The 115,343-nt window shown below is 43.5% G+C and carries 106 protein-coding genes and 1 tRNA gene (2 of these 107 cut by a window edge); 43 read left to right on the forward strand and 64 right to left on the reverse strand.

The genetic code is table 11. The features are described 5' to 3' along the window. The 11 genes from EO132_RS00865 to hemA all read right to left on the reverse strand — a co-directional run. Positions 1-549: the beginning of a CNNM domain-containing protein gene (locus EO132_RS00865; RefSeq protein WP_127136156.1), read on the reverse strand. Its footprint begins 573 nt before the window's first position; only the first 549 of its 1,122 coding nucleotides appear in the window; it begins with the start codon at positions 547-549; its stop codon lies off the left edge, out of view. A gap of 88 nt (positions 550-637) precedes the next feature. Further along, positions 638-2,005, reverse strand: a complete 1,368-nt coding sequence (locus EO132_RS00870; RefSeq protein WP_164732251.1) for a carboxypeptidase-like regulatory domain-containing protein — start codon at positions 2,003-2,005, stop codon at positions 638-640. Positions 2,006-2,108: 103 nt separating this feature from the next. Continuing rightward, entirely contained in the window at positions 2,109-3,413 is a 1,305-nt protein-coding gene (locus EO132_RS00875; protein ID WP_127136158.1) for a serine hydrolase domain-containing protein, read from the reverse strand. Positions 3,414-3,425: 12 nt separating this feature from the next. Continuing rightward, complete coding sequence (hemB, locus tag EO132_RS00880) at positions 3,426-4,415, reverse strand: porphobilinogen synthase (RefSeq protein WP_127136159.1); 990 nt, start codon at positions 4,413-4,415, stop codon at positions 3,426-3,428. Positions 4,416-4,435: 20 nt separating this feature from the next. Next, positions 4,436-5,224, reverse strand: coding sequence for a PhzF family phenazine biosynthesis protein (locus EO132_RS00885; protein ID WP_127136160.1), 789 nt, complete (start codon positions 5,222-5,224; stop codon positions 4,436-4,438). Between the two features lie 28 nt (positions 5,225-5,252). Then, positions 5,253-6,155: an oxygen-dependent coproporphyrinogen oxidase gene (gene hemF / locus EO132_RS00890; RefSeq protein ID WP_127136161.1), complete on the reverse strand. Its 903-nt coding sequence runs from the start codon at positions 6,153-6,155 to the stop codon at positions 5,253-5,255. Between the two features lie 2 nt (positions 6,156-6,157). Further along, complete coding sequence (locus tag EO132_RS00895; protein ID WP_127136162.1) at positions 6,158-6,643, reverse strand: DUF6973 domain-containing protein; 486 nt, start codon at positions 6,641-6,643, stop codon at positions 6,158-6,160. Further along, positions 6,640-7,665: a uroporphyrinogen decarboxylase gene (hemE, locus tag EO132_RS00900; RefSeq protein WP_127136163.1), complete on the reverse strand. Its 1,026-nt coding sequence runs from the start codon at positions 7,663-7,665 to the stop codon at positions 6,640-6,642. The genes EO132_RS00895 and hemE overlap by 4 nt, the downstream gene beginning before the upstream one ends. Then, positions 7,662-8,324 (reverse strand): uroporphyrinogen-III synthase, encoded by a 663-nt coding sequence (locus EO132_RS00905; RefSeq protein ID WP_127136164.1) that lies wholly within the window; start codon positions 8,322-8,324, stop codon positions 7,662-7,664. The genes hemE and EO132_RS00905 overlap by 4 nt, the downstream gene beginning before the upstream one ends. Beyond that, positions 8,302-9,228, reverse strand: a complete 927-nt coding sequence (gene hemC / locus EO132_RS00910) for a hydroxymethylbilane synthase (RefSeq protein WP_127136165.1) — start codon at positions 9,226-9,228, stop codon at positions 8,302-8,304. The genes EO132_RS00905 and hemC overlap by 23 nt, the downstream gene beginning before the upstream one ends. Next, positions 9,225-10,481: a glutamyl-tRNA reductase gene (gene hemA, locus EO132_RS00915; protein ID WP_127136294.1), complete on the reverse strand. Its 1,257-nt coding sequence runs from the start codon at positions 10,479-10,481 to the stop codon at positions 9,225-9,227. Before hemA ends, hemC begins: the two co-directional genes overlap by 4 nt. Positions 10,482-10,691: 210 nt before the next feature. Here hemA and EO132_RS00920 point away from each other — a divergent pair, with 210 nt between their 5' ends. Then, on the forward strand, positions 10,692-11,570 hold the full coding sequence (locus EO132_RS00920) for a helix-turn-helix domain-containing protein (protein WP_127136166.1): 879 nt from the start codon (positions 10,692-10,694) through the stop codon (positions 11,568-11,570). Between the two features lie 10 nt (positions 11,571-11,580). Beyond that, positions 11,581-12,336 (forward strand): ThuA domain-containing protein, encoded by a 756-nt coding sequence (locus EO132_RS00925; protein ID WP_127136167.1) that lies wholly within the window; start codon positions 11,581-11,583, stop codon positions 12,334-12,336. On the opposite strand, the gene EO132_RS00930 is transcribed toward EO132_RS00925, so the two are convergent. From EO132_RS00930 to EO132_RS00940, 3 genes are all read right to left on the reverse strand, one after another. Further along, on the reverse strand, positions 12,322-13,197 hold the full coding sequence (locus tag EO132_RS00930) for an N-acetylmuramoyl-L-alanine amidase-like domain-containing protein (RefSeq protein WP_235856350.1): 876 nt from the start codon (positions 13,195-13,197) through the stop codon (positions 12,322-12,324). The two genes, EO132_RS00925 and EO132_RS00930, sit on opposite strands and share 15 nt — an antisense overlap. Next, a complete protein-coding gene (locus EO132_RS00935) occupies positions 13,172-14,515 on the reverse strand; it encodes a hypothetical protein (RefSeq protein ID WP_127136168.1) in 1,344 nt (447 codons plus the stop codon). The genes EO132_RS00930 and EO132_RS00935 overlap by 26 nt, the downstream gene beginning before the upstream one ends. Positions 14,516-14,603: 88 nt before the next feature. Next, positions 14,604-15,677, reverse strand: coding sequence for a mechanosensitive ion channel family protein (locus EO132_RS00940; protein ID WP_164732252.1), 1,074 nt, complete (start codon positions 15,675-15,677; stop codon positions 14,604-14,606). Positions 15,678-15,823: 146 nt separating this feature from the next. Between EO132_RS00940 and hemH the strand changes: the two genes are divergently transcribed. Genes hemH through EO132_RS00960 form a run of 4 tightly spaced genes read left to right on the forward strand, consistent with a single transcriptional unit; the run spans position 15,824 to position 20,280 of the window. Then, positions 15,824-16,870 carry a ferrochelatase gene (gene hemH / locus EO132_RS00945; protein WP_127136169.1) on the forward strand — a complete coding sequence of 349 codons (1,047 nt, stop codon included), beginning with the start codon at positions 15,824-15,826 and terminating at the stop codon, positions 16,868-16,870. Next, complete coding sequence (locus EO132_RS00950) at positions 16,828-17,694, forward strand: DUF3050 domain-containing protein (protein WP_313781215.1); 867 nt, start codon at positions 16,828-16,830, stop codon at positions 17,692-17,694. Before hemH ends, EO132_RS00950 begins: the two co-directional genes overlap by 43 nt. A gap of 55 nt (positions 17,695-17,749) precedes the next feature. Further along, positions 17,750-19,126 carry an MATE family efflux transporter gene (locus EO132_RS00955; protein ID WP_127136170.1) on the forward strand — a complete coding sequence of 459 codons (1,377 nt, stop codon included), beginning with the start codon at positions 17,750-17,752 and terminating at the stop codon, positions 19,124-19,126. 53 nt (positions 19,127-19,179) lie between these two features. Then, positions 19,180-20,280, forward strand: a complete 1,101-nt coding sequence (locus tag EO132_RS00960; RefSeq protein WP_127136171.1) for a lactonase family protein — start codon at positions 19,180-19,182, stop codon at positions 20,278-20,280. Between the two features lie 2 nt (positions 20,281-20,282). Here EO132_RS00960 and EO132_RS00965 read toward each other — a convergent pair whose 3' ends face one another. The 7 genes from EO132_RS00965 to EO132_RS00995 form a co-directional block, all read right to left on the reverse strand. Continuing rightward, positions 20,283-21,212: an alpha/beta hydrolase family protein gene (locus EO132_RS00965; RefSeq protein WP_127136172.1), complete on the reverse strand. Its 930-nt coding sequence runs from the start codon at positions 21,210-21,212 to the stop codon at positions 20,283-20,285. A gap of 1 nt (position 21,213) precedes the next feature. Then, positions 21,214-22,308, reverse strand: coding sequence for a TFIIB-type zinc ribbon-containing protein (locus EO132_RS00970; protein WP_127136298.1), 1,095 nt, complete (start codon positions 22,306-22,308; stop codon positions 21,214-21,216). Between the two features lie 119 nt (positions 22,309-22,427). Then, positions 22,428-23,567 carry an SPFH domain-containing protein gene (locus EO132_RS00975; protein ID WP_127136173.1) on the reverse strand — a complete coding sequence of 380 codons (1,140 nt, stop codon included), beginning with the start codon at positions 23,565-23,567 and terminating at the stop codon, positions 22,428-22,430. Between the two features lie 102 nt (positions 23,568-23,669). After that, a complete protein-coding gene (locus EO132_RS00980) occupies positions 23,670-24,797 on the reverse strand; it encodes a DmpA family aminopeptidase (RefSeq protein ID WP_164732253.1) in 1,128 nt (375 codons plus the stop codon). A 30-nt stretch (positions 24,798-24,827) separates the two neighbouring features. Then, positions 24,828-25,340: a DinB family protein gene (locus EO132_RS00985; protein WP_127136174.1), complete on the reverse strand. Its 513-nt coding sequence runs from the start codon at positions 25,338-25,340 to the stop codon at positions 24,828-24,830. 9 nt (positions 25,341-25,349) lie between these two features. Further along, positions 25,350-26,771, reverse strand: a complete 1,422-nt coding sequence (locus EO132_RS00990; RefSeq protein ID WP_127136175.1) for a Gfo/Idh/MocA family protein — start codon at positions 26,769-26,771, stop codon at positions 25,350-25,352. A 10-nt stretch (positions 26,772-26,781) separates the two neighbouring features. Beyond that, a complete protein-coding gene (locus EO132_RS00995; RefSeq protein WP_127136176.1) occupies positions 26,782-27,570 on the reverse strand; it encodes a 3-keto-disaccharide hydrolase in 789 nt (262 codons plus the stop codon). Positions 27,571-27,679: 109 nt separating this feature from the next. On the opposite strand from EO132_RS00995, the gene EO132_RS01000 reads away from it, so the two are divergent. The 6 genes from EO132_RS01000 (at position 27,680) to EO132_RS01025 (ending at position 36,767) form a co-directional block, all read left to right on the forward strand. Beyond that, the gene (locus EO132_RS01000; RefSeq protein WP_127136177.1) at positions 27,680-30,814 is read left to right on the forward strand and encodes a WD40/YVTN/BNR-like repeat-containing protein; all 3,135 of its coding nucleotides are present in this window, start codon (positions 27,680-27,682) and stop codon (positions 30,812-30,814) included. Positions 30,815-30,920: 106 nt separating this feature from the next. Further along, positions 30,921-31,466, forward strand: coding sequence for a CopD family protein (locus EO132_RS01005; protein ID WP_127136178.1), 546 nt, complete (start codon positions 30,921-30,923; stop codon positions 31,464-31,466). Between the two features lie 167 nt (positions 31,467-31,633). After that, on the forward strand, positions 31,634-33,049 hold the full coding sequence (locus tag EO132_RS01010; RefSeq protein WP_127136300.1) for a sensor histidine kinase: 1,416 nt from the start codon (positions 31,634-31,636) through the stop codon (positions 33,047-33,049). A 39-nt stretch (positions 33,050-33,088) separates the two neighbouring features. Then, entirely contained in the window at positions 33,089-33,871 is a 783-nt protein-coding gene (locus tag EO132_RS01015; protein WP_127136179.1) for an enoyl-CoA hydratase/isomerase family protein, read from the forward strand. A gap of 24 nt (positions 33,872-33,895) precedes the next feature. Beyond that, positions 33,896-35,449, forward strand: a complete 1,554-nt coding sequence (locus tag EO132_RS01020) for a hypothetical protein (RefSeq protein ID WP_127136180.1) — start codon at positions 33,896-33,898, stop codon at positions 35,447-35,449. 247 nt (positions 35,450-35,696) lie between these two features. Beyond that, a complete protein-coding gene (locus EO132_RS01025; protein WP_127136181.1) occupies positions 35,697-36,767 on the forward strand; it encodes a PA0069 family radical SAM protein in 1,071 nt (356 codons plus the stop codon). Between the two features lie 108 nt (positions 36,768-36,875). Here the strand turns inward: EO132_RS01025 and EO132_RS01030 are convergent, their stop codons facing one another. The 4 genes from EO132_RS01030 to EO132_RS01045 all read right to left on the reverse strand — a co-directional run bounded on the left by EO132_RS01030 (position 36,876) and on the right by EO132_RS01045 (position 40,432). After that, entirely contained in the window at positions 36,876-38,300 is a 1,425-nt protein-coding gene (locus EO132_RS01030; RefSeq protein WP_127136182.1) for a Gfo/Idh/MocA family protein, read from the reverse strand. A gap of 65 nt (positions 38,301-38,365) precedes the next feature. Then, a complete protein-coding gene (locus EO132_RS01035) occupies positions 38,366-39,025 on the reverse strand; it encodes an HD domain-containing protein (RefSeq protein WP_127136301.1) in 660 nt (219 codons plus the stop codon). Positions 39,026-39,203: 178 nt separating this feature from the next. Beyond that, positions 39,204-39,938, reverse strand: a complete 735-nt coding sequence (locus EO132_RS01040; protein WP_127136183.1) for a lysophospholipid acyltransferase family protein — start codon at positions 39,936-39,938, stop codon at positions 39,204-39,206. 83 nt (positions 39,939-40,021) lie between these two features. Continuing rightward, positions 40,022-40,432 (reverse strand): BrxA/BrxB family bacilliredoxin, encoded by a 411-nt coding sequence (locus EO132_RS01045; protein ID WP_127136184.1) that lies wholly within the window; start codon positions 40,430-40,432, stop codon positions 40,022-40,024. A gap of 122 nt (positions 40,433-40,554) precedes the next feature. Between EO132_RS01045 and EO132_RS01050 the strand changes: the two genes are divergently transcribed. Then, entirely contained in the window at positions 40,555-41,292 is a 738-nt protein-coding gene (locus EO132_RS01050; protein WP_127136185.1) for a TerB family tellurite resistance protein, read from the forward strand. Here EO132_RS01050 and EO132_RS01055 read toward each other — a convergent pair. Then, positions 41,289-42,443 carry a PepSY-associated TM helix domain-containing protein gene (locus tag EO132_RS01055; protein ID WP_127136186.1) on the reverse strand — a complete coding sequence of 385 codons (1,155 nt, stop codon included), beginning with the start codon at positions 42,441-42,443 and terminating at the stop codon, positions 41,289-41,291. The genes EO132_RS01050 and EO132_RS01055 overlap by 4 nt on opposite strands. A 254-nt stretch (positions 42,444-42,697) precedes the next feature. On the opposite strand from EO132_RS01055, the gene EO132_RS01060 reads away from it, so the two are divergent. The 3 genes from EO132_RS01060 to EO132_RS01070 all read left to right on the forward strand — a co-directional run bounded on the left by EO132_RS01060 (position 42,698) and on the right by EO132_RS01070 (position 45,449). Beyond that, positions 42,698-43,282, forward strand: coding sequence for a HupE/UreJ family protein (locus EO132_RS01060; protein WP_127136187.1), 585 nt, complete (start codon positions 42,698-42,700; stop codon positions 43,280-43,282). An 85-nt stretch (positions 43,283-43,367) separates the two neighbouring features. Beyond that, positions 43,368-43,805 (forward strand): deoxycytidylate deaminase, encoded by a 438-nt coding sequence (locus EO132_RS01065; RefSeq protein WP_127136188.1) that lies wholly within the window; start codon positions 43,368-43,370, stop codon positions 43,803-43,805. Between the two features lie 15 nt (positions 43,806-43,820). After that, entirely contained in the window at positions 43,821-45,449 is a 1,629-nt protein-coding gene (locus tag EO132_RS01070; protein WP_127136189.1) for a S41 family peptidase, read from the forward strand. Between the two features lies 1 nt (position 45,450). On the opposite strand, the gene EO132_RS01075 is transcribed toward EO132_RS01070, so the two are convergent. Continuing rightward, positions 45,451-45,651 carry a hypothetical protein gene (locus EO132_RS01075; RefSeq protein ID WP_127136190.1) on the reverse strand — a complete coding sequence of 67 codons (201 nt, stop codon included), beginning with the start codon at positions 45,649-45,651 and terminating at the stop codon, positions 45,451-45,453. A gap of 9 nt (positions 45,652-45,660) precedes the next feature. Then, on the reverse strand, positions 45,661-46,245 hold the full coding sequence (locus EO132_RS01080; RefSeq protein WP_127136191.1) for a MarC family protein: 585 nt from the start codon (positions 46,243-46,245) through the stop codon (positions 45,661-45,663). A gap of 122 nt (positions 46,246-46,367) precedes the next feature. Between EO132_RS01080 and EO132_RS01085 the strand changes: the two genes are divergently transcribed. Beyond that, positions 46,368-46,940, forward strand: a complete 573-nt coding sequence (locus tag EO132_RS01085; RefSeq protein ID WP_127136192.1) for a DUF3109 family protein — start codon at positions 46,368-46,370, stop codon at positions 46,938-46,940. Here the strand turns inward: EO132_RS01085 and EO132_RS01090 are convergent. From EO132_RS01090 to EO132_RS01105, 4 genes are all read right to left on the reverse strand, one after another. Further along, entirely contained in the window at positions 46,930-48,897 is a 1,968-nt protein-coding gene (locus tag EO132_RS01090) for a tetratricopeptide repeat-containing sensor histidine kinase (protein ID WP_127136193.1), read from the reverse strand. The two genes, EO132_RS01085 and EO132_RS01090, sit on opposite strands and share 11 nt — an antisense overlap. Before the next feature lie 15 nt (positions 48,898-48,912). Beyond that, on the reverse strand, positions 48,913-49,647 hold the full coding sequence (locus tag EO132_RS01095) for a LytR/AlgR family response regulator transcription factor (RefSeq protein WP_127136194.1): 735 nt from the start codon (positions 49,645-49,647) through the stop codon (positions 48,913-48,915). Positions 49,648-50,748: 1,101 nt separating this feature from the next. After that, complete coding sequence (locus EO132_RS01100) at positions 50,749-51,402, reverse strand: gluconate 2-dehydrogenase subunit 3 family protein (protein WP_127136195.1); 654 nt, start codon at positions 51,400-51,402, stop codon at positions 50,749-50,751. Then, positions 51,402-53,120 carry a GMC oxidoreductase gene (locus EO132_RS01105; RefSeq protein WP_127136196.1) on the reverse strand — a complete coding sequence of 573 codons (1,719 nt, stop codon included), beginning with the start codon at positions 53,118-53,120 and terminating at the stop codon, positions 51,402-51,404. The genes EO132_RS01100 and EO132_RS01105 overlap by 1 nt, the downstream gene beginning before the upstream one ends. A 136-nt stretch (positions 53,121-53,256) precedes the next feature. Between EO132_RS01105 and EO132_RS01110 the strand changes: the two genes are divergently transcribed. The 5 genes from EO132_RS01110 to EO132_RS01130 all read left to right on the forward strand — a co-directional run bounded on the left by EO132_RS01110 (position 53,257) and on the right by EO132_RS01130 (position 58,483). Beyond that, the gene (locus EO132_RS01110) at positions 53,257-54,252 is read left to right on the forward strand and encodes a sugar phosphate isomerase/epimerase family protein (protein ID WP_127136197.1); all 996 of its coding nucleotides are present in this window, start codon (positions 53,257-53,259) and stop codon (positions 54,250-54,252) included. A gap of 21 nt (positions 54,253-54,273) precedes the next feature. Continuing rightward, positions 54,274-54,717: a DinB family protein gene (locus EO132_RS01115; RefSeq protein ID WP_127136198.1), complete on the forward strand. Its 444-nt coding sequence runs from the start codon at positions 54,274-54,276 to the stop codon at positions 54,715-54,717. A 22-nt stretch (positions 54,718-54,739) separates the two neighbouring features. Continuing rightward, positions 54,740-55,969, forward strand: a complete 1,230-nt coding sequence (locus tag EO132_RS01120; protein ID WP_127136199.1) for a nucleoside permease — start codon at positions 54,740-54,742, stop codon at positions 55,967-55,969. Between the two features lie 114 nt (positions 55,970-56,083). Continuing rightward, a complete protein-coding gene (locus EO132_RS01125; protein ID WP_127136200.1) occupies positions 56,084-57,322 on the forward strand; it encodes an MFS transporter in 1,239 nt (412 codons plus the stop codon). A 24-nt stretch (positions 57,323-57,346) separates the two neighbouring features. After that, positions 57,347-58,483 (forward strand): Gfo/Idh/MocA family protein, encoded by a 1,137-nt coding sequence (locus EO132_RS01130; RefSeq protein ID WP_127136201.1) that lies wholly within the window; start codon positions 57,347-57,349, stop codon positions 58,481-58,483. Positions 58,484-58,529: 46 nt separating this feature from the next. Here EO132_RS01130 and EO132_RS01135 read toward each other — a convergent pair whose 3' ends face one another. Next, entirely contained in the window at positions 58,530-58,994 is a 465-nt protein-coding gene (locus EO132_RS01135) for an ASCH domain-containing protein (RefSeq protein WP_127136202.1), read from the reverse strand. A 162-nt stretch (positions 58,995-59,156) separates the two neighbouring features. Here EO132_RS01135 and EO132_RS01140 point away from each other — a divergent pair, with 162 nt between their 5' ends. The 6 genes from EO132_RS01140 (at position 59,157) to nadD (ending at position 63,833) form a co-directional block, all read left to right on the forward strand. Continuing rightward, a complete protein-coding gene (locus EO132_RS01140; protein WP_127136203.1) occupies positions 59,157-60,209 on the forward strand; it encodes a sugar phosphate isomerase/epimerase family protein in 1,053 nt (350 codons plus the stop codon). Further along, a complete protein-coding gene (locus tag EO132_RS01145; protein WP_127136204.1) occupies positions 60,206-60,952 on the forward strand; it encodes a 3-keto-disaccharide hydrolase in 747 nt (248 codons plus the stop codon). The genes EO132_RS01140 and EO132_RS01145 overlap by 4 nt, the downstream gene beginning before the upstream one ends. Positions 60,953-61,007: 55 nt before the next feature. After that, positions 61,008-61,709: a 3-keto-disaccharide hydrolase gene (locus EO132_RS01150; protein ID WP_417935833.1), complete on the forward strand. Its 702-nt coding sequence runs from the start codon at positions 61,008-61,010 to the stop codon at positions 61,707-61,709. 85 nt (positions 61,710-61,794) lie between these two features. Then, a complete protein-coding gene (locus EO132_RS01155) occupies positions 61,795-62,652 on the forward strand; it encodes a YicC/YloC family endoribonuclease (RefSeq protein ID WP_127136206.1) in 858 nt (285 codons plus the stop codon). After that, entirely contained in the window at positions 62,649-63,245 is a 597-nt protein-coding gene (gmk, locus tag EO132_RS01160) for a guanylate kinase (RefSeq protein WP_127136207.1), read from the forward strand. Before EO132_RS01155 ends, gmk begins: the two co-directional genes overlap by 4 nt. A 3-nt stretch (positions 63,246-63,248) precedes the next feature. Next, positions 63,249-63,833, forward strand: coding sequence for a nicotinate (nicotinamide) nucleotide adenylyltransferase (nadD, locus tag EO132_RS01165; RefSeq protein WP_127136208.1), 585 nt, complete (start codon positions 63,249-63,251; stop codon positions 63,831-63,833). A gap of 40 nt (positions 63,834-63,873) precedes the next feature. Here nadD and EO132_RS01170 read toward each other — a convergent pair whose 3' ends face one another. Continuing rightward, the gene (locus EO132_RS01170; RefSeq protein ID WP_127136209.1) at positions 63,874-66,168 is read right to left on the reverse strand and encodes an inorganic phosphate transporter; all 2,295 of its coding nucleotides are present in this window, start codon (positions 66,166-66,168) and stop codon (positions 63,874-63,876) included. A gap of 72 nt (positions 66,169-66,240) precedes the next feature. Continuing rightward, positions 66,241-67,455 (reverse strand): porin, encoded by a 1,215-nt coding sequence (locus EO132_RS01175; RefSeq protein WP_127136210.1) that lies wholly within the window; start codon positions 67,453-67,455, stop codon positions 66,241-66,243. Between the two features lie 302 nt (positions 67,456-67,757). Here EO132_RS01175 and dgt point away from each other — a divergent pair, with 302 nt between their 5' ends. Continuing rightward, complete coding sequence (dgt, locus tag EO132_RS01180) at positions 67,758-69,116, forward strand: dGTP triphosphohydrolase (RefSeq protein WP_127136211.1); 1,359 nt, start codon at positions 67,758-67,760, stop codon at positions 69,114-69,116. Here dgt and EO132_RS01185 read toward each other — a convergent pair. Both EO132_RS01185 and dxs read right to left on the reverse strand, forming a co-directional pair. Next, positions 69,113-70,171, reverse strand: coding sequence for a DUF3078 domain-containing protein (locus EO132_RS01185; RefSeq protein WP_127136212.1), 1,059 nt, complete (start codon positions 70,169-70,171; stop codon positions 69,113-69,115). The two genes, dgt and EO132_RS01185, sit on opposite strands and share 4 nt — an antisense overlap. Further along, positions 70,162-71,940 (reverse strand): 1-deoxy-D-xylulose-5-phosphate synthase, encoded by a 1,779-nt coding sequence (gene dxs / locus EO132_RS01190; RefSeq protein ID WP_127136213.1) that lies wholly within the window; start codon positions 71,938-71,940, stop codon positions 70,162-70,164. Before dxs ends, EO132_RS01185 begins: the two co-directional genes overlap by 10 nt. A gap of 84 nt (positions 71,941-72,024) precedes the next feature. Here dxs and EO132_RS01195 point away from each other — a divergent pair, with 84 nt between their 5' ends. After that, positions 72,025-72,474: a nucleoside deaminase gene (locus EO132_RS01195; RefSeq protein WP_127136302.1), complete on the forward strand. Its 450-nt coding sequence runs from the start codon at positions 72,025-72,027 to the stop codon at positions 72,472-72,474. Positions 72,475-72,528: 54 nt separating this feature from the next. Here the strand turns inward: EO132_RS01195 and EO132_RS01200 are convergent, their stop codons facing one another. From EO132_RS01200 to aspS, 4 genes are all read right to left on the reverse strand, one after another. Then, positions 72,529-72,723 (reverse strand): cold-shock protein, encoded by a 195-nt coding sequence (locus tag EO132_RS01200; protein ID WP_127136214.1) that lies wholly within the window; start codon positions 72,721-72,723, stop codon positions 72,529-72,531. Between the two features lie 83 nt (positions 72,724-72,806). Then, entirely contained in the window at positions 72,807-73,070 is a 264-nt protein-coding gene (locus tag EO132_RS01205) for a hypothetical protein (protein WP_127136215.1), read from the reverse strand. Next, positions 73,067-74,857 (reverse strand): chloride channel protein, encoded by a 1,791-nt coding sequence (locus EO132_RS01210; protein WP_127136216.1) that lies wholly within the window; start codon positions 74,855-74,857, stop codon positions 73,067-73,069. Before EO132_RS01210 ends, EO132_RS01205 begins: the two co-directional genes overlap by 4 nt. A 46-nt stretch (positions 74,858-74,903) precedes the next feature. Continuing rightward, positions 74,904-76,652 (reverse strand): aspartate--tRNA ligase, encoded by a 1,749-nt coding sequence (gene aspS / locus EO132_RS01215; protein WP_127136217.1) that lies wholly within the window; start codon positions 76,650-76,652, stop codon positions 74,904-74,906. Positions 76,653-77,017: 365 nt separating this feature from the next. Here aspS and EO132_RS01220 point away from each other — a divergent pair, with 365 nt between their 5' ends. Beyond that, positions 77,018-77,368, forward strand: a complete 351-nt coding sequence (locus EO132_RS01220; protein WP_127136218.1) for a toxin-antitoxin system YwqK family antitoxin — start codon at positions 77,018-77,020, stop codon at positions 77,366-77,368. Between the two features lie 73 nt (positions 77,369-77,441). On the opposite strand, the gene EO132_RS01225 is transcribed toward EO132_RS01220, so the two are convergent. The 6 genes from EO132_RS01225 to EO132_RS01250 all read right to left on the reverse strand — a co-directional run bounded on the left by EO132_RS01225 (position 77,442) and on the right by EO132_RS01250 (position 85,280). Beyond that, entirely contained in the window at positions 77,442-80,939 is a 3,498-nt protein-coding gene (locus tag EO132_RS01225; RefSeq protein WP_127136219.1) for an efflux RND transporter permease subunit, read from the reverse strand. Positions 80,940-80,945: 6 nt separating this feature from the next. Next, positions 80,946-82,133 (reverse strand): efflux RND transporter periplasmic adaptor subunit, encoded by a 1,188-nt coding sequence (locus EO132_RS01230; RefSeq protein ID WP_127136220.1) that lies wholly within the window; start codon positions 82,131-82,133, stop codon positions 80,946-80,948. Between the two features lie 18 nt (positions 82,134-82,151). Then, positions 82,152-83,483, reverse strand: a complete 1,332-nt coding sequence (locus EO132_RS01235) for a TolC family protein (protein WP_127136221.1) — start codon at positions 83,481-83,483, stop codon at positions 82,152-82,154. Then, positions 83,484-84,089 carry a TetR/AcrR family transcriptional regulator gene (locus EO132_RS01240; protein WP_127136222.1) on the reverse strand — a complete coding sequence of 202 codons (606 nt, stop codon included), beginning with the start codon at positions 84,087-84,089 and terminating at the stop codon, positions 83,484-83,486. Between the two features lie 218 nt (positions 84,090-84,307). Further along, complete coding sequence (locus EO132_RS01245; protein ID WP_127136223.1) at positions 84,308-84,742, reverse strand: hypothetical protein; 435 nt, start codon at positions 84,740-84,742, stop codon at positions 84,308-84,310. Further along, positions 84,732-85,280, reverse strand: a complete 549-nt coding sequence (locus tag EO132_RS01250; RefSeq protein WP_127136224.1) for an RNA polymerase sigma factor — start codon at positions 85,278-85,280, stop codon at positions 84,732-84,734. The genes EO132_RS01245 and EO132_RS01250 overlap by 11 nt, the downstream gene beginning before the upstream one ends. Before the next feature lie 173 nt (positions 85,281-85,453). On the opposite strand from EO132_RS01250, the gene EO132_RS01255 reads away from it, so the two are divergent. Further along, entirely contained in the window at positions 85,454-86,437 is a 984-nt protein-coding gene (locus tag EO132_RS01255; RefSeq protein ID WP_127136225.1) for a polyprenyl synthetase family protein, read from the forward strand. Here the strand turns inward: EO132_RS01255 and EO132_RS01260 are convergent. The 3 genes from EO132_RS01260 to EO132_RS01270 are packed head-to-tail and all read right to left on the reverse strand — an operon-like array spanning position 86,434 to position 90,836. Then, complete coding sequence (locus EO132_RS01260) at positions 86,434-87,576, reverse strand: lycopene cyclase family protein (protein WP_127136226.1); 1,143 nt, start codon at positions 87,574-87,576, stop codon at positions 86,434-86,436. The two genes, EO132_RS01255 and EO132_RS01260, sit on opposite strands and share 4 nt — an antisense overlap. A gap of 41 nt (positions 87,577-87,617) precedes the next feature. After that, on the reverse strand, positions 87,618-88,508 hold the full coding sequence (locus EO132_RS01265; RefSeq protein ID WP_164732254.1) for a hypothetical protein: 891 nt from the start codon (positions 88,506-88,508) through the stop codon (positions 87,618-87,620). Positions 88,509-88,565: 57 nt separating this feature from the next. Beyond that, the gene (locus tag EO132_RS01270; protein ID WP_127136228.1) at positions 88,566-90,836 is read right to left on the reverse strand and encodes a TonB-dependent receptor; all 2,271 of its coding nucleotides are present in this window, start codon (positions 90,834-90,836) and stop codon (positions 88,566-88,568) included. A 79-nt stretch (positions 90,837-90,915) separates the two neighbouring features. On the opposite strand from EO132_RS01270, the gene EO132_RS01275 reads away from it, so the two are divergent. Together EO132_RS01275 and EO132_RS01280 are read left to right on the forward strand one after the other, a co-directional pair. Then, a complete protein-coding gene (locus EO132_RS01275; RefSeq protein ID WP_205780291.1) occupies positions 90,916-91,572 on the forward strand; it encodes a metal-dependent transcriptional regulator in 657 nt (218 codons plus the stop codon). Continuing rightward, positions 91,572-92,393 carry a ZIP family metal transporter gene (locus EO132_RS01280; protein WP_127136229.1) on the forward strand — a complete coding sequence of 274 codons (822 nt, stop codon included), beginning with the start codon at positions 91,572-91,574 and terminating at the stop codon, positions 92,391-92,393. Before EO132_RS01275 ends, EO132_RS01280 begins: the two co-directional genes overlap by 1 nt. A gap of 6 nt (positions 92,394-92,399) precedes the next feature. Here EO132_RS01280 and EO132_RS01285 read toward each other — a convergent pair whose 3' ends face one another. The 5 genes from EO132_RS01285 to EO132_RS01305 all read right to left on the reverse strand — a co-directional run bounded on the left by EO132_RS01285 (position 92,400) and on the right by EO132_RS01305 (position 99,719). Beyond that, entirely contained in the window at positions 92,400-93,527 is a 1,128-nt protein-coding gene (locus EO132_RS01285) for an efflux RND transporter periplasmic adaptor subunit (RefSeq protein WP_127136230.1), read from the reverse strand. A gap of 2 nt (positions 93,528-93,529) precedes the next feature. Beyond that, positions 93,530-97,879 (reverse strand): CusA/CzcA family heavy metal efflux RND transporter, encoded by a 4,350-nt coding sequence (locus tag EO132_RS01290; protein WP_127136231.1) that lies wholly within the window; start codon positions 97,877-97,879, stop codon positions 93,530-93,532. A gap of 77 nt (positions 97,880-97,956) precedes the next feature. Then, positions 97,957-98,355, reverse strand: a complete 399-nt coding sequence (locus tag EO132_RS01295) for a hypothetical protein (RefSeq protein ID WP_127136232.1) — start codon at positions 98,353-98,355, stop codon at positions 97,957-97,959. Between the two features lie 125 nt (positions 98,356-98,480). Then, positions 98,481-98,957 carry a hypothetical protein gene (locus EO132_RS01300; protein WP_127136233.1) on the reverse strand — a complete coding sequence of 159 codons (477 nt, stop codon included), beginning with the start codon at positions 98,955-98,957 and terminating at the stop codon, positions 98,481-98,483. A gap of 3 nt (positions 98,958-98,960) precedes the next feature. Then, positions 98,961-99,719, reverse strand: coding sequence for an SDR family NAD(P)-dependent oxidoreductase (locus tag EO132_RS01305; protein WP_127136234.1), 759 nt, complete (start codon positions 99,717-99,719; stop codon positions 98,961-98,963). A gap of 106 nt (positions 99,720-99,825) precedes the next feature. Between EO132_RS01305 and EO132_RS01310 the strand changes: the two genes are divergently transcribed. Genes EO132_RS01310 through EO132_RS01320 form a run of 3 tightly spaced genes read left to right on the forward strand, consistent with a single transcriptional unit; the run spans position 99,826 to position 101,073 of the window. Then, complete coding sequence (locus EO132_RS01310) at positions 99,826-100,269, forward strand: hypothetical protein (RefSeq protein ID WP_127136235.1); 444 nt, start codon at positions 99,826-99,828, stop codon at positions 100,267-100,269. Positions 100,270-100,271: 2 nt separating this feature from the next. Beyond that, positions 100,272-100,676 carry a DUF2141 domain-containing protein gene (locus tag EO132_RS01315; RefSeq protein ID WP_127136236.1) on the forward strand — a complete coding sequence of 135 codons (405 nt, stop codon included), beginning with the start codon at positions 100,272-100,274 and terminating at the stop codon, positions 100,674-100,676. A gap of 4 nt (positions 100,677-100,680) precedes the next feature. Next, entirely contained in the window at positions 100,681-101,073 is a 393-nt protein-coding gene (locus tag EO132_RS01320) for a DUF423 domain-containing protein (protein ID WP_127136237.1), read from the forward strand. Here the strand turns inward: EO132_RS01320 and EO132_RS01325 are convergent. The 7 genes from EO132_RS01325 to EO132_RS01355 all read right to left on the reverse strand — a co-directional run bounded on the left by EO132_RS01325 (position 101,070) and on the right by EO132_RS01355 (position 107,553). Next, positions 101,070-101,780 carry a DUF4097 family beta strand repeat-containing protein gene (locus tag EO132_RS01325; RefSeq protein ID WP_127136238.1) on the reverse strand — a complete coding sequence of 237 codons (711 nt, stop codon included), beginning with the start codon at positions 101,778-101,780 and terminating at the stop codon, positions 101,070-101,072. The genes EO132_RS01320 and EO132_RS01325 overlap by 4 nt on opposite strands. 106 nt (positions 101,781-101,886) lie before the next feature. Then, positions 101,887-102,639: a DUF4097 family beta strand repeat-containing protein gene (locus tag EO132_RS01330; RefSeq protein WP_127136239.1), complete on the reverse strand. Its 753-nt coding sequence runs from the start codon at positions 102,637-102,639 to the stop codon at positions 101,887-101,889. 19 nt (positions 102,640-102,658) lie between these two features. After that, entirely contained in the window at positions 102,659-103,444 is a 786-nt protein-coding gene (locus EO132_RS01335) for a HEAT repeat domain-containing protein (RefSeq protein ID WP_127136240.1), read from the reverse strand. A 2-nt stretch (positions 103,445-103,446) separates the two neighbouring features. Next, positions 103,447-103,971 (reverse strand): RNA polymerase sigma factor, encoded by a 525-nt coding sequence (locus EO132_RS01340; protein ID WP_127136241.1) that lies wholly within the window; start codon positions 103,969-103,971, stop codon positions 103,447-103,449. 362 nt (positions 103,972-104,333) lie between these two features. Further along, positions 104,334-106,550: a ferrous iron transport protein B gene (feoB, locus tag EO132_RS01345; protein WP_127136242.1), complete on the reverse strand. Its 2,217-nt coding sequence runs from the start codon at positions 106,548-106,550 to the stop codon at positions 104,334-104,336. Further along, positions 106,547-106,789 carry a FeoA family protein gene (locus EO132_RS01350; protein WP_127136243.1) on the reverse strand — a complete coding sequence of 81 codons (243 nt, stop codon included), beginning with the start codon at positions 106,787-106,789 and terminating at the stop codon, positions 106,547-106,549. Before EO132_RS01350 ends, feoB begins: the two co-directional genes overlap by 4 nt. An 89-nt stretch (positions 106,790-106,878) precedes the next feature. Then, the gene (locus tag EO132_RS01355) at positions 106,879-107,553 is read right to left on the reverse strand and encodes an SCO family protein (protein ID WP_127136304.1); all 675 of its coding nucleotides are present in this window, start codon (positions 107,551-107,553) and stop codon (positions 106,879-106,881) included. A gap of 151 nt (positions 107,554-107,704) precedes the next feature. Between EO132_RS01355 and rseP the strand changes: the two genes are divergently transcribed. The 4 genes from rseP to EO132_RS19405 all read left to right on the forward strand — a co-directional run bounded on the left by rseP (position 107,705) and on the right by EO132_RS19405 (position 111,348). Further along, positions 107,705-109,054: an RIP metalloprotease RseP gene (rseP, locus tag EO132_RS01360; RefSeq protein WP_127136244.1), complete on the forward strand. Its 1,350-nt coding sequence runs from the start codon at positions 107,705-107,707 to the stop codon at positions 109,052-109,054. A 69-nt stretch (positions 109,055-109,123) separates the two neighbouring features. Continuing rightward, positions 109,124-109,200: transfer RNA gene (locus EO132_RS01365), tRNA-Asn, on the forward strand. 322 nt (positions 109,201-109,522) lie between these two features. Further along, positions 109,523-110,437, forward strand: coding sequence for a DUF4421 family protein (locus EO132_RS01370; protein ID WP_164732255.1), 915 nt, complete (start codon positions 109,523-109,525; stop codon positions 110,435-110,437). A gap of 155 nt (positions 110,438-110,592) precedes the next feature. Further along, positions 110,593-111,348 (forward strand): collagen-like protein, encoded by a 756-nt coding sequence (locus EO132_RS19405; protein ID WP_205780292.1) that lies wholly within the window; start codon positions 110,593-110,595, stop codon positions 111,346-111,348. A gap of 74 nt (positions 111,349-111,422) precedes the next feature. On the opposite strand, the gene EO132_RS01380 is transcribed toward EO132_RS19405, so the two are convergent. Beyond that, on the reverse strand, positions 111,423-111,983 hold the full coding sequence (locus tag EO132_RS01380; protein ID WP_127136246.1) for a YceI family protein: 561 nt from the start codon (positions 111,981-111,983) through the stop codon (positions 111,423-111,425). Between the two features lie 253 nt (positions 111,984-112,236). Between EO132_RS01380 and EO132_RS01385 the strand changes: the two genes are divergently transcribed. Together EO132_RS01385 and EO132_RS01390 are read left to right on the forward strand one after the other, a co-directional pair. Continuing rightward, positions 112,237-113,235 (forward strand): sensor histidine kinase, encoded by a 999-nt coding sequence (locus EO132_RS01385; protein WP_127136247.1) that lies wholly within the window; start codon positions 112,237-112,239, stop codon positions 113,233-113,235. Positions 113,236-113,238: 3 nt separating this feature from the next. Further along, on the forward strand, positions 113,239-113,928 hold the full coding sequence (locus EO132_RS01390) for a LytR/AlgR family response regulator transcription factor (RefSeq protein WP_127136248.1): 690 nt from the start codon (positions 113,239-113,241) through the stop codon (positions 113,926-113,928). Between the two features lie 47 nt (positions 113,929-113,975). On the opposite strand, the gene EO132_RS01395 is transcribed toward EO132_RS01390, so the two are convergent. Beyond that, positions 113,976-115,343: the 3' portion of a solute:sodium symporter family transporter gene (locus EO132_RS01395; RefSeq protein ID WP_127136249.1), read on the reverse strand. 282 nt of this gene lie beyond the right edge of the window; the window shows 1,368 of its 1,650 coding nt (coding positions 283-1,650); its start codon lies beyond the right edge, outside the window; the stop codon is at positions 113,976-113,978.

Here is a 115,343-nt window from a genome sequence, read left to right on the forward strand (position 1 = left end):
GCTGAAATCTTCGCGGCTCAATATGCTTCCGTGCTCCCCTTTGGCACCAACAAGTTTGGTAAAGAGTTGTAATAGCCATAACAGTCCCGTCCATTTTAGGATGAAGACCATAATGTTCAGTGCTTTGCTGGTAAAGTTGGCCAACTGTTTCCAAAATGTCGCTCCTATGGTCTTTGGGATGATTTCTGAGGCGACCAATATCAAAATGGTCATCAGGGTGGAAACAATACCCACCATAAGATCTTCGGTCAGTGAAAAACCAAAAATGGTTCGCTCCGTAGTACCATATAGTTCTGCATAGGCGACTTTGGCCTGAACTCCCACCAAAATGGCACCAACTGTGTGCGCGATGGTGTTCAAGGTCAAAATGGCGATCAACGGCTTATCAACGTCCTTTTTAAGGGTTTCCAATGTGGTCGCATAATCTTTCCCCTCTTGCTTTTTTACATTGATGAAAGTCGGTGTGATACTCAACAGCACAGCCTCCAAAATGGAGCATAGAAAGGAAAAGAAGATGGAAATAAGGGCGTAAAATATAAGTAGTCCCATAGAATTTTTCTGAAATAGCAAGTTAACGATTATGAAAATACAATACTATGTGGAAAAAGAAACATTTTAAAGTTTCTATTAATTAATATCAAAGGATAGTGATTGATACGGGTCTTGTATATTTTAATTCCTTGAGGTCAATACGAAAAACTTCATTAGAGGCCTTGTCTGAGAAATTCCTTGATTGATTTCCGCCCAATATGTAAATATGGTTCTTGTAATAGTGGATGTCGGGGTTTTCGGCATCCACGTCTAAAAAATATTTTTTTAACTCCCCATATTTGGGGTCGTAAGTGAAGAGCATTTCCTTTTGATAGATATAAAGGATTCCATTCCCTTGAGTGAATTTTACGTCTTCGAAGGAAAGTTCCAATTCATCCAGTTTTTTCCATTTACCATTAATAAGGTCAAATTGATGGAGAATTTTTTTATCATTTTTGTCATTGACCGCTATATATAGTTTGTTGTCCAAAAGGGCTCCATCGGTTTCAAGACCTATGGGCATATTGCCGAGTTCGTACCAGTTTCCCGAAGTGACGTTGTAAAAGTGCATTTTGTTGATAAAGGTCTTTTTGCCGTTTTTGGTCATTTTGGTCGAACCTCCAATGACCAAAATATCATTTCCATGAGAAATACTTAACGGATTTGAAGCTTCGTGGGGATTCATGTAGTCAACAAAGACGGTATCCTTTTCAATGTCGTACACCTCTATGGTATTGGCCAAATATTCAAACAGACCGTTATCGGAGATGGTCTTACCTCCAATCACGTATATTTTTCCATTAAGAGGAACGATACTGTGGTATGCCCTTTTTGAAAACTCAGTGTCTGATTTAATCCAACTATCCTTTGAAATATTATAAATCTGAAGCTTATCTGAATAGGATTCCCAAGAAGTGCTTTGGGATAGGGCCATTTTTGTAAACACCATTGGGTCATTAAATTGCGAGGGGTCAATCTCGCTCATTTGCTCAAATGCCATCCTAAAATTATCTGGGTTTATAGATTGGTCCCCACCTATCACATAAATCTTTCCGTCAACGATCGTACTTCCAAAACCTGTAAGGGCATAACGCATTGGGGCAAGTTTTTCCACCTTGATTTTGTCAACCAACTTTCTGCGGCCAGCAACTTCCACCTCATCCAACTGCTCTTCTTTTGGGATAAGGAAAATGGTATCCCTTTGTTTGTCGAGAAATTCTTTTAGATTATAACTGAAGGTATGATATCCCAAGTGTGTGAATAGAATTGAACCTTTCGTTGTGCTGTTTTCCAGAGACCATTTGCCATCAGTATCGCTTTCGGTTCCAACAGCACTGTTTTTGAGATAAATATTGACATTTTCCAGTGGTTCTTTTGTTTCTGAATCTACAATCACGCCACTGATATTTTGGGCCGTAAGTGAAAAACTGCCTATGAGAAAAAATGAGGAGATAATTACCTTGGTCAAATCCACTTCCAAAAGGTTTTAAGATTAAAATTACAAGGGGATTGCCTAAATGTAGAGAATAATATAAAGTAAAGGAATGTTATGAAGGAAATTTCTGTGTTTGTTAACCTTAGTCGATCTTCAACCCCTCCGCTTTGTAAAAAACATCTTGTAGGGCCGTCCGGATGTTCAGACCATATAGTTGACGATGGTCCCTGGAAGGATACACCCGGTTGGATAGAAAGATAAAAGTGAGTTTTTTTTCTGGGTCCGCCCACACAAAGGTTCCTGTGAAGCCGGAATGTCCAAAACTTTTGGGACTGGCCAAAGGGGAGGGATAAGCTTCCCCCAAAGAAAGTTCAGCATTATCGAGCAGGGGTTTGTCAAAACCCAGCCCACGGCGGTTGTCGTTTTCAGGATATTGCACTTCGGTAAATTCCTTTACGGTCCCGGTAGAAATAAGCTGCTGTCCATCGATGTTCCCATAATTTTGATAAAAGAGCATCAATTTGGCCAAGTCATCGGCCGTTCCGAACAGACCCGCATTGCCCGAAACCCCTCCTTTAAGTGATGCATTTTCGTCGTGCACCCAACCTTTGACCAAGGTTTTTCTAAAGAGCGAATCAACTTCGGTGGGAACGATGGCATTCACGTAATGGTTTTCCTTAGGTAGGTATCCCAAGGTATGGCAACCCAAAGGTTGATAGAAATTTTCATCCAGATAGGTTTGATAATCGGTACCTGTGAGCTGTTCGATCAAACTGGGGAAAACCAGAAAGGTGAGCCCTGAGTATTTGTACTTCTTTTCATCAGAGACTTTGGACCGATTGACGATCCGGTTCATTTTTCGTTCAAAACGATTGTTGATGTAGAGTCCATCGTATACCTGTCCTTGAAATTTTTTATCCGATGAATTGTGGACAAACCTCCTTTTGATCTTGCCATTTTTCCGAAGCACTTTCTGTAAAAAGACGATGTATGGCACCAAACCTGCTTGATGTGCCAAGATTTCCCGAAGGGTAAGCTCTTTTTTGTCCTTTCGACGTTTCCATGGTTCCCAATAAGTGCTAAAGGGTTTGTCCAGATCAAGTTTACCTTCGTCCACCAACTTCATTAGCGCAGGCAACGGTCCCGAAATTTTTGTGACGGAGGCCAAATCATACATATCGTTCAACGCGACGGGCTGAATGCTATCGTAGGTGTGGAAACCGTATGCTTTGTGGAAAATAACCGTGTCGTTCTTGGCGACCAAGAGTTGCGCCCCGGGGAAGGCCAAACTATCAATGCCCATTTCCATAATGGAATCCACTTTTTGGTTGATGAAATTTTCATCGAAACCCAATTTGGAGGGATAAGCGTGAACAAGCTCCCGTTGGGCAAAGCAAAAAGGAATCACTAAAGTGATGAAGAAAAACGAAACGGCAAGTCTTTTCATTCTGGTTGAGATTTATCCCAAAGTACGGATAAAATCCTTCGCAAAATAACTGGCGATGATATCGGCACCTGCTCTTTTTAAGGCTGTCAATTGTTCCAACATCACCGCATCATGGTCCAACCAACCTTTTTCTGCCGCAGCTTTTACCATGGCATATTCCCCAGAAACCTGATAAACAGCAACGGGCACTTCTACTTCATTTTTTATTTCCCGAACAATATCCAAATAGCACAATCCAGGTTTAACCATCACCATATCGGCCCCTTCGTCAATGTCCATTTGGGTTTCCTTGATGGCTTCATACCGATTGGCATAATCCATTTGATAGGTTTTTTTATCCTTGGGTACATTGGCGATATCCACTGGTGCGGAATCCAGGGCATCACGGAAGGGACCATAAAATGCACTGGCGTATTTGGCAGAGTAGGCCATAATTCCCGTGTTGATGAACCCTTCCTCCTCCAAAGCTTCGCGAATGTTCAATATTCTACCGTCCATCATATCACTGGGAGCCACAAAATCGGCTCCGGCCTTGGCGTGCGACACACTCATTTCAGCTAGTACTTCAGCGGTTTCATCATTCAGGATTTGCCCTTCGGCCACAATACCGTCGTGTCCGTAGGATGAAAAGGGGTCCATGGCAACGTCTGTCATTACCAACATTTGTGGACAGGCATTTTTCACGGTTTTAATGGCACGCTGCATCAAACCATCGGGATTCAAGGCTTCGGTTCCCTTATTGTCTTTCAATTTGTCATCGACCTTAACAAAAAGAAGGACGGAGCACAATCCCATTTTCCAGAGTTCCTTTGCTTCTTTTTCGAGATTGTCCAAACTCAGCCTAAAATAGTTGGGCATCGAGGGTATTTCTTCCTTGATTCCTTTGCCTTCGGTCACAAATAAAGGCACCAAAAAGTCATCCGGGGACAATGTGGTTTCCCTGACCAATCTCCTGATGGATTCTGATGCACGTAGTCTTCTGTTTCGTATTAATGGGTACATATATTTAGTTTTAAGCTGAATTAAACATCAATTTCTCCTGTGAGATAAAGCACGGCTTTTCCTGAAATTTTAACACGTTCGCCCAAATACTCACAGACTAGATCGCCACCTCGTTTGGAAAGCTGTTCGGCTGTCATTTTGGTTTTATCCAACACTTCGGTCCAGTAGGGGGATAATGAGGTGTGGGCGGAACCGGTCACAGGGTCTTCTGGAATACCACAGGCAGGGGCAAAAAAGCGGGAAACAAAATCCACTTCATCCCCAGGTGCGGTCACGATAACCCCACGAACATCCAATTGCGCCAACAGATGATGGTTAGGTTCAAGAGCTTCGATTTCCTTCTGGGAGCTATAAACCATCATATAATCGGTTTTACCCTTCAGGGTTTTTACCGGAGTCTGCCCTATGGCGTTGTCCAATTCATCGATGTTTCGGATGGCTATCAGATTGTCCGTTGGGAAATCCATGGTCAACCAACCATTATCGGCCTTAGTTACGGTTAGATTCCCACTTCGGCCGGAATAAAACTGAATGGTATCTTTTTCAAGTTCATAAAAATGGAACAGGACGAAGGCCGTGGCCAAGGTTGCATGTCCGCACAGGTCCACTTCCACTTCGGGGGTAAACCATCGTATTTCGTAAAGCTCATCCTTTTTAACCGCAAAAGCTGTTTCCGCCAAGTTGTTCTCCTGCGCAATTTTTTGCATCAGTTCGGGACTTAACCACGAATCCAAAATACAGACCGCAGCAGGATTTCCGCCAAAGGTTTGACTGGTAAATGCGTCTATTTGATAAATTTTCTGTCTCATTGATTTGGTTTGAGCACAAAATTAAGTATTAGGCCCAATCTTTTGGGTTTTGTAGCACTTCTATCAATTTCTCTTCGTCGCTACCTTCTTCAGGGTGATGGTCATAACGCCATTGCACATGTGGTGGTAAACTCATCAAAATACTTTCGATACGGCCCTTGGTTTTTAGACCAAAAAGGGTCCCCTTGTCATGCACTAAATTGAACTCTACATAACGGCCGCGACGAATTTCTTGCCAGTCCCTTTGTTCTTTGGAATAGGGGAGGTCTTTTCTTTTATCGACAATAGGTGTGTAGGCATCCAGAAAGCTATCCCCGACCTCGGTCACGAAATGGTACCAATCTTCCATACTGGTTTGTTCCGTTGCTTTGCAATAATCAAAGAACAATCCGCCGACACCACGAGCTTCGTTCCGGTGGGAATTCCAGAAATATTCGTCACATTTCTTTTTGTAAGCGGAATAAAATCCTGGATTATGGGCATCACAGGCCTTTTTGCAAATCGTGTGAAAATGGGTGGTATCCTCATCGAACAAATAATATGGGGTAAGGTCTTGTCCACCTCCGAACCATTGATCTACGATGTTGCCATTCTTGTCGTACATCTCAAAATAGCGCCAATTGGCATGCACTGTGGGTACCATTGGACTTTTGGGGTGGATGACCAAGCTAAGGCCGCAGGCAAAGAAATCCACATCTTCCACACCAAAGTAATCCTGCATGCTTTTGGGCAATGGGCCGTGCACTTTGGAAATATTGACCCCTCCTTTTTCAAAAACGGCACCATTTTCAATGACACGGGTTCTGCCGCCTCCACCTTCTTCGCGTTCCCAAAAATCTTGTTGGAACTTGGCGGTACCATCCAATTCTTCCAATTTGGAGGTAATGTTATCCTGTAATTGTTGAATGTATTGGTAAAACTTATCCTTCATTGTTATAAAATATGTACCATTCGATTTTTATATTCAGAAAGGTTGCTGCTTTCATCAATTTTGATGGATTCGAGAGCCATTTTCTTTAATAGCTCAATGATTTCCTGTTCGGATTTTTCCGTGTTTTGGGCAAATATGAAACGACCCACTTCGTTATTGTGCAAATCCATAGCTTTAGGCAACTGTTTGTTCGGAAATGAATCCTCATGCCAATCGGTTACCTTTTTTGCCCAATTCAAGACGGTTTCTTCATTGTTTTGCCATTTGAAACATCTTTTTGCAATCAAATAGTTCCAAAAAGCATGTCTGAAGGCATTCGCCGGGCCATTTTTGTGATGCAGCTTGCCATAGTTTTTCGTCGAAAAGGCTATGCAATCCTTGGTCGCCTTGATGGTGGGCCAAATAAAGTGGGGCCGACTCAAACCAATGAGAAAACCTTTCAGTATATTTTTAAAATCGACCCGCTTTACTATTCCAACAAGGTTCACTCCTTATATGTTTTTACCGCATCAATAAATGCTTTTGCATTTTCCACAGGAATGTTGGGTAATATTCCGTGGCCCAGGTTCACAATGTATTTGTCCTTACCAAAATCACGAATCATCTGCGTGACCATTTCCTTGATTTTCTCAGGAGGCGAAAGCAAGCGAGCTGGATCAAAATTACCTTGAAGAGTCACATTGCCCCCAGTTAAGTATCGTGCATTTTGAGCGGAACAAGTCCAATCAACACCTACGGCAGATGCCCCGGAATTGGCCATTTCCTTGAGAGCGAACCAACATCCTTTTCCAAAAACGATTACGGGAGCCTCGTCTTTTAACGCATCCACGATCTGTTGAATGTATTTCCAGGAAAATTCCTGGTAATCTTGCGGAGATAACATCCCGCCCCACGAATCAAAAACCTGAACGGCATTTACACCTGCTTTTACCTTGGCCTTTAAATATGCAATGGTCGTATCCGTGATTTTTTGAAGCAATTCATGCGCAGCTTTTGGCTGGGTAAAACAGAATCCCCTGGCTTTATCAAAGCTTTTGCTGCCTTGACCTTCCACACAATAGCAAAGCAGCGTCCAAGGCGAACCTGCAAACCCGATCAAGGGAACTTCATCATTCAATTTTTCTTTGGTCATAGTAATGGCATCCATCACATAGCCCAACGTTTCCTGAATGTCCGGTACGATCACTTTGTCCAAATCCGATCGCGAACGGATGGGGTTGGGCAAATAAGGACCAAAATTCGGTTTCATCTGTACCTCGATGTCCATGGCCTGGGGAATTACCAAAATGTCACTGAACAAAATGGCGGCATCCATTCCGTATCGGCGTATCGGCTGTACGGTAATTTCCGAAGCCAATTCGGGTGTTTGGCAACGAGTGAAGAAATCGTATTTTTTACGGAGTTCCATAAATTCTGGCAAATAGCGCCCTGCTTGTCGCATCATCCATACTGGCGGACGTTCCACGGTTTCGCCTTTCAATGCCTTTAGGAACAAATCGTTTTTTATCATAAGTGCTTATAGTTGTTTATCGCCTGCACCAGCACGTTTTCCACGGTTGGTCTGTTGGCTACAATAATATTTTTTGAATGTTTTTGAGCTTCTGAAGCGGTAGTATTTCCAATACAGAACAAGGTGCTTTCCCCTAAAGTGTTTTTCAAAAGATAGCTTCGGATGCCACTGGGACTAAAGAACAGGATGCCATCAAAATCACGTTGAAACCCCTTTGGATTTAGATTTGTACGGTACACCTCCAATTCTTTATACTGAACGTTATTTTTTATCAAAGTATCAGGGAGTTCAGTTCTTCTCCTGTTGCCACAAAGAAATAAAAAGGACTCGTTTTGATGCTTTTTGACCAAAGTTTCTGCCAATTCTGACGCATTTTCGGCCATTTCCATAACTTTTAGACCTTTTTCTTCCAAAAGTGATTTTGTCTTTTCTCCAACGCAAAAAGCATTGTATTTTGATAAATCTAACTTTTTGGTTTGCTGTAAAAATGCTTTCACGGCATTCTTACTTGTGAAAATATAGTTGCTGTAAGTGAACGGGATTTTTACATCCAACAGTTCGATTTTTAGGGCATCGTACTCCACCAATCCCAAACCGGAATTTAGAAAAAGCTCTTTTTGCGACGGACTCAACATTTTAGTGGACAGTACTGTTTTCATTTCTGATTTCTTGCATCAATTTGTCGCCTCCTTTTTGCAATACTTCATCGGCGCATGTTTTTCCAAGGCCTTTGGCATCGGACAGCTTTACTTCTTTTTTGATGTCGATTTTCTGTTTTCCATCCAAAGAGAAAACAACCCCTTCAAAATATACCGTTTTGTCTTTTATTTGAGCCAAAGCGCCTATTGGTGCGGTACAACCACCTTCCAGCGTTCGCAAAAACTCACGCTCAATGGTTGTGGCCAATTCGGTTTCCGAATGGTTTAGTTCGCCCACAGCCTCTTTGGTAAAATCATCCTCCTCTTTGGTAACTACGAGCATGGCGCCTTGTGCAGGAGCGGGGATCATCCAATCCAATTGTATGGCATCCTTGGGTAATAGTTTGATGCGTTCCAATCCTGCCTGAGCAAAGATGGCTCCTTGCCAATCATTTTCAATAAGCTTGAGGAGACGGGTGTTCACATTTCCCCTAAGGTCCACCACTTTGTGGTTGGGGTACTTGTTCAGCCATTGGGCCTTTCGCCGTAAACTTCCAGTTGCAATGGTTGCAGGTCCTTCAGCATTTAAAAAGGCATCGCCTTTGTGGACCAGTATGTCATGAGTGATGGCACGTTCCAAAACGGCTACTTGTACTATTCCCTTAGGCAATTGTGTGGGCACATCTTTCATGGAATGTACCGCAATATCAATATTCCCTTTGAGCAATGCAACGTCCAAGGTCTTGGTAAATATTCCAGTAACACCAAGCTCGTACAGCGGTTTGTCCAACACTTGGTCCCCCATGGACTTTGTCGGCACCAAAATGGTGTCGTACCCGAGTGCTTCCAGCTTTTGTTGCACGGTGGTTGCTTGCCACAGCGCCAATTCGCTGTCGCGGGTTCCAATGCGGATTATTTTGCTCATTTGGAGTGTAGTTCTAGCTGAAATACTTTCTGGATCAGTTCCAGACTATCATCGGTATCCACCTCGTTGCTCTTTAAGTGGTTGGCAAACTGCTTGGTGATTTTTTGAATGATCCTATCGGAGATGATTTCTGCCTGAATTTGGTCGAAACCTTCAATTTTTTTGGTCTGAAAATCGATTTCTTCTGTCTTCATGGTGTTCAGTTTGTCCTTAAGTGCATTGATCACAGGGGCAAACTTGCGGGTTTCCAACCATTTTAAGAAATCCTTTTTCACTTTTTCTATGATAGTTTCCGCTTTGGGAACGTATTCTTTTCTTTTGGCCAAGGTCTCATCCGTAATCTGTGAGAGTTGATCCAGATGAACAAGAGTGACATTGTCCAGCTCTTTTACATCGTCGGATACGTTTTTGGGAACGGATAAATCCAACACCAACAATGGTTTTTTAGGATAGATCAACGCTTTGGAAACGGTTGGCAATTGGGCTCCGGTGGCAACTACAAGAATATCGGACTTTCGGATTTCCGTTTGCAGGTCGCCATAATCCTTTACCGTCAATTGAAATTTTCCGGCAATGTCCTCTGCTTTTTCCCGAGTTCTGTTGATTAAGGTAATATGGGAGTTGTTGGAGTGCTTTACCAGGTTTTCACATGTGTTTCTTCCAATTTTACCCGTTCCAAACAATAGGATGTTCTTGTTGGAAATATCATCGACATTGTCCAAAATATATTTTACCGAAGCAAATGCTACCGATGTGGCACCGGATGAAAGTTCCGTTTCGTTTTTGATACGTTTACTGGCCTGAATTACGGAGTTGCATAACCGTTCTAAGAACGGGTTGGCCATTTCGTGCTTTTTAGATCGGTAAAATCCTTGCTTTATCTGGCTGATGATTTCAAAATCGCCCAAAATTTGGCTATCGAGTCCAGTGCCTACCTTGAACATGTGCGAAATGGCATCGTGGTTTTTATACACGTATGCTACTTCCTGAAATTCTTCAACAGTTCCGTGGGTTTCGTCGCAAAGGAGTTTGATAAGCTGGTAGGGATGCTGTGCAAAACCATAAAGTTCGGTTCTGTTGCAAGTGGAAATGGCAAGCAAGCCATCAATTCCGATTTCCTTGGCCTTGCCCAGAATATGGTCAATGGCAGGAACATCCAGACTGAACTTTCCTCTAACCTCTGCATCCGCCTTCTTGTAACTCAACCCAACGGCATAGAAGGAATTATGTTTTGAAATATGGTAGTCCCTCATAAAGGATATAAATCGCAGCACAAAAATAACAGGCTTATAGGTCAAAAAATAACGCTAGCGGTACTATAAATAACCACCGCTGTTATTTTATGTTTTATTTTTGATAAAATTGACGGAAAGCATTGTTATTATTGATAAATTTGATAATGAACAACACAATTTAGAGCGATTCTAAATTAATCCAAAAGTAAAATTAGATTGAAAACCAATATGAAAAATATCGCTAGAGGTTCTTATGACGAAATTTTGGTCGAAGACGGAATTTACATCCTTAAAATCCAGAATGATACCCAGGAACCCAAGTTGATAGAACGGGATATCGACAGTTCCTACATTCAATTTCACTTTTGTTTGAAGGGCAAGTCGAAGTTCAATTTTAATGAGGGGAACTACTATTTGGAGGTTAACGAGGAAAACTCCTTGCTGCTCTATAATACCCAGAAGGACTTACCCCTTGATCTAGTGGTTTCGCCTGGATCCTGGTTGCTCTCGGTCGTCATGACCATCAGGAAGTTCCATTCGCTGTTTTCCGATGAAGCGGACTACATTCCGTTCTTAAGCGAGGAAAACAAGGAGAAGAAATACTATTCCCAGGAAATGGTATCGCCGGCAACTGCGGTGGTCCTGAGCCAATTGATGAACTACAACTTGCATCCATCCATCAAAAAACTGTATCTAAAAGGCAAGGTCTACGAGCTGATTTCCCTCTATTTCAATAAGACAGAAGATGCCGATTTGGAACAATGCCCTTATTTGGCCGATGAGGATAATGTCCGCCGTATACGAATGGCGAAGGAAATCATGATTTCCCGTATGGCCGAGCCGCCTACTCTGGCCGAATTATCGCAAGAAGTTGGGCTGAGCCTGAAAAAATTGAAGGAAGGCTTCAAACAGATCTATGGGGACTCCGTATTCGGATTTTTGTTCGATTATAAAATGGAATATGCTCGCAAAATGTTGGAAACGGGCAAGCACAATGTGAATGAAGTCGGTTTAAAAGTAGGCTACAGTACCGCCAGTCATTTTATAGCCTCATTCAAAAAGAAATTCGGCACCACACCTAAAAAATATTTAACTTCAAACGTCTAAAATTGTTCTTATGAGATTCACTATCCTGTTACTTGCCTTTTGCCTGATATTCAGTGTTAACGCCCAAGAGGAACCTGTCGCAGAAAAGGAAAATGTAAAAATGCCCGAATTGGTAATGGTATTTACCAAAACAGAAGGGTATAGGCATAAATCCATTGAGAAAGGCGTTCAAACCTTACGGGAATTGGGTAGAAAAAATGGCTTTGTTGCTTTGCAAACCGAATCCGGCGAAGACTTTACCCGACAAAACTTGAATAACTACAAACTTGTAGTTTTTTTGAACACGACGATGGATGTTTTGAACGACGCACAGCAAAGCGCATTTGAATCCTACATTAAAGGAGGAGGTGCCTTTTTGGGAGTCCATGCCGCAGCTGATACGGAATATGACTGGGCTTGGTATGGAAGATTGGTAGGCGGTTATTTTGATTCCCATCCCCATGACCCCAATGTGAGACAAGCCACTGTCGAAGTGATGAACAAAGCGCATCCATCCACGGCGCATTTACCAGATTCGTGGTCAAGGACCGATGAATGGTACAACTACAAAAACCTAAGTTCCGACACTATGGTTTTGCTTAATTTGGATGAAAGCAGTTACGAAGGTGGAACCAACGGGTCAAATCACCCGATAGCCTGGTACCACGAATTCGATGGTGGAAGGGCTTTTTACACAGGCAGCGGTCATACCGAGGATTCTTATGATGAACCCATGTTCCGTCAGCACCTTTTAGGTGCCATTGAATGGTGCTTAAAACGAAAGTAAGGTCGGCCTCGCCACAATAATCCCGATATTGCTTTTGATGTTTTTAAGGTAATCCGCCAAGGGCAATTCGGAAATTTCCACTTCGCCGTTTTTGCTGGAGGCATGCAATAAATGCAATCTGCCGTCCGGTTGATGGATGGCGATTCCCGTATGGGTCACATCCAAGCCTTTTATGGAAGTGGCCAAGGCAAGAATGTCTCCAGATTTGATGAGGTGTTCCTTGCTTTCAATTTCATCTTGTGGCAAATAACAAAACTTTTCCTTCGCGATTTCTTTTTCTACCGAGACCATCGCTTCAAAGTTTTCATCGCTGGCCAAAAAAGGATACAAGTTGCGGTGAGTCCCCATAAAATTGATGGGTTTTTCCAACTCCACACCGCCAAGTTCGGCAGTGATGTCCTCTATCAGCCCTTTTTTCTCATTGTTGCGAATCCATTCCGTAAAGTAATGTAGGCGAGAGGGGTACCCTTCTAAATTTCCATTTCTATACCGAACGGTTTCCAAGTTTTCAGTGAAATTCTCAAAATCTTTTTGTTGATTTTGGAGCATCATGCTAAAGGCCAGCACGTTTTCCACAAAGGTGGTGCAATCCAGGCCGCCAAAATTCACGACCAAGGTTTCCGTGTCGCCAACCTCAAGCGTTTTTTCCACGTAAGGAGTTCCCAGAAAGGATTGTCCGACCGAGATAATAGTATCTCCGAGACTCATGGCTTTGGTTTGCTCTAAGTCATTAATTTTCGTCTCAAAAAGGGATTTGTCCTCAGGGGAACATGTGATCTGTTGGGCAGAGGTAATGGATAGCATCCCTAAGGTAAGGAGTATGGAAAAATATACCTTAATGTTTAAATCTAAAATATTCATGGGACTTGTAGTATGTTTTTAATTCTGGATCAATGAACTCGACCTGCAATAGATCGGGATATGTGATGAAATCCAAATGTAAGGTCGTTGAGGTTAAAATTAGATCATCAATCCTTAAATTGGGGTAGGATGATTGTATTTCTTCTGGAATTTCTCCTATTGTTCCCGAAAAACCAGGAGCAGAAAACACATTCCATGAAGTCTGAATCAAATCTACATAACGTTCACCTTCCTTTATTTCCCACAAAACATCCTTCATTTGAAAATCCACGTTGGATTCGAATTCATAGTTGTAAACAGACTCGTTCACAACGTTTATTGCCTTATTTTCCGGGATAACGATCTCATCTGGTTTATCACCAAATTTTGAATAGGCATATAGAAAATCATCACTGTTAAAGCTTATAATACTTAAATATTTGGAAAAGGAATCCAAGTAGCCAAGCTTAAGTGGTTTGGGTGGTTCGGTTTCCGCAAAGAAATATGATGTGAATTTTCCTCCGCTCAAATCGATGGGTTGCCCTTCATCAAAAAATGCTGAAATTGATGATAGTTGATAGGTTGAAGGGCTGTCGGGCAGTGCAATTTCTAAATAACTATCAAAAGATTTAAAGTCTGAATAATCCACAGTTATATCATCTCCATCATTCATGTTTTCCATTGAGTAGTATTTTAGGTCGTTACTTGAATCATATATGGTAAAAAAGAAATCAGGGCTATCATAAATCGGAATGTTCTCATGGGTATAATTGTCGATAAACCCTGGAAGATCTGGACCGCTAGTTGCAACTAAAATACCTTGCCTATCAGAAATCCATCGGTATTTTGGAGATACGACATTCTCAACGGTTATATTAAAACTGCCGGTGGAAGAGTCTCTCGGCAAATCATTGGTTGCGCTGGGATCTGAGGTATATTGCCAATGGGACTCGGCAGCTATGTTGGGATATGATTCAATGTTATGCATCATTTCGCCATCAACCGAGTTTTTATATTTGAACAATGTGACGGTAAAATTATTGGGTTGTATCCCATCTTCCAAGACCTGGAATTCAAGCGTGTCTCCAAACTCAAAAGGTTTAAAATCCAATAGGCTGCCTTTGTCATCGTGAATAATAATCCAATCATCGGTTTGTCCTGTGTCCACCAAGGCTTCAAAAGCAAAATAGGTGATCATTTCAGGTTCCTGTTCCTGTGGTTCCTCATTAGTGGGCTCTTCTCCTTCGGTGGGATTTGGGTTAGGCTGTTGGGATTCATCTTTGGAGCATCCATAACAAATTAAAAGGATGCCCATTAAGAAAGGAAATAGGTTTTTCATGTGCAAGCATAGTTTAAGTGTTCTAAAGATAACTATCTCAAGTAACTACTGAAGAAAATCCTTTCAAAGGGCAAAAACGAAGTTGAAATTAGGAGTCAGTCTGGTCGTGATCTTTACGTTCAACCGTCAATCGGGTGGTTCTAGCAATGCTTTCGGGATAATTTTCCTGTAAAAACTCGATCAGTTTTTCACGGACATGCACTCGCAAATCCCAGCCCGTGGGAGAATCTTTGGAACTTACCAACGTCCGTATCTCCACGTAATTGGGTTTGGTGTCCGTTACCTGAACCACATTTACCTTACCGTCCCAGAGGTCCGTATTGTTTAAAATTTCTGTTTGCGCCTCCCTGATCTTATCAAAAGGAACGTTGTAATCCACATATAAAAATATGGTGCCCAGCAGGTCGGACGAAGTCTTGGTCCAGTTCTGGAAAGGTTGGTTTATAAAGTAGGGAGTGGGCACGATCAAGCGTCTTTTGTCCCAAATGCTCACCACCACATAGGTTAATGTAATCTCTTCGATTCGGCCCCATTCTCCCTCTACGATCACCACATCATCGAGTTTGATAGGCTGCGCAATCGCAATTTGGATGCCTGCCAAAATAGTTCCGATGAACTGTTGTGCAGAAAACCCGATGATAATTCCCGCAACACCCGCAGAGGCAAAAATACTGATGCCCACTTCCCGGATTTCTTCGAAGCTCATCAGGATAAAACCTACGCCAAGCAAAATAATGATGAAAATAAAAATACGTTCCAGAATGGTAAACTGGGTATAGACCTTTCGAGCTTTGAGGTTGTCAGCCTCTCCAATATCATAATTTTGAATGACCGCCTTTTTTATGATTTTAAGCAAAGCGATCATAACCCAAGCCATGGCAAAAATAAATAGGATGGTACTGGCTTTTTTAAACCAAAATTCGGCATCCTCAAGGTTTAATAGGTCCCGCAGGGCTTTCATCCGGAGCAACACTGAAATGAAAATCAAAACAAGGGGGAATGCCAATCGTTTAAAAGAACTTTTGGGCAGAAGGTATTTTGGATTTTTACCCAAACGCTTCAATACTACCGAGGTGCTCCAATAAAGGATGATGAGCACCAGCAGGGCAACACCCAAATAGATGAGCGACTCTTTGGAAACATTGTCATAGAAAGACCCCATATCCCAAAAATAAGGCAGAAATGCACAAGGAAGGAATATTGGTTGAACAAAATCGAGAAAGATTATTTCGCCATAAGAAAGTATTTTGATGCGCAAAAGGTGAAGTCCACTTCGTGTTGTATTTTAGCGGCCTAAACTAAAGAGCCGTGAAAAAAGGAGTTTTATTGGTCAATTTGGGTTCGCCGGACAGCCCTACCGCAAAGGATGTGAAGCCGTATTTGGATGAATTTTTGATGGATGAACGCGTTATCGATGTCAATCCCGTATTAAGAAACATCATCGTTCGCGGAATTATTTTGAATACCCGTCCCAAAAAATCGGCTGAGGCCTATTCCAAAATTTGGTGGGAAGAAGGTTCTCCGTTGATCATCCTTTCCGAAAGATTCACGGAAAAAGTACAAAAGCACACCGATCTTCCCGTAGCTCTTGGTATGCGATACGGATCTATGTCCATTAAAGAAGGATTACAGGAATTGAAGGACAAAGGTGTCGATGAGGTTTTCTTGGTGCCCTTGTACCCGCATTACGCCATGTCTTCCTACGAAACGGTGGTTGTAAAAGCACTGGAAATACAGCAACAGGACTTCCCTGAAATGCATTTGACCACATTGCCCGCATTTTACAGTAATCCTGATTACATCAAAATATTATCAAAAAGTATTGCAGAAGGCTTACAGGGGTTTGATTACGACCATATCCTATTTTCCTATCACGGAATTCCCGAGAGGCATATCAGAAAATCGGACCCGACCAAGTTCCATTGCCAGTTGAACGGGCAGTGTTGCAAGACCAATTCCGTGGCGCACCATACCTGTTACCGCCACCAATGTTACGATACTACAGAGTTGGTCAAAAAAGAGCTGAACTTGCCAGAGGAAAAGGTAAGCACCTCTTTTCAATCCAGATTGGGCAGTGATCCATGGTTGCAACCCTTTACCGATAAAGAGTTTGAACGATTAGGACACGAAGGCATCAAAAAATTGGCCGTGATCACCCCTGCCTTTGTAAGTGATTGTTTGGAGACACTGGAAGAAATCGCCATGGAAGGGAAGGAGCAGTTCCAAGAAGCTGGAGGAGGGGACTACATCCATATTCCTTGTTTGAACGACCGTGACGATTGGGCCGAACTTATGGCCAAATGGATCAAGGAATGGCAGGAAAAAGATGCCCTGCCCCAAACCAACATCCGATAAATTCCGTAGAAGAAGAGAACAAGAGAATTGCTATGAAAATTGAAAACCTGGAGCAAGAGCTTCAACCCTTACGCAAACAACTCAAGAACCATCCGCTTTATGCCCAATTGGAGTCGGTTGCTGACATTAAAACCTTCATGGAGAGCCATGTCTATGCTGTTTGGGATTTTATGTCGCTTCTAAAAGCCTTACAGCAGCACCTAACTTGTGTGGGCTTGCCTTGGCAACCCGCCAACAATACCTCAGTGGCACGGTTCATCAATGAGATTGTGATGGAAGAAGAAAGTGACTTCAATGAAAAGGGAGAGGCCAAAAGTCATTTTGAAATGTACTTGGATGCCATGCAAGAGGTAAATGCGGATACCCATAAAGTTGAGGCCATCATTTCATCTTTTACCAATCTAAAGGCTATTTCAAGCCAAATTGAAACGGCTGAACTCAATCAGGCCGAAAAGAACTTTCTACAGTTTACTTTTGAAGTCATCAACAGTCAACAACCACATCTTATTGCAGCAGCCTTTACCTTTGGTCGCGAAGACCTGATTCCGGATATGTTCTTGGGCATCATCGAGCAATCAGGGGAAAATGGTCCGAGTAACTATAAAAAACTGGAATATTACCTCAAAAGGCATATTGAATTGGATGGTGATGAACACGGTCCCTTGGCCATGCGCATGATTCAGGCTCTTTGTGGTTCCGATGAGCAAAAGTGGAACGATGTGTTGGAATACAGCAAGCAGGCACTGCAATATAGGATTGAGCTTTGGGACAGTATTGCCGAAAATCTAAAAGAGAACAAAGGGAATTTGGTAAATGCATTGTAGTTTTGAACCAGATTTGCCCTTCACTTTAATCTAAATTCGAAGAATACCCGCTGGCATGGCCAAAATTACCTCAGATGAACTTGGGCAGGAGCCCATTGGAAAATTACTGATCAAACAGGCCGTACCCGCTTCGATAGGTATTTTGGTAATGTCCCTGAACGTACTGGTGGACTCCATTTTTGTGGGAAACTGGATAGGTTCCATCGCCATAGCCGCCATTAATGTGGTGCTGCCCGTATCCTTTTTCATTGCCGCCTTGGGAATGGCCATCGGTATCGGTGGTTCCAGTATCATATCAAGGGCGCTAGGGGCGAATAACCGCGAAAAGGCCCTGAAAACCTTCGGAAACCAGATTACATTGACCTTATTGGTTACCATTACAATGGTGGCCCTTGGACTCTATTATGTGGACAGTCTGATTCCAGCTTTTGGTGGCAAAGGTTCCATTTTTGAACCCGCCAAGGTTTACTATACCATCATTTTATACGGAGTTCCTTTTTTGGCCCTCTGTATGATGGGAAATTCCGTTATCCGTGCCGAAGGCAAACCTCGATTTGCCATGATCGCGATGATCATTCCGTCCATTGGCAACCTACTCATGGACTATATTTTCATCTATTTGTTCGATTGGGGCATGCACGGAGCGGCTTGGGCTACTACGGTAGGCTATTTACTCTGTTTCTTTTATGTGTTTTACTTTTTCCTGTCCAAAAATTCGGAACTAAAAATAGATGTTTCCCATTTTGGATTGGACCGACCCATTCTCCGGGAAATCGGTTCCTTGGGATTTGTGACCTTGGCCAGACAGGCGGTGACCAGCATCACCTATTTGTTGATGAACAATATATTGTTCAATTTGGGCGGGGAGGCCATGGTGGCGGTGTATGCCATTATCGGTAGAATGCTCATGTTTGCACTGTTTCCGGTCTTTGGTGTAACCCAAGGGTTTTTGCCTATAGCTGGCTACAACTACGGAGCAGTAAAGTACGATAGGGTAAAGGAATCCATTTATACGGCCATCAAATATGCGGCCCTGGTCGCCACGCTTGTTTTTGTGGTGCTGATGGTTATTCCTTCGGAAATTGCTTCCTTGTTTTTAAGCAATCGCCCCGAGCTGTCCTCTGAAGAGTTGGCAGCGAATAATTTTGTGTTGGAACACATACCCTTGGCCATGCGATTGGTATTTGCCGCGACTCCGATTATTGCCATACAATTGATAGGTGCAGCTTATTTTCAGGCCATTGGCAAGGCCATTCCCGCCTTGTTGTTGACCTTGACACGTCAAGGTTTCTTTTTTATCCCGTTGATTTTGATTCTGCCCAATTTTATGGGCGAGATAGGTGTTTGGCTTTCGTTTTGCATTGCAGATGTGCTATCGACCATTGTGACAGGCTTTTTCCTTCAAAAGGAAATCAAGTCCGAACTATCGTAAATAGCGCTTCTTTGATTTAGAATGTTTAATTTGGGTGGCCTAACTAAACATCCATGAAAAAAATCATCCTAGCTGGCATAGCTGCTGTACTGGTAATAGCCTGTGCAGAAAAACCAGAAGAAAAACCTATGTATACCCTATTTGTCGGAACCTATACCGATGGCGATAGTGAAGGTATCTATACCTATACGTTTGATTCAAACACAGGAGAGCTTTCCAACCAAAAACTGGCGGCCAAGTTGACCAACCCCTCCTATTTGGCTATTTCGGAAGACAAAAAGAACCTATACGCCGTTCAGGAAACTGCCGATTTTGATAGTTTGGGTGGAGGTGTTACCGCCTTTGCGTTGGACAGGGATGTTCTGGAACTTCAAAACAGTATGGGGACCCAAGGGGCACATCCTTGCCATGTATCACTTTCGGGAGACGGACATTTGGCCGTTGCCAACTATACAGGCGGCAATGTCTCTATATTTTCCCTAAAGGAGAATGGTTCCTTGGCCGATAATCCGCAGCTGATCGACCATAAACCATTGGATTCCGTGAAAACCTCCCATGCACACATGGCCCAGTTCAATACCGATGGCCTCATGGTTACCGATTTGGGATTGGATGCGGTAAAACGATACCATCAAAAGGATGGAGCGTTCGTCCCTGCTGAACAAAGTTCAATACCGTTTGAAGATGGAGCGGGCCCACGCCACTTTACCTTTGGTAAGAATGGTCAGTTACTTTATGTCATCAATGAACTGAACAGCACTATTTCCGTTTTTGAAAAGGATGCTGAAGGAAATTATCGGGAAGTTCAGGTGGTTCCGACTTTGGCTGCTGATTTTGATGGTGAAAGCTTTTGCGCCGACTTGCATTTATCTCCCGATGGCAAGTTTTTATACGGTTCCAATCGAGGGGAAAATACCATTGTGATTTTTGCTGTGGATGGAGACTCTGGTCAATTGGAGTTGGTCGGAAGGGAATCGGTTCACGGGGATTGGCCCAGAAACTTTTCCATGGACCCAACGGGCGAATTCTTGTTGGTCGCCAATAAGAAGACAAGCAATATTTCAATTTTTAAAAGGGATATGGAAAATGGAACCCTGACTTTTTCGCATGATACCGAACATCCTAACCCCGTTTGTTTGGTGTTTTTGGATTAGAATTATCCATCATGGGGCTTCATCTCAGGCAGGGGGCTTTCGTCCCTGACATAGCGGTCAAAGTGACTTTTCATGGCATCGAACATATCCTTGCGGAATTCGCTTATCCCATGGTCAGCGCCTTCAAACAAAATAAACCGTGTCGGATGCTTATACTCGTACAATTTATTCACTAGAGTAAGGGATTCTTCTGGGGAAACCCTCCAATCTGCGCTGCCGTGCATGATCAAAAGAGGGGTGGTCTTGCATATTTCATCGGCCCATTGCACTGCGGAACGTTGGTTTAGTTGATTTTCTTTATCAGAAGCGTAATTGGGTGCCAACTCAGCAAAAACAGTTTCCATTTCTGCCCTGTTTTTAATGTTGAGATGTGCATCGGCCATTCCAGCTACAACCACGGCAGCTTTGAACCTACTGGAATTTTTCAAGGACAAATAGGTCATCATGCCACCTCGGCTACCACCTTCAATACCAATACGGGAAGTATCTGCCTTTGGCAGTTGTTCCAAAACAGGCAACAAGTTCAATACATCGTCCACTTCAGCACCGCCAAATTGTTCCATGCCCTCACCACCATCATTACCTCTATATTGACTTGCCACCACTACATAGTCCCAACTGGCCATTTTACCCATAAAATAAGCGATACTGAGTGGAGTCCATTGCCCAAATTCCCTATTTCCACCTCTATTTGCAATGATACAGGGATAGTTGCCTTCTTTTTTGGGTTCGGCCACATATCCGGTTACCTGAAGGCCATCCGACAAATAGGTGATTTTTGAAAACTGGATGGCATCCAAATGGGGGACGCTTTTTTCCAATCGGGTCGTTATGGAATCAGAGAGGATAAGAGGTTCTTTGGAAATGATCTTTCCATCCTGTGCACAGGATGAGATGGATATCAGAAATATAAGAATCAGAAGTTTTTTCATTTTACTTTTTTGATAGAAAAACAATTACTGCAACTACCGCAAGCACGGCCAGTACGGTAAAGAAGATTTTCCAAAAACTATACGGACGACTTCCAGAGATTTGCCCATTCTCCCCGTTGATAAAAAAGTTGTACTCCTTGCCATTGTATCGGTAAGCACTTACATAAACAGGCAATAGGATATGCTTGAAGGTCTCCTCGGTGAGTTCCATGTCCATGCTGGTCACGCGTTGCGTGTCCCCACCAATATCCCTTCTGCACCATGAATCTGCAATTCCCTTGGCCACTTCTTTGGAATGTATATGTCCATCCTTTAGTGGAATGGTATATTTTTCAGTGACAAACCCTGATAGAAAACCGCTGTCAAAAGGTTGTAGTTTTTTTAAATCCCAAAAAGCGATTTTACCTGGAATTCTCCCCGTTTTTTGGTGCGAAGCTTTGATCAAAGTGTCATCCACAAATCCTGAAACCTGTCCCGATGCAGGATACCATCTTGTCTTTCTGACCCTTTGGGTCACCATTTTACCATTGGAATTCCTGACCCTCTTGGTTTCGTAATAATATTCGCCCCGTTGACCGATGTAGGAGGCATAAAGTTGCGCATCAAAAGTCCAATAGGGCAGATAGAGGCCTTTGGTAAATTGAGGGTCAAGAGATGCTTTTTTTAGGTTGTTCGGGGCAAACCATAGTCCTTTTACCCAGTTTTTAAAGATGGTAAAAGACTGTTTCTTGTCAATTTGAAAAGGTAGGACCGCTCCGGGTAAAATCCAATTCTCTTTGTAGGCGTCCTCAATGACCAAGGGTTGACCACAATACACACAATGGAGTGATTTGTAGTTTTCCTCCACATGCTGGTCTGCACCGCAATTTTTACAGTGCAGCATGGAAATTTCCTCGCTGTGCTTTTGTGCTCCCATTTCCTTTAGGAAAGGATACAGCTCCAATTCCTCGAACCCATTTTCGTCTACGGCAATGGTCTCTTGGTGGCCACAGTATTCACAACTGATGCTAGTGGTCCCTGGCTTGTACTTCAGCTCCGCCCCACAATTGGCGCAGGCTTTTTTAAGTTCGGTCTTTTGGATTTTTTGTTCTTCCAATGTCTTTGTCATTCTGAGTAAAACGAAGGATCTTACTCAGGTGCAATTAAAAAATGGGAAATGCTTCACTTGTTTCTCGACTCCGCTCGAAATGACAGTTCAGCATAATCGGTATAAAATTACTCCGTTGGTAGTGGCGGTGGTGTGTTACCTCCCAAGAACGATTTCAATTCTTCCACTTCTTTCAATGCCGTCCATGCCGACATGCCTTGTTTCCACACTAAACTATCACGATTGATGGTTCGCGAAGCGAACAAGGATTGCATCTGCTCAAAAGTCACTGGGCCATGTTGCGTCCCGTTGGAGGCATAATAATACATGGTTGGTGTTGGCATTGGTGGTGGAACAGCTCCTCCTGATGGCTGGGCAGCTTGTTGCGGAGTTGCTTGTGTGTTTCCGCCCATCATGCCGCCCATTTGTTGGGCCAAAACAAATCCCATGCCCATGCCCATGCCGGCACCAGCGGTTCCGCCCTCGTTTTGGGCAGCGGCCTCTATTGCCTTCGCTGTTTTGAACTTGGTCAATTTGTCCAAATCAAGTTTATCGATACGGCTGTATTCGAAGATTTCCTTTTTGAGGTCTTCGGGCATGGATACGTTCTCAATGTAGAATTTTTCCAAAGAGATACCCACACTTTCGAACTCAGGCGACATTACTTCGCGACAGGTGTCCGAAAGCTCGGTGGTATTGGCCGCATAAAGCTCTATGGGAAGATTGGCCTGCCCCACAGTATTGGTAAAACGGGTGGCGATCAAGCTTTTTAAGTGCTCGTTGATTTCAAAACTGGTAAAGTTATTGTCGGTACCAACAATGTCCTTGATGAACTTTCCTGCATCGGAAATTTTAAAGGCGTATGTTCCGAAGGCTCTTATTTCCACAAGTCCAAAGCGGTCATCACTTAAAGTGATGGGACTCTTTGTTCCCCATTTCTCATCGGTAAACAGGTGGGTGTTCACAAAATACACCTCGGCTTTAAAAGGCGAGTTGAAACCATATTTCCAACCCTTCAAAGTGGCCAAAATAGGCAGGTTTTGTGTAGTAAGCTCGTAAGTGCCGGGCTCAAAAACGTCGGCCAATTGCCCTTCATTGATAAAAACGGCGGTCTGTCCTTCGCGTACGATGAGCTTGGCCCCGTTTTTTATTTCATTTTGATATCGCTCGAAACGGTAGGCGATGGTGTCATCGGTGTAGTCGAGCCATTCAACAATGTCGATAAACTCATTACTGAGTTTTTCCTTTATTTTTCCAAAAATATCCATGGTAGTGTTTTTAGTTTATCTGATGCTCAATTTATAAAAAAAGAGAATTGCTTCCGTTAGATTAGTGTGAAATGACGCTGTATTGTTACAGTTGGTATGTGATTAGTCCATTTTCCCTGCCTCTTTCAACATAGCCAGTACTTTTTTCTTTGGAAGTGCCTCGATTTTGTGTCCATCTCGACCAATCATGGTTTCTCCCGCAAAAAGGGAATTCAGAATTGCTTCTTCCGTGGCTTCGATGGTAGCGAGGAACAAAGGCGTCATGGCCCCGTTTCTCAAGGTCGGATGGGATTGAATCAGGTCATCGCTCTGGTAGGGAATTCTACATGCCTCTGCCGTGGAAACTGCGATTACGTAGTCCCCGCTCCCGTTACTTGCAATCCCGCCAGTGCGAGAAAGTCCCAACATGGCCCGCTTGGCCAAACGTTCCAGATTTCTGGCATCCAAGGGGGCATCCGTGAGCACGACCATCATACAGGAACCATCGGGGGAATATTTAAAACTGTTCGAATAGTGCCCCAATTTTTTGCCCACATCCACTCCAGCTATTTGCAAAACCCCTCCAAAGTTGGTCTGTACCAATACCCCTACGGTATAACCGCCGGATTTTTTGGGCAAGACCCTGGAGGATGTGCCGATACCTCCTTTGAAGCCAAAACATATGGTTCCCGTTCCAGCCCCTACATTACCTTCGGTAACAGGGCCCGATGTTGCATTTTCAATAGCTTGAAGTACATCATCTTCCGTAACATGACGGCCTCGAATATCGTTGAGGTACCCATCGTTGGTTTCGCCGACCACTGCATTTACGGAACGGACATTTTGGTTTTCAGGTTGATTGAGGGTGTAACCGATAAGGGCGTTCATTGCTGTGGGAACACTCAAGGTGTTGGTCAAAATGATTGGGGTTTCCAGATTGCCCAACTCCTTGACCTGCGTATATCCCGCTAGCTTGCCAAAGCCATTGCCAACGAAGATAGCTGCGGGCACCTTTTCCTGAAAGATGTTTCCAGAGTGCGGTAGGATCGAAGTGACCCCGGTTCTTATATTCTCATCTTCGATCAAGGTGGAATGGCCTACTTGAACTCCGGGGACATCCGTAATGGCATTGAATTGACCTGGTTGCAGCACGCCAACCTGAATACCATGGTCTCTAAGTCGATTTTGTGATAGCATCAATACGGGAATTAGGAAAAGGAGATAAAGAAGGTTGCGGGTCGGTTTGTTCATTTGTCTTCGGTGCTGGTTTAATGAAATGTATTACTGAGCTGATTCTTTTAAGGCACTTGCTGTAACCAATAACTGGCCCACATGGCGTTGACTGTGCTCGGCAGCATGAAAAAGCAATCCTATGACTGTTGAGGGCAACTTTTTTCGACCCACAAAACGTTCTTCCGTGAGTATGGCTTCAGGCGTATTTTTGAAATGCTCCAAAGCCTGATGCACCTTTTTCTCAAAATCAGTTATCAGTGCTTCGGATGAGGGCGCATTTTCCCCATTGCCTTCATTCTTCAAAAAATCAAACTGTTCCGCTGTCAATGCTTTCTCATCTGCATATGTCAGCATACGGTCCAAGACCCCTGTCATGTGTCTTAAATGAAACCCGACCGAAGCCCTGCCAAATGGTTTTTCCCAGAGCTTTTCTTCTGGAAAATCCGTTAGGTATTGGTTTGCCTCCCGTACCGTTTGCAACAAAGCGTGAGCGGCAGGTTGCAACAAAGCGGGAACATCTGGAATAGGTCCACTTAGCCAATATTCTTGTTTGGATGACATGGAAAGTGGTTAAAAATCACGGTAATCCCCAGCCAGATATTTATTGGCTTTCTCCTCTTTGAACTGAGCGGTCTTCGCGTCCCAATGCAGGGTCTCGCCAGGAAAACGACCTGCAATGGTACCCAATAGAATGGTTTCGGTCAATCTAGCTGCATAATCAAAAGGAGCGGTTGTGGTATCCTTTCCCAAACAAGCGTCCACAAATTGATGGTAGTGCTTTGGACCTTCGGTGCCATAGTTGCGGATAGGCTCTCCCAAATTGTGCTCTTCGGAAACCTTGGCGATTTCCTCGGAAATATCCACATATTTCCCCCTTCGTATTTTCTTTGGCAATTGCATGAAGTGGGGGAGGAGCAAACGTCCTTTTGTACCCACAAACATGGCACCTTGTTCTGGCAATTCATTTTCTCCGGCTACGCCCGCATCCAAGGAAATACTGTTTTCATCTTTTTTATTCGCCTTTTTGTCCTTCTTCATTTCCATGCCCGGCAACATAAGGTCCTCGTGCATTTCGGGAGCTCCGGGGCCATCATACCAAATCCATTTTAGGGATTTACCGGTGTATTGGGTACCTGGGAACTCATAGGTAACCGTGTTCTTTTCAGGGAAACCAAACCCGTTGGTGGGTCGGCACTCCGTCATAATGGTTCTGGGTACATCAAGTTCCAATGCGTTGTAGGGTGTATCAAAAATATGGACGCCCATATCGCCCAAGGTACCACAGCCGTAATCCATCAATTTTCTCCAGTTGCCCGGGTGGTACATATCTTTTTTATAGGGTCGCTTTTTAGAGGTTCCCAACCAAAGGTTCCAATCCAATTGGTCTGGAACAGGGTCTTCGCCCTCAGGTAACGGACCATCGTACCCCCAGTTTTTGGGAGACCATGCATGCACGGTATGTACTTTTCCGATAATCCCGGATTGGATCAAAAGGGTAGCCAATTTATAGTCGTAAAAAGAGTGAACCTGAATGCCCATTTGCGTGACCAAGCCTTTTTCTGCGGCCAACTTTTTCATTTCCCTGGATTCGGAAACATAGTGGGTCAATGGTTTTTGACAGTACACGGGTTTGTCCATGTTCATTGCCATTAAGGATGCCGGTGCATGTGTATGGTCCGGTGTGGAAACAATGACCGCATCGATTTCGTCTCCCATTTCTTCCAACATGGCACGGTAGTCGAAAAAGATGCGTGCGCCGGGGTGCATTTTATGTGCGGTTGATAGATTGATGGCATCCACATCACAGAGAGCAACGACTTCCACGGCTCCGTGTGATGAAACCGCCTTGAGATCCTCCATTCCCATATTACCGACCCCAATGTGGGCCGTTCTAAGTTTGTCCTTTGGAAATCCTGCTTTCAAAATGGAAGGGGCAAACATGATTCCGAGTGCTCCTACACTACTTTTCTTTATAAATTCTCTTTTGTTCATGGTCTGGAGGTTATAGTTTTTTAATTTTTATGTTTCTGAACCAAATAGGGCTTGCATGGTCTTGCAAAGCAATGTAGCCTGTTTTGTATTTTCCGTAATCGGGGGCACTGTCCCATTTTCCTGAATTCTTTTTGGCTTTCCAATCGTCGGACCATGGCACAAACTCCAATAGTTTTTTGCCGTTGAGCCAGTGCTCCACCTTTTCAGGCGTGAATACGATTTTTGAGGAGTTCCATTCGCCGACAGGATTCAATTGTTTTTGTGATTCGTCTGCCGTGTGCATGGCATAATCAGCACCTGTTTTCTGCCAATCCTGGAGCAATTCCGGGTGCTCTGCCCCGAACTGTGAGTTGTAAGCTGTCAAATCGTGGATGTCCGCGTAGTTCTCATCATCGATGATTTGGTATTCGGGGGCCACTACGGGAGGGCCGTCATACCCTTCTTTCACATGATAAAAAATGCCACTGTTGGCTCCTTCGGGAACTTTCCATTCCAGATAGAGTTCAAAATTATCGAACTCCTCAGCTCCATAAATGATATCTTTTCCGCCCGTATAATCTTGTTCCAGTCCAAGTTCAGTGTCAAAAGTGAGGACACTGTCTTTTATGGTCCATCCAGGAGGGAGGGAATCCATGTTGTAACCGCGCCAACCTTCCAAACTGCTGCCATCAAAAAGATAGGTCCATTCGGATTGTTTTTCTTCGTGTTGGGTAGTTGTTGTTTCCTCTTTTTTGTTTGATTGGTCTTTACAAGCTGCTATGGCCAAAATCAATATAGCGAGCTTAAAAAATTTGAGCATGGTTTAGTTTTTGAGTTTTATCTGATGGGTTAAAGTACAAAATATTGAACAACTTTTTTTGTGCCTTTTTTCATTACTTTTAAAGACGACTAACTCAACACTTTAAAAAATGAAGACTTGGTTTTTCAAGATTGGTTTGATTCTTCTTACCGTCACATTATCCGTAAGCCCAATTCACTCCCAGCGCAGAAACAAAAAACAAAGTACACCGGAGTATCCCGAAGAACTCTACTCAAGTTTGGAGTATCGATTGATCGGTCCATTTCGTGGTGGCCGTTCCGGAACCGTTACCGGGGTGCCCGGGGAACCGAACTTGTATTATTCTGGTGCTACAGGTGGTGGTGTGTGGAGAACCAAGGATGGCGGACGTAGTTGGGAAAATATTTCCGATGGGTATTTTGGCGGAAGTATAGGAGCTGTTGAAGTGGCACAAAGTGACCATAATGTGATATACGTAGGTGGAGGCGAGCAGACGGTTCGCGGTAATGTTTCATCTGGCTATGGTGTCTGGAAAACCGAGGACGCAGGAAAGACCTGGAAATCGTTGGGCTTGGACAAAGGCCGTCACATTTCCCGAATGCGGATTCACCCCAAGGATTATAATATTGTGTACGCCGCGGTAATGGGAAACTTGTACAAACCCACTACTGAAAGAGGTGTTTATAAAAGTACCGATGGTGGCGAGACATGGAAAAAAGTACTTTATGCCAACGATATGGCCGGTGCCGTTGATTTGACTTTCGACCCCAACAACCCAAGGATTTTATATGCTTCCACATGGAGAATACAGCGTACGCCTTATAGTTTAAGTAGTGGTGGCGAAGGTTCTGCACTTTGGAAAAGTACCGATAGCGGAGAAACGTGGACGGAGATTTCCAAAAACGAAGGTTTCGCAACCGATACGTTGGGAATAATCGGAGTGGCTGTCTCTCCCCAAAATAGCAATCGGGTCTGGGCGATGGTGGAGAATAAGGATAAGGGAGGTTTGTACCGCTCGGAAGATGCAGGTAAAACGTGGTCCCTGATCAATAGTGATAGAAACTTGAGACAGCGTGCTTGGTACTATACAAGGGTTTATGCCGACACCAACGATGAGGACGTGGTATATGTTTTGAATGTGCGTTACCACAAAAGCACTGATGGGGGGAAGACCTTTACATCCGATAATGCCCCTCACGGAGACCATCACGATCTCTGGATTGCCCCGGAAGATTCCAATCGTATGGTCATGGCCGATGATGGAGGGGCACAAGTAACCTACGATGGAGGAGAAACGTGGAGTACCATGAACAACCAACCCACTGCCCAATTTTATAGGGTGACCACGGATAATGCGTTCCCATATCGTATTTACGTGGCCCAACAAGATAACTCTACCTTGAGAATCAATTACAGAAGTGATGATGGTTCCATAGGAGAGGATGATTGGGAGTCGACTGCGGGAGGCGAGTCGGCACATATCGCCGTGGACCCCACCAATGATGATATCGTTTACGGAGGCAGTTATGGTGGATTGTTGACGCGCGTGAACCACGCCAATAACACCACAAGAGCAGTCAACGTTTGGCCAGATAACCCTATGGGTTATGGTGCCGAGGGAATGAAGTACCGTTTTCAGTGGAATTTCCCCATAATGTTCAGTAAGCACGATCCCAACAAATTGTACACCTTCTCCAACCATGTGCACCTGACCACCAACGAAGGTCAGAGTTGGGAATTGTTGAGTGGTGACCTTACCCGTAACGACCCCGATAAATTGGTGTCCAGTGGAGGGCCCATCACACAGGACAACACCAGTGTGGAATATTACTGTACCATTTTCGCTGCCAATGAAAGTCCATTGAAAGAAGGGTTGCTATGGGTAGGAAGTGATGATGGACTTATCCATGTGACCAAGGATGGGGGGCAGACTTGGGAAAACGTAACCCCTCCGAACATGCCCGAATGGAATATGGTCAACAGTATTGAACCCTCTGCGTTTGATGAAGGAACCTGCTACGTTGCGGCCACCCGGTATAAGTTGGGCGATTTTGCTCCATATCTCTACAAAACCACGGATTATGGACAGTCATGGACTAAAATTACCGACGGAATCGAAGATGAGCACTTTACCCGTGTGGTCAGGGAGGACCCCAAAAGAAAAGGCCTGCTCTATACAGGAACCGAGACGGGAATGTATATATCCTTCAACGATGGGATTCATTGGGAGAAGTTTCAGTTGAATTTGCCCATAGTACCCATTACCGATCTGGCCATTAAAGATGACAACTTGATCGTGGCCACCCAAGGTAGAAGTGTTTGGGTCATTGATGACCTAACCGTATTGCACCAATTGGATGATGCCAAGAAATCAGCGGGTGCCATTTTGTATAAACCAAGGGACAGTTACCGAACCAAGGGCAGGGCAGCCAGCAGACCGTCAAAAACGGAAGGGGAAAACTTAGCCAATGGGGTTATAACTCATTTTTACCTGAAAGATGTCTCTGAAAAGGACAGTTTAGCTTTGACCTATACCAAAATGAACGGGGATACTTTGGCAACCTACAGTACTTATGCCAAGGATAAGGACAAGAAACTGGAACCCAAAAAAGGAGGGAACACTTATGTGTGGAACACTCGAGGAAAAGGAGCCGAAAGATTAAAGGGCATGATTCTTTGGTGGGCCAATCTGAGTGGTCCCAAGGCTGTTCCCGGAACCTACAAAGTCATTTTGAATGTAAACGGAAGCGACCAAACCGAGGAGTTTACCATTCTTCCCGATCCAAGGGCCGAGGTTTCCGTGGCCGATATGCAGAAGCAATACGATTTTATTACCGAAGTAAACGAAACCGTTGACAGAGCACACCAGTCCATCAAGAAAATAAGGGCCGTCAACGACAAATTGGATGAATTCATCAAAAAGTACAAGGATGATGATACCACAAAAGCTTTGGTGGAGAAGGCCAGAAAGATGAAGGAGGAATTTGGATCCATTGAGAGGGAATTGTATCAGACCAAAAACAGAAGTGGTCAAGACCCATTGAACTTCCCGATCAAACTGACCAACAAGTTGGCGCATTTGAACAGCTTGGTGTCCATTGATGATTTTCCGCCGACCGATCAGGATATCGCGGTTAAAAATGAAATGTCCGGTAAAATAAATGCACAATTGAACGCCTTTGATAATCTGGTGGACAAGGAGGTTTCAGCCTTCAACGAAGAGTTCAACCAACTCAAACTGGATTATTTGAGCATTGAAGAATAGCTGATGGCATGAATGGGCGGTCAATGTAGAAATATCTAATTTTAATGCCGAAATTTTAGCGAATGGTATTTTTGCCATTTGGATGTAACACGTAAAAACCGAGCAATTGCTGTACCCTTACATAAAATCATTGCACCTGATATTCGTGGTAACCTGGTTTGCAGGCCTGTTCTACATACCCAGGCTCTTTATTTATCATATTGAGGCTGGGCAGAAACCATCGCCAGATAAGGAAATCCTGTCCGATCAACTCAAGTTGATGACGAAGCGATTGTGGTACATCATTACCTGGCCATCAGCCATTTTGTGCACGCTTACGGCCATTTGGTTGTTGATTTTGATGCCCGGATGGTTGCAACAACCTTGGATGCATGTAAAGTTGGTCTTTGTGCTGATGCTCTTTGGGTATCATTTCAAATGCCATCAGATTTTTAAGCAATTGCAGCGTGATGAGGTAAGGTACACATCAAAATTTATGAGGATGTGGAACGAAGTGGCCACCATTATCCTATTTGCGGTGGTATTCTTGGTGGTTCTCAAAAGTGCTTTCAATTGGATCTATGGTATTATTGGCATGTTTGTCCTGATGATTTTGCTGATGTTGGGCATTCGATGGTACAAAAAGGTACGCGATAGGAACCCCAATGCGTAATAAGTTCAACATCAAGCACAAGTTCAAATAATGTCCCGCCTTTTAGCTGAACTTGAACTTGTCTCTTGCATTTGCCCTTTGTTTGGCTCGATAATTGCTTAAATTTAACGTTTAATCAAGCGAGCTTGTTAAGAAAACTCTCCTTACGATCACGCATATTCGTTGCCATGATAACCTTGGTGGTGCTGGCATCTGTCCTGATTGCAGGGGTAACGGTCTACCAATATAAGGAGCAAGGGAACGATTACCACAACGAAAGATTGGAGCGAAAGGAAGAGCAATTGATGAAAAGCATCAACTACACGCTCAAAGAGACCACCTATCCCATAAGTACCGAAAACCTTCATTTGATCTTTAGTGAGGAGATTTATGAGATAGCCAACATTCAAAATGTCAATTTCAATATTTATGATCTTGAGGGAAATCTGATAAAAAGCTCCCGACCTACATTTGAATCCAACGCCATTGCCACCTGTTTGGATGCCGAAGTGCTGAATTTTCTGAGGGAAAGTGGGGATACGCGCTTTGTTGAGGAAAAAAGAGCGGCCGGGGATAATTATCAATCCACCTACAGGTATATCTATGACCTCAAGTTCAAACCCATCGGGATTCTGAACCTTCCCTATTTTGAGGACAACACTTTCAATAATATGGAGTTGAAGGAATTCCTATTCAGGTTGGGGATGGTGTATGTGTTGATGTTGATCATTGCCATAGTTCTGGCATATTTTATTTCAAAATACATTACCAGGTCGCTTCAGACCATATCGGACAAGATCAATAGGACCAATTTGACCCGTGAGAATGAAAAGATCTATCTGGAAAGCCCTGGGGAGGAGATCGGTAAATTGGTGGACTCCTACAACCGTATGATCGACGAACTGGAGGAGAGTGCCGTGAAATTGGCCCGAAGCGAACGGGAGCAGGCATGGCGCGAGATGGCCAAACAGGTGGCGCACGAAATCAAAAACCCGTTGACGCCCTTGCGGCTTTCGGTGCAGAGCTTTGAGCGCAAGTTCGACCCCAACGACCCCGACATCCAGGATAAGGTAAGGGAGTTCTCCAAGACATTGATCCAACAGATTGATACCATGAGCAACATTGCCACGGCCTTCTCCAGTTTTGCGGATATGCCGGCACAGCAAAATGAGACCTTGAACGTGGTGAAAGTGGTAAGATTGGCATTGGAGATCTTCCAGGAGGATTACATCCATTTTATAGCGGACGAAGAGGAAATCGTGGCCAAATTGGACCGTACCCAATTGATTCGGGTGATTACCAATTTGGTGAAAAATGCCATTCAGGCGGTACCCGATGTGGAATCCCCAAGAATTTTGGTCAGTGTTGCAACGGTGGGAGATCAAGTGAAGATTTCAATCGCCGACAATGGAACGGGCATTGCCGACGAATACAAGAACAGGATTTTTGAACCTAAATTTACCACCAAGTCCAGTGGAACGGGACTCGGATTGGGAATGGTAAAGAACATTGTGGAAAACTACGGCGGAACCATTAACTTTACTTCCCAAGTGGGGAAAGGAACTGTTTTTTGTATTCAATTCCCCAAGGAACAGAAAAAATAATGGCGGACAATCAGGATGCCGTCTCAAATATCAGTATACATGGATTTCGAAAACATCTACATTGAAGAAGAGAACAATTTGGCCACCATAACCATCAACCGTCCCAAAAAACTCAATGCACTCAACAAAAGAACCATAGAGGAGCTTCATGTGGCATTCAAGGAATTGGACGAGGATGAGGAGACCAAAGTGATCATCATAACCGGAAAAGGGGAAAAAGCCTTTGTTGCCGGTGCCGATATTTCAGAATTTGCTGATTTCTCGGTAAAAGAAGGCCGTCAATTGTCGGCAGCGGGGCAGCAGAACCTGTTCGATTTTGTGGAAAACCTGTCCACACCTGTCATCGCGGCCATCAATGGTTTTGCCTTGGGCGGAGGTTTGGAGCTTGCCATGGCCTGTCATTTTAGGGTGGCCAGCAGTAATGCCAGAATGGGCTTGCCCGAAGTATCTTTGGGCGTCATCCCAGGGTATGGCGGCACACAACGTTTGCCGCAATTGGTCGGTAAGGGGCGTGCCATGGAAATGATTATGACGGCGGGTATGATCGATTCTGATAAAGCTTTTGGTTACGGACTGGTAAATCATGTGGTTGCTTCCGAAGAATTGTTGCCCTTTTGTCTTAAAATAGCAAGCAGGATATCGAATAATTCCACTGTGGCCATAAAACACGCAATAAAAGCGGTAAATGCTGGTTTTAAGTATGACGCTGATGGCTATTCGGTGGAGATTGACGCTTTTGGCAGTTGTTTTGGTACGGATGACTTTAAAGAGGGTACCACGGCATTTTTGGAAAAACGTAAAGCAGATTTCCCTGGATCATGACCATTGGCCTAACCAAGCCAGATCATGAAAAAGAACCTCTTTCTACTAGTTAGCTTTGTGCTTATGGGCATGGCCGTGAACAGCCAAAAAATGCCCGTTTCCTACGATTTTGGAGAAAAATACCGGGATAGGTACCGCTATTCCAATCTTGTTACCATTGATGAAGACGATTCTGGAGGGTACATTTTGGTACGTGCCTATTACCAAGGTTTGATTCTGAAGCCCAAGGGCTATCTCATCGAAAAGTACAACAGTGACCTGGAACTGGTATCCGAGTACAACTACAAGCTCAAGGGGCTGGATTTTGTCAACGGGTTTCTTAAAAACGGTCAATTGAACCTGTTGTTTTTAAATTACAATGAAGGTAGCAGGAGCTATGAATATTGGGTGCATACCAGCCCAATCATCGATTTTAATTTCAAGGAGAAAAAGCTACTTTCCATTGCCTCGGAACCGGTAAACGACCCCGTTGGGAAAAATTACTACAATCGAGATTTCTCACGTGGATTTACCACTGCCATCCTTTTTGATGAAGATAAAAAGGGTTTTGTGATCAGCACGCATCACAAAAGAGGCAAGAGTAACAAGCACATGATCCATATGTTCGATACGGCCCTCAACAAAAAGTTCGAATATGACTTTTCCGATGAAATCGAGGAGAAAAACTATGCTTTTGAGAACATTGCATTCTCTTCCGATCTGAAAACGGCATACATCGTGGGGAAAGCCTATTTTAAAAAGCGACGTTTTCGTGTGGATGAAAGAAAGTTCCAGTATGAGTTAATCAAGGTGTCCGAATATGGATACAAATCACAGTCTTTTGTGGACCCAGGCAAGTATCCTGAAGCCTTATATCCGGTTTTGGTTCAAGACAAACTGGTCTGTGTGGGCTTTTATGCCGATAGAAAGGATAATCGGTACAATGGGATCGTTTATTTTGATCTAAACCCCAACACCTTGGATATTGAGGCCCAAAGATACAATGGGTTTTCACAGCAGTTCATGGAAGACAAATTTGGACGTGAAGAGGATAAGGACATCAAGAATTTAGTGTTCAAGAATGTCGAAATTACGGATGACAATGATATTTTATTTAATGCCGAGGAATACTTTGTGACCACGGGATTGGAAACAACAGGTGCTGGCCAACGGGTCAGGATAGAACGTTACCACCATAACGATATCGTCAGTGTAAAGCTCAATTCAAATGGGAATATGGAATGGGCCCGCAACATCAACAAGACCGAAGTGACCCAGGGCGATGGTGCCTATGCATCGTACAGTTCGTACTGTAAAGATGGAAACACGTACTTTTTTATATGCACTTCCACCGAACAACCACAGTTGATCAACAACGAACGCTTGATATTCAAACAAGGATTCAGTAGAAACCGAAACGTGTTCATGATTTCCTTGGATGAAAATGGATCTATGGATTATGAGAAGATCATCGATCAGCAGGAAGCCCGATTACCATTAATGGTCTCCAAACCCCTTAAAGATGAAGGAGAGGACAAAATGCTCTTTTATGCCAAACGCGGCAGCAGAAAGCAGTTGGTAAAGGTTGACTTTAAATAGGAATCAAGGACAAGGAACAAGAGAAAAGAGCCAAGAAGCAAGACTCAAGACGTTGGACAATTGGCCATTGAAGATTGTTTATTGCCAATTGAAGAGCACTTGTCATTCTGAAGGAGCGCAGCGACTGAAGAATCCCTGACCGCCCATATATTCGAGGAAATTTGTGCCATTCGTTTCAGTCAGAAATAATCTAAAGATGCCTTAAAAAAGGAAATAATCCATATATTTGGATTTAATCCAAATATCAATGTCCGAAGAGTTTTTAAAAGGAAGAGGTGCGCAAAAAAACACGAGCAATCGGTTTTTGAAGCACCAGTTTGAAATGCGCGATGATTTTTTGGAGTTCTGCCGATTGGAAGGGGAAGAAGCTGAAAGCAATAAAACAAAGTACATCCCCATTTTCCCAAAGACCATCGTCAATAAAGTGGATAGTCCGGATGTGGGAATGAGCTATTCCATGAACCCATACCAGGGATGTGAGCATGGATGTGTGTATTGCTATGCCCGAAACTCTCACGAGTATTGGGGCTACAGCGCTGGCTTGGATTTTGAACGGCGCATATTGGTCAAAAAATCCGCTCCTGAACTTTTGGAGGCCAAAATCAAACATAAAAAATGGAAGGCTGAGACCATTGTGTTGTCCGGAAATACGGATTGCTACCAACCCGCAGAGCAAAAGTTCGGGATTACAAGGAAATGTCTCGAAGTATTCTTGAAGTATCGCCATCCAGTGGGCATTATTACCAAAAATGTATTGGTATTGCGTGATTTGGATATTTTAAAAGAATTGAACCGGCATCAGTTGGTAGGAGTCAATGTATCCGTTACTTCGCTATCAGAAAAAACAAGACGAACCCTAGAACCCAGAACGGCATCCATCAAAAAACGCCTAAATACCATTCAGGTGTTGTCAGAAAATGGTATTCCTGTAAACGCGATGTTGGCCCCGATGATACCTGGAATCAATTCCCACGAATTATTGCCTTTGGCCAAAGCGGTGTCCAATCACGGGGCTGTCTCTTTCGGGTTGACGGTGGTCCGACTCAATGGAGCCATTGGACGACTATTTGCTGACTGGATAAAAAAAACCATGCCCGATAGAGCGGAAAAGGTATTGCACCAGATTCAGGATTGCCATGGCGGTACCGTGAACGATAGCAGGTTTGGCACTAGATCTAAGGGAGAAGGTAAAATAGCGGAGCAAATACACGAAATGGCTCAAATTGCCCGAAAGCGATATTTCAAGGATAAAAGCTTTCCACCTCTTAACACAACACTACATGAGCAATACAAGGATGGACAGGTGAAATTGTTTTGATCGCAATTGAACAATGAACATTAAAGATTGATTCTTGATTACGCTCAGAATAACAAAATTAAAAATGGCCCAAACGGGCCATCTTCAAATTGCTTTATGTTGTGAAACCTATTTCAGTTCCCAGCCTTCACGGTAATCGCGGGTTACCCACTCGTTGGCTTTCTCGTAGTTGGTGATCTTCATGTTGTCCCCGTCCCAGAACAGTTTTCTTCTTCCCGGAGAATTGTATGGGTTCCAATCACGAGCGGTTTTGCCTTCCTGCAGTTCCTTGTATTGGTAAGCTTTCACAGCCAAATTCCCCATAAGTACGGTTTCTGTCAATCTTCCTGCTTTTTCAAAATTGGAAGAGGTGGGTGTACCATTTTGGCAACCATCAACAAAGTTGGCAAAGTGACCATCAATTCCTCCAGGTACCCTGTCGTATTTGGGTGCTGGCGCTTTGTACAAATCCATCATTTCAGAAGGTAGCAATCTTGCGTTTCTAGAGTACGTATCGCACACCAAAATGCCTTTGTCTCCATAAATAATACTTCCTCCACCGGAATCACCAATGGTTTCGTCATCCTTCAATTCGTCTGGAAGGTCTGGTTTTATGCCGCCATCATACCAGTTCAGAGCAATATCTCCATGTTCTTCGTGCTCGAACTTTAAATGGATTTTGGAAGATGGAGGACAGGAGTGACTGTAATCGGCTTCTACAAAATCATCTACCCAAACCGTAGTACAACTGGCTTCGGCCTCTTTGGGATATCCAAGGTCAAGAACGCTGAAAGGAGTTTCCATAATGTGGCATCCCATATCGCCCAATGCTCCTGTTCCAAAGTCCCAGAAACCTCTCCACTTAAATGGTAGATAGGCATCATTGTAATCTCTCATTTTGGCCGGTCCCAACCAAAGGTCCCAATCCAAGCCCCTAGGGATACGGTCTTTTTCTGTTGGGAGGGGAACACCTTGTGGCCATACAGGTCGGTTGGTCCAGCAATCAATCGTGTGAACCTTTCCAATAATACCGGACTCCACCCATTCGCGAGCAATTCGACTACCGTCACTGGATGCTCCCTGATTACCCATTTGGGTCACGATTCCCTGTTCCTTTGCCACTTGGGTCATCAAACGGGCCTCATAAATGTTGTGGGTCAACGGTTTTTCCACATAGGCATGCTTTTTCTCCCGCATAAAGGGTAAAGAGATGGTAGCGTGCGTATGATCTGGGCTCGCTACGGCGATGGCATCAATATCATTTAAGTGTGCATCAAAAACTTTTCTAAAATCCTTGAATCGTTTTACATCTGGGAATTGTTCAAAGGTTTGCTGGGCACGACGGTCATCCACATCGCAAAAAGCTACGAACTTCACCTTTCCTGTATCATTTAAGCCATTTATCACACTATTGCCCCTTCCTCCAACACCAAAACCTGCCACATACAGGGTGTCACTTGGAGGAACATGGGTCTTGCCCATTACATGACTGGGGACAATGGAAAATGCAGCCGAAGCAGCTGCCGTATTTTTGATGAACTTTCTTCTTTGCATCTTGTTTAGTTTGATTTTTATGTGAGTCAACAAGATACAAAAAACGGGCACAGAAATCCTAGGGATTATTCAGCTCCGTCCCACTCTTTATAAAACTGTTCCAGGTAGTCCAGCATAAACTGATGGCGTTCTTTCGCCAATTTTTTCCCAGTCTGAGTGTTCATTTTATCCTTGAGCAACAATAATTTTTCATAAAAATGATTGATGGTGGGAGCCGTGGATTTTTTGTATGCTTCCTTGTTCATACTAAGGTCGGGCGGAATATTCGGATTGTGTAGTTCCCTGTTTTTAAAACCTCCATAGTTGAAGGCTCTTGCAATTCCAATGGCCCCTATCGCATCCAAACGGTCGGCGTCCTGCACAATCTGAAACTCCATGGATGTAAACCTTGCACCTTCGGTTTCCAAACTGTTTTTAAAGGACATGTGCTTAATGATGTTGACGACATGCTCGATAGTCTTTGCATCAACGGATAGGGATTCCAGAAAGTTTCTTGCGGTTTTTGGTCCAATGCTTTCATCCCCATCATGAAATTTAGGGTCAGCAATATCATGGAGCAGGGCGGCCAATTTAACGACCAAGGCATTCCCTTCTTCATGCTTGAGAAGTAACTTGGAGGTATTGAAAACGCGTTCAATATGGAACCAATCGTGGCCGCCTTCCGCATTTTGGAGCTCATTTTTCACAAATTCGATGGTATGTTGTACCAATTGGCCTGTTTTCATCATTGGTTTTTTTGATAGTATGGATTTTTCATTGATAAAACTTTCGTCAACCTGAACTTGATTCAGGTTCTCATTAAAGCTCAATTATTAGTTCGATGAGATTCCGAAATACCTTGCCTGCCGCGGGCAGTAATTCGGAATGACGTGCAATAGAGCATCATTACAGCAAGTGAATATTCTAGTTGGTATTGACTCCAGCCACAATCTGCTTTTCTATTTCAGCAATGAGTTCATCGGCGTTTCCACTATTTTCCATGGGAGGATGAACTTCAAACGTAACATGTGACCCCAATCCCATTGGAAATTTCCCGTAGCGCAACAACTTCCATGAGTTGTTGATACTGATGGGTACAATCAAAGCTGAGGGTGCATTTTTAAGCATCACTTTAAGCCCAGTGGTCCTAAACGGTTTGGGCACTCCATTCCTGCTTCGGGTTCCTTCCGGGAAAATAACGGCACTACGGTTGTTTGCACCAATGTATTTGGCCAACTTTTGGAGCTCGGCGATGGATTGTTTCGGGTCTTTTCTGTCAATCAGAGCGGAACCGCCATGCCTTAGGTTGAAAGACACACTCGGTATGCCCTTTCCCAACTCGATTTTGCTCACAAACTTGGGGTGGAACTTGCGCATATACCAAATTATAGGAGGTATATCGTACATGCTTTGATGGTTGGTTACAATAATGAGCGGTCTGTTGGCCGGAATCTCCTGTTGGTTTTTAAAGTTGTAGCGCGTTCCGAGTACATTGGTACATCGCATAATGAACCAATTTAAGATGGAAACACTTTTTTTGTGTGCATTGTAACCGAACACTTTAAGGCAGATCCATTGTATAGGGTGAAAAATGACCAGAACCAAACCAAAGAGCAAAAAGAAAATTAAGGTCAGTGGATACGATATGATTTTTTGCACGCTTACATGTTTATGGGTTGCCGTAAAAATAAAAAAACCACCCTATAGGGTGGCCTATTACATATTTTAATTTGCTTGATGATCTAGCAAAACTCGTTGTAGGCTTCCATCAAGTTCTCTGCAATAAGTTCTGCAGGTCTACCTTCAATATGGTGTCTTTCGATCATGTGGACCAACTCTCCGTCTTTGAACAAAGCCATGCTTGGAGAAGAAGGAGGGAAGGGAACCATGTGGTTTCTTGCTGTTTCCACGGCATCCATATCCACACCTGCAAAAACGGTCACCAAATTATTTGGGGTTTTACTGTTTTGTAGGCTCAATTTGGCCGCTGGCCTTGCATTTGCCGCCGCACACCCACAGACTGAATTGACCACTACCAAAGTGGTTCCGTCCTTTTTTAGGGCATTTTCAACAGCTTCACTTGTATGTAGTTCTTCAAACCCGGCTCCGGCCAAGTCTTCGCGCATAGGTTTTACCAATTCTTCTGGATACATAGACTTCTTTTTAATTATAGTACAAAGATACGGTATTGTTAGGATTTTTTCATCACCCTTAACATTGCTTAAAGCTTTGTTTACCTATCAAACCCCTATATTTGCCCTTTAATTTTTGAAGTATGATCAAGTGGATAGCCGCTTTTCTCGGTTATTTTTTATTTAGATTTCCCGGAGCGGTTCTAGGGTTTATCGTAGGGACCTTTTTAGATAATTTTGGAGCTTCTGGTAATCGATCAAGATCGGTATTCGAAAACGTGACCCGGCAATCGGTGTCCCCGGCTGATTTTGAGTTGAACTTGCTATCCCTTTGCTCCATTATTATCAAGGCGGACGGCCAAGTGAACCAACGGGAACTTGATTATGTGCGACAATACTTTTTGAGTACCTACGGGAAAGAAAAGGCAAATGCCATATTCCGGACGTTTAACGATGTCATAAAAAAACGCGAAATATCGGCCCAACGCATCTGTAATTTTATGGTCCAGCGTACCCGCTACGAGGTGCGTTTACAAATGCTTCATTTTTTGTTTGGCATTGCACAATCCGATGGGCAGGTAAGCAAGGCCGAAATTCAAAAGTTACGCGAAATCGCAGGATATTTTCGAGTGAATCAACACGATTTTGAAAGTATCATGGCAATGTTCATCAAATCCACGGACAACTCGTACAAGATATTGGAAATCGAGAAGACCGCTACCGATGAAGAGGTAAAGAAAGCCTACAGGAAAATGGCCAAAAAGTACCATCCCGATCGTGTGGTCACGGAAAATGAAGCCATCAGAAATGGTGCCGAGGAAAAATTCAAAGAAGTGCAAAAAGCCTACGAGACCATCCAAAAGGAAAGGGGCATTTCTTAAGCCATTGCCAATTTCTTTCTTCTTTTACTCTTCTTTTTTAGTTTATTGATGTAGATGATGGTTCCGGTAATGGGCAAACTAGTGGCAATTAGGCAGGCCAAGAAATAAATCCATTTGCTGAACGTACCATAAATGGTTCCCGTATGAATGGCTTTTATGGCAGATGCAATCTTTACATTAAGTGGTTTATCCGCATAGATTTCCTTGCTGATCACTTGTCCCGATACATGGAGTTGTAACCTGTCCTGCGCCACAGTGGACCAAGAATCATCAGCGATCTTCCTAAAACTGTAAGCTGGATTTTCTTCACTTGGGAGGCTAATGGACAGGGTGCCGTCATAATCAAGTTCCTTGTTGGCCAGAGCTATGGCTTCCTCCAAGTTGATGGATTTGCCATTGTCCAGACTTTCCAAATCAACTTCCGGACCTCCGCCACGGTTACCAAAAACCCTAGTGCCCATGATGGCGCTCAAGCCATCTCGATAACCTTCAAAGGACCAACAAAGTCCGGTAATGCCCATGATCAAGATCAAAATACAGGCATAAAAGCCCAAAGTGTTGTGCAAGTCATGGTTGATTCTTTTCCAGTTGGCGTTGGTCTTGACCTTAAACCCAGCTTTAACGGTTTTCCATTTTACTTTTTTAGGGAACCAAAGTACAATCCCGGAAATGGCCAATATCAAGAAAATGATAGTGGCGATACCCACAATGGGCCTTCCCCATTTTATATCCATCAATAACCAACGGTGCAATTTGAACATGCTGAACATAAAATCATCGACACTGGTTTTTTGAGGGGCTAAAACATCACCAGTATATGGGTTTACTTCATAGGTTGTGCCCCGTCGTTGCTTTGGGTCTTCCTTTATGGAGAATTCGTAGGGAGAGGTTTCATCGGTAGGAACCGTCAAACCCGTCAAGGTTCCTTTGGATTGGATGTTGGGGTCGTTCACCAAAGTGGCGAGTGATTTTTTTGCTCCGGTCACTTCAACCTTCATATCCTCTTTGAACCAACCTTCTATTTCCTCTTCAAAAGTCAGAATTGTGCCACTTAGACAGACCAAAAACAAAATGATGCCGCTTACAAGGCCCAACCATAGGTGCACATCGTTGATAAAATCCCTAACTCCGTATTTCTTCTTTTTTCCCATATCTTCGGATAGCGCTATTATTTAATTGGCAAGTTTACATTGTTTCAAATGGACACATCCCATTGGACAGTACTTTTGTTAAATGGTTTAACGGACTACAATATAAACTTCTCTTTTGTGTCATTTTCGCAAATATAATGGCTGAATCATAAATCCGAACCATTATTTGGATTAATTTTAAATAAAACATTGTTGTGTTGGTTTTCGGGTAGGCACGAATGGTTTTTATTGGTTAAATTTGAAAGCAAAAGCATATGCAGGAATTTCTGTTCTACATTAGACTCGGGCTTGACCATGTATTGGACTTTGGGGCCTACGATCATATTTTGTTCCTATCGGCTTTGGCGGTGCCCTTTACCTTCAAGTATTGGAAGCGTGTATTGATCTTGGCCACCATATTTACCATTGCGCACTGTACTTCCTTGGCCTTATCGGTTTACGAGGTTGCCACAGTGGATGTTGGATTGATCGAGTTTTTGATTCCCGTGACCATTTTGCTCACGGCCCTGTTTAATTTTGCCTATGTGTACAAGGAGGCACTGGATGTTGGACTTTTTCTTCACATTTTGGCCACTGCGTTCTTTGGATTGATCCATGGTTTTGGCTTTTCCAATTATTTTAAAATGTTGATGGCCGAAGAGGAGGACAAAATCACTCCTTTGTTGGGCTTTGCAACGGGAATAGAGTTGTCTCAGGTAACCGTTATCTTGGTGGTTTTGACCATTGCTTATGTGGTTTTGAACCTATTGAAGGTAAAACGTTCCATTTTTATTGCGGTCGCTTCTATTTTGATCATTGCCATTACAATACCCTTGCTTATTGCTACGTTCCCAATGTAGGACCTTCGTTAAAATTTATCGAATAAGGTTGTAAGGGTCTCTCAAAGCAGGTATATTTATTTAATTATCAGCGTTTTTTGCATTTATGAAGGCGAGCAAACAGGAAAAGTATGATAAAGCTTACTTACGGATGGCCCAGGAATGGGGCAAACTTTCGTATTGTAAACGAAGACAGGTAGGGGCTATCATTGTAAAGGATAGAATGATCATTTCCGATGGGTACAACGGAACCCCAACGGGATTTGAGAACTTTTGTGAGGATGATGAAGGATATACCAAATGGTATGTGCTCCATGCCGAAGCCAACGCTATCCTTAAGGTTGCTTCCTCCACCCAATCCTGTGTGGGCGCCACTTTGTACATTACGCTATCGCCATGTAGGGAGTGCAGTAAGCTTGTGCACCAAGCTGGCATAAAACGTGTGGTATATCAGAGTGCATACAAAGACGACTCTGGAATAAAGTTTTTGGAACGGGCAGGCGTTGAAATCGTACACATGCCAGTTTTGGAAGAAATGGTTTAAAACCATAATTGCTATATGAAAAAAATCAAAGGATATATTTGGCCTACCTTACTTGCTCTTGCGGTGGCCATCGGCATATTTATAGGAGGGAAACTGCATTTTAACGATTCCCCGGAAAAACTCTTCTCCACCAATTCAAAAAAGGACAAGCTCAACCGGCTCATCGACTATATCGACTATGAATACGTGGATGATGTGGACACCGACAGCATCGTGGATGTTACCGTGAACAATATCTTGGGAAAACTGGATCCACATTCCGTTTATATCCCAAAGGATGAAATGAAGGATGTTGCCGAAAGCATGAAAGGCGACTTCGCTGGCATCGGCGTAAGCTTTTACATGTACAATGATACCATCACGGTAATAAGAACCATCAAGAACGGCCCTAGTTACATCAGCGGCATTAAGCCTGGAGACCGTATTCTAATGGCCGATAATGATACACTTTTTGGCAGAAGAATTGCCAACGATGATGTGGTATCCACCCTAAAAGGTAAAATTGGCACCAAGGTTAATTTGAAGGTTTATAGAAAGACCGAGAATAAAATTATGGATGTTCCCGTGGTTCGCGACCGTGTTCCTATCCGCAGTGTGGATGCTTATTACATGCTTACCAAGGATATGGGATACATCAAGATCAATCGCTTTGCGGAATCCACTTTTGATGAGTTTAAGGACGCCTTGAGAAAGTTGAAGTTAAGAGGTGCAGAAAAATTGACATTGGACCTCAGGGACAATCCAGGAGGCTATTTGGGCATTGCCGAGAAATTGGCCGATGAGTTTTTGGGAGATGATAAACTGATCCTCTTTACCAAGAACAAAAAGGGACGAATCAAAAAAGCGTTTGCTACAAAAAAAGGCGATTTTGAGGATAAACCAGTCTATGTTCTGATCAACGAACGTTCCGCCTCCGCCAGTGAAATTATTGCTGGAGCTTTGCAGGATAACGATATAGGAACCATTGTTGGGCGCCGTTCCTTCGGAAAAGGATTGGTGCAACGTGAGATGGATTTGGGGGACGGTTCCGCTGTTAGGTTGACCGTATCCAGATACTACACCCCAACGGGGCGATCCATTCAAAGATCGTACAAGGATGGCAACCATGACTACTACAAAAGGTTCATGGAGCGCTATGCCAGTGGAGAGCTTACCTCAGCGGACAGCATTAAAGTAGCGGACTCTTTGAAGTTTGTTACCCCAAAAGGTAAAGTCGTCTATGGCGGTGGAGGCATTATCCCCGATGTTTTTGTGCCAATTGGGAGCAACCAAGAAGAGGCCATAGAAAGTATGGACGACACCTATCAATTCTTTGCTCGCTTTGTTTTTGAGCACTTGGAAGACGATAGAACCATGTACGATGGGTACACTCAAAACGAATTTTTGGATGAGTTCCATGTGGACGATATCCTTTTTGACAAGTTTATCCAGTTTGTATTGGACCGCAAGGTAAAATTGGATTTCTACGCTTATGAGGATAAGATAAAAGCTTATCTAAAGGCCAATATTGCGGAACAATTGTATTCGCCAAACCTATCTGCACAGATCAAGGGTGATTATGATGCCATGCTGAAAAGGGTTAAAGCCTTGGATCAAGCCGAGATAGACCAATCCCAGTTGGGAGCGGTTGAGATAAAGCCTTGATTTACTTCTTCAGCTTTTTATCAATCTTTTTGGAGGTCATAAAGATCAACATGAGGACTATGGCACACAAAGAAGCCACTATTCCAATCAATGCAACGGTGCTATCGCCCTGAAGCGGGTTTTCAAAATCGACCAGGGTCACATTGTAGGCTATCAGTGCCAATGCGAGTATAATTAAAACTATGGCAAAAGTCTTGTTCATATCAATGTTTTAAGCAGCGTGCGAAAGCAACTCATTCACATTGGTGGCAAAAAGCTTGACAGCGATGGCCATCAAGATCACACCAAACACCTTTCGTATGATATTGAGTCCGTTTTTACCCAAAATACGTTCAATTCGGGCACTGGACTTAAGCACGATGTACACAAAGATAACGTTTATAATTATGGCCACGATAATGTTCTCCACATGATATTCGGCTCTAAGGGATAAGATGGATGTCAAGGTTCCCGCACCCGCGATCAAAGGAAACGCTATGGGCACAATGGAAGCAGTTTCTGGTTCATCATCCTTATATAGGGATATCCCCAAGATCATTTCTATGGCCAAAAAGAATATGATAAAGGCACCGGCAACAGCAAACGAATTCACATCGATTCCAATTAAAGAAAGAATGCTTTCCCCCACAAAGAGGAATGCGATCATGATCGAAGTGGCCACAATGGAGGCCTTCTCGGATTGTACATGTCCAACCTTGTTGCGAAGCGATAGAATAATCGGGATACTCCCCAAAATATCGATTACGGCAAACAATACCATTCCAGCGGTCGCTATTTCTTTAAAGTTAAAATTCATACCCTCATTTTTTTCGGACGGCAAATTTACGTCGAAAAAATACTTTTGGACTACATAAAATGTTTAGAAATCATCAAATTTTTTGTTTTGGATTACCTTTGCCGAAAAATTTAGGATAAACTATGTTCCAGATAGGAAAAACCATTGTGTCCGAAGAGATATTGCAGAACGATTTTGTGTGCAACCTGAATGCTTGCAAAGGAGCATGTTGCGTGGGAGGGGAGTACGGAGCTCCATTGGAGGATTCCGAAACGGACAAGCTCGTGAACATTTATCAAGATGTAAAGCCTTTTCTACGTCCTGAAGGCATTGCCGCTATAGAGGAACACGGGACTTTTGTGAAAGGCGAGGACGGCGAATGGGAGACCCCTTTGGTAAACAACAACGAGTGCGCCTATGTGATTTTTTCCGATGATGGCATAGCCAAGTGCGGGCTTGAAGCTGCCCACGAAGCTGGTGCCACTAAATGGAAAAAGCCGATTTCTTGCTACCTCTATCCAGTTCGGACACGGGAATACACCGAATTTACCGCGGTAAACTATCATAAATGGGAGATATGTGATCCTGCCTGTGCCCTGGGAGAAGAGCTAAAAGTCCCGATTTATAAGTTTGTGAAGGACGCCCTCATCCAAAAATTTGGGGAAGACTGGTATAGGGAATTGGAAGAAGTAGCTGCGGAAAACACTAAATCGTAGGAATGTCCAAGACCACTTTGGTGCCGTTCGGGTCTCCATTTTCATCGAACAGGTCCAAAATATCCACATCGAATTTGTTCTGGTAATCCTTTGCAAAATTGGCCAAGCGCTCCTTGGTAATGCGGATTCCCAATGATTTTTTCTTCAATACACGGTTTTCCTTGTTTACCTCGGCCATTGTTCTGCCGACACCATTGTCCACGATTTCAATGGTAACATGCCCTTTATCCTTGTGCTTTACGTTTATCTGAATCTTCTTTTCGCCATCCTTTGGTGATAGTCCATGCCACAGGGAGTTTTCCAAAAAGGGCTGAAGGGTCAAAGATGGGATTTTGATGTTGTCGATGTTGATGCCTTCCTCAACCTCGATCTTGAAATCTATCTCGTTGGAAAACCGTATGTTCTCGATGTTCATATAAAGTTCCATGGTCCCGAGTTCTTCGGATAAAGGGATTTCCTTTTGGGAGGATGCCTCTAAAATCTTTCGTACCAGTTTGGAGAACTTGTTGAGGTAGTGCACCGCATTTTTCTGCTCGTTGTTGATAATGTAAAGCTTGATGGAATTCAAGGAATTGAACAGGAAATGGGGGTTCATTTGACTGCGCAACATCTGTTGTTCCAATGTGAGTACCCTTTTCTCATTTTTGCTCTGGTATTGCCGGTAAAGGATGTACAGAATGGAAGATATCAAGCCCACGATCAATGCACTTACCAATAGGGTGGTTTGGTTCTTCTTCAGCCTTAAGCGTACGATTTCATTTTCTTTGGCCAATACGGCGATCTGGTTGTTTTTTTTATCGTTTTCGTACTTGACGATAATATCGTTCATATACCGCAAGTTGGTGGCACTGGAGATTTCCTTGTCGTACTGATCCGCCTTTTTGTAATACTCATAGGCCTGTTTGAAATCACCTTTGGCATTCTCCAGATCTGACATTTTCTCGTAGGCATACAAAATATTGCTGGGCATGTTTCTGTTTTGAGCCATTTGCAGACCTTCCTGTATAAATCCTTTTGCTTTTTCGTAATTGCCCAATTTGGTATGTGCCCAACCCGTATTGATATAAATCACCGACGACATGGAAAGATCCCCTATTCTTTTCGATTCGTCGTGGAGGGGCTCTAAGAGTACCAGGGCAAGGTATGGCATATCTTGCTTGAGATAGATCTGTGCAAGACTGTTTTTACAGATCAACCTCCCAATGTCCGAGTCGATTTCCTCGTTGTAGGCCAAGGATTTTCGATAGTTCTCCAGAGCAGCCTCCAAATCCCCCTTCTCTTCGAGACAATGCCCAATATTTTGGTGGTTGATGGCCAATCCCAGTTTGTTTCCAAGTTCCTCTTCCAGCTTAAGGGCCCTTCGGAACTGCAATATGGCCAAATCATACTGTTCCAGGGTTTGATAAAGGTTTCCAATCCCGTTTAAGGCAACATTGATGCTCCTCTTAATGTGGTGGGACGGGGCTTCTATCTGTTCGGAAAGTTCCAGTGCTCTTTGGTGGTAGTCTATAGCGGTCTTGATGGCATCCGTACGCCGGTAGACCACGCCCAACATATTAAGGCTAAGAATCCTGAAGCCGGTATTGTTGGCTTCTTCAGAGATTGCGAGGGCCTTTTCGTGGAGGGCCACGGCTTTTTCGTATTGGGAAATGTTCCTGTATTTCATTCCCAATAGGTTCAGGGCAAAAGCCTGCCCTTCCAAATAATCGTGTTCCTTGCTCAGATTTTCAAAGTATCGCAAAAGCGTGGTGTCCCTTTTTTCATTGTCAAGTTCATTGTCAAGAGCTCCATAAGTGCGGGGTTGAAGTTGAACAATGGTTTCCGCCTTTTCCTGAAATTCCTTTGGTACCTCCTGTGCGGTCAATCCACCAAGGAACGAAAACAGCAAAAGCATCAGCAAAGCGCTTCTTTGTACTCGATGCAGGTTTTCGATGTGATGGAACTTTACGATGGGCACGGGAACATAACGGTATTAAAGCATATCCAGAAAATCGGATTTTTTTTGCCGGGAAACTGGGATTTTATGATTGGATTCCAAAACCACGTAACCATCGGTTTTTAGAAACTCCTTTATTTTGTTGAGATTGATGATATAGGAATTGTGGATTCTGAAGAAACTGTTTTCAGGTAAAAGAGTGTTTACTTCCTTCAGTTTTTTGGTAAGCAGTATTTTTTGACCATCGACCAAGAATATGGTACTATAGTTGCCATCGGACTCGGCATACAAAATATCATCGCTGTTCAGGAAGACCAGTTTGCCATCGGTATTGATGGTGATTTTTTTGCTCTGGGATTCCGCATTGAAGTTGAGAAGAATCTTTTCCAGACGATCCACTGTCAAATTTTTGGCATTGAACTTTTTTATTTTGCCAATGGTCTCTTCAAGATCATCGGAATCAATGGGTTTTAAAAGATAGTCAATGGCCTCATTCTTCAAGGCTTGTAGCGCGTATTGATTATAAGCAGTGGTGATAACAACGGGAAAATCCTTGTTCTTGAGATTTTTTATAAACTGAAACCCGTCCATTGCAGGCATCTCAATATCCAGGAACAAACAATCCGGAGTGTTCTGTTCCAAATAATCCAAAGCTTCCCTAGCATCTGTAAAAGATGCAATAATATCCACTTCATCGCTCAAGTTGGTAAGTTCCCAACTCAGACTTTGGAGGGCTTTTATTTCGTCATCAACTATTACGGCTTCTAACATTGGATAATATAGGTAATATCAAATTTAGGATTATTCTCCACATAGTACTAAAATTATGTGTTAATGGATGTGTAGTGCGTATAACTGGTAAGAAAAGGGAAATCAAGGGAAAAACGGTGAGTTTTTTAAGATTAAAGCAAAATAATATAAGAAAAAGACTACAATGGTTAAAAACCAAAAATCCAATTATACATAAAAGGGAACAGTTTATACATAGAAATCATATGTGAGCTTTTTTGTTGTCTATATTCGGCATGTCCAAAAATGATGGGACAATCTCAAATAGCCAGATAATGAGAAAATGTGCAATATTGTTTTTGATTTTGATTGTGGCTTTGGTTTTTGCCGCAGTATCGGAAAGGAATAACACCGAACTTGGTTCGGATTGGAATAAGGTCGTTGCCACGAAATAAAAGGTAACAACCATGTGCTCTTTTAAATTTTGTATTACCAAATAATTGTACGGCCACAGCAACCAATCTTTTGATTGTATAAACCGCTTGCACAATTCATCTTCGGTTAGGCCACAATCTGGATTTGATTTTAGGTTTCGGGGGAACTACCTATAACAAAGAAGGATTATATACAGGCTCGATTGAAGAGGCCGTACTCTTTGGTAATATTTTTTGGCCAGAGGCCAGTTCATCATAAAAGCAAGACCAGGTAAGTACTTTATCTGGTCTTTTTATTTTGGGGGTCCCATACTTACGACTTCACAATTCAGCTCTCCATATCTAGATGTCAACATTTTATGTTAAAAACTTTATGGCTGTTTTATAAAGTGGCCCTTTAAAATATGGCTTGGTTTTTAAATCTTTGCCGTGCAGACTTCAAAGTTCATTATTGCTGTTGAATCGGATTTGGGTTATGCTTGGGTCCATTTTGAAAAAGCAAGGAATTACTGCACGACTGCAAAGATTTGTTTCCATTGATGCAGTTTTTGTACTGAATATCAGTACGTGTGATAGTGTTTATTGATTCAATACCTCGGACAAGTTCACCCCACATAAGAACAATCCGGGGTATTTTTCTTAAGATAAAGGATATAAAAAAAACCTCCATTTTTGATGGAGGTTTTTGGTTTTTATGGCACTGTATGGTTTACAAGGACCATGCTTTGCCGCCGGTCAATGTTTCCAAATCGCCGCATGGGATATACTCGCCAGGAATAGGTGCGTAGGCCAGTACTTCCTCACCGATATATTCCGATGATTTATAGGCCCATGTACCCAGATCCCTTAGGTCGTTGGCAAAGGAGAAACGTGCGATATCATCGTCCAAACTACCCTCTCCACCTTCTCGGATGGCTTCAGTATAGGCCATAATAGCTTCAGAATGGGCTTCCTCCTCTTCATCTGAACGTTTTCTAAGATAGGTCTGCAGGGCAGGCTCTATATCCGCGGGCTCGATGTCCATCAAGGATTCCTTGCCTGAATCAGCGAGCACCTTATCGTAGAATTTGTTCATTTTCATGATTACGAAATCCCTTTGCTCCAAAGGCATAACTTCATCCAAATAAGCATCGATGAAGGTATGGACGTTCATTTCCGTAGCAGAAGGTGTATCCGTTTTTGGAAGGATGACGTCCAAGGTCTGTGCCATGGCATATCCTTGCTCTTTACTCAGGAAATTTGGAGTCCATTCGGCAAAGGCAGGTTTGTCCTTACAGCTCTGCAATAAAGACAATAACGTTGGCGTGGCCACGGCATAACCGAAAGCCAACCCCATATTTTTAAGTGCTGATCTTCTTTCCATTATATATTTCCTTTTTTAAGTTCTTGAGCGGCGTGGTTGGCTGCTCTTGCAGTAAAGGCCATGTACGTCAACGATGGGTTGACACAACTTGCAGAGGTCATAAAGGCACCATCGGTAACATATACGTTTTTACATCCGTGTACTTGGTTGTTGCCATTGACCACGGAAGTTTTAGGGTCAAATCCCATACGGGCCGTACCCATTTCATGGATTCCAAGTCCAAGCGCGTATGGTGCATCGAAAGCGGTAACATCTTTGGCTCCTGCTTTTTCAAGCATTTGAACAGCTTGTTCCTGCATATCTTTACGCATATTGTACTCGTTCTCTCCGATTTCGGCGTCAAAAGTCACGGTAGGTAGGCCCCACTTGTCTTTTTTGTCGTAATCCAAGGTCATTTTGTTCTCGTGGTATGGAAGTGTTTCTCCAAAAGCGTTGATGCTCATGTTCCATCCCCCTGGGGTCATCATGGCATCCTTGTAAGCTTTTCCATAAGCGGCCTCGGCAACCATTTCTTCGTAATTGCCCCTGTTGGCACCGCCTTGGTAACCGTACCCACGAACAAAATCCTTCATATTGGAATCACCACCAAGGTTTCTAAATCTAGGGATGTACACTCCATTTGGTTTTCTGCCCTTGTAGTATTTGTCTTCGTATCCATCAAATTTGCCGGATGCACCTACAAGGAAGTGGTGATCCATCACATTGTGGCCCAGTTCTCCGGAATCGTTGCCCAATCCATCAGGGAATCTATCGGATTTGGACTGCATCAGAATGGAAGTGGATGCAATGGCGGAAGCACAAAGGAAAATCACTTTGGCCTTAAATTCGAATTCTTCATTGGTTTCCCTGTCGATGACCTTGACACCCGTGGCTTTTTTGGTGTTTGGGTCATAAATTACCTCATGTACAATGGAATCAGGTCGCAGTGTCATGTTTCCCGTAGCTTCGGCAGCTGGCAAAGTAGAGGAAACACTACTGAAGTATGCTCCGAAAGGACAACCTCTAATGCAACGGTTCCTGAACTGGCAACGAACACGGCCATCGCCTTCAAATTTCTTGTCACTGTTAATGTGAGCTACCCTACCGGCAGTGATCACACGACCGCCAAAATGCTCGGCGACCTTTCCTCTTACGTGATCTTCCACGCAGTTCAACTCCATCATGGGCTCGAACTGACCATCGGGCAATTGTGGCAAGCCCAGATTTTCACCGGATACCCCAATGTAGCTTTCCACCTTATCGTACCAAGGCGCAATGTCCTTGTAGCGTACTGGCCAATCCACGGCAATACCTTCATTCTTATTGGCTGTAAAATCAATATCACTCCAGCGGTAACTGTGTCTGCCCCACATAATGGAACGACCACCTACATGGTATCCACGCATCCAATCGAAACGCTTGGTTTCGTTGTAAGGGTGCTCCAAATCATTCACGAACCAATGCTTGGAAGCTGCTCCAGTGGTATAGCCCGTTCTGGATTGTTTTTCTTGTTTCTTAATGTCTTCTCGGGTTGCTTGCCCGGCATGCGGAAAATCCCATGGGTCTTTATCGGCCGTTGTATAGCTTTCACGGTGTTTTACCATGGGTCCACGCTCCAAGACCAAGGTCTTGAGACCGTTTTCGCACAATTCCTTGGCAGCCCAACCACCGCTGATACCCGTACCTACCACGATGGCATCATAGGATTCCTGCTCCTGATTGTAATAAAATTTACTCATTTATTCGGATTGTTTATTTGCTAAATGTATTAATTATTAAATTAATTTTCTACATTTAATCCCTATGTTTATTGAGAATTCAGCACTATAACGTTGTAGTTTTTGGATTCCGTAAGAAATTAACTAACGTAAAAATATGAGCAGAAGTAGTTTAGCACAGAAAAGTATCGCCACACTTATCTTAGTGGCTTTTTTGGGGATTTATTCCTGTAAACAGGGTCCAAAGGATTCCGCTGAAGAAAATACCACAGAAGAAGTGGCTGTTGAAGCGACCAAGCCAGACATTAAACTTTCATTGGCGCAATGGTCCATCCATAAAATGATTTTTGAAGAAGGTGTAGATCCCTACACGTTTGCCGAAAAAGCAAACGAATGGGGTTTTGAAGGATTGGAATATGTAAGCGCCCTGTATTATGAAGAACTTCAGGCAGCTGATTTTTCTGAAGAAGCTATGAACAACTGGGTGGAAAAAAGCAAGGCCGAAAGTGAAAAATATGGACTTACGAACCTTTTGATCATGGTGGACGGCCAAGGAGATATTGCCGTTACCGATGAGGCGGAAAGAACAAAGGCAGTGGAAAACCATTACAAGTGGGTTGATGCAGCCGCAGCCTTGGGCTGTCACTCTATCCGTGTCAACCTTAACGGAAGCATGGACCCCGAAGTATGGATGCCTGCATCTGTAGCAGGACTTACCCAATTGGCCACTTACGCCAAGGACAAGAACATCAACATCATTGTGGAAAACCACGGAGGACCATCTTCCAATGCGCAACTGTTGGCAGAAGTTATGGAGAAAGTGGGCATGGACAATTGCGGTACACTGCCTGATTTTGGTAATTTCTGTATCAAGAGAGCAGAAGGGGACTATTATTCATCTGAATGTGTGGAAGAGTATGACAAATATAAAGGAGTAAAGGAATTGATGCCCTATGCCAAAGGTGTGAGTGCCAAGTCCTATAATTTTGATGAGAATGGCAATGAAACCGTGATCGATTTTGAAAGGATCATGGATACTGTGGTGGCCTCCGGATACGAAGGTTTTGTAGGCGTGGAATATGAAGGCTCCGAACTTAGCGAAGAAGAAGGAATATTGGCGACCAAAGCACTTTTGGAAAAAGTATTGGAATAGTCAACAAATATGAATGGGTAGATGAAGGGATTTTTACAACAGCTCTTCGATTACAATTTCTATTGTAACAAAAAAATAATTGAACAATGCAGTGGTCTGGACCAAGTTCCGGACAACTGCATTAGACTTTTTAGTCATATACTCAATGCCCATCATATTTGGAACCAAAGAATTCAGGGAAGACCAATTGAGTTTGGCGTTTGGGACCTGCACAATGTGAATAGGTGGGAAGACATTCATTATGAAAATCAACGTACTTCCTTTGAAATTGTATCCAACACGGATACTTTTGATGACAGAGTGGAATACACCAACAGTGCGGGAAAGAATTTCTCAAATAAACGGGAGGACATTCTATTTCATATCATCAATCATTCCACGCACCATAGAGGGCAGATTATGATGGAGTTGAGAAATGCGGGAAGCGTGCCTGAACCTTTGGATTATGTGCATTACAAACGATAATTACTAATTTTAATATACCAACATGAATATTAAAACCAAATTCCAACTATCCTTTATGATGTTCCTCGAGTTTTTTATCTGGGGAGGTTGGTTTGTTACCCTTGGAACATTCCTTGGAAGCAATCTTGAAGCAACGGCAGGGCAGTCATCCATGGCGTTTTCCACACAATCGTGGGGAGCTATTATCGCTCCATTTATCATAGGATTGATCGCCGACAGATATTTTAATGCCGAACGGATTTTGGGCGTACTGCACCTGATAGGTGCATTTTTGATGTATCAAATGTATCAATCCGAGGATTTTGTTGCTTTCTATCCCTACGTGTTGGGTTACATGATTTTGTACATGCCAACATTGGCTTTGGTCAATTCCATTTCGTTCAATCAAATGAAGGACCCAGCGAAGGAATTTTCCAATATCCGTGTGTTTGGAACCATCGGATGGATTATTGCCGGACTTGTGATCAGCTATCTCTTTGTTTGGGATTCGCCGGAGGCTTTGGAAGCGGGAATGCTCAAGAACACATTCTTGATGGCCGGGATAGCTTCTGCAATTTTGGGACTGTTCAGCTTTACCTTGCCTAAAACTCCACCAAAAGTGGATAAAAGTGAAAAAGTGACCATCTCCGATGTATTGGGATTGGACGCATTAAAGCTTTTAAAGGATAAGAATTTCTTGGTGTTCTTTATTTCATCCGTATTGATTTGTATTCCTTTGGCTTTTTATTATCAAAATGCCAATCCTTTTTTAGCGGAAATAGGCTTGGCCAACCCAACGGGTAAAATGGCCATAGGACAAATTTCCGAAGCACTTTTTATATTGGCACTGCCTTTCTTTTTTACCAGATTCGGGTTTAAGAAGACGATATTGGTAGGTATGTTGGCATGGACGGTGCGCTATCTGCTTTTCGCATACGGTAATGCCGATGAATTATCGTTTATGTTGATCATTGGAATAGCGTTGCACGGCATCTGTTACGATTTCTTTTTCGTTTCAGGACAGATTTATACGGACACCAAAGCAGGGGAAAAGTACAAAAGTGCTGCACAGGGCTTGATCACCCTGGCCACCTATGGAGTGGGAATGTTGATAGGTTTCTGGATTGCGGGACAAATCACCGATTCCCTGACCTTGGAAGATGGTGCCCATGCTTGGGAGAGCATCTGGATTTATCCAGCAGCGTTTGCAGCGGTGGTATTTATCTTGTTTGCGCTGATATTCAAAAATGAGAAAGTAGAGTACAAATCATAATCATGGAACACCGATAGGCACATAATCGGTCGTTAAGTGGTTCAACTTTGATTTAAAATTCAGAAGAAGTGACATAAAAATCATAGATACAACCAAAAATTAACTGAAACAAACATGAAAAACGTAAACAAGAATCAGCTATTTGTAGCGGCCTGTATTTCGCTGGTGGTTACATCCATGACCTTCGCTATTAGAGCGGGAATATTGACCCAGTTGGGGGAGGAGTTCATGCTCTCCAATCAACAATTGGGTTGGATAAACAGTATGGGCTTTTTTGGGTTCCCGATAGCCATGATCTTTGGAGGTCTGCTCTACAATAAAATTGGAGCGCGCAAACTCATGGTAACGGCATTTGTCTGCCATATTATCGGATTGGTCATGACCATTATGGCCGGAGGCTTCTGGACCTTGATCATATCCACATTCTTTATCGGTTTTGCCAATGGTTCTGTGGAAGCGGCCTGTAACCCTATGATCGCCGATATGTTCACCAAGAACCGTACAGCCATGCTGAACCGTTTCCACGTATGGTTCCCCGGGGGTATCGTGATCGGTTCGCTGATTTCCAAGTTCATGACGGATTTTGGAATGGGATGGCAATTGCAGATTGCGGTCATGTTGATACCAACCCTTATCTACGGGTATATGTTCTTTAAACAAGAGTTTCCGGAAAGCGAGCATATCGAAACCGATACCACCAAGAACATCAAAGGTCTTGCCGACCCCTTGTTCATTTTTATCATGATATGTATGACGCTTACCGCGATATCCGAGTTTGGGCCACAGCAATGGGTAGAGCGAATTTTAGGTAATTCGGGAGCAAGCCCCATGTTGGTGTTGGCCATGGTAACCGGTATTATGGCCATAGGACGATTTTTTGCGGGCCCCATAGTACATAGGCTAAACCCTATTGGTGTACTGGTCATGTCCGCTTTGATCACCACCGCGGCAGTTTACAGTATGAGTGTTGCCGAAGGGTCCATGATTTATCTGGCGGCTATTCTTTTTGCCTTGGGAGTTTGTTATTTTTGGCCTACCATGATTGGTTTTACCTCAGAATACCTTCCAAGGACCGGTGCATTGGGAATGTCCTTGGTGGGTGGAGCAGGAATGTTTTCCACCGCCATTTGGCAACCTGTGATCGGGGGATGGTTGGATTCCGCCAAAGAAACGGCCGTTGCATCAGGATTGACCGATGAGGTAGCGGAACTGGCAGCAGGAAAGGCAACTTTGGGAAAAATGATGTTCTTCCCATTGGCGGTACTGATTTTGTTCTCCATTCTGTTCCTATTGAGGAAAAAGTTGGAAGAGCGAAGAGTGCCCCAAGGCCATACCGCAGAAGAAGTAGTATAATTAAAGAAAATAAAACAATAGAAAATGCCTAAAAAAATTAGACTTGGAATACTTGGAGGAGGTGGCGATTCCCTTATCGGGGTTTTGCACAGGGTAGCATCCTTCATTAATGATAATTATGAAATAGTCGGTGCCGTATTCAACCCAGATTTGGAAGATAGTATCGCCTTTGCAAAGGAAATCGATGTTCCCACCAACCGAATCTATAAGGATTTTGATACACTGGTTGAGGAGGAATTGAAGCTTCCAGAGGACGAGCGTATTCAGGTGTGTTCCATCCTTACACCTAACTTCCTTCACTTTCCAATGGCAAAGAAACTGTTGGATAATGGGTTCCACGTTATCTGCGAAAAGCCGATGACGACTACCTACGAAGAAGCCAAGATTCTGCAGGAGTCCCTTAAAAAAGCAGGAACCGTATTTGCGGTTACCCATACCTACACCGGGTATCCCATGGTGCGTCAAATGCGTGAAATGATCAAAGAGGGGGCCATCGGGAAAGTACACAAGGTGGATGCACAATACTATCAAGGTTGGATGAACCCTATCATTCACGATAAGGAAAAGAGAGGGACCGTGTGGAGACTGGACCCTGAAAAAGCGGGTATCAGTTCCTGTATGGGGGATATCGGGGTGCACGCCTTTAACATGGTCGAGTACACGACAGGCTTGCAAGTGCAATCCCTGTTGTGCGATTTCAACTATATGTACGACGATAATGTAATGGATATGGACGGTACGGCCTTGATCCGTATGGACAAGAACGTAAAAGGTGTAATCAGGGCCAGTCAAGTGGCCACAGGGGAAGAGAACAACCTGACCATTGCGATTTACGGTCAAAAAGGAGGCTTGAAATGGGAACAAGAAAACCCCAATTATCTTTACAGACTTAACGACCCTGAACCGTTACAGGTGTACAAACCAGGTCATGAATATAATTCAGACTTGTCTTTGGATGGAACCAAATTACCTCCGGGCCACCCAGAAGGTATCTTTGACTCTATGGCCAATATTTATTTGGGCGTGGCCCGGGCCATTCGCGGCGAGGAATATAACAGTGGCGAGTTCCCGACCATGATGGACGGGGTTCGCGGTCTCAACTTTATAGAGAACACCGTAGCTTCACACAAACAAGGGAATATTTGGGTTGATATGGATTAATCCAAAACCCTAAAAAGTAGACATAATGGCTGCCCACGGGCGGCCATTATTTTTTATGAAGCATCTCGAACTCTTCGAACACCACGATCATACTTTCCTTGGGTGTCTTGCCAAACTTAGCAAGTTCATGGGTATAATAGTCCCAATGTGTTTTTTTCCAATGTTCCAGGCTTTTGTCGCCCTCCCCTTCCAAACGGGCATGCGCTTCCCGAACGCTAAAATAGGGAAGAAGTTTTACCGCAGTGGTGCGTATGACGCATTTGGCATGTCCCTCCCAATCGGTAACCACATAGAAATCCCCGATTTTGGGCAAAGCTTCATTACGTAGTTGCAATCCTTGTAAAGAATGGCTAGTGGCCCTTTTGGTCTCTTTGCAGACCAAATCGGCGCATAAGTTGGCGTCTTTTTCATTATCACAGAAATGAATGACCTTGGGTGCATCTTGGGAAGCAAATTCTAAATGGGCGTCCAAAAAATCACCCCACAGATTTCGGGCAGAAGCATTTTCCATAAGTAGTATTTAAAAAAAAACTGTAAGCTGTATTAATTGTTAACGAATCGCTATATTTATATCTTACCACATGAGACGTAAAAATAGCATAGTTTTTTTCTTAAATATAGAAGATAAATCCCAATTCAATTGGGATTTCCTAATTTCTTAAAATTAAATATAATGAAGACAATTAAAGGACCAGCAGTGTTCTTAGCACAATTTGTGGACAGTCAAGCCCCGTTCAATACTTTGGACGGAATGTGTAAATGGGCCTCAGACCTGGGGTACAAGGGAATTCAGATACCCACTTGGGAATCCTTTCTCATCGATTTGGACAAAGCGGCGGAAAGCCAGGATTATTGCGATGAGCTGAAAGGAAAAGTTAATTCCTACGGCCTGGAAATAACCGAACTGTCCACGCATTTGCAAGGACAATTGGTGGCGGTACACCCAGCTTATGATATCATGTTCGATAACTTTGCACCCGAAGCATTGCACGGGAAGCCAAAGGAGCGAACCAAATGGGCCATCGAAACTGTAAAAAAAGCGGCAACTGCGAGCCGTAGATTGGGACTTGATGTACATGCTACCTTTTCCGGTTCTTTACTTTGGCATACCGCTCACCCATGGCCACAGCGTCCAGCAGGTTTGGTGGAGATGGGCTTTGAGGAGTTGGCCAAACGTTGGATGCCCATCCTGAACCATTTTGATGAACAGGGAGTCGATGTATGCTACGAGATTCATCCAGGCGAAGACCTTCATGATGGCGATACGTTTGAACGCTTTTTGGAAGCAACGGGAAATCATAAAAGGGTAAATATCCTTTACGATCCCAGCCACTTTGTGCTGCAACAATTGGACTACATTGAATACATAGATTTTTATCACGAATTCATCAAATCGTTTCACGTAAAGGATTCAGAGTTCAACCCAACCGGAAAAAAAGGAGCCTTTGGCGGTTACAACGATTGGGGAGATAGAGCAGGCAGGTACCGTTCCTTGGGGGATGGTCAAATAGACTTTAAGACCATCTTTTCCAAACTGACCCAATACGGATGTGATGTTTGGGCCGTAATGGAATGGGAATGCTGCATCAAAAGCCCGGAACAAGGCGCACGCGAAGGAGCCAAATTCATTCAAGACCACATTATAGAAGCAACCACCAAAACTTTCGATGATTTTGCCGGTGCGGATATTGACAAACAAAAACTAAAAAACATATTAGGATTATGAGAAAACCATTGCTGTTCGTAGCCCTTGCCGTTGCATTTGCGTGTAAGGACAAACCAAAAGAAAACAAAGAAGAGACCGAGGATGAAATAATAGAGGTCGTTGAGGAAACCACATCGGAGTGGACGACCCTGTTCGACGGTACAAGCTTTGATGGCTGGCACATGTACAATGGCGGAGAGGTCACAGAACCTTGGACGTTGGAAGATGGGGCCATGGTACTTTACCCACCGGAGGAAAGGCCCGAAGGTGCCAATTACAACCTGGTAACCGATGAAGAGTTTACCGATTTTGTGCTTACCATGGATTGGAAAATTGCCGAAGGCGGTAACAGTGGCTTCTTTTGGGGAGTAAAAGAAGATGAAAAATATGGACAGCCCTATGTCACGGGACCTGAAATCCAAGTTTTGGATGATGAAAGGCACCCTGATGCGCAAAATGGCGAGGACCGTTTAGCAGGTGCGCTGTACGATATCATCCCCCCATCCGAAGATGTAGTGAAGCCTGCAGGAGAATGGAATTCGGTCGAATTGATGATCAATCATAAAACCAACGAGGGACATGTGGTTTTGAACGGAACCAAAATAGTGGAGTTTCCAGTACAAGGGCCCGAATGGGAAGCGTTGGTAGCCAATTCAAAATTTGCCGATTGGGAAGATTTTGCCGCTTTTAAAACAGGTAAAATCGGATTGCAAGACCATGGCAATGAGGTAGCCTTCAGAAACATTAAAATCAAAGAATTGTAGCATGTCAAAATTAACAAGCAAACTATTGGCTTTGTCACTGCTTTTTGTCGGATTTATGTCCGCTCAAGAAGTTGAGCCCACCAAGCCGGAACAAACAGAATTTTACAAACCCGTACCGCCAAAAGTAACCCCAGGAGAAGATGGGGCGCCACCAAGTGATGCCATTGTACTTTTTGATGGAACATCGTTGGACAATTGGATCAGTACCGCAGATAGTACTGCTGCCAAATGGATCTTGAACGATGACGGCAGCATGACCGTTAAAAACAGGACTGGAGACATTCAGACGAAACAGAACTTTGGAAGTATCCAGCTTCATATCGAGTGGAAATCACCAGCAGAAGTGCAGCAAGAAGGCCAGCATAGGGCCAATAGCGGTGTGTTCTTGAACGGTTTGTACGAAGTTCAGGTGTTGGACAATAACGATAACGACACCTATGTCAACGGACAAGTAGGGTCCATTTACAAACAGCACGTACCCTTGGCCATGGCCTCAGTGCCCACTGGAGAATGGAATACGTACGATATCATTTATCATGCACCCGAGTTCGAAAAAGGTCAGAAAGTGAAATCGGGAACCTTGACAGTGATTCACAATGGTGTATTGGTTCAAGATCATGTGGAAATCAAAGGAACAACGCCATATATCGGTTGGCCTAAAAATCCACCACACGGAAAAGGACCGTTGAGACTTCAGGATCATGGCGATAACAGTCGGGTCAGTTATAGAAATATTTGGGTCAGGGAGTTGAAATAGCTCCCTTTATCCCATTTGGAAATAGAAATACCCTAGGGGCCAGAAACCTATTTTGGTTACCTTTGGCAAAATTTATCATATCTATATGATTCAATCCATGACAGGCTTTGGGAAGCATGTAGTACAGCTTCCCTCCAAGAAAATTACCATTGAGTTGAAATCGCTCAACAGCAAGAATTTGGATATCAATGCCAGACTGCCCCAATTTTACAGGGAAAAGGAACTTGAGCTCCGTAAAATCATTGCGGCTGCCTTGAATAGGGGTAAGGTGGATTTTAACCTTTATGTGGAAATAACAGGAGAGGAAACCACGGCAGAGGTAAATACTGGAGTGGTAAAAAACTACATGGAACAGTTGGCCGAAATTGCCAAAGGGGATGATATCAAGTTGTTGGAAATGGCTCTACGGATGCCTGATACCCTTAAAACCGACAAGGATGAAATAGATGAAGAGGAATACAAGGCGATTACAGATGCCCTGAACGAAGCCCTGGCTAAAATGGTCGAGTTCCGGAATGAAGAAGGAAAGGTCCTGGAGGAGGATTTTGTGGCCAGGTTGAATAATCTCAACGAACTTTTGGAAGCGGTTAAAACCATGGACCCTGAACGTTTGGGAACAGTACGCGAGCGTTTGGAAAAAGCGGTTGCGGATTTGAAAATCGAACTGGATGCCAATAGGTTTGAGCAAGAACTCATCTATTATTTGGAGAAATACGACATTACAGAAGAAAAAGTGCGTTTGGCGAACCACTTAAAGTATTTTGAAACCACTTTGAACTCGACTGAATCCAACGGAAAGAAACTAGGGTTCATTTCCCAAGAAATCGGTAGGGAAATCAATACCATCGGTTCCAAGGCCAATTATGCACCCATGCAGCAATTGGTGGTGCAAATGAAAGACGAACTCGAAAAGATCAAGGAACAAATGCTCAATGTGCTATGACGGAAGGCGGTAAACTTATTATTTTCTCGGCACCTTCGGGCAGTGGTAAAACCACCATTGTAAAACACCTATTGAATCAACCTGAATTGAATTTGGCATTCTCCATATCAGCTACCTCACGCCCACGTAGGGGAAAGGAAAAGAATGGGGTCAATTACTATTTCATGTCCGTTTCACAATTTAAAAGGCATATCAAGGACGGTGACTTTCTGGAGTGGGAAGAAGTGTACCGGGATAATTTTTATGGCACTTTGAAGAGTGAGGTGGAACGGCTCTGGGCAGAAGGAAAAAATGTGATTTTTGATATTGATGTTTCAGGCGGACTGCGCATCAAAAAGAAGTTTCCCGAAAAAACATTGGCCGTTTTTGTAAAGCCACCAAGTGTGGATGAGCTCAAAATCAGACTGAAAAAGAGAAGTACCGAGAGCGACGATAAAATCAACATGAGGATTGCCAAGGCATCTGTGGAATTGGCCACCGCCCCACAGTTTGATAAGATCATCAAAAACTACGACCTCGATGTAGCTTTGGAGGAGGCCCATAAATTGGTCGCCGACTTCGTTGGGGCCAAGATACCTCCAAAAGAAGACTGAAATATGAAAAAGGTAGGGCTCTTTTTTGGGACCTTCAACCCGATACACATAGGCCATTTGGTCATAGCGAACCATTTGGTGGAGTTTTCCGATTTGGACGAGGTCTGGTTCGTCATTACCCCGCAAAGTCCATTTAAGGTAAAGCAATCACTGTTGGACGACAATCATCGCTATCAGATGGTGTTCGAAGCCGTACAGGACTATCCCAAGTTAAAACCGAGCAAGATAGAGTTCGATTTGCCCCAGCCCAACTATACCTCCAACACACTTGCCCATCTGGATGAAAAGTATGGACAAGACCATCAATTTTCACTGATTATGGGGGAGGATAACCTGAAAGGTTTCCACAAATGGAAAAACTATGAAGCCCTTTTGGAAAACTACTCAATTCATGTGTACCCTCGGATTTCCGATGGCACAATAGACCATCAATTTAACGGACACCCAAAGATCACGAAGGTGGATGCGCCGATCATGGAAATATCATCCACTTTTATACGCAAAGCACATAAAAAGGGTAAGAACATTCGCCCATTGCTCCCGCATGCCGTTTGGAAGTATATGGACGAAATGAATTTTTACCGATAGAAGCGTCTATCCTTGATTTAGATGTATGATCACACGCTAACTAATCCTTTTCTATCGTAGCGGGGGCCACAGTACTATCGTGTTCACGATAATATTGTTCCAAAAGGTTCATCATCGCAGTAATTAGATCTCTTGTTTCAAGCAAAATCGAGAAATACAAGGTGGTGTTTTTTGGACTGGATTCTTCGGTCCTTGTTCTTGAGACTTGGATGTCGATTTTTTGTGAGACCAGATCATATAACTCTTGTTTCGAATCCAAAATGGCTCCTATTTGCTCAAAAGACCGTTCTTCAAATGCTTTTTGGGTGCCATTGAAGATCTCTTCCAACTTATTGTCGATTTCCTTTAGCTCTTTGATTTGGTTGTACTTAAGCTTTTTGTGGTTATTGTGCACATGATTATGGCTAACCTTTCCGATATATTCCAATGATTGGGACATATCCGTTAGGTGGCCCATGATATTGATGTAGAAATTACTGGCACCAATGTGGGCCTCTTCCAAATTCTTGATGAAATAAAAGGTATGTTCCCTTAAATCCTCTATCTCAGAGGCAAGCTTCTTGCCCTGCTTTTTATTTTTCTTCAAGGAATCCAAATCGTGTTTGGCAAGCCCATTAATGGAGTTGGTGTAGATTTTATTGCTTCGTTTTATCACATTGGCAATGTTGGCCGCACTCTCCTCGATAACCCCTTGTATGGAACTGCTCTCGGCCCTTCTCAAACGATCTTCAACCTTTATTTCCTTTGACTTTTTATTATAGGAGATATAGTTTCTTACCAAAAGGAGAACGGCGGCAAATAGCAATATTGCAATTGCAGCACCTTTACCAAAACTGATAAGGGATAAAATAACTCCCGAGGCTATAAAGGCAATGATCGCAGTGCTGAACCAACCTGCAATTACGTTAAGTACACCTGCTACACGGTAAACCGCACTTTCCGCACCCCAGGCCCTATCTGCCAAGGAAGTGCCCATGGCCACCATAAAAGTCACATAGGTTGTGGAGAGCGGTAATTTGTACGATGTGGCAATTGAGATCAAGATGCCGGCAACCATCAAGTTTACAGATGCTCTAATCATATCAAAAGCAGGTAGTTGAAGCACCTTGTCCTTGGATAGGTTTACCGTTGGTTTTTCAAATCGCATGTTGATTTGTCTTTGCAATGATGCGGGCGCGGCCTGGGATACCCAGGTGGAAAGACTTATGGAAAATCTAACCAAACTTCTGGACAAAAAGTTGGGTTGAAACTTTTCATTGGCCTCGCCTTCACGGGAAAGGTTTATCTCTGTATCGGCGACGTACCTTGCTTTTTTCGACAACCATAGTGTTGCCACCATGATCATACCGGAAAGGAACAACAATAGGGTGGGGGTTTCCACCTTAGTGGCCAATATCCCCATGCTGAACTCTGAGGCGGCCACTCCAGAGCCGACCCACGCTTGGTACGATTGCCATGCTGCGATGGGCACACCGATAAAGTTGACCAAGTCGTTTCCCGCGAAGGCAAGCGCAAGGGCAAAGGTTCCCACGCCAATGATTACCTTGTATATGTTCACATTGGCAAATTGTATCAATGCATAGGAAGCAATGGACCAAAAGGCGAAATTTATAAACCCTACCTTGTATATTTCCGTCTCCAAAAATTCTTTTATGGTAATTCCCCCGATGAAACCATAAGTCTGGTCGGCAAAAGGAGTTCCCTTGATGCCCTTCAATAAGATGAAATAGGAGATTGCGGAAAGGGCTATTCCAGCAAAAACAGCTCCAATCCATTTGGCCTTTTTCTGGTATTGGTATGACAAAAGAAGTCTTGAGACCCATTGGACAACCGCACCGATGGTAAAAGCTATTACAACCGACGATAGAATGCCGACAATGATCTCAATGGCCTTGTCCGTATTGATATAGTTGACAACATCGGAGAAATTGCCATTGGTTTTCGCGATTTTTAGGATGGCCATGGCCACAGCTGCACCCAAAAGGTTGAAAACTATGGAAACTGTGGTGGATGTGGGCATTCCCAAGGTGTTGAAGAAATCCAACAACAAAATGTCCGTAATCATCACGGCCATAAAAATGAACATGATCTCATCGAAGTAAAACTCGCCAGGGTTGAAAATGCCTTTCCTTGCAACTTCCATTAGACCACTTGAGAATATGGCACCAAATGCGATGCCAACACTGGCAACGATCATTATGGTCTTGAATGATATGGCCTTGGAGCCTATGGCAGAGTTCAAAAAATTAACCGCATCATTACTTACACCAACAACAAGGTCGGCTATCGCTAAAATGCCCAAGGCGACCAAAATCAAAAAATAAATGTTGTCCATAAATTAAAATTCAAAAAAATTTTTCAAATATCTAGAGAATGCCTTTTTATTAGGTTATGTTAAGGTTATGTTTTAAAAGTGCACGTCCACCTGTAAACGATAAATTAATGTATCGAACCCCTCAACTTTGTTCAAATAGCTCAAATCGGTTTGCACTTTTAGTTTGTGGCCCACAATATATTTCGATAGCCCTGCGGTATATTGTGTTTCTGGATTTTTTCCAGTGATATCGTGGTCCAGTTTTATATGGGTATATCTCGCTGAAACTTCCCAATTGTTTTTGAAAAGATAGCCGGATTGAAGGTTAAGCCCATTCCCCACTTGTACAACAGCTCCTGTTTCGGTATTGTCCGAGTGCACGGCTATTGGATTGTCAGCATCACGATAAGCATATTCCCCCATGAAGGAAAAACCATTGTACTTAAACATCAAATCCATAAAAAAGGTGGAAATGTTGGTTTTGTGGAACCCTGTGTCATTGAACATATACTTGCCCATATTGCTCCGTGTTTTTACCGCATTGTTGTTTAGGTCGTATGTGACTCCAAACATTAACTTGGGGGTCTCTTCCCGGTCCAAGTCGCCAGCCTTATAATCCCCTTTTTTGGTAAACTTTCCAAATGGCAATAGTTCCAGTCTTGTGGTATATTGGTGTCCACCTAAATTACCTTCGGTAACATTCCTTCCTTCTCCCTGTGAAAGGGCGAATTTTTCCCGAACCAAGAATCCATTGCCCAGATAAAAGTGGTGCCTAAGTTGAAACCCCATGTCCCTATCAATGTTGAAATTGCTGTTCAAAAGCGACCGGTCTACCTGTTGAAGGTTACCTGATGAGATGACCCTCTCGATATTGCCAGGTAATTTTGTCTGTCCGAACCAAAGTTCAAAGTTTTGGTAAAAGTTCCACATTACCACCGCATCCAAAATGTACCTTGGCGTGTTCCCCGTAAATTCCGAGCTCCCTGAAATGTCCCTGTTGGACAGCCCAAGCTCTATTTTATACTTTAATTTAGGGGAATAGGCGAAACCATTGAATTTAAGTCGAGCCCGTCTGACCAAAAAATTTTGTTCGGAATCGACCAAGTTGTTCTTCGCATCATCAGTCCAACTGAAATTGGACAATAGCTGTATCCTTAACCCCATTTTCATGGACCAAGTGCTATCTCTCCCAACCATGTTCAGTAATCCATTGCCAAACTTTGTCGGGGATATTTCTTGCGTATAGGAAAATTGTGTGCAAACGAATAGAAAGAAAGACCCCAGAAGGGCTAACTTTTTGATGTCCATTACGGTACTAGTTTTTGTCGCTGCAAATAACCGTACCCAATGTTAAGATAACATTTCCTGTATGTTATCTTATGTATGTTATTTTATAAAAATGGCTACCTTTTTAAGGGTAGCCATCAGATTTCAAAGAATAGTCGACAAAAACTAATATCCGTATAGAAATCTGTGCCAAAAATGGACCATGGAAATTTCTTTACTGTAATTTTAAGTTTAAGTAATTATTAAGCATTGTTTGATGAGCAGGTGCTTGGTTTTCTTGGTGTTTACCAAAGCTTAGGCGTATATTGCACCAATAGTTGAATATGAACTGGGAGCAATTACTTTCTTTAAAACGACATGGGGATACCGGAAAACGGTTACGAAAGGAACAGAACGAGACCCGCCTTGGGTTCGAAGTGGACTACGACCGGATTGTCTTTTCGTCCGCCTTTAGGAGTTTACAGGACAAGACCCAAGTATTTCCCATGCCCATTGCCGTGGGTTCACAGAAGAATTTTGTACATACCCGACTGACCCATAGTATGGAAGTTTCTGTAGTGGGAAGAAGCTTGGGGCGTATTGCAGGCCAACAGATTTTGACCAAATATCCGTTTTTGTCCGAGGTCCATGGGCATCATTTCAACGATTTTGGTGCTATCGTGGCCGCTGCAGCGCTGGCCCACGATATTGGGAACCCTCCATTCGGGCACAGTGGGGAAAAGGCTATCGGGAATTATTTCAGACAAGGTAAAGGGAAATTCCATGAAGATGCCCTTACCCCGGAAGAATACCAAGACCTGATCGACTTTGAAGGCAATGCCAACGGTTTCAAGCTTTTGACCGAATCCAGGGAAGGAGTACCGGGGGGATTACGCTTGAGCTACGCCACTTTGGGTGCGTTTATAAAATACCCGAAAGGGTCTTTGCCCAAAAAGCCGTCCAAGAACATAGCCGATAAAAAGTTTGGGTTTTTTCAGTCTGAAAAAGAGTTTTTCAAGGAACTCGTGGAAGAAATTGGCTTGTTGCCCAATCCGAATCATCCGGAAACTGGATTTTTGAGACATCCTTTGACCTATTTGGTCGAGGCCGCAGATGATATTTGCTATACCATCATCGATTTTGAGGATGGCATCAATTTGGGATTGATACCTGAAGAGTATGCCTTGGAATATCTCATCAATTTGGTAAAGGATAATATCAATACCAAAAAATACAGTGCCATGACCACCTCGAGCGACCGGTTGAGTTATTTGAGGGCGCTTGCCATCAGTACCTTGATAGGTGATGCAGTGGATGTTTTTGTGAAGAACGAAGAAAAGATTCTTAAGGGCGGGTTCGATGCATCGTTGCTTGACAAGGGGAAGTATACGGCACAGGTGGAGGATATCATCAAATTGAGTGTGGAGAAAATTTATCAATCCACAGAGGTAATCGATAAAGAATTGGCAGGATACCGAATCATTTCGGATTTGTTGGAGATGTTCACTTCTGCCCTGATCAATGTAAAGGAGGGGAGTGATACCAATTATGACCGATTGCTCATCAAAAGCTTACCTGAAAACTATAGGGATACGGATACCTCGATCTATAAAATATTGTTGAACACCAGTTGTTTTGTAGCTAGTCTATCCGATAGTGCAGCAGTGCACATCCATGATAAATTAACGGGGCGAAATATCTAAAATGAGTAGAGTAGTCCCACCCCGAGCAACTGTTTGAACTGTATTTTGGCCACACCAGGATTGATTACCGTGCCGTCCTCAGCAAGCTCCTCATCGAACTTGATATCATCATCAAAGATGATGTGGGTACCGATGCTGGCATTGAGATATTCGTTTACCTTAAGGTTGAAATTCAATTCCCAGTCCACATCTATGTTCCCGAAACTACGTACATAATCGGTGTATAGATTCAGGCGGTGGTTCATGAGTACATTCCTCGCAATTTCGGTCTCCCAAGTATTGGTGATCAAAAAACCAAGTTCCAAAAACACCCTTTTGCCTTCTTCCACACCAAATGCCCCTTGATTGGACAGTACTTCATCCAAAACAAAAGTGGATTTCATCGTGGCCGGTGAGATATATAGATTGAATTGGTCTTTAGGGGGAAGGTAGGAGGTACCGACACCGACAAACAAATATCCTGGCGCCATGAACCTCGAAATCGGTGTTTCCCGGTCAGGATATTTATAACCATTGGAAAACTGGGTTCTTATATTGGCCTTTACCGAATAGTACCAATTGGTAATGGTGTCTTTTCTAAAACTGAGGGTGGTGGACAATCGAATCTGGTCGTCCGTTTTCCGAAGCTTTCGTCCCTCCTGTGCGTTGAGTCCGTACCTGAGTTGTGCCTCATTGTTCCAACTTAAATAGCGAAACTTATAATTTCGGGTAAAATCGGCGCTCGCAAGTGCCGATACTGAGTTATCCCCCCCTGCGTTCCAGTTGACAAAGGAAACCTCGCTGATGTTAAGTCCAAATCTGTTGACTTTTTTCCAAAACGATGTGGGCTTGAACCTTTTGTACCAAACACTCAAAGGCTTTACCCTGTTCAATACGGTACGGGGATCGGTCAATTTTGCATTTCTCGTAAGGTATTTGAGCTTTACATCTTTGATGCGGATGATTTTAAAGTCGCCATCGGTACTATCGATTTCAAAAGCTTTTAATTGCGTTATCTGGGCATTGGCAGATAGAAAAACGGTAAGGAATAGAATTAAAAAACAATTTATTCGCATTGGTTCAAGGTTGATTGTATATATGAATGTATGGTATCAAAATCTATACCAGCCAGTTTATGGGTCTCTGGGATTGTTCCGTGTTCCACAAATTTATCGGGCACTCCGAATATTTCAATAGGTTTCGATATTCCCTCTTCGTTGGCGAATTCCAAAACCGCAGACCCAAAACCACCTGTTTTAGTACCATCCTCCACGGTTATGATGTGCTTGTACTGGCCAAAAATAGCACGTAGGGCATTTTTATCCAACGGTTTTACAAAGCGCATGTCGTAATGCCCGACTTTTTCGGGGGCATCTAATTGTTTGATGAGTTTTTCAACATCATTTCCTATATGGCCAATGGTAAGCACGGCGATTTCAGAACCCTCCTTCAAACATCGGGAAGTTCCTATTTTGATGGACTCAACATCATTCCTCCAATCAATGGTCACACCTCGCCCTCTCGGATACCGTATGGCGATGGGCCCGTCCAGTCCCCATTGGGCAGTGTACATGATGTTTCGAAGTTCCATCTCGTTCATCGGGGCAAAAATAATGAGGTTGGGAATGCACCGCAAAAAGGCCATGTCGAAAACTCCATGGTGCGTGGGTCCATCCTGTCCTACCAGACCCGCTCTGTCCAAACAAAAAACGACGGGAAGTTGCTGTAGGGCCACATCATGTACGACCTGATCGTAGGCCCGCTGTAAAAAGGTGGAGTAAATATTGCAGAACGGGACCAAACCCTGTGTGGCCATTCCAGCGGCCAATGTAACTGCATGCTGCTCGGCGATGCCCACATCGAATGCACGGTCGGGCATTTGGTCCATCATGAATTTAAGGGAACTACCGCTGGGCATGGCCGGGGTAATCCCTACGATTTTTTCATTTTTCTTGGCCAATTCCACGATGGTATGACCAAATACATCTTGGTATTTCGGTGGTTGGACTTGCCCCGTTTTCTCAAATCGCTCCCCTGTGGTTTTATCAAACTTCCCTGGGGCATGGTAGACGACTTGGTCTTCCTCGGCCTGTTTTAGCCCTTTTCCTTTTGTGGTGATGATGTGGAGCAGTTTAGGTCCATCGACACCTTTCAAGCGTTCCAATTCTGCCACCAGGGCTTTTATATCATGACCATCAATTGGACCGGAATAGTTGAGATTGAGGCATTCAAAAATATTTTCGTCCTTGGCCGTGCCCAACTTTACATTGGTAAGGTATTTTTTTAATGCTCCAACACTGGGGTCAATTCCAATGGCATTGTCGTTAAGCACAATCAATGCGTTGACATTGGTCACGCCCAGATGGTTGAGTCCTTCAAAAGCCATTCCACTGGCCATGGAAGCATCACCCACTACGGCAATATGTTGTTTGGAAAGATTTCCCTTGAGTTTGGAAGCCATGGCCATACCCAATATGGCCGAGATGGCAGTGGAGCTGTGTCCCGTTCCAAAATCGTCGTACTCGCTTTCACTACGTTTGGGAAAACCACTTATACCGCCCAATTGTCGGTTGGTTTCAAAAATTTCCTTGCGACCTGTCAGGATCTTATGACCGTAGGCCTGGTGGCCCACATCCCAGATGAGTTTATCTGTGGGTGTATTGAACACATAATGCAGGGCGATGGTAAGTTCCACAACACCCAAGCTGGCGCCTAAATGGCCTTCTTTGGTGGAAACAATATCGATGATGAATTCCCGTAGTTCCTGGGCAAGTTTAGGCAACTCGTCCAGGCTCAATTTTTTGAGGTCTTCGGGGGATTCGATATGTGTTAAAAGTCTTTCCAATGATTAAAAAAACAAAAGTATCGATTCTCCCTAAAATTATTTTATGTGTAGCTTAGCAATCTGTTGAAAAATGCCATAAAAATCGTGGAGAACCCCTTTGATGACAACTATTTTATGAAGAAGGCCATGCAAGAGGCGGAAATGGCCTTTGAAAATGGTGAGGTACCTGTTGGTGCTGTCATTGTGGTGAACAACAGAATCATTGGGAGGGCCCATAACCTTACAGAGCGTTTGAAGGATGTTACGGCCCATGCCGAAATGCAGGCGATTACCGCTGCGTCCAACTTTTTGGGTGGGAAATACCTCCAAGGTTGTACGTTATACGTTACTTTGGAACCTTGCCAAATGTGTGCAGGCGCATTGTACTGGAGTCAAATTTCGAGAGTGGTCTACGGGGCGGCTGACCTAGAACGGGGGTTTAATGTGATGGGGGGACACTTGCACCCCAAAACGGAAGTGGTTGGCGGTGTAATGGAAAAGGAGGCTTCAGAACTGCTGAAACGATTCTTTATCCAACGTAGGAACTTAAACTAAACAAAAAACCCCGGCATTGCCGAGGTTTTCAAATCAAATCAAAATAAAATATTGTTATCCGATTACCTGCACTTGAGCGGCAACCACTCCTTTTCTTCCTTCTTCTTCGATGTATTCTACTTTGTCGCCTTCGTTCAATTCCACTCCGTTCAATGCTGTAACATGAACAAAGATGTCTTTTCCTGTGTCGTCGTTTGTAATGAATCCATATCCTTTGGAATCATTGAAAAATTTTACTGTACCAGTCATTAAAAAATAAATAAAATGTTAAAATACGAATGTAACTTTTTTTACGGCTGCTTGAGTGAAATGAACTTTAAATCTTATGAAAATTATTGATTTTCAGTCTTTTCACGCTCTTTTTCTTGCATTTTCTTAATATTTTCCTTGGTTAACATGTAATCTTTCATATTTTTTACCTTGCTTTCTTTCCAAAGGAAAAGTGGCATGGCCACCAAAAAGAGTCCTACGGTGCCTCCGCCAATGTATTTTGGGGCATTGGGATGTTCTTCCTCCAAGGATAGTCCATAAAATATCGAACCAAGGGAGGCGAGCATGATGAGGAAGACAATATACTTGAGTTTGAATTTTTTCATTGGGTATAGTTTATCAGTTCCCTTCGATAGGCTGTGAGCAATTTGGATTTGGACACAAAGCCTTCATATTTGCCATTTTTGAGAACGGGAAGGTTCCAGGCACCACTGTCCTGGAATTTACGCATGACATCCGACATCTTATCGCTTTTTAGTTCAATGGTGCTCGGAGGGGTTTGCATAACATCGGTTGCCGTTACTTTTTCATACAGGGATTGGTCGAACATAATGGGACGGATATCATCCATTAGGATGATTCCCAAAAGAGCACCGCTTTTTTCACTGACAACGGGAAATATGTTTCTTTTTGAATTGGTCACTGCCTTGTGCAGAATCTCGCCCAATGTCATTTTTGGGTATACGGGGACAAAGTTTTTTTCTATTACCTTGTCAATTTCCATGAACATAAGGACTGCATGGTCTTTATTATGGGTTATCAGTTCGCCCTTACGGGCCAATTGCATGGCATAAACGGAGTGCGGATGTGCATATCGTGTTATGGCATAGGAAATAGCTGCCGTGAGCATCAATGGAATGAACAGTTCGTACCCCCCCGTCACTTCCGCAATCAAGAAAATAGCTGTCAATGGGGCGTGCATCACCCCTGCCATAAGCCCCGTCATTCCAACCAGGGTGAAATTACTTTCAGAAACCACATTCTTGAAAATGCCGATATGGTTGATGAACTTGGCCACGCAATTGCCCATAAGGCTCCCCATAAAAAGGGTCGGTGCAAAAATCCCCCCAACACCTCCAGCTCCGAATGTAAAGGCACTCGCCACCACTTTAAAAGCAACCAAGCCCGCTAAAAGTATGATTACGACCCACATATTGTCGAGGTCCATATTGAAAATATTGTTACCAAGTACTGCATTGGTGTTTCCCTGTACAAGGTTGTTCATGGTATCAAACCCCTCACCGTAAAGAGGAGGTACCAAAAACAGCAATATCCCTATGCCGACACCCCCCAACAAAAGCCTCTGGACGGGAGATGAGATTTTATCAAAAAAATTTTGGATTCTTGTGTATGCTTCATAAAAATAAATGGATGTAATCCCTCCAATGACTCCGAGAACCATATAGAAGGGAACATCGGCAATGGTAAATGCATCTACGATCTTAAAAGGCAATAGCGCATCGTTCCCAAAAAAGAAATAGGAAGTGATGATGGCGGATAGGGATGCAAGTAGCAGTGGGAGCAGGGATGCAAGTGTCAAATCCAAGCTGAAGACTTCAATGGCAAACACTATTGCTGCGATAGGGGCCTTGAAAATTGATGACAGGGCCCCGGCTGAGGCGCAACTGATCAGCAAGATCCTAGTGGCATGGTTCAGGTGGAGCGTTTTGGCAATATTGGAACTAATGGCGGCCCCTGTTGCCACCGTTGGTCCTTCCAGCCCCACAGATCCACCAAAACCCACGGTTATGGGCGCTGTGAACAAAGATCCCCACATTTGATGCCTGCTCATGATACCTTTTCTTTTGGAAATGGCGTAAAGTGTGGAGGGAATGCCATGGCTGACCTTTTTTCGAATTATGTACTTGATGATCAAGCTTACCAGTACCAGCCCAATAATGGGAAATAGAAAGTAGAAGGCATGGTGGTAATATTGTACCAGCTTGCCCTCCATCAGATGCTGGAAAAAGTGGGTAAGGTTTTTTAAAAGGACGGCACCGACCCCAGAGGTAAAGCCGACCAATATGCTGAGTATGGCCACAAACTGCCTATGGGAAATGTGTTTGGCCCTCCAAATCAAAAATTTTGTCAACCAAGATTTCTTGTGTCCCATAACTGAAAACATTGAAAATCCCGCTAATGGGCGGGATTTCATCATATCATAGATCCAATTTCAAATGGAGTTCTTTTAGCTGCTCTGCATCAATATGGGCGGGAGCATCGATCATAACGTCACGTCCACTGTTGTTTTTAGGGAACGCAATGTAGTCTCGAATGGTTTCCTGTCCTCCTAAAATAGCCACCAATCTGTCCAATCCAAAGGCAATGCCACCGTGGGGAGGGGCCCCGTATTGGAAGGCATCCATCAAAAAGCCGAATTGTGCCTTGGCCTCTTCCGGGGTAAAGCCCAAATGCTTGAACATGGTCGCTTGGGTCCCTTTGTCATAGATCCTTATGGAACCTCCGCCGATTTCATTTCCATTCAATACCAAATCGTATGCATTGGCTTTTACCTCGCCGGGTTTTGTGTCCAACAGTTCTAACTGACCGGGTTTTGGAGAGGTAAATGGATGGTGCATGGCATGGTATTTTCCTGTTTCCCCGTCCAATTCCAACAAAGGGAAGTCCACTACCCATAGCGGAGCAAATTCATGTGCTTTTCTGAGCCCCAAACGGGTTGCCAATTCCATGCGCAATGCGCTCAATTGCGCACGGGTTTCGTTGGTGTTTCCAGAAAGCACGCAGATAAGGTCGCCTTGTTGTGCTCCGGTTACCTTGGCCCATTTGGCCAAATCTTCCTGATCGTAGAACTTGTCCACGGAAGATTTGTAGGTGCCGTCTTCGTTGCACTTTACATAAACCATTCCCTTGGCACCCACTTGGGGACGTTTTACCCAATCTATTAGTTTATCAATCTCTTTTCGAGTATATGAAGCAGCTCCTGGGACGGCAATACCGACTACCAATTCCGCCGAATTGAACACATTGAAATCCTTGTGTTGTGCCACTTCGTTCAGTTCGCCGAACCACATACCAAATCGGATATCGGGTTTATCGTTTCCGTACAATCTCATGGCATCATCGTAGGTCATGCGAGGGAATTCATCAACTTCCACACCTTTGATCTCTTTTAAAAGATGTTTGGTCAAACCTTCAAAAGTGTTTAGAATATCTTCTTGCTCCACAAACGCCATTTCGCAATCTATTTGGGTAAACTCAGGCTGACGGTCGGCGCGGAGATCTTCGTCCCTAAAACACTTGACGATTTGGAAATATTTGTCCATTCCCCCCACCATCAACAATTGTTTAAAGGTCTGCGGGGATTGGGGTAGGGCGTAGAACTGCCCTTCGTTCATTCGGCTGGGCACCAAAAAGTCCCTTGCTCCCTCGGGAGTGGATTTGATCAAATATGGGGTTTCAATATCGATGAAACCTTGGTCGGACAGATACTTTCTGACCTCCATGGTCACCTTATGTCTAAAGATGAGTTTGTTCTTGACGGGATTTCTTCGAATGTCCAGATAACGATATTTCATCCGGATGTCTTCCCCGCCATCGGTCTCATCTTCAATGGTAAAGGGAGGTAGGAGGGAGTTGTTCAAAATAGTGAGCTCGGTCACAAGAACCTCTATTTCGCCTGTAGGGATGTTTGGGTTTTTGGAAGCACGTTCGATGACCTCTCCCTTGGCTTGGATAACCGTTTCACGACCCAGTTCACGGGCTTGTTCCAGAAGGTCTTTGGATGTGCGTTCTTGGTCAAACACCAGTTGGGTAATGCCATAGCGGTCGCGTAGGTCGACCCAGGCCACAAAACCTTTGTCGCGGACCTTGTGCACCCATCCACTTAAAATAACTTCTGACCCTATATCCGATGCCCTTAATGCACCACAAGTATTGCTTCTGTACATGATGTTTGTTATGAGAGCGCAAATTTAATAGGAATACGGGTATTTTTTAGGAGATATGTCCATTTTCTGTATTTCCATCTTATTTGAATCAAGGAAGGGTGGCTTGATTTGTTTATAGATAACGTTAAATTAACATTGAGGTAATGTTTTAGATGATTTTCAATGGATAAAGTTCATGAAATCCCCGTTAAAACTGATGAAACAATCAATTTAGTAAATATTTAACTACCTGAAAACAAGTTAATTGAATATTTAAAGTTAATTTAATGTAAACTAAATGTTATGTAAATGTGTGATTAATGTAAAATTTAAGTAACTTTGTTACGTTATCATTTGATAATAACAATATTAAAATCCCATACAGTATGAAAAAAGCAGTATTATTTTTGGCGGTGATGTTTGCGGTAACTGTATCTGCTCAAGATACCGAACCGACCTTTGAAAAAATGGGAAAAATGGTGAAAGCCACTTATTTTCACGACAATGGCGAAATTGCCCAAACAGGTTATATGTTGAACGGAAAGTTGCATGGCGATTGGGAAATGTTCAATGTTGAAGGTAAAAAAATTGCCACCGGCCAATACGAAAACGGACAAAAGACCGGGAAGTGGTTCTTTTGGCAGAATGATGGATTGAACGAAGTGGACTTTACGGACAACCGTATTGTACAAGTAAAAAATTGGAACCAAGGCGATGCCGTTACGGTAAACCAATAAGTTAAAATCAGTGTTTAAGAAAAAGCCCCGACCATTTTGGTCGGGGCTTTTTTGTTTGATATGATGAAAACTCCTATTCTTCCGTCACTACCTCTGGGGTTTGATGTCCAGTTTGCCACTTTTTGATCCTGATCTTAAGTCTATAACTAATGTTGAATAGAACAGGAACAATGATCAGGGTCAAGAAGGTGGCCACAATCAGGCCAAATATGACCGTCCAGGCCAGTGGTCCCCAAAAGATGACATTGTCACCTCCCATATAGATCTGTGGGTCGAAATCGGAGAATAGACCCACAAAGTTGATGTTAAGTCCAATGGCAAGGGGAATCAATCCCAAAACAGTGGTAATCGCGGTCAATAGAACTGGACGTAAACGCGCCTTACCTCCTTTGATGATGGCATCGGTGACATCTTCGTTACTCAAAAGGTCATCATCGGAAATGCCCAGGTTCACCTTTTTACGGTCAATCAGGATTTGGGTATAGTCCAAGAGCACCACTCCATTATTTACCACGATACCTGCCAATGATATAATACCCATCATGGTCATCATGATCACAAATGGCCATCCAGTTACGATCAGACCACCGAATACCCCGATAAAACTCAAGAAAATGGCCATCATAATGATGGTAGGTTTGGAAATACCACCAAATTGAAAGATCAAAATCAGCATAATCAGTCCGAGACCCAAAAAGAATGCACTGATCAAAAACGACATTTGTTTGTTCTGCTCCTCGATCTGACCGGTGTAATCGATGTTGACTCCTTGTGGCAGACCTTTGAATTCTTGCATTTCCTCTTGGATTTGAGCCACAATGGCAGCAGCATCGGTAAACCCGGGTTTTAATGCGGAATACACGGTTACCACACGTTTGGTATCCACGTGTTTGATGGCGCTGAAGGATGAGGTGTTCTTTTTATCGGCTACGGCAGATACGGGGATTTCCTTGATCTGACCATTTGATGGGTCCCTGAAAATGATTTTCTGGTTGAACAAGGCACTCGTATTGTACCTTAAATCCTCATTGAAACGAACATTGATATCGTAATCCTCGCCCTCTTTTTTGTAAATACCTGCTTTATCACCAAATATGGATCTTCGCAGTTGCTGACCTACCTGGCCCACGGAAACACCCAACTCACCAGCTTTCGCACGGTCTACCTCGACCTGCATGCCGGGTTTGCTCTTGTTCACATCGATTTTGAGCTCTTCGATACCTGCAATGTTCTTGCTGTTGATGTAGTTGCGCATACGTTCCGCTGTATTGATCAAGGTATCATAGTTTTGCCCTTCGATTTCAATATTGATGGGGTAACCAGCGGGTGGTCCTACGGCATCTTTTTCAACCGATATGGTAACACCCGGATAGACGCCGGATAAGGTGTCCTGAATCTGTTGGCGAAGCTCTTCGGTATCCAATCCATTCCTGTATTTGTATTCGCGCATGGATAAAGTTATCTTACCACGATGTGGCATTTCCGCTGCCGAGCCTCCTTCAGTAAATGGATTTTCGGCACCTTTGCCTACTTGGGATACACTGGATTGTACCAAATAATTGTAATCCCCATTGTTGTATTTGCTCCTTCCGGTCACACCATATACCCTGCCCTCGATATCCTTGGTAATAACGTTGGTCTTGTCTATGTCGGTTCCCTGTGGATATTCTATGTACACATAGATTTCATTGGGTGTATTGTCCGGGAAGAATTCCACTTTGGTACGTTGTGTTCCCAAGGATATTCCAAAGAAAACAAAGGCCAATATCAATAACAGAGAGGTAAGTCCGGCATACCAATACACATTTTTTCCTCGGAGCGCCTTTTTCAGTTGTCCTTCGTAAAAGTTCTCCAATCGAACCAAACTCTTGGTCTGGAAACGACGCGCGGACGGTTTTAGGAAATACTTATAGATCCAGAACATACCGGCCACTACGATCATTAGTGTTCCAAGCCCGCGAACAGGTCCTCCCACAAAATAGATGAACAGGCCAAAGCCGCACAGAATGATGCTCAGTCGTATCAATTGTTTTCTGGTCAGCTCTTTTTCCCCGATCTGCATAAACTGTGATACCAACATGGAGTTCATGAAGATGGCCACGAACAATGAGGAACCAAGCACTACGGATAGTGTGATGGGGAACAAGATCATGAAGTTGCCCATGATACCGGGCCATGCACCCAAGGGCACAAATGCGGCCACGGTGGTAGCCGTGGATATGATAATGGGTATGGCTATTTCGCCAATACCTTTTTTGGCTGCTTCTTTACGTGACATGCCTTCCTGTTCCATCAGGCGATACACGTTCTCGACCACAACAACCCCATTGTCCACCAGCATTCCCAGTCCCATGATGAGTCCGAAAAGGATCATGGTGTTCAGGGTATAGCCAATGGCCGATAGAATCATAAAGGACATGAACATCGACATGGGTATGGCGAAACCTACGAAAAGAGCGTTTCTAAAGCCCAAGAAGAACATCAAAACGGTCACTACAAGGATGATCCCGAAGATGATGTTGTTCACCAGATCGTCCACTTGGTTCAAAGTCCTGCTCGAGGAATCATTTGCAATGGACACGGTTAAATCTGGGGGAAAGTGGTTCTCCTTGGCATCGTCCACTAGATCACGAATCATATCGGCGGCCTCAATGGTGTTCTTTCCAGATCGCTTTTTTATGTCCAACATGACCACGGGAGAGCCGTGTTCCCTAGCATAGGTGGTCTTATCCTCCTCTTTAAAGGATACAGAGGCAATATCACGCAGATAAATGGCCCCATTCTCGGATTTGACCACAAAGTTTTCGAGTTCGGACGGCTTGTCTATCTCGCCAATGATACGGATGGTCCTTCGTTGGCCGCTAGTGATCAAATTACCCGCGGACATGGTCATGTTCCCATTCGAAATAGCTTGGATAACATCATCAAAACTGACCCTGGAGGCCATCATTTTATATACATCCACCGCAACTTCAACCTCTTTCTCTTGTGCGCCTCGGATATCAACCTCTTTTATTTGGGGAAGATCCTCGATCTCATCCTCCAAATATTCGGCATAGTCCTTTAACTTTTCAACGGGATAATCCCCAGTAAGGTTTACGTTCATGATCGGGAACGATTCGGCCAAGTTGAGATCGAACACATTGGGTTCCACCTTGGCCCCATTGAAAATCGGCCAATCTTCCCCGGCTTTCTCGGTATCCACTTCGTCCTTTACCTTTTGCTTGGCATTTTCAACCGAGATTTCTTCGTCGAACTCCACGATGATCATGGAATAATCTTCCTGGGAGGTCGAGGTGATCTCGACTACGTTGCTTATGTTTTTGAGGACATCCTCCAGAGGATCGGTAATAAGTCGTTCCATATCTTCAGCGGTATTGCCGGGATATACAGAGCTTATATATATTTTGGTTTCCTCCACTTCGGGAAAATCCTCCCTGGGCATGGCAAAATAGGAAGACAGACCTATGATGAAGAACAGTCCGATCATCACATAGATCACCGACGGATTGGCAATGGCCCATGAAGAAAGCCGAAATTCTTTATTTGCGTTCTTTTTAGCTTTTTCCATTGTGGTCTATTGGTTTTTAGCGGTTGTGGTGGAATCCAAAACTTGGACATTTTGTCCATCCCTAACACTACGGGCACCATCAACAATCACTTGACTTCCTGCGGAAAGACCCTCAAGGACTTCAAGGTAATCCCCTTGTGTTTTACCAGGCTTTATAATGGACTTTTTTGCAACCATTTCCCCGTCTTTTTCGGCGATGGTGTAAACATATTGCTCCCCTTCGGCATTTTCCGAGACAACACTTTGGGGAATGAGAATGGCATTACCATTGGTGTAGTCGTTGATTTTAACTTGGGCCGTAAGATTGGGCTTGATATGCCCATCCTTATTGGGAACGGGAATTTCAGCAACAAAGGATCTGTTACTGGGATTGATGAAGTTACCGGTTTGGCGTACTTTGGTCGTAATGACCTCACCCAGTACAGGGAAGTAGACCTCAGCGGTTTTGCCCGGGGTTACGTTTGGCAAATGGCTTTCCGGCACTTCCACATCGATGTACATGTCCGACAAGTTCACTATCCTGAACACCTCGGAGCCCGGACCCGGACTGACCACGGTTCCCTGATCTTTGATCACATCATCCACGATGCCGGAAAAAGGGGCACGAATGGACGATTTACCTACTTGGCTCTCCAATTGCTTTACGGCGTTCTGTTGTGCTTCATATTGGGTCTTGGCCTGTAGGTATTGGATTTCTGAACCAATGTTCTGTTCCCAAAGCCTTTTTTGGCGTTCAAAAGTGGTTTTGCTCAATTCTGCTTGGGTCTTTAATTGGGCCAGTTGGCTTGAAAGTCCGCCGTCGTCAATGGAACCTAACAGCTGTCCCTTGGATACGCGCTGTCCTTCTTCCACATACACACGATAAAGGGTTCCTGCCATTTCTGGATATACCAGCACATTTTGGTCCGTCATCACATCGCCCTGTAATTCCAAGTAATGTTGGAATTCTTCAGCTTGAACGGTAATTGTGGATACCAAAGGTAATTTTGAGTTGTCATCCAGTTCGGCAATGGCATCATCGAGCTTTTTGACCTGATCTTCCAATACCTTCAATTCTTCTGTAATGGAGGTGCGCTTGGCCCTCATGACCTCCAGGTCCTTGCTTGCCAATGCTTCATCAACGGATTGGCCGCTTCCGCCTCCGCAGGAGGCCACAAGTAAACCTAGTATGGATAGTTGAATTATTTTTTTCATTTTGATTGAGTTTCTTGATTATTGGTTTAAAATGTTTTCCAGTTCGGTCTTCTTGTTGATGACATCGACCATGGACTGTAAATACTCCTGTTGACTGGTGTACAATTGGGTTTGGGCCTGTCTCAGTTCAAAACTGGTCGCCAACCCTTCGGAATATTTGATTTGATTTTTATTTTCGATGCGTTCCGCCAATTCCAGGTTCTCCTTGGAGGTGCCGTACTGCTCTATGGCCAGGATATAGTCGCTTTTGGCACTTTCCAATTGAAGGCGAATCTGTGCCTGTGCTTCGGTAAATTGGGTTTTTGCCTTCTCCAAGGCAATCTTGGCACGTTGGGTACTGGCGCTTCTTCCCAATGAACTAAAGATCGGAATATTAAGGTCCACCCCTAAAATAGAGGAACCGAACCACTGTTGCCCGCTATCCAAAAAGTTGAAGCTGTCACTGAAGGAATTTCCCCCATAGTTCACAAAGGCGTTCAATGTGGGAAGCGCACGGCTCTTGGCCAATTTCAACTCCAAAAAACGTTGTTCGTTGAGGTTGGCGGCCATTTTATAGTCCACGTTGTTTTCGATATTGAACTCCGTATCGATCAATCCCAGATCGATTTCCCTTTGGGTCAGGTCATCTAAGTTTTCGGTCAATACCGTAGGTGTTTCAATGGGAAGCCCTAGCACCAAATTCAACATTTGCAGGGTGATCTCCTCCATGCGGCGGGCGTTTTTAAGTTGATTGTCCACTGAGGATAACGTGATTCGCAATTGGTCCACGCTTTCCTCGTCACCCAATCCATTCTCGTAGATACGCTTGGTTTCGTAGAGGTTTTCTTCGAGTGTGGCTTTGTTCTTTTCGGAGATCAGAACGCTTTCCCTGGCCAAAAGTACATTGCCGTAGGCTTCCACTACCGCCTTACGAACATCCAGTTCCGTTTTTTTCTTGTTGTTCTGGCTGTATTCCAGAAAGGTCTTGGTTGCCTGTACCCCAACAATGTAGGAGCCATCGAAAATTTGTTGCCTCAATGTGGCGGTGGCCGACATGGATTGTGCCTGACCGAAAACCACCTCTTGGTAGGTGCCGGGCTCGCCACCAAAGAACTCCGCGGGAATCTGGGAGACAGGTTGTTTCAATTGATTCTGATAGCTGACGGCCCCATTGATCTGTGGAAGTCCAGTGGCAATGGTCTCCCATTTCTGTTTTTGGGCATCCACAATATCCCTTTCTGCATTGATGGAGCTGTAATTGTGTTCCAGTGCATAGGCAATGGCCTGGTCCAAGCTCAGGTTCGGGATGGTATCTTGCGCAGATGCCAACCAGGGAAGTATAAGGAATAGGCTGATTAACGTTTTTCGCATTTATTCTTTGTTTGAATTGATGATTGAGTTGAGTATTTTTCTTCCTTCGGGGGTTACAATGCCCCTTAGGTGGTATTCCAAATAATAATCCAACAGTTCAGCTTTGCTGAATATTTCCGTAGGGAACAGGTTGTTGTCCTTGATGCTCATTACCCCGGAAAAATATATTCTGGAGACAAATTCCACATCCAGGTTGTCCCGATAAATACCCATTTCCATACCTCGCTTAACATTTTCAACAACACAACCGTGCATGGAGCTGTATTGTTTTTCCTTTAAGGTGGAATGGATCTTTGGGTAATATTTTTGTAATTGGTACAAAGGCGAGGATTTTTCATCCTTCAAATGCACCATGACGAACTTCTTGATTTCGTAAAGCTCCTCGATGGGGTTTTGTTTCAATTCCACAATATTGTCAATTCCACAGGTAATGAAATCGCACATGGTCATGGTGGCCTCCTCCACTAATTCGGTCTTGTTCTTAAAATGGGAATAGATGGTCTTCTTTGATATTCCCAGTTCATGGGCCAAATCGTCCATGGTAATGCTCTTAAAACCAAGGTTCAAGAACATTTCGGTTGCTTTGTTTATAATGGTCTCCTTCATAATCAGGGGCCAAATGTAGGAATGGAAACTTTAAAAACAAAAAAAGTTTCCATGGTTTTACAATTTTTTAACGAAGGAGTGATGAATTGTTTCAACTGGATTCTTTTCCCTCTACAAAAACAGGCCGAAGTTGAAGGTTTTTGTCTGGGGAATTGGTGTCAATGTTTCCCAGCCGCCAGAAAAAGGGGCTGAACTGTAGCAAGTATTTTTTTCGGGTTTTACTTTTCTTCTGATGTATCATGATTTTCGTTTTTGATTTTATCGACGTATGCTTTAAAGGCTTCTTCGCCTTCCTCTTTCCAAAATTGGTCGTAGTGTTTCCATTGGTCAAAATCCCTTCTCCACGGTGTACACTTATGGGACGATTTAATTTTCTTTTTGTGACTGCTACCCTTGCTTTTTCCTCCACCGCCACCTCCAAAGCCAAATATTAGTTTAGCTAGGATGAAAACCCCTAAAGCTTGCCAGTAGGTAACGGTTCCCACGCCGAAAAGATCGGGCATGAGCCAGTTCCACAGTCGCATCAACAGATAATTGGCCAAAAGGAACACTACAATCCCCAGTATGACCATGGCAATAACTTTGACCACTTTTTTTACGGTGCTCTCCACCTTCTTTTCTACGGCTTTCCCAAATTCTTTTTTATGTTCCATAACTCAGTTCTTTTATATTCTCCAATGTTTTTGATAATTCCGACATGGCCCGGTGTCTTCTGGACATTAAGGTGCCTTGCGGTATTCCTGTTCTTTCCGTTAGTTGTTTGTAATTGTATCCTTCAAAATCGATGGCGATAATGATATCCTTGTAAGCAGGTTTTAAATCCTCTACGGCTTTTTTGAGTGCCTGTTCCATTTCAGGCGAGTAACGGTTGTCCGGATCTCCATAAAAGAACTCGGCAAACTCCCGCCACTGTTGATCGATGTCATCACTGGGCAGTTTCCTTTCTTTTTTGCCACGCATAATGTCTATGATCCTGTTTCGAATGGCATTGTACACGAATCCGCCCACATTGGTTATGGGCAGGGCATCATCCGATCGTGAAAACATCCGTAACGCAACGTCCTGCACAATATCCTCTGCATCCCGTTCCGAAGTGTCCCTGATCTTGGACTGCACATAGGAGCGCAGCGACCCATACTCCTCGGTAAAGAAGTCGGTCAGGTTGTTACGGTTATCGGTTTTGGCTGCCATTCAGTTGGATCAGGTTGCTTTTCACTTATAGAGACGAGGAAAAATCATTCTATTGCAGTTTTTCTGAAATTTTTTTCAAAAGAACCCAAATTTCCATGGTTGGATACAAAGTATCCATGTTTTAGGATGGAGCCTTCATCCCAAATTCAATATTTGAATGTATTTTTGGCTCCATGTCAGATATCGATATCATTAGTCAATATAGAGAGCAGTTTGTTACGTATCTCAAAGCAAGGACCAGATTAGGAGAACCTAGGAATTTGTATGAGCCCGTACAATATATCTTGGGATTGGGAGGGAAACGAATGCGACCCATCCTCACTTTAATGACCGCCGAGGCCTTTGGGGGAAAAGCCAAAGATGCGATGGATGCCGCACTGGCTATTGAAATGTTTCACAACTTTTCCCTGGTGCACGATGATATCATGGACGATGCACCATTGCGAAGAGGAAAAACCACGGTCCATGAAAAATGGGACGTGAACACGGGAATCCTTTCAGGCGATGCCATGTTGATTTTGTCCTATCAGTTTTTCGAAAGCTATCCGACCGAAATGTACTTTGAACTGACCAAGTTGTTCAGTAAAACTTCACTGGAGGTATGCGAAGGCCAACAATACGATGTGGATTTTGAGACCCGTGACGATGTGACGATTACCGAATATCTGAAAATGATCGAGTACAAAACATCGGTTCTGGTCGCTGCCGCCATGAAAATGGGGGCCATTGTGGCGAATGCAACCCAAAAGGATGCCAATGCCATTTACGAATTCGGTCGTAATCTCGGCATTGCTTTTCAATTACAGGATGATTATTTGGATGCCTTTGGCGACCCTAAGACCTTTGGTAAACAGGTTGGGGGCGACATCATGGAAAACAAGAAGACCTATTTGTACTTGAAATCCTTGGAAAAAGCCTCCAAAGATGATCAAGATGGTCTGTTGCATTTGTATTCCATAAAACCTGAAGATTCCACAGCGAAGGTAGCTGCCATAAAAACCATTTTTAAGGAAAGTGGGGCAGTGGAGGAAACCAAAAAAGCCATAAAAAGTTTTACCCAAAAGGCATTTGACGCTTTGGCGGAAACCGAACTGCCAGAGAAAAACAAGGCTTTGCTAAAGCAATTTGGCGAAAGTTTGATGGAGCGGACCGTTTAGAACACCCGTTTGAACAAGGCTCTGATAAAAGGCATGGGTTTAGGTGCCATTACAATCTTGAGATCTTCCCATAAATTGGTCTCGTTTTCGAGGAATTTTAAGATCAGCGATGCCTTCCTTCTTTTGAACATGGATTCGAAAATCTCGTGACCTAAGTGATTGTTCTCGTACAGAATATCCAGCAATAGCATATCGTAAAACAAGAACCTGCTCTTTTGGTGGAATTCGGTCAATGGTTTCCCGGTTTTTAAATATTCCACCAATTTTGGCACTTGCCGACTTGTATTGTAGAAGGTATATCCAGTACTTGGCTTGGCCCATCCACCCGCAATTCCAATGTGAAAAACTCTATCAGTGTTGTGTTGATGAAACGGATAGCAGGTCATCGGAATGCTGCCAAATTCTGTTTCTTCGATGGAGTATTTTGTATCACCGTAGTTCTCGGAAATGTACGTTTTGATGGCTGCTCCATATTCACCTTTTTTCAATAGATGCTCAGAGAACAAGGTGTATTCCACCAAGGCTTCGTTAGCTGAAAAAGGTAGTACGTACATAAAGCGCGTATTACCTTTTTGAGGCACGGAAAAGTCCATGAAAGTAGCCTCTTCTGATTTAAATACCAACTGTTCGGTTTTTATTTGCCAGCCTACGAAGTGTTGTTGCAAAACGGGATATTTGCTTTGTTTTAAAGGAGTTGAAGGGTCGTAGAGGCTGGAAAATACCGTTTGTCCAGAGTACTTTTGAGCTGAAGTAGTTACTAAAACCTTGTTTTCGAGCTCTTCAATATGTTTCGCTTCTTCCTGCACCCAAGTAATGTTGGGATAGGCTTTTACCTTTGGTACATAGTGGTTGTAAAAGTCAATGCCGCGTAGCATTTTGTAGGTGTAGGGCGCAATGGAAGTTGATTTTTGAAGCTGCTGCCCACCCACATAAATATGTTTCCAAGTTCTATGGATCAGATTATCGAATCGACCTTTACCGTGCTCCCAAAAACACCACGTACGATCGTTCTTGGATTTATCATCCTTATCCAACACCAATATGGATTTAGAGGCAAAGGACTCATCCTTGCCCAAAGCGTCAGCCAACAATAGTCCTGCAGCTCCCGCTCCTATAATGATGTAATCGTACTTGGGCATGGTATCAAAGATAGGGGAAGAAATTTGGAATTATCTCTTCTCTATTCCTGCATTTTTTCTACAAACTTGTGCGGATAAATCTCGTTTATTTGAGATTTTTGCTCTCCATTCAGTGCTTTGTATTCCAGATTGAATTTTTCAATCGAAATCCGATTTCTTAATTCGGCTATTTCCTGAATGATGGCATCAGAAATTTGTTTGTAAAATCCATAACTTAAATCGGCATGGGATATGAGTATAATTGTAGATTTCGATTCATTATTATACTCATATTCCTTCACAAGTGTTTTCAGTTCTGCCATGGAAGCACTTTGATTGTTGACTAGGATTTCTTTGTTTTTAGTCAGTCTAATATTTAAGGCCTTTGTTCGGTCATAATCTGTTACAGTCTGAGCGTTTTCAACAACACCGGCATCAGTTTCAATGTAACTAAACATCATAAAAGTGCATAATTTATAGAGGTGGAGTTCAAAATCTTCTTCGGATAAAACATCTAAGATTTCTTTTGCTTGTATTGATGCCTTTGGACTGTTGGATTGAATTACACTCTTAAAAGCCTTCAATTTTGATGAGGAATACATGGCTGAATCATTTAAAACTTGTTCTCTGCATTTCCGAAGTGCTTCTTCATTTCCTTTTTCAAGATTTCGAAATTCTATATAAAAGTATTTGGATGGAACCTTGTCGAAACCCTTTCCATCAGCAAACTTTTTAAGAAGATCCCGATAACTTTTAGCTGAGCTGTCAGCCAATATTTCTTCATCAATGAGTAGAGTTTGATAATCGGAAATAAGCTGTTTGAAAGCTAAACCATTATCTGGATAGGATTGATAGGTACATTCCATCATCTTTTCTTCAATCCTTTTTGATTGTCCCGAACAAGATGTTTGAAATAATATCACTATTAAAGCGGATAGCAAATGAGTCTTCATAAAAGGGTTGTATCTGATTCAAAAATAACCGTTTTCAAATAGGATACTCCCTACTCTCTAAAAAACCGTGTACCGCAAGCCAAAGAACCCACGGATCCCTTGGTTGGGTCCATAGACATAACTGGGGTCAAAAGTGAGCGCGTAGGGGTTGTTGGGTGTCGCCACGGCATTGCCATTGCTGTCAAATGTCACTTCTCTATCAAACGGGTCGTTGGCCCGTGCGATAATAAAGGGGTTGCCACGGTTCGGAGTCCAATCCAACAAGTTTTTAATACCTCCATACACTTCAAAATTGTTCAGTCCTTTGTAGGAAAACTGGATGTTCTGGATGCTCCAAGTGGGAGAATACTCACTTCGAGGGTCCAAATCGCCCAAGAGCGGTAAACGCATCGGACCATACAAGTTTCCAGTATAATCGACCGTAAGGTGGAGCGAACGAAAGGTGTACGATAAGTTCCACGTAGCGGTAATGCTTTCGGTTAGGATCTGTTGTTGGGTAACCCCGTTTTCGATGCTGCTCACATCTTGCCAAGTGGCTCCCATCACAATCTTAAAACTGCTCGGAAAAGCAATATCCAAGTTGGAACTTACACCTTGTGAAACGGATTTTCCATCCAAATTATCATAAATGATCTGGTTGGGATTCGTCTCATAGTCGGGCAGTATCACATTCGAGAATCGTGTGTAGAACGCAGAAGCATCCAATCCGATAAAAGTACCGTTATCGCTATAAATTTTCTTCAAATAATTGATGTTGACATTGACAGACCGTTCTGGTTTCAATTCTTCGGCAATGATGACCTCTCTTGATCCAGTAAGCGCTGCGTGATCTTCCGTAAACAAGTTTACCACACGAAATCCGGTTCCTGCATTCACCCGAAAAATATCGTTGTCGGAAATCTTCCACTTATAAGCGGCGCGTGGGGTTAAAATATTGCCGTGCCGTTGGTCATAATCGTACCGTAGCCCGGCCAAAAAAGAATGTTTGGGAGCAAAGGTGTATTCATCCTGAACAAATACACTTGGAATCCAAATATTGTCGGCCTCGGTGGTCGCGGGTGTGTTATCATCATAATAATTATAACGAATCGCACTTCCGAACAACAAATCGTGATTTCCGGCGGTTTTGTCCCAGGTCAATTGGGCAAAACCAATGCGTTGGTCCGCCATATACTCTGTATCGCCGTACACTGAGTTCTGGTTGTGATCGTTATAGGAGAAAGAGAGGAGTAACTTTTCCTTGAACGGCAGCTGATACTTTCCGAGCAACTCCCATCTTCGCGTGTAAATACTTTCCCCATAGATTTCATCCCCGCCACGGTATCCTGGAGTCCATTGCATCTCACCGCCCCAGCGGTCCTCATAAAAAAAGCGACCCGCCAAGGAGAACAATCGGTTATCCTTCCGTTCAAAATCCCATTTTTGGAAAATGGAAATACGGTCTTGAAGCGTCAAATCGGTAAAATTATCACCGTTGTTGTCCACTGGAACATCATAATTGAAATAGTTAATACCCAAAAGCAGGTTTGTTTTATCACTGACCGATATTTTACTGCCCACGTCCAAATTGTACTCGCCCCAACCCGTGGCAAAGCCATCGGCAAAAAATGCTGGAGCACTCAATGCATTTTTTGTGATGATGTTGATCAATCCGCCTACTGCTTCGCTACCATAAAGTGAAGAGGCAGGACCTTTTACGATTTCAATCTGTTCAATCAATGAGTTTGGGATGCCTGTGAGGCCGTACACCGTACCCAACCCACTGACAATGGGCATTCCGTCGATAAGAACCAGCGTGTAAGGTCCCTCCAGACCGTTAATGTGTATATCCCCGGTATTGCAGACATTGCAATTGATCTGCGGGCGGACCCCATTCACATTCTGAAGCGCATCAAAAACACTGGCCGTAGGATTCTTTTTTAAAAAAGTGGGGGAGTAGACCTCCACCGGTACAGGACTCTCCAATCGGCTTACCGGTTTTAGGGTGCCCGTTACCACGGTTTCATCCAAACTTTGTGCGGAGGCTTCCAATTGTATGTTGATGGTTTTGTTGGCTCCTGCCCCCAAACTGATTTTAGTCTGATACGGTTGATACCCCAATGAGGTTACCAACAAAATATAATCTCCCGGTTGAATGCCTGTTAACTCAAATAGACCATCAATATCCGTAGCGGTTCCGATTTCGGTGTCTCTGAGTACAATGTTTGCCAAGGGCAAAGGCTCTCCATTGTCCGTTACTTTTCCGACCAAAGATGCCGTTTGGGCAAAACAACAACTGCTTACCAAAGCTATCCATAAGAGGGTTAGATGTCTACAAAGTAATTTCAATTAGCAAAAAATTAAATTTAGACAAAGCTAAAAATAGATTTTGTCAAATAAAAATGTATTTTTGGAAAAATATTTTTTGATGACCCGATCAGAGGAGAATTATTTAAAGACAATTTTTCATTTGGGCGGTGGCGACTCCAAGTCCATTACCACCAATGCCATTGCGGAGCAGATGGAAACAAAACCATCTTCCGTGACCGATATGGCCAAGAAATTATCGGAAAAAGGATTGGTGGATTATGTGCGGTACCAAGGAGTGTCGTTGACCGATGCCGGTGTGAAGACTGCCTTGTCCATCATCAGAAAACATCGACTCTGGGAAGTTTTTTTGGTAAAGAAGCTTGATTTTACCTGGGATGAGGTGCACGAAGTGGCGGAGCAGTTGGAACATATCAAAAGTGAAAAGTTGATCGATAAGATCGATGAGCTTCTGGAGTTTCCCAAACACGATCCGCACGGCGATCCTATTCCAACCAAGGATGGAAAGTTTCAGGAACGCGACGAAAAATTGCTCAGTGAAATGCCCATCAATTCGCAAGGTGTTTGTGTTGGTGTCAAGGATTCCTCGGTACCCTTTCTAAAGTTTTTGGATAAGAATAAAATCGCTCTGGGGAACACCATTAAAGTACTGGACAAGGAAGATTTTGATAATTCCCTCCGCATTCAAATGGATGGTAAAGAGATGCGCATATCACATCAAATAGCAGCTAACTTATATGTAAAAAAGAACGACTGATGGAACAGGTAATTCAATATTTTCAAGAAATAGATCCCGTATTGGCGGCATTGTACGCGACGCTTTTTACTTGGGGACTGACCGCTGCAGGGGCAGGTCTGGTTTTTTTGTTCAAAAGCCCGAATCGTGCCTTAATGGACGGAATGTTGGGTTTTACCGGAGGTGTCATGGTCGCTGCCAGTTTTTGGAGCCTTCTGGCACCAGGGATTGAAATGAGTCCCGGGGATGGTTTTGTTAAAGTGATTCCAGCGGCCGTGGGCTTTTTAACGGGTGCAGCCTTTATTTTTGGGCTGGATAAAATTTTGCCCCACTTGCACATCAATTTTAAAGTAGATGAGGCGGAAGGGGTAAAGACACCTTGGCATCGTACCACCTTATTGGTCTTGGCCATTACCCTGCACAATATTCCCGAAGGATTGGCCGTAGGTGTTCTGTTTGGAGGTGTAGCCTCAGGTTTTGAAGGTGCCACTATTGGAGGGGCCGTGGCCCTGGCCTTGGGTATCGGATTGCAGAACTTTCCGGAAGGTTTTGCCGTCGCCGTACCTATGCGCAGGCATGGTCTCAGCCGACGGAAAAGTTGGATGTACGGTCAGGCATCGGCCCTAGTGGAACCCATGGCCGGTGTATTGGGAGCTTGGGCGGTATTGACCTTTGAACCTATACTTCCATATGCGCTCGCATTTGCTGCAGGTGCCATGATTTTTGTGGTGGTGGAAGAGGTGATTCCGGAAACGCAACAAGACAAATACACCGATATCGCCACAATGGGCTTTATCGGTGGATTCATTATTATGATGACTTTGGATGTGGGTCTGGGATAAATTTATTTATCCCCCAATCAAATCAAATACACCCTTGGTCAAAAACTGATCTGTTTCGTTCAATCCGGTTGATATGATTTCGGTATACCCATCATAGGTGCCACCTTGTTTTATGGCTACTCTCTCAAAGGTGTAGTCCCCATCTTTTTGCTCGATTAACTTAAGCACGTAATAATTGCCTTCGGATTCAATCACGGCTTCTTCGGGCAATGACCAGGTTTTGGTGGTATCTGTCATGATCATGGCATCAACGAACATTCCTGGCAGAAAGTTACCGTCCTCTTCGTGGGCTAAGTGCCCGTGTACCTTGATGGTTCTTTTGGCATCGTCAATGGAGGTGCCCACCAAGTGCACTTCCGCATCAAATGCATCTTCCGATGCCTCGGGAATTTTAAACTGGATTTTTTGTCCTTTCTTCACTTTTAGGATATCCTTCTCAAAAACCGTGAGTTCCAAATGGACATGGTCATTGTCGACGATCTCCAAAATTTCGGTGGCAGGCGAAACATAACTTCCCTTGGCCACGTTCATTTTTGTGATGCTTCCAGCAATAGGCGCGTATATTGCTGCTTGCGAAGATATATTTCCTTGTTCTACTTTACTGGGTGAAATATTGAGCATTTGCAATTGTTCCCTTAAACCCTGATAACGTGCCTTGGCCGTTTCGTAATTGCTCTTGGCTTGAAGAAAGTTCTTTTGAGAGGCTATTTTCTCATCAAAAAGGGTTTGGTTTCTTTCAAACTCAGCCTTTAGGTAATCCAACTGATTGAATACCTCAAGGTAATCTTGTTGCATTTGCACAAACTCCTGGTTTTCCAAGACCACCAATAGTTGTCCTTTTTTTACTTGATCACCGATAAGCAGCGATGTCTGCTTTACAAAACCACCCATAAACGCCGTAACACTGGCTCGGTTTTCTGGTGGTACGTCGATCATCCCGGAGGTTTCCACCATTTTCGGAAAGGTTCTTTTTTCCATGGCACTTATCATCAAGTCATTGGTGTCAAATTGATCTTTTGTGACGACAATCCCCGATGCTTCTGCTTGTTCTTCGGAGGTGGATGCTTCGTTGTTCTTATCGCCGCAGCCCATCATCAGAAGGAAAACAGCGGCTATTTGAAATATATGTTTCATTGTTATAATGTTATTGTCAAGTAATTAATGGCGATTACGGTTTGATTGTATTGGTTGAGCACATCCAAATAATTGAGTTGGATGTCGTAGGCGTTTTCCAAACTTTGGATGTATTGGAAAAAATCGATTTCCCCGTTTTGAAAGTTACCGGAGGCGGCTTTCAAGATTTGATCGGAAAGCAGGCCACCTTCGTCCTCGTAGTAAGAGAGTTCCTTGGCCTGTTGTTCCAGTTGTCCCAACAAAGTTTTATAGCGCTGGTTCATGGCAACGGTGATCTCGGTGTTCTGCATTTCCGTGATCTTCGTCTGAATTTTGGACGATTTTACTTTACTGCTATGTCCAAAGAAGAAAATCGGGATGCGAACACCCAGTTGAATGCCATACAACGATGTTCCAAGCCCACTATTGGTCCCTTGAAAATATTCCAGGTTGAGGTCCGGCAGCAATCTATTTTCCTCCAAACTCTTTTGGGCATTGCTCAGTTCTTGGCGGTTGTCCAAAAAGGAGGTTTCCGTTTGCAGCATTCCTTGGGAATTCAGTACCGTCAACTTTTCCGGTGTTTCATCAACGATTTCCAACGTGTCCTTACTTTGCACCAAGCTCATGATCTGGCCGTAAGTCGTCAATATTTGTTGCTTGACCTTGGAGTAGGTGTTCGCAATCTGACGTTGCTTGGCCGTTGCTGTTACCTTTTCCAGATAGTTGGTCTCGCCGAGTTCAAAACGTCTGTTGGCGGCATGGGCAAATTTGCTGTAAATACTATCGAGCGTACTGTAGAGCTTTGCTTTTTGCTTCAACGTCTGATATTGGTAGTACGCATTGCTCAGCGATTGGTACAATTGCTTCTTTTGTATCTCAAACGATGATTTCTGCAACTCATAATTCGATTTTTGAAGTCTGTTCTTGGCACCGTACACCGTGGGGAACTCAAATTGTTGTTGTGCCCCAAAAACCTTGAGGGGTTCCCCGTTCATTGCCAAGTTGTTCTCATCATATTGGTAGTAAATGTCCGTTTTATCAAACTCAAAAGCAGTACCCTTTAGGGTTTCTGCCTGATCGACCATCAATGAACCTGCTTGGATGCCCTTATTGTTCTCCAATGAAAGGGCCATCAAATCCTCAAGGTTGAGTTTGGTTTGAGAGAATCCTGAAAGTGAAACCAATAGTAGCATAATTGATAGTGCATTGCGTTTCTTCATTCTTCTTTCCTTTCTTCTTTTTCTCATACCACGGAATTTAATGTTGTGTGAATAAGCATATAAAACGGGCAAAACCACCAAGGTCAACATGGTTGCCGTTACCAGTCCGCCGATAACCACGGTGGCAAGGGGTCGTTGCACTTCGGCACCGGCATTGGTGGAGACTGCCATGGGCAAGAAACCCAAAGCGGCAGCGGAAGCCGTTAACAATACGGCACGTAGCCTGTCCTTGGTTCCCTGTTTGATGAGGTCCTCCATGGAATCAAAATCTTTTCCTTTGAGTTCTTTGAAGTGCTCGATCAATACAATTCCGTTCAACACTGCAATACCGAACAGGGCGATGAACCCAACACCCGCTGAGATACTAAACGGCATATCCCGAAGCCAAAGCAAGAGTACGCCGCCCACCGCGGAAAGTGGAATGGCGGAGAAAATGAGCAAAGCCTCCTTTACCGAGCCGAATGCAAAATAAAGCATGATGAAGATGAGCAACAGTGCAATGGGCACGGCTATCATCAATCTGGCCTTGGCATTTTGAAGGTTTTCGAACTGGCCACCATAGGTAATGATGTACCCGGGGGGCAAGGATATATTTTCGTTGACCAATAGCTGTACATCGTCCACTACGGATTGCAGGTCTCGGTTCCTCACATTGATACCCACTACGATACGTCTTTTGGTGTCATCACGGGATATTTTGGCCGCTCCTTTTTGATAGGTGATATCGGCCAACTCGCTCATAGGGATCTTACCCCCGTTTGGGATATCCACATAAAGGTTTCTGAGGTTGGAAATATCCTGACGGTTTTCTGAATCCAATCGCACGGCCATATCAAACTGTCGCTCGCCCTCAAACACACTGCCCACGATCTTCCCGGCAAAACCCATTGCGATCATTTCGTTCAGGTCGGCAATATTGAGCCCGTGTCGGGCAATTTTGGCGCGATCAAAGGATACGTTCATCTGGGGGAGCCCTTCCACTTTCTCAACAATGATGTCCGATGCACCCTCCACATCTTGGATAAGATCTTTGATCTCGTTGGCCTTTCTGTTCAGTGTCTCCAGGTTTTGCCCAAATATCTTGATGGCGATATCGGCCCTGACCCCTGTTATCAATTCATTGAAACGCATTTCTATGGGTTGGGTAAATTCCACCTCCATACCCGGAATCACGGACAAGGCCTCTTTGAACTTGTCGGCCAATTCGTCCTTGGTCTCCGCAGACACCCATTCGTCTTTGGGTTTTAAAGAGATGATCACATCGCTTTCTTCCATGGACATGGGATCCGTGGGCACTTCGGCGGCGCCGATACGGCTTACCACTTGTTTTACCTCTGGGAACTTATCTATTAAAATTTGTTCGATTTTTGTGGTGGTTTCCACGGTTTTCGCCAAAGAGGTCCCTGTTTTCAGCACGGGCTGAATCACAAAGTCACCCTCATCCAAGGTGGGCACAAATTCCCCTCCCATGGAAGAGAACAATAAGACAGCGCCGACCAATAGAGCAGCAGCGATGGAAAGCACCAATTTTTTACTTTTCATGGCCCATTCGATGACCGGCTCATACTGTTTGTTGATCCAGTTGACCAAACGGGTGGAAATATTCTTGGACGATTCTTTGGTGGGCTTTAAAAATAGTGCCGAGGCCACAGGAACATAAGTAAAGCACAGCAGAACCGCACCCAAAAGGGCAAAACTGAATGTCATGGCCATAGGTTTGAACATTTTGCCCTCCACGCCACTTAGGGACAGAATGGGGATGAACACAATCAAGATAATGAGCTGTCCGAATACAGCGGAGTTCATCATTTTGGTGGCTCCTTCGAGGGTTATCCTGTCTTTAATGGACTGGGTTTCATTTTTACCCAAAGCGGCGATTTCCGCTTGTTTTTGGGTAATCTGGAAAGCAATGTATTCCACAATGATGACCGCACCATCTATAATGATCCCAAAGTCAATCGCACCCAAGCTCAACAAGTTGGCATCGACTCCAAAAATGTTCATCAGGGTAAGGGCAAACAACAGACATAGCGGAATTACGGATGCCACCACAAGGCCTGATCGCCAGTTTCCGAGCAACAATACCACCACGAAAATCACGATCAGACAACCCAAAACCAGGTTTTCAGTTACGGTAAAGGTGGTTCTTCCGATAAGTTCGCTTCGATCTAGGAACGGGTTGATGTAAACCCCTTCTGGAAGGGATTTGGAAATGGCCGCAACTCGCTCCTTAACAGCTTCGATGACGCGTTTGGAATCGGCATCCTTGAGCATCATGATCTGGCCGAGCACTTTTTCACCCTCTCCATTACCTGTAATGGCCCCAAAACGTGGTGCGCTGCCAAAACCGACCTGTGCCACATCCTTAATATAGATGGGAATGCCGTTTCGGTTGGTCACAACGATGTTTTCGATGTCCTTTAAGCTGCCCACCAAACCTTCGCCCCTTACAAAGTAAGCTTGATTCACTTTTTCGATATATCCACCGCCCGTTACACTGTTGTTGTTCTCCAGTGCAGTAAATACTTCTTTTGCGGTAATGTTCAATGCGTTGAGTTTTTGGGTCTGGATGGCCACCTCATATTGTTTGAGGTGACCGCCCCATGTGTTTACTTCCACCACCCCCGGTATTCCTGAAAGCTGACGTTTCACGATCCAATCCTGGATGGTTCTGAGCTCTGTGGAGGTGTATTGATCTTTATATTCAGGTTCAACATCTAGAATGTATTGATAGATCTCTCCCAACCCTGTGGTTATGGGGCCCATTTCCGGACTTCCGAAACCTTCGGGTATCCGACTGGATGCTGATTTTATTTTTTCGGCGATGAGTTGCCGGGGCAAATAAGTGCCCATGTCATCCTCGAAGACAATGGTCACGACCGACAGCCCAAACTTGGACACCGACCGGATTTCCTTGACCCCTGGCAGGTTGGCCATTTCAAGTTCCACAGGATAGGTCACAAACTTTTCCATATCCTGGGTGGATAGGCTGTTGGAAGTGGTCAATACCTGTACTTGGTTGTTGGTTACATCGGGTACCGCGCCGATGGGTATTTGTGATAGCGAGTATAGACCCACTAAGGCTATAGCTGCTGTAAATAGAAGAACAATGAACTTGTTCCTAATACTAAAGTTGATGATTTTTGAAAACATGATTCATAGAAATGATAGCATTATTAAATGGAATAAGGCTTGATAAAAAGTGTCCAGCAAAGCCGGAATACTATGAATTATGCGTGTTTGGGCGGTTGAAAAGGATCATCTCCCCAAATATGGGAGTAAGACATTTCGTAATGAAAATTACCTTTGGTGGCCACAGGTATTTCGGAACGTGAATTGATGAAATTATCCGCAGTGAGCACAAAAACCAAAGGCTGTGCACATTGGGTCTGATGCTGAAAAGGCAGTTTCTCGTGTTCTTTCTGTTCTTCTTGGTGTTTTTCGCTGTGTGAAGCTTTGAGTTCCCCGTAGTGTTTGGAGACAAAGACCATAAAGTCATCACCATATTCCTCGCTATGGAATTGGTAATGCTCCATCAATTGCCCAAGTTCTACCAAATCATTAAAATGGATGTTGGCTCCTTGAAGCAAAATAAGGAGGGAAATCCCTATGGTAACTATTTTATTCATCCTGACAGCATAAAATTACAAATAATACGCTGCAGGATATATAATCGAGGTTAATTTAGAATGAGTCTGATTCTTAATGCGCCATTGCTTGGACGATGAAAAAAAGGCTTCTCGTTGTAAAATGTTCAATGGTCCAATTCCTCCAGAATCATACTATAATCATGTTGCAAGTCTTCATGAAGCAATGGGATTTTCTTTTTGACGTATTCCAATTGCCGGTTGTATAGGTTGGTAAGGGTTACATTTCTTTTGATGGAAGGGCGAAAGGAGTTCAATTTCTCACAGAAATAGAGCAATAGTTCCACTTCGGTGGCTTTGTTGCCCGAATAGCGAATGTATTTTTTGATGGTACGAAGTATTTTACGAACACTCTTTTTGATGTAGAAATAACTGTTGAAATTGATGTCGGCGAACATATCATCGATTTCTTCCTTTACGGTGTCGATGTAGCCTTCTTCACTATCGGATTCAAAAAGCAAATAGGTAAGGAGCTCCTTGTTCTCTTTTTTGAAACGTGCCAAACGTAGGCAGAGTTGCATGGTTTCTTCTTGCGATTTGAACTGGAGTTCTTTTTTGAGTTGGGCAACGGTTGCAGCTTTCATAAATCAACTTCTTAAATAGGAGGCTCCGTTCACATCGATTATGGTTCCCGAAGTATAGGCCGCTTCGGAAGAGCCCAAGAACAAAATGGCGTGGGCAACCTCTTCGGGTCGGGCCATTCGCTTGAACGGGGATTCGCGGAGCAGGTTTTCCCGTTCGGCAGGGGTCAGGGTTTCCTTGGCCATTTCGGTTTCGGTAAATCCTGGGGCGACCACACCGACGTAAATGTTGTGTGGTGCCAGTTTTTTGGCAAGGGATTGGCTCATGGAGTTCAGTGCGGCTTTGCTGGCCCCGTAAGCAGGTTTGGTGGGTTCCCCTCGGAAAGCACCACGTGAGGATACGTTTACGATATGACCGCCACCAGTTTCCATCATGGCTTTTGCACCCCAATAGCATAGATTGGCCACGGCAAACAGATTGGTTTCAAAGGTTTTTTCCCAAGCATGGGTCCAATGGTCAAAATCCACTTTGTCGATTTCATGGAAAATGGAAATTCCAGCATTGTTCACCAACACATCCAAACGACCAAATTCAGCAATAAAATTGTTGATCAAGGCTTCGGTTTCTGACTTTTGTGAGATATCCCTTTTAAAAAGTTGGTGCCCGTCGCCCGGTAATTCAGCCAAGGTCTGTTGGGCCACCTCATCATTGCTACGGTAATTGATGCCCACTTTGGCCCCTTTTTTCGCAAAGGCAAGAGCCGTAGCTTTCCCAATGCCACGTGAGGCACCGGTGACCAATACATTTTTATTGGTAAAATCCATAGAACAGTTCTTAATACTTCAAATATACTAGGATTGTATGTTCTTGACCCTTAAAATGAATTGCACTACCTTTAAATCATTCCAAATATTACCTGAATAGTAGAATATGGGCAAAAGAAAAAGACATTGGCTTTGGAACGTTTTGATCGTGCTTACTTTGGCACTCTGTGTTCTTGCCTTTGTGGAACACTATAAAAACTGGCACAAGATCGAGGAGGGCAACCTGAAAATCTTCTCAGGGATATACTATCAAAAAATACCTTTGGCTGAATTGGACAGTGTGCTATTTGTGGAGAAACTTCCCGAAATGGAGCGCTCCAGCGGGTTTTCGTGGATGGAAAAGGAGAAGGGAGTCTTCAACGATTCCCTTACCAACACCAAAGTATATGTTTTTGTGGATGACCTCTATCAGCAAAAGATAAAAGTGGTGCACCACGATTCCCTAAGAATGTATGTAAACCTTCAAGATAGTCTTAAAACCGAGGAATTATTCGCAATTTTACGGACCGAACTATTGAACAACAAAGAAACAGCCAAAGGAACCCAATAGATATGAAGGTCTTTTTTTTATTCTTGTTATTGCCGATTATCGGGTTTTCTCAAAACACACTTTCTATACGGGTCAATAATGTGGAATCGGCCAAAGGAAAGGTAAATGTGGCTGTTTATGATTCTGATGAAGCTTTTTTGTCCTTTGACCAGGTGTTGAAGTCCAACAGTGTGGTTGCGCACGAGGGAAGTGTGGTTTTGCACATTCCCGATCTTCCTGCTGGCAAGTACGCACTTGCCATTTTCCATGATGAGAACGATAATGGAAAGTTGGATACAAATTGGTTGGGGATTCCGAAGGAGAAGGTGGCCTTTTCCCATGGAAAGATGAAAACTTTTGGCCCGCCCAAGTTCAAGGAATGTGCCTTTACAATGAGTTCGGACCACGAAATCCACATAGATCTATAATAGTATGGGAACAATTTTCATGGCGCAGTTAATGGGCGCCCTTTACGGACTTTTAGCAGTGGTTTTTGGAGCCTTCGGCGCCCATGCACTAAAAAAGAAATTGACCCCCGAACTGCTACAAAGTTTTGAGACAGGGGTCAAATATCAGATGTATCACGCTATGGTGCTATTGGTCCTGGGATTTAACCTAAGTTTTGATCAACCGCTGGATTCTTGGATAGTCAACTGCTTTATCTTTGGCACGCTATTGTTTTCCTTTAGCATTTACGCCCTTTGTTTGGGAGCGGCCAAAGGCAACAAACCTCGGTTTTTGGGCCCAGTGACCCCACTTGGGGGATTGCTCTTGGTAGCAGGTTGGGCCTTGTTGCTCTATTCCTTTGTTTCCAATTTGATTTAAAGCCGAAGGTACATATTTCCGTTTATGGTGTTCAATTTTAAACGGTGGGCGGCATTGTCGAACCTTCCTTCGACCTTTTGTCCAACATAGCGATCGGATACGGTCAGTTCCATATTTTCGTCTGCGTAAATATTTCCATGGATGGTCTCGGCGACCAATCTGGAATTCTTCATGATCAAGTCAATTTCCCCGTTGATGGTCTGTAGGTCCATGTCTCCATTATATTTTGCAATATCGATGTCCCCATTGATCAACTCGGCGGTAAAATCCCCTTCTATAATATCCGAACTAAGGTCCCCGTTAATGCTGCTCACTTTAAACGTAGCTCCCTTTGGAACATAAAGCACGTAGTTGAACTCGTAAGTATCCCCTTCAAAATAATATCCTTTTTTATTCGGGCGGGTTTTTTCCCATTCTGCCTTGAAGGCTTCAAAAACATCTTCAACATTGGAAGCAATGCTCAATGAACTGCTGCTTTCATCAATGTCCAACTTAAATTTATCCAGATATTTCCCGTCCTCAATAGTAATGTCCGCCTTAAAATAAACGGTGGATTTATCCCAGGTCTTCACTTCGATTTCGGAAGCGAATTTTACATCCATTTCAATGGATTGCCCTGAGTAGTTGAAGTTCTTCTCAATTATTTTTTGTGCATTTAAGGTCAGCGTAGCCAACCCAACGAATGCGGTAATGATGAATTTTTTCATGACTGTTCGATTTTTGATTTTAATATTTAATTGATGTTTTGTCTTCCTGAGCGCAGCCGAAGGATGGGTAAAAACATCTCGACTGCGCTCGATGTGAAAGCTCAATTTATTTCTTTCTGAGGTACATGTTTCCGTTGGTGGATTTCATGGAAATTTTCACTCCACCTCCGTTGATGGATGCTTTGATGTTCCGTCCCAAAACGGATTTTAAACCATCCTTGTCTTCGGCCTTTACCTCAAAGTCGGTGTACACATTGCCATTGAGGGTGCTCAGTGCCAGGTTGGCCGGAGTGTTGGATGGAAGGCTGACATCCACGGCACCGTTGGTGGAGTAGAGGGAAATAGGGGAGTCCTGTGTCACTTTTCCAAAGATCACTTCCAATTCGCCGTTCAGGGAGTTGGCGGTAACGGGACCATTTACGTTACTTATTTTAACGCCGCCGTTAAGTTGGGCATCTGCTTCAATTTCCCCTGAAAAACCATCGATTTCGATGTCGCCGTTCCACGTACTTTTTACAGCAATGTTCTGTGGGGCTGGAAGATATATTTCCCCTTTTTTATCCTTTCTCAAATTGTAAACAATCAGGGTGTTGCCATCTTGAACCACGGAAAACCCTACGTTGGTATTGTCCGTGCCGCCTTCTCCGACCAATTTTAAGCCCTTGGCACGTTCCGGTGTTTTTATTTCCGGCCCCGATTTGATCAGTAGTTCGTTGGAGCTATGTGTTTTTACCACAATGTCCGTTTTGGATTCGATTTTGACCCATTGGATTCCATTTAGGGATTTGGTGTAATCGTTCTGCGCTTTGGCCATAGTGACCGTAAAAAGGGCCATTAAAATGAATGTGAATTTTCTCATGATATTCGCTTTTTGATGTTTATGTTATACTTGGCAATACTGCCCTGATTTGATTTTTGATAAAGGGCTGTGTGTCTTCTTTTTCCAATAATTTTTTCATGGGTTCGGCCGCTTTCTTTTCCTGAATCTGTACCAAAGCCTGAATTATGGCGACTTGTATACTTGGGTTTCTCTCATTTTCCAAGGCTTCGATGAAAGTGTTCTTTACCGTTTCTGAGGAAGTGAACTGGACCAATGCCTCAAAAGCGGTCATCCGAACATTGTCGTTTTCATCGTAGAGCAATCGGTTGGCAAGGGCTTGGATGATGGCTTCATCGGGTTGCTCAAATTCTTCGATGTAATTTACCCCTTGAATTCGCTTACTAGCGGATTGGTTTTCCATTAAGGAGAGCATGGCCGTCTGTTTCATCTGATTGGTCTCTTCCTGAAGCTGTGCAATGTCTGCATCCGCTTTTCGTTGTTGAAAAAGACTTCCCATTTGAAAAGCAGCAACCAATAGTGCAATGCTAGCTGCAATTTTTAGAATATTTCCTGTCCAAATTGATGATGACTTGGATTCCAGCTGAACCACTTTGCCTTGATTTGATTTTTCTTGCTCAAGGGCTGATTCAAACTTTGTTTTAAGTCTATCGGAAGGTGTCGGAACTGCTTCTTCAAACACATTGAAAAAGGTTTTCATCTCTTCCAGTTCTTTTTTGCACTCGGCACATTGTGCTATGTGTTTTTCGAACAATATCTCGTCGGATTTGCTCAAATTGCCATCCAGATAGTCCGGTATTTGGTCAAAAACATGATTCTTTTCCATGGCTATATACTTTCTAAATAAATGTTCTTCAATTTTTTCAGAATCCTGCACACTCGGGTTTTTACGGCGCCAGGGGTACTTCCCATAATTTCCGCTAGGTCATCATACTTGATTTCTTGGTATCGGTTCAAAATCACGAGTTCCCTATCGTAGGGATCAAGTCGGCTCAGGGCATATTGCAGATGGGCGTTGTTTTCGCTTACATGGTTTTCCTCTTCCACTGCCTTGTAGGCCAATATCTCGATATCGTCATGGACCTTATGGTTTCTTGTGTAGTGTGTTTTTAAGCTATTTCGAGCTATGGTGAACATCCACGACAAGAAGGATCCATTGTTGTATGAGTTCCGATACTTGATCAGTTTGTAAAAAACATCCTGTGTAAGATCTTCTGCCAACATTTGATCGCCCGACATTTTGTACAGAAAATTGTACACATGCTTGTGGTGACGGTCAAAAAGTTCCTTGAGCAAATCCAAGTTTCCCTCGGACACTTTTTGCATGATCATTTCATCTGAAAGCGTTTCCAAATGCTGTTTTTTAGTTGGCGTTCATCTTATATAGTCAGGAAATTAAGAAAGGTTACAGAAAGGGGGAGAAAAAATTGAAAAATTGTTTTGTGGAGAGTTAAGTTGCTGAAATATAGGATTCAAAAATGACACCTCGAGCGCCGTGGAGAGGTCGGGGAATTTAAGTAAAGGTCTCGGCTGCGCTCGACCTGACAATAAAATTAAGAGAGTGTTAGTTGCAACCGCAGTTGTCGCTTCCGCAGGAATTGGAGTTGCTCTTCCCTTTGCTAAATAGCGATTTGGGAAGCAAGAATTTCCATACTAAATAACCTGCTGCGATAATCAATGTTCCGTATGCCAATATCTGTTGAATCATTCTCGGATTAAATTAGGATTTGGTAGGCTATCAAAGCAATAATATAAGCAAAAACGCTCATAAAGCCCAATTGAAGCATAGGCCATTTCCACGAGTTGGTCTCTCTCTTTACAATGGCTAGGGTACTCATACATTGCATGGCAAAGGCATAGAACAACATGAGGGAAATACCAGAGGCCAAATTGAACAAGGGATTTCCATCGTCGTCCAATTCAGCGGCCATTCTATTCTTGATGGTTTCCTCTTCATCGCTACCCACGCTGTATATGGTGGCCAACGTCCCTACGAACACTTCACGTGCAGCGAAAGAGGTCAGAACGGCAATTCCAATTTTCCAATCGTAGCCCAGAGGTTTTACCAATGGCTCAAAAGCTTTTCCTGCTTGTCCAATATAGGAGTGCTCCAATTTGTAACTGGCAATTTCCTGGGCAACGGCCCTTTCGGAAAGTTCCTGGGTCAATACCTCAATGGAATCTTGAAGTGCATTTGGGGCCAAACCTTCTGCTTCCGCAGATTCACGGTAGGATGCTACGTTGTTTTGGATATAGTTTTTACTGTAGGTGCTCAGTCCTTCATTTTCTATGCGCTCGGTCACAATGCGGTCGGCATCCTGAAAGTCTTCGGAATACCCATTAGATCCCAAGAACCACAGCACAATGGAAATCGCTAAAATGATTTTACCCGCCCCCAATACAAAGCTTTTCGTTTTTTCGATAACGGTATAAACCACATTTTTGACCAACGGGAGGCGATAGGTTGGCATTTCCACCATAAACACCGACCTGCTTTTTATTTTCAGGATCTTGTTCAACACCATGGCCGACAACAGCGCCATTCCAAAGCCGATAAGGTATAGCAACATCAAGGTCAATGCCTGATAGCTCAGTCCCAAAACACTGCCTTCCGGAATAACCAGGGCAATCAAGATCAAATAAACGGGCAATCGGGCAGAACAGGTAGTGAAAGGTGTGACCAGAATGGTAATGAGCCTTTCCTTCCAATTTTCAATGGTACGGGTGGCCATAATGGCCGGGATGGCACAAGCATTACCGGAAATCAATGGAACAACGCTTTTTCCGCTCAATCCAAAAGGGCGCATCAACCTATCCATTAAAAAGACGACGCGGCTCATATATCCGGATTCTTCCAACAGGGATATGAAAAGGAACAGGAAGGCGATCTGGGGGATGAAAATGACGATTCCACCGATACCCGCAATGATTCCCTCTGCCAATAAATCGGTAAAAACGCCTGGGGGCAATGTGTTCTTTACCCATTCCGCAGCCATGGCAAATTGCTCATCGATAAAATCCATGGGGTACCCGCTCCAATCAAAAATCGCTTGGAAAATGGTAAGCAGAATCACAAAAAAGATGAGGTAACCAAAAACTTTGTGGGTCAAAATCTTGTCAAGGGAAGCCCGCAAACCTTTGGCGGCCATGAAGTCCACCTTATAGGTTTCCTTTAAGATATTGTTGATGAGCTGGTACCGCAGTACGGTTTCCTTATGCTGTAATTTTTTGAGTTCGTCCTTGGACTTGGTGGAAAAATCGGTGGCATCTTGAATCCGCTTTTTCTCGATGGGCATGAAGTTCACATCCTGGGTGATCACCAGCCACAGTTTGTAAAGGTCTTCCTGGGGGAATGTTTTTTTAAGGCGGTCAAAATACTCAGGGGAAATTCTGGTCGGGTCCAAAATCGGCTTTGAAGAAATGCTCTTGTAATCGGCAATAAGTTCTTTGATGTGATCAATGCCCGTATTTTTCCGGGTACTGACCAGGGCGATTTTGGTGTCCAGCTTTTTTTCCATGGCCCCCACATCCAGAGAAATCCCTTTACGGTCCATTCTATCGGCCATGTTCACCACCAAAATGGTAGGGATCTTCAGGTCTTTTATCTGCGTGAAAAGAAGCAGGTTCCTTTTGAGGTTTTCCACATCGCTGATCACAACGGCGACATCGGGATAGTCCTTATCGTTTTTGTTGAGCAACAATTCCACTACCAGACTTTCGTCCAAAGAGGTGGTGTTCAAACTGTAGGTTCCGGGAAGGTCCAAAATGTGTGCCTTGACCCCTCTAGGCAGTTTACAGATACCTTCTTTCTTCTCTACAGTGATACCGGGATAGTTACCGACCTTTTGCTTGAGTCCGGTAAGTTGGTTAAAAACCGAGGTTTTTCCGGTATTGGGATTCCCGATCAGGGCTACATTGATGTTTTTGCTCATTTGGCCTGCGTTTCTTCAATAATTTCCAGCTCGATGAGTTCTGCCAAAGACCTTCGTATTGCCAAATGACTTCCGCTGAGGTTGATGTAAATGGGGTCGTTCAAGGGAGCGATTTGCAAAAGTTCCACGCTGTTACCGGGCAAACAGCCCAGTTCCAATAATTTAATGGGAAGGATGTGCTCTGTGAAATCCTTGATGATTCCCTTCTGTCCATATCGTAAATCTGCTACGGTCGCCACTGTTCTTATTTAGAATAAATTTAAGTAAGAGCAAAAATAAGTAAAAATGGAGAACTACAAGGGCTAATCATGGATAAAGGTTTAAGAGGTTAGTCTTGATAACCGGCTTCAAGTATTTTGATATCGGCCAAAAGCTTGTCTATTTCTTCACGATTGGTGCCATCATAAAAGCCGCGGATTCGTTTTTCCTTGTCCACCAGAATAAAGTTTTCGGTATGGATCATATCAAAGGGGCCTCCGTCTCCATCGTTCTTAACGGCTAGATAGGATTTTCTGGCGAGTTCATAGATCTGCTTTTTATCCCCAGTGACCAAGTTCCATTTATTATCAATCACGCCTTTTTCCAGCGCGTATCTTTTTAATTGGGCAACGGTATCTATTTGCGGGGTAACTGAATGGGAAAGCAGCATAATATTCGGGTCGTCCTTTACGGCATCCTGTATCTCGGTCATGTTCTTGGTCATGATCGGGCAAATGGTAAGACATGTGGTAAAGAAAAAATCCGCTACGTAGATCTTGTCCTTGTAATTTTCTTGGGTAATGGTGTCCCCATTCTGGTTGACCAGAGCGAAATCTGCCACTTTATGGTATTTCTTGGTGTAATGCAGGGTGCTGTCCACTAAAGATTTGTCAACCATGGAGGGTTGGTAGACAGGAAGCATTTTTTTGGGTTGCAAAGCGTTATAAAACAAGTAGACGATTACGGCGGAGAGTCCGAGCATCACGATTCCGAACAACTTGTATTTTGCAAAAAATGATCCCATGGAGACAAAATTACGGCCCAAAGGGCTATTCTTCAAGTAGAAAGCAGTTTATTGTTGCTAAATCTTTCTTAAATCATGAAAGGATAAAATTTGAGGTTTTTTTATCAATCCCTAAAAGGTTACTTTTGTGCGTTTTAACAAAAGACGACGGATGACCCCTATAGTTATAAAAACCATACAATTCTTTCTGAGCTTATCGCTTTTAATCGTACTCCACGAGCTGGGACACTTTATCCCTGCAAAGCTTTTTAAGACTAGGGTAGAGAAGTTTTACCTCTTTTTTGATGTGAAGTTTTCCCTCTTTAAAAAGAAAATCGGGGAGACCGTTTATGGTATTGGTTGGTTGCCCTTGGGCGGATATGTGAAAATATCCGGGATGATCGATGAGAGCATGGACAAGGAGCAGATGCAACAGGAGCCCAAGCCTTGGGAGTTCCGTAGCAAGCCGGCTTGGCAACGCTTGATCATCATGTTGGGCGGGGTAACGGTGAACTTTATTTTGGCCGTGGTCATTTTCATTGGGTTGGTTTTTACCTATGGGGAGGAATATATCGCCAATGATAGCCTTAAGGATGGAATATGGGTGACCGAGAAAAGCTTGGGCGATGAATTGGGTGTCCAGACCGGGGACAAGATATTGTCCGTGGACGGAAACAAGATAGAAGCACTGCAGCAGGTGCTTCCCGAGATGATCTATGGAGAAAAGTATACCATTGAAAGGGACGGACAGGTTATTGAAAAAACAATTCCCGTTGATTTCATAGAAACCTTGTCCGAGGACAGAGAGAAAGCACGTTTCATATCTTATCGCTATCCATTTGTCATCAACGATGTGCCCAAAAACTCTCCAAATGCGGACAGTGGTCTTCAAAAAGGGGATGCCGTTGTTGAAATGGCAGGTACACCTGTGGAATACAAAGATCAAGTGATTCCTGTTTTGGAGGCAAACAAGGGCAAAGAGGTGTCGATCAAAGTGATGAGAAACGGAAGCCCCTTGGACCTTACGGTCTCCATTTCGGACAAGGCCACATTGGGCGTAGTGCTGGGGATGTCGCCCGAAGAATACAAAGAGGCTGGATACTTGGAAATTAAAACCCTGAAATATTCCTTTTTGGAATCGATACCCGCAGGATGGAACAAGGGGGTAAAGGTACTGACAGACTATATCAGGGGGATGAAGAAAATCTTTAACCCAGATACAGGGGCTTATAAGGAAGTTGGTGGTTTTGCCGCTATTGGTGGTATGTTTCCCGATACTTGGAACTGGCCGGCTTTTTGGCAAACAACGGCGTTCATATCCATTATTTTGGCCTTTATGAACATTTTGCCCATTCCTGCATTGGATGGAGGCCATGTGATGTTCTTGCTGTATGAAATGGTTACGGGACGCAAGCCCAGTGATAAATTTTTGGAGTACGCCCAAATGATAGGTTTCTTCATTTTGATAGCGCTATTGCTGTTTGCCAACGGTAATGATTTGTATAAATGGCTTTTTAAATAGAAAAGCAATTTTTTTGTTTGTGGTGTAAAAAAGAATCCATTATATTTGCACCCGCTTAAGGTAAAATATTCCTCCTTAGCTCAGTTGGTTAGAGCATCTGACTGTTAATCAGAGGGTCCTTGGTTCGAGTCCAAGAGGGGGAGCCACAAAAGCAAAAGCCACCGAATATGGTGGCTTTTTTGTTGCTGTCAATCTTAACTAAGATCTGCACGTAGCACTTTTCCTAAGGAGGACCTTGTAACCCAAACATTTCCTTTAGAAAACAGGTTACTCTTTATTTGATTCATGAGAAAAATCTTTAGCCAAGTCCAAGATACAATGATTTTTTCAGTAACTTGTTAATCAAGTACTTGTGAGTCAACCGTTAACTTTCTTTCGATGTTTATCCTTAACAATTTGGTTAGTACAAGCATTAGGTATTGTCTTCCTTTCTTTCTTGTGACCAATACTATCTGCGTTTCAAAAATAGTGGGTCAGGAAACTCAAAATCACAGAATCATTTCTTATGCCGACCAGCTCGCTTATGGGATAGATTTAAGTACAGATATCGATGAATTTCTGGTATCCAATTCCGATGTGGGAAACTTTCATTTGGTTTCTAACAATGATTTGAAATTGACCTTGCGTTTCAATTATAAATTTGTGAGTTTAAGCGCGGGGTTTGCTCCCGAATTTTTGCCTGGTAATGATGATGATGAGCAACGCGGCAAAAGTTCATATCAAAATTATCAGGTGAATTTATTTCCGGGAAGAGTTGTCCAAAACGTGTTTTTTAGGAGAATGAAGGGGTTTTATGTGGAGAATACCGAAGATTTTGTTCCTGCATGGACCGAAGATGATCCTTACCTTCAGTTTCCTGACCTTAAAAGTATTACCTGGGGCGGCAGTACAGGCTTTGTGCTAAACAAAAACTTTTCACTTAGATCGCTTTACAACCGTCAAGAATGGCAATTGGAAAGTAGTGGGAGCCTGATCCCAATGGTACATTATGAATTCACTAAATTGACCAATGATTTTGAGGATGGTTCATACGGCAAGGAAAATCTTGTGGATATTCGAGCGGACTTAGGATATTTTTATAATTGGGTGATTACGCCCAAAGTAAATGTAGTACCGTCTTTACGTGCAGGTTTGGGACCAAAGTTTTCCAAATATACCTTGGATGGTGTGGTGGAGAAAAACAATTATTTGGTCACTGAATATGGAGTAGGACTCCGAATAGGCTATAATACCGATAAGTTGTACATGGGACTTATTGGGGAACTGAACGGCACGAGATATAATGATGGCGACTCCAATGATATTTCCAATAACTTATGGCACGGCGTATTTTATATAGGTTACCGCTTTAACGCACCCGAGAAATTGCAAAAACTGTTTTAATGCCTTTGTGTGATGACTTGATTTTTTTAAAAAAAATCAACCAAAAACTGTTTACCACAATTATAGGACAACACACAACATAATGTAAGAAACTTCATAACAAAGCAAAGCCATTGGCGTTAGATTGACCATAACTTTAAAACCAAATTTTAAAAATGACAATCAACAGAAAGCTATTGGCAGGTGTATTTATTTCAATGTCCATTATTATCAATTCCTGCTCCGTGGAAGATGGAGCGGATGGATTAATGGGTCCACAAGGAGAACAAGGGGAAATAGGTCCTCAAGGTGAGCAGGGCGAGCAAGGGCCCCAGGGCGAGCAAGGCCCACAGGGGGAAACCGGTGATCAAGGTCCGCAAGGCGAGCAAGGCCCACAGGGTGAACAGGGTACACAAGGTGAAGCGGGCGAAGATGGAAATATGAATGTAATTGCCAGTGATTGGTTCCATGTCGAAAGAGTCTCGGATACGTTTGAATTTTCGGAATCCTATCCGTTGATTACTTACGATTGGGCGGTGCCAGAACTTTCCTCGAGCATCGTAGATAGCGGAATGGTATTGGTTTATGCACAGATAAACGCCTACGGCATGTATGATATGGAAACCATTCCCAGTTTGGACAATATAGTGGCTTTACCACAATCTGTATTAGTGCTTCACGATGAGACTGATGTTTCCGAAGAGCGTTATGAGTATTCCTTTTCCGAAGGGAATATAGCAATTACCCTGTATGCCCATACACTAATAATGGGCGGTGCTATGATTGATAAAGGTCCTAGTATGTCCAAAGATGAAGAATATGAAATTAGCCTAAGATATGTGCTTGTGCCATCTGGAGCCTTGGCCAAGAACAAAGTTGAAAACCTAAAAAAGATGTCTTATCAAGAAGTGGTTTCCTATTTGGGAATCTAAAAGTAATTAAGAGTATCGCATAATAAAAAAGCCACCGTTTTCGGTGGCTTTTCTTTTTCATGTAAATGGAGGTTTTATTGTTGCGCCATTTCCAAGTTGATGGTCATTTCCACTTCATCTCCCAAGGAAGCACTATCGCCGCCAACACCAAACTCCAATCGGTCAATGGTGCCGGTAAGCTTGACTCCGGCCTTTAATTTTTGACTTCTTTGGTCCGTAATGATCCCGTTTACTTTCCCTTCCAAGGTTACAGGTTTGGTTACTCCATGCATGCTAAGGTCTCCATTGAGAACAAAAGTTCTATCCCCGGTTTTTTTGAAACTTGTGCTTTTAAAGGAAATGGAGGGGTATTTTTCTGCATCAAAAAAGTCGGCACTTCTCAGGTGATCGTCACGTCTATCATTATCCGTGTCAATACTGGTTGTTTTGATGTCAACGGTAAATTCAGCATCATCAAAGGTATCAGTAGCCGTAGCAGTGATGTCAAATTCACTGAAGTGTCCCTCTACTTCAGAAATCATCAAATGGGTAATGGCAAAACCGACTTTGGAGTGGGCCCCGTCCGATTTCCATGTGGATTGCGCCGCTACCACAACTGTGGTCATAAATGCCAAGGTAAAAAATGTCTTTTTCATAATTGTGTGATTTAAGTCTATATTATTTAAAGCCAATCATTTTGGAACGGCCTTGTTTCAAATATGATCATTAATAAAGTAAATACTAAATGTTTTCCGTAAACAACATAAGTTAACCTCCATTCAACCAATGGATTAAATGTATTGTGTCTGGTTAAAATGTCGTTGAGGGGGTAAACTTTGTTGTTGGTATAGCTGTTTTTCTTTGGCCGATGTATTATATATAATTTTGAGGCTAAATAATTATAGGGTATTGATTTCCAAAAAAGAACTTCTTTTCCAAATTGTATTGCACAGTATCGTGCTGTTGTTCTTCTCTTTTGACAGAAATGAAGAGGTGATCAACGTGAATAGGGTCTTGTTTTTGTTGTATTACAGTTTGGCCACTATTGGGGTTACCTATTTCTTGATGCCCAAATATCTCTACAAACAGAAGTATTGGCAGTTTTTCATTGGCTTCGTTATATTGGTGGCATTGGTCATCTGTATTGAAGAGCTTGTGCTGGAACCGCTCATGTTCCCGGGTACAAAAAGGGGGGATTATTTTCCGGGCATTTATATTGCCCTTTTAGGCACTTTGCCCGTTATGACCATATTGGCCGGGGGAAAGTTCGGATGGGATGCCCTCAAAAAGCAAGCTCAAATAGATGAATTGGAGTCCACGATACAGGAAAGCGAACTACAGTTTCTACGAAGCCAGATCAACCCCCATTTTTTGTTCAATAATTTGAACAACCTATATTCCTATGCCCTGCAGGAATCGCCCAAGACCCCGGAGATCATTTTGGAGATGAGCGGAGTGTTGCGATATATGTTGTACGAGTCCAAGGAACAGTTTGTACCTTTAAAGAAGGAATTGGAGCAGTTGGGCAACTTTATCCGATTGTACAAATTACAGATAGAGGATAGGGGAGAAGTACACTTTGATGTGGACAAAATAGAGGGCGAATATAAGATCGCCCCTTTGATTTTGATCGTGTTCATCGAAAATGCCTTTAAGCACAGTCAATCCGGACAGTCATCCGACATTGAAATCGATATATCCGTGAGATTGAGCAATTCCACACTGGAGTTCCGTTGTAAGAACAATTATGAGCCGGGCTTCAGTCTGGATAGTGTGGCCAAAGGAATAGGATTGAAGAATGTGCAAAAACGCTTGGAGCTATTGTACCCTAAAAAGCATGTACTGAAAATAGAGGAGGCCGACAATTCCTATAATGTGTACCTGAAATTGGAATTGGAAAAAGTATAGGTTATGAGGTGTATTATTGTTGAGGATCAGCCGCCAGCCCAGCGGATATTGCGCAAGTTCATTCAGGATGTGCCCACCTTGGAACTTGTGGACGTGTTTTCCGATGGATTAAAGGCCATGGAGTTCCTCAACAAGGAGTCGGTGAATCTCATGTTCTTGGATATCCATTTGCCCAAAATAAACGGACTTGATTTTCTGAAGAGCATTCCAGATCCCCCACATGTGATTTTGACGACTGCTTTTTCGGAATATGCACTTGAAGGATACGACTTGAACGTCGTGGATTACCTTTTGAAACCCTTTTCTTTCCAGCGTTTTTTGCAGGCGGTCAACAAAGTGAATGCCAAGCACGAACATATCGTGTCCAAGAATGATGTGGCTCCGCTAACGGAGATCTATGTAAAGTCCAGCCATGAGCACATCAAGGTTTTGGTAAAGGACATCTTTACCATTTCTTCAGATTCGGATTATACCGAAATACATCTTAATGACAAGAAGATATTATCCAACGAGCCCTTGCGTCATTGGATGGAAGTCTTGGGTGGTAGCCAATTCTATCAGATCCACAAATCCCATATAATCAACACCAAAAAGATAGATAGGATATCGGGAAATCTGGTATTGTTGACCAATGGTGCCAGAATACCCATGGGAAGAGCCTATAAAGACAACTTTTTAAAGAGCATCCTATAAAAAAAGCCTGGAAGTTCCAGGCCTTTTGTCTTGTTGCATCTCGTTCCCTACTTCGCAAAATAGATATAGATCCCAATTACGATGATGGCGATGAAGGCGCTTGCCAGTTTCACATGCTTCCAAGGCTCAATGGAAACTTGCTTGGTGTACTCCAATTGGAAAGGCTCTTTTCTTGGGTAGAACTTTCCAATGACAAGCATAATGATGATGTTGGAAATAAACAAAATCGCCATCACGTGCAGGTAGTGCGGATAGGCACCTGCTTCAATCAAATTGAGCTCGACAGGGTCGGTAATTCCATTGGCCTTGGCTTCGGCCAAAGCATTGGCCACCATTTTTGGCCCCACTATAAATTGACTGATAATGTAAAGGATAGATCCTGAAAGAATACCGATTTTTGCTGCGATTGCAGGTACTCTTTTGGTAAGATACCCCACTACAATGATCGTAAATATAGGGATGCTGTAGATACCGTTGATTTCCTGCAGATAATTGAACAAGCTGCCCGCATTGGCGATAAGTGGCGCTATGAACATGGCGGCTAGTGCCAAGCATACACCGAACACCTTACCGTATTTTACCACGGTCATTTCCGATGCATTCTTGTTGATGTGCTGCTTGTAGATGTCTATTCCGAACAAGGTTACCGAACTGTTGAGCACACTGTTGAAAGAACTTAAAATGGCCCCAAAAAGAACGGCGGCGAAGAAGCCCATCAATGGTTTTGGGAGTACGGCCCGCACCAATTCGGGATAGGCAAGGTCGCTACTGGCCAATCCCCCTTCGAAATAATAGTAGGCGATCATTCCGGGCAACACTAGGATAATAGGCCCCAAAATCTTTAAAAATGCGGCGAGTAAGAGGCCTTTTTGTCCCTCGGCAAGGTTCTTGGCCCCAAGACCCCGTTGAATGATTTGTTGATTGGTTCCCCAGTAGAAAAGCTGGACCAGCATCATTCCAGTAAAAATGGTGGAAAAGGGCACTTCTTGGCCGGGATTTCCAGTTGAATCGAAACGCTCTGGGTTGGCGGCCATCAAAGTGTCCAATCCTCCAAGTACACTTCCGTCCCCTATGGCCATCAAACCAAAAACAGGAATCATGATTCCCCCAATGATCAGTCCAACGGCATTGATACTGTCTGAAACGGCAACAGCCTTCAATCCTCCAAAAACCGCATAGATGGAACCGATGATCCCTATGCCCCAAATACAGATCACCAGGGCCGTGGAATCCGAAACGCCCAATAGTCCGGGAACATCGAACATCCCACTAATGGCTACAGAGCCAGAATAGAGTATCACTGGAAGCAATACCACTACGTAACCGGTAAGGAACAATCCTGAGGTTATGGTCTTTGTGGTTACATCAAAACGTTTGGCCAAAAATTGGGGCACCGTCGTCAATCCACCCTTGAG

The sequence above is a fragment of the Flagellimonas oceanensis genome, from assembly GCF_003992595.1.
Taxonomy (GTDB): domain Bacteria; phylum Bacteroidota; class Bacteroidia; order Flavobacteriales; family Flavobacteriaceae; genus Flagellimonas; species Flagellimonas oceanensis.

Bases quoted from the DNA above. Each gene is read 5' to 3' on its own strand.
- EO132_RS00875 (WP_127136158.1), bottom strand. From the start codon at position 3,413: ATGAAAAGACTTGCCGTTTCGTTTTTCTTCATCACTTTAGTGATTCCT.
- hemB (WP_127136159.1), bottom strand. From the start codon at position 4,415: ATGTACCCATTAATACGAAACAGAAGACTACGTGCATCAGAATCCATC.
- EO132_RS00885 (WP_127136160.1), bottom strand. From the start codon at position 5,224: ATGAGACAGAAAATTTATCAAATAGACGCATTTACCAGTCAAACCTTT.
- hemF (WP_127136161.1), bottom strand. From the start codon at position 6,155: ATGAAGGATAAGTTTTACCAATACATTCAACAATTACAGGATAACATT.
- hemE (WP_127136163.1), bottom strand. From the start codon at position 7,665: ATGATAAAAAACGATTTGTTCCTAAAGGCATTGAAAGGCGAAACCGTG.
- EO132_RS00905 (WP_127136164.1), bottom strand. From the start codon at position 8,324: ATGAAAACAGTACTGTCCACTAAAATGTTGAGTCCGTCGCAAAAAGAG.
- hemC (WP_127136165.1), bottom strand. From the start codon at position 9,228: ATGAGCAAAATAATCCGCATTGGAACCCGCGACAGCGAATTGGCGCTG.
- hemA (WP_127136294.1), bottom strand. From the start codon at position 10,481: ATGAGGGACTACCATATTTCAAAACATAATTCCTTCTATGCCGTTGGG.
- EO132_RS00920 (WP_127136166.1), top strand. From the start codon at position 10,692: ATGAAAAATATCGCTAGAGGTTCTTATGACGAAATTTTGGTCGAAGAC.
- EO132_RS00925 (WP_127136167.1), top strand. From the start codon at position 11,581: ATGAGATTCACTATCCTGTTACTTGCCTTTTGCCTGATATTCAGTGTT.
- EO132_RS00930 (WP_235856350.1), bottom strand. From the start codon at position 13,197: ATGAATATTTTAGATTTAAACATTAAGGTATATTTTTCCATACTCCTT.
- EO132_RS00935 (WP_127136168.1), bottom strand. From the start codon at position 14,515: ATGAAAAACCTATTTCCTTTCTTAATGGGCATCCTTTTAATTTGTTAT.
- EO132_RS00940 (WP_164732252.1), bottom strand. From the start codon at position 15,677: ATGGGGTCTTTCTATGACAATGTTTCCAAAGAGTCGCTCATCTATTTG.
- EO132_RS00950 (WP_313781215.1), top strand. From the start codon at position 16,828: ATGGCAGGAAAAAGATGCCCTGCCCCAAACCAACATCCGATAAATTCC.
- EO132_RS00955 (WP_127136170.1), top strand. From the start codon at position 17,750: ATGGCCAAAATTACCTCAGATGAACTTGGGCAGGAGCCCATTGGAAAA.
- EO132_RS00960 (WP_127136171.1), top strand. From the start codon at position 19,180: ATGAAAAAAATCATCCTAGCTGGCATAGCTGCTGTACTGGTAATAGCC.
- EO132_RS00965 (WP_127136172.1), bottom strand. From the start codon at position 21,212: ATGAAAAAACTTCTGATTCTTATATTTCTGATATCCATCTCATCCTGT.
- EO132_RS00975 (WP_127136173.1), bottom strand. From the start codon at position 23,567: ATGGATATTTTTGGAAAAATAAAGGAAAAACTCAGTAATGAGTTTATC.
- EO132_RS00980 (WP_164732253.1), bottom strand. From the start codon at position 24,797: ATGAACAAACCGACCCGCAACCTTCTTTATCTCCTTTTCCTAATTCCC.
- EO132_RS00985 (WP_127136174.1), bottom strand. From the start codon at position 25,340: ATGTCATCCAAACAAGAATATTGGCTAAGTGGACCTATTCCAGATGTT.
- EO132_RS00990 (WP_127136175.1), bottom strand. From the start codon at position 26,771: ATGAACAAAAGAGAATTTATAAAGAAAAGTAGTGTAGGAGCACTCGGA.
- EO132_RS00995 (WP_127136176.1), bottom strand. From the start codon at position 27,570: ATGCTCAAATTTTTTAAGCTCGCTATATTGATTTTGGCCATAGCAGCT.
- EO132_RS01000 (WP_127136177.1), top strand. From the start codon at position 27,680: ATGAAGACTTGGTTTTTCAAGATTGGTTTGATTCTTCTTACCGTCACA.
- EO132_RS01010 (WP_127136300.1), top strand. From the start codon at position 31,634: ATGATAACCTTGGTGGTGCTGGCATCTGTCCTGATTGCAGGGGTAACG.
- EO132_RS01015 (WP_127136179.1), top strand. From the start codon at position 33,089: ATGGATTTCGAAAACATCTACATTGAAGAAGAGAACAATTTGGCCACC.
- EO132_RS01020 (WP_127136180.1), top strand. From the start codon at position 33,896: ATGAAAAAGAACCTCTTTCTACTAGTTAGCTTTGTGCTTATGGGCATG.
- EO132_RS01025 (WP_127136181.1), top strand. From the start codon at position 35,697: ATGTCCGAAGAGTTTTTAAAAGGAAGAGGTGCGCAAAAAAACACGAGC.
- EO132_RS01030 (WP_127136182.1), bottom strand. From the start codon at position 38,300: ATGCAAAGAAGAAAGTTCATCAAAAATACGGCAGCTGCTTCGGCTGCA.
- EO132_RS01035 (WP_127136301.1), bottom strand. From the start codon at position 39,025: ATGAAAACAGGCCAATTGGTACAACATACCATCGAATTTGTGAAAAAT.
- EO132_RS01045 (WP_127136184.1), bottom strand. From the start codon at position 40,432: ATGTATCCAGAAGAATTGGTAAAACCTATGCGCGAAGACTTGGCCGGA.
- EO132_RS01050 (WP_127136185.1), top strand. From the start codon at position 40,555: ATGATCAAGTGGATAGCCGCTTTTCTCGGTTATTTTTTATTTAGATTT.
- EO132_RS01055 (WP_127136186.1), bottom strand. From the start codon at position 42,443: ATGGGAAAAAAGAAGAAATACGGAGTTAGGGATTTTATCAACGATGTG.
- EO132_RS01060 (WP_127136187.1), top strand. From the start codon at position 42,698: ATGCAGGAATTTCTGTTCTACATTAGACTCGGGCTTGACCATGTATTG.
- EO132_RS01065 (WP_127136188.1), top strand. From the start codon at position 43,368: ATGAAGGCGAGCAAACAGGAAAAGTATGATAAAGCTTACTTACGGATG.
- EO132_RS01070 (WP_127136189.1), top strand. From the start codon at position 43,821: ATGAAAAAAATCAAAGGATATATTTGGCCTACCTTACTTGCTCTTGCG.
- EO132_RS01075 (WP_127136190.1), bottom strand. From the start codon at position 45,651: ATGAACAAGACTTTTGCCATAGTTTTAATTATACTCGCATTGGCACTG.
- EO132_RS01080 (WP_127136191.1), bottom strand. From the start codon at position 46,245: ATGAATTTTAACTTTAAAGAAATAGCGACCGCTGGAATGGTATTGTTT.
- EO132_RS01085 (WP_127136192.1), top strand. From the start codon at position 46,368: ATGTTCCAGATAGGAAAAACCATTGTGTCCGAAGAGATATTGCAGAAC.
- EO132_RS01095 (WP_127136194.1), bottom strand. From the start codon at position 49,647: ATGTTAGAAGCCGTAATAGTTGATGACGAAATAAAAGCCCTCCAAAGT.
- EO132_RS01100 (WP_127136195.1), bottom strand. From the start codon at position 51,402: ATGGAAAGAAGATCAGCACTTAAAAATATGGGGTTGGCTTTCGGTTAT.
- EO132_RS01105 (WP_127136196.1), bottom strand. From the start codon at position 53,120: ATGAGTAAATTTTATTACAATCAGGAGCAGGAATCCTATGATGCCATC.
- EO132_RS01110 (WP_127136197.1), top strand. From the start codon at position 53,257: ATGAGCAGAAGTAGTTTAGCACAGAAAAGTATCGCCACACTTATCTTA.
- EO132_RS01115 (WP_127136198.1), top strand. From the start codon at position 54,274: ATGAAGGGATTTTTACAACAGCTCTTCGATTACAATTTCTATTGTAAC.
- EO132_RS01120 (WP_127136199.1), top strand. From the start codon at position 54,740: ATGAATATTAAAACCAAATTCCAACTATCCTTTATGATGTTCCTCGAG.
- EO132_RS01125 (WP_127136200.1), top strand. From the start codon at position 56,084: ATGAAAAACGTAAACAAGAATCAGCTATTTGTAGCGGCCTGTATTTCG.
- EO132_RS01130 (WP_127136201.1), top strand. From the start codon at position 57,347: ATGCCTAAAAAAATTAGACTTGGAATACTTGGAGGAGGTGGCGATTCC.
- EO132_RS01135 (WP_127136202.1), bottom strand. From the start codon at position 58,994: ATGGAAAATGCTTCTGCCCGAAATCTGTGGGGTGATTTTTTGGACGCC.
- EO132_RS01140 (WP_127136203.1), top strand. From the start codon at position 59,157: ATGAAGACAATTAAAGGACCAGCAGTGTTCTTAGCACAATTTGTGGAC.
- EO132_RS01145 (WP_127136204.1), top strand. From the start codon at position 60,206: ATGAGAAAACCATTGCTGTTCGTAGCCCTTGCCGTTGCATTTGCGTGT.
- EO132_RS01150 (WP_417935833.1), top strand. From the start codon at position 61,008: ATGTCCGCTCAAGAAGTTGAGCCCACCAAGCCGGAACAAACAGAATTT.
- EO132_RS01155 (WP_127136206.1), top strand. From the start codon at position 61,795: ATGATTCAATCCATGACAGGCTTTGGGAAGCATGTAGTACAGCTTCCC.
- gmk (WP_127136207.1), top strand. From the start codon at position 62,649: ATGACGGAAGGCGGTAAACTTATTATTTTCTCGGCACCTTCGGGCAGT.
- nadD (WP_127136208.1), top strand. From the start codon at position 63,249: ATGAAAAAGGTAGGGCTCTTTTTTGGGACCTTCAACCCGATACACATA.
- EO132_RS01170 (WP_127136209.1), bottom strand. From the start codon at position 66,168: ATGGACAACATTTATTTTTTGATTTTGGTCGCCTTGGGCATTTTAGCG.
- EO132_RS01175 (WP_127136210.1), bottom strand. From the start codon at position 67,455: ATGGACATCAAAAAGTTAGCCCTTCTGGGGTCTTTCTTTCTATTCGTT.
- dgt (WP_127136211.1), top strand. From the start codon at position 67,758: ATGAACTGGGAGCAATTACTTTCTTTAAAACGACATGGGGATACCGGA.
- EO132_RS01185 (WP_127136212.1), bottom strand. From the start codon at position 70,171: ATGCGAATAAATTGTTTTTTAATTCTATTCCTTACCGTTTTTCTATCT.
- EO132_RS01200 (WP_127136214.1), bottom strand. From the start codon at position 72,723: ATGACTGGTACAGTAAAATTTTTCAATGATTCCAAAGGATATGGATTC.
- EO132_RS01205 (WP_127136215.1), bottom strand. From the start codon at position 73,070: ATGAAAAAATTCAAACTCAAGTATATTGTCTTCCTCATCATGCTCGCC.
- EO132_RS01210 (WP_127136216.1), bottom strand. From the start codon at position 74,857: ATGGGACACAAGAAATCTTGGTTGACAAAATTTTTGATTTGGAGGGCC.
- aspS (WP_127136217.1), bottom strand. From the start codon at position 76,652: ATGTACAGAAGCAATACTTGTGGTGCATTAAGGGCATCGGATATAGGG.
- EO132_RS01220 (WP_127136218.1), top strand. From the start codon at position 77,018: ATGAAAAAAGCAGTATTATTTTTGGCGGTGATGTTTGCGGTAACTGTA.
- EO132_RS01225 (WP_127136219.1), bottom strand. From the start codon at position 80,939: ATGGAAAAAGCTAAAAAGAACGCAAATAAAGAATTTCGGCTTTCTTCA.
- EO132_RS01230 (WP_127136220.1), bottom strand. From the start codon at position 82,133: ATGAAAAAAATAATTCAACTATCCATACTAGGTTTACTTGTGGCCTCC.
- EO132_RS01235 (WP_127136221.1), bottom strand. From the start codon at position 83,483: ATGCGAAAAACGTTAATCAGCCTATTCCTTATACTTCCCTGGTTGGCA.
- EO132_RS01240 (WP_127136222.1), bottom strand. From the start codon at position 84,089: ATGAAGGAGACCATTATAAACAAAGCAACCGAAATGTTCTTGAACCTT.
- EO132_RS01245 (WP_127136223.1), bottom strand. From the start codon at position 84,742: ATGGAACATAAAAAAGAATTTGGGAAAGCCGTAGAAAAGAAGGTGGAG.
- EO132_RS01250 (WP_127136224.1), bottom strand. From the start codon at position 85,280: ATGGCAGCCAAAACCGATAACCGTAACAACCTGACCGACTTCTTTACC.
- EO132_RS01255 (WP_127136225.1), top strand. From the start codon at position 85,454: ATGTCAGATATCGATATCATTAGTCAATATAGAGAGCAGTTTGTTACG.
- EO132_RS01260 (WP_127136226.1), bottom strand. From the start codon at position 87,576: ATGCCCAAGTACGATTACATCATTATAGGAGCGGGAGCTGCAGGACTA.
- EO132_RS01265 (WP_164732254.1), bottom strand. From the start codon at position 88,508: ATGAAGACTCATTTGCTATCCGCTTTAATAGTGATATTATTTCAAACA.
- EO132_RS01275 (WP_205780291.1), top strand. From the start codon at position 90,916: ATGACCCGATCAGAGGAGAATTATTTAAAGACAATTTTTCATTTGGGC.
- EO132_RS01280 (WP_127136229.1), top strand. From the start codon at position 91,572: ATGGAACAGGTAATTCAATATTTTCAAGAAATAGATCCCGTATTGGCG.
- EO132_RS01285 (WP_127136230.1), bottom strand. From the start codon at position 93,527: ATGAAACATATATTTCAAATAGCCGCTGTTTTCCTTCTGATGATGGGC.
- EO132_RS01290 (WP_127136231.1), bottom strand. From the start codon at position 97,879: ATGTTTTCAAAAATCATCAACTTTAGTATTAGGAACAAGTTCATTGTT.
- EO132_RS01295 (WP_127136232.1), bottom strand. From the start codon at position 98,355: ATGAATAAAATAGTTACCATAGGGATTTCCCTCCTTATTTTGCTTCAA.
- EO132_RS01300 (WP_127136233.1), bottom strand. From the start codon at position 98,957: ATGAAAGCTGCAACCGTTGCCCAACTCAAAAAAGAACTCCAGTTCAAA.
- EO132_RS01305 (WP_127136234.1), bottom strand. From the start codon at position 99,719: ATGGATTTTACCAATAAAAATGTATTGGTCACCGGTGCCTCACGTGGC.
- EO132_RS01310 (WP_127136235.1), top strand. From the start codon at position 99,826: ATGGGCAAAAGAAAAAGACATTGGCTTTGGAACGTTTTGATCGTGCTT.
- EO132_RS01315 (WP_127136236.1), top strand. From the start codon at position 100,272: ATGAAGGTCTTTTTTTTATTCTTGTTATTGCCGATTATCGGGTTTTCT.
- EO132_RS01320 (WP_127136237.1), top strand. From the start codon at position 100,681: ATGGGAACAATTTTCATGGCGCAGTTAATGGGCGCCCTTTACGGACTT.
- EO132_RS01325 (WP_127136238.1), bottom strand. From the start codon at position 101,780: ATGAAAAAATTCATCATTACCGCATTCGTTGGGTTGGCTACGCTGACC.
- EO132_RS01330 (WP_127136239.1), bottom strand. From the start codon at position 102,639: ATGAGAAAATTCACATTCATTTTAATGGCCCTTTTTACGGTCACTATG.
- EO132_RS01335 (WP_127136240.1), bottom strand. From the start codon at position 103,444: ATGGAAAAGAATCATGTTTTTGACCAAATACCGGACTATCTGGATGGC.
- feoB (WP_127136242.1), bottom strand. From the start codon at position 106,550: ATGAGCAAAAACATCAATGTAGCCCTGATCGGGAATCCCAATACCGGA.
- EO132_RS01355 (WP_127136304.1), bottom strand. From the start codon at position 107,553: ATGGGATCATTTTTTGCAAAATACAAGTTGTTCGGAATCGTGATGCTC.
- rseP (WP_127136244.1), top strand. From the start codon at position 107,705: ATGACCCCTATAGTTATAAAAACCATACAATTCTTTCTGAGCTTATCG.
- EO132_RS19405 (WP_205780292.1), top strand. From the start codon at position 110,593: ATGACAATCAACAGAAAGCTATTGGCAGGTGTATTTATTTCAATGTCC.
- EO132_RS01380 (WP_127136246.1), bottom strand. From the start codon at position 111,983: ATGAAAAAGACATTTTTTACCTTGGCATTTATGACCACAGTTGTGGTA.
- EO132_RS01390 (WP_127136248.1), top strand. From the start codon at position 113,239: ATGAGGTGTATTATTGTTGAGGATCAGCCGCCAGCCCAGCGGATATTG.